Origin of the sequence: Pedobacter albus (assembly GCF_036324255.1) — a bacterium.
Lineage (GTDB): Bacteria > Bacteroidota > Bacteroidia > Sphingobacteriales > Sphingobacteriaceae > Pedobacter > Pedobacter albus.
In genome coordinates this window covers 1,024,596-1,139,938 of the sequence record NZ_JAZDQT010000002.1, presented here as the reverse complement: position 1 = coordinate 1,139,938, position 115,343 = coordinate 1,024,596, and the positions used below count along the sequence as shown (strand labels likewise).

Sequence of the window (115,343 nt, the reverse complement as noted above, 5' to 3'; positions counted from 1 at the left end):
GAACCAGGCGTTACGATTTAAACCAATTGATAGATTAAGATATGGATGTATATTTCTGTTGTGGGAAACGGAATCATAAATAACAACGAAGCCCTTCGATTGAAGGGCCTATTTTAGTTTCGTTTTTATCTAGCGATTAGACCATTGGTCCTTCTTTACGTTTTACGAAAACATAATAGATGAGGAGGTGTAATATAAAGCTGACAGAGCTAATCGCCAAAAGAACCGTACTTCCATCATTAAAAAAGGCAATAAACCCCATAATGAAAAGAACTGTGATTGCTACCATAGCAACATATACTTTGTACTTTAGATATTTAATCATAACTGTCGATTTATGTATTTACTTTATATAACTGGTAAACATGCAAGTACAGCCACGCCCAAACATACTTCAGGAGCAATCGTACATGCTATAGTGCAAACTAAATCACTTCCGCAGTGCTTTATAATAATACATTCTAAGCATTTATAATAAGAAATGCCTTTTTTGAAGCAGTCTTCGCCACCGCCACCGCCACCGCCACCACCACCACCATCTCCATCCCCAGGATCGATTAATGCAGTTTTATTTGCTTTGAAACTTTCTGTGTTAAATGATTGAAAGTCAGGTGATTTCTGCATCACATTTTTGTCAATTGACACCTCAAACTTGGACAAATTAAATTTATTATCCAAATCAAACCGCATGATTAATTCATTTCTGGAATTGGTGAAGTTGTAATGTTTTACGTTGTTGGTTACTTGGTTTATTTCGACTTTAGTCCAAATGTAAACATGATTGTTCTGGTAAACATTTAAAAATCCATTTTCCATTTTGGAGGCATATGGAATAGTAATCATCACGATTTTACTATCAACAACATTAGTTTTTTTTACATTTTTTTCATCTATTACGAAATGATTATCTTCAATGTACTTGTTCCATTTGTCGTTGCTTCTTAATGTTCTAAGATAATCATTCTGATAATTGATTAAATATGTGCTTAGAATACGGTCTTGTATATTAATGGAATTAGGGTTTTTTATCGCTTCAGAGTTGTCATTGTTTTTTTTGTAGATTAATTTTTCCGTATTTCTCTCAGGAATTGTATCGGTAAGATTCTTACAGGAGTTGAAACCGGTTGAAGCTGCCGTACAAAGCAACAGAAAAAAGAGCATCTTTTTCATAGTTTGTTTTGAATTAAGGTTGATGTTTTTAAGACGTTATGCATCAAAAATATAACGGGAATAAATTGTAAGAGAATTTTTTCATCAATAGGCAGATGCTAAGACTAAACGCCGTTATTATGTCTCTTTTATTCTTGTATTTGTTTCATCAACTCATTTCGGTAAGCTTCGCCCAACGGAATTTGAATGCCATTCTTAAGTGTAATAAGATTGGCTTCAAGCATTTTAATAATACGAATGTTCACAATGTATGCTCGATGTACCCTGATAAATGTTTTTATGGGAAGTTTTTCTTGTATTTTTTTGATACTCATGTTGATAATAACCTTCTCATTTGTTAGATAGATGCATGCGGAATGCTCTATTGCTTCAATGTGAGTCACTTCGGCCAGCTCAATCTGAATAGCCTTTCCTTTTAAGCCCGGGTTTACGAATAAGTGGGTTCTATTTATCTCTTTTTGCTCATTATATTTTGATGCAATTTTTCCTTGTATTTTGCTAATACACTTTAAAAACTGCTCAAAGGAGAATGGTTTCAAAAGAAAATCTATTACATCCTTTTGAAATGCCTGTAGAGCATATTTGGAATGGGAGGTTATAAAAACTACGGAAATACTTTTGTCAAGCATGTCGATAACATCTATCCCTGAAAGCTCTGGCATCTCAACATCAAGAAAAACAATGTCAGGTTTTTCCCCTTTACTGATTTCATTAAGAGCCAATAGTGGGTTGGTATGATGTCCTGTTACTGTGAGATATGGTATTTGCTCAATGTGCTTAATGATTGCATTAATGACATGCTGATCATCATCTATAATGTAAGAGGTCATTAAAAGTAGATGTTAAATAGTTTGCATTCTAATGTTATTCAGCGCTTCCATAGGTTTTGACGAGCATAGTCTTGAATCTATGCATTGTGCAAACCATTTGCAAAAAGCGCAGCAACTATTTGAAAAATTCAATTAGAGGCTAATTTTTTTAATTAGCAGGAGGGCGTTTTTTCTTTTTGGGAAAGGCGCCGAAAGGGATAACTGCCAGTTTTCAAAAAACAAAACCCCCAAAGCATGGCCTTGAGGGTTCGTTCAATATTTTTTAGTTAAAGCCTAGCGCTGTGGCATTTTTGGCATGTTGCGCATCATTTTGGCTGCTGCGGCCGGGTTAGAGAATTGTTTCATCACCTTGCGCATGTCTTCAAACTGTTTAATGAGCTTGGTTACGTCTTCTACCTTGCTGCCTGATCCTTTGGCAATGCGTAGCCTGCGGCTTTGCTGTATGCTGTCGGGGTTTTCTTTTTCGAATGGGGTCATCGATTGGATGATAGCCTCTACACCTTTAAAGGCATCGTCGTCTATGTCAACGTTCTTCATCATTTTGCCTACACCTGGAATCATGCCCATCAAATCTTTCATGTTACCCATTTTCTTGATTTGCTGGATCTGGTTGTAGAAATCGTTGAAGTCGAATTTGTTCTTGCGGATTTTCTTTTGGAGTTCGGCCGCTTCTTTCTCGTCAAACTGCTGCTGTGCACGTTCTACCAACGAAACCACATCGCCCATGCCCAAGATACGCGAAGCCATCCTGTCTGGATAGAACACGTCTAGCGCTTCCATCTTCTCGCCGGTACCAATAAACTTGATCGGCTTGTTCACTACCGATTTGATCGAAAGCGCCGCACCGCCACGGGTATCGCCATCCAATTTGGTTAAAACAACACCGGTAAAATCCAAACGGTCGTTAAAAACCTTGGCTGTATTGACGGCATCCTGACCAGTCATGGCATCTACCACGAATAAGATTTCGTGGGGCTTGGTTTGCGCCTTTACTTCCGAAATCTCATTCATCAGGCTTTCGTCAATCGACAAACGGCCGGCGGTATCGATAATGATAACGTTGTTGTTGTTCTTTTTACCTTCGGCAATACCTTCTAAGGCAATGGCAATCGGATCTTTCGATTCTTTATTGGCATAAACCGGAACGCTGATCTGCTCGCCCAGTACCTGTAGCTGGTCTACCGCCGCAGGACGATAAACGTCGCCGGCAACCATTAAAGGTTTTTTGCCTTTGCTTTTAAGGTGCAAAGCCAGTTTTCCGGTAAAGGTGGTTTTACCCGCACCGTTTAAACCGGCAATCAATATAATGGTTGGGTTGCTTTTAAGGTCAAGATCGGTTACCTCGCCACCCATCAAGGCGGTCAGTTCGTCGTTCATGATCTTGGTCAGCAACTGGCCCGGAGAAATAGAGGTCAGTACGTTGGAGCCAAGCGCTTTTTCCTTCACCTCGTCGGTAAAGGTTTTGGCTGTTTTATAATTTACGTCGGCATCTAGCAAAGCTTTCCTGATCTCTTTCATGGTTTCGGCCACGTTGATCTCGGTAATGCTTCCTTGTCCCTTTAAAACTTTAAACGCCCTGTCTAGCTTGTCCTGTAAATTTTCAAACATAATTGGTTACAAATTTTTGTAAACGCAAAGATATTGTTTTTTTGCCTAAAAGCGAGCCTAATCGTAATTGCAAGGCAATTTTCCGTCCTGATTTTCAAAAATCTAGCCTCGAAAAAATTAAATGTAATATAAAAGTTACACAAATACTAATCGATTAGTTTGTGTATTAATCAATTAGTAGTACATTCGTCTATCAATTTTTACAACATGATCAAATTAGCAAAAAGAGAAGAGCAGATTATGCAGGTGTTTTGGGAAGTAGAGAAGGCGTTCATCAGGGATATCATCCCCTTGTTGCCCGATCCGAAACCCCATTACAACAGTGTAGCTACGATGGTAAAAATTTTAGAAGAAAAAGGCTTTTTGGGCCACGATGTGGTGGGCAACATGTTCTGTTATTTTCCGGTTATCGGCAGGGAAGAATACCAGAAGCACGCCCTCAAAGACGTGGTAAGCCAATACTTCGACAATTCCTATCCGCGGATGCTGGCCTTCTTTGCCAAGGAGCAAAACCTGTCTGACGACGAATTAACCGAAATTGTTAACCTCATTAAATCGAAGAAACCATGATGTTCTACGTGTTGAGTGTGGCCCTAATTTTGGCGGGCTGCCTGGTGTTTTATAAACTGTTGCTGCAAAACGAAACCTTTTTTCCACTAAACAGGTTTGTGCTGCTCATTTGTTTGGCGCTTTCTTTTGGCCTGCCTTTAATTCCGGTACCGCAACAATGGTCGTTCAGAAAGGCGAATGTAGAGGTGCCTGCTGTTGTCGACGACAGCAAGGTGCCTGTGGTAGACGTACCGCAACCTACGCCAACTGTACAGCCTAAGGCCGCCATCAGCACGGGCAACGAACAACAAGTTTCTTTTTTTAAGGATATCTCCCTGCTCAAAGTGCTTTTTTGGGCCTATTGGCTTGGGGTTATCGTGTTTGCCATCAATTTCCTTTTTCAGCTCTGCGTTTTGCTTTACCGCGCCTATTCGAGGCCGGTAATTAGAGACGGCCGTTTCAGAATTGTAGAGCTGGCGGGCAACCAAGCCCCCTGCTCCTTTGGCAACAACATCTTTATCAATCCCGAAAAATACGATTGGGATACCTACAACCAGATTATCCTGCACGAAAAAATCCATATACAGCAAGGACATAGCTATGATATTTTGATCGCCGAGCTGGCTTTGGTTTTTCAGTGGTTTAACCCCTTTGCCTGGATGTACCGCAAGGCCATGGAAGACAACCTCGAGTTTTTGACGGATAACGAACTGCTGGCCAACTCCGATATCGAGCCGAGCAGCTATCAGATGAGCCTGGTAAAGGTTTCGGCCCCACATTTTCCGGCTAGTTTGACAACTAATTACAATCAATCCATTCTTAAAAAAAGATTAGTTATGATGAACGCAAAAAAATCTAACGTAAACTCTACGTGGAAATACTTATTTATTGTACCATTATTATTGGTATTTGTCGCTTTCCTGAACGAGCCAAAGGCTTACGGAAAGAATGACGCCAAAAGCAAAACCGCCGAAAGGTTTCAGTTGATCGACAATCAAGGTACCTGGTTTGCCACCATTAAAGGCGACAAGGTAAACATCCGTTTCGAATCAGACGAGGACGGCAACAGCACCAGCAGCCATACCTTTTCACTGGCAGACCTTAAAAACCTGCCAAGAGGAAGCGAAGGCACCTTCTCGATTACCCGCGATGCCGGCACGATGAACTTTACCGGTAAATTTGAAAACAACACCGGTATGGGCTCTTACAAATTTAGTCCGAATGCAGATTTTACCAGTTTCTTGACCAAGGAGGGCGTAAGCGGAATCAAGGAAAAAGATAACTTGGTGTTTTTCATGATCAATGTAAAGCGAGGCTATGTTACTTCGCTTAAAGGACTGGGCTACAGCCAGATTTCTAAAGACAACCTGATTCCCTTGGTGGCTTTAAACGTTACGCCAGAATACATCCAGTCGCTAAAAAAGGCAGGCCTGCCTGACGTAAGCTTAGGTGAACTGATTCCGCTAAAGGCGCTAGATGTGGATGCCGAGTTTGTTAAAGGCATTAAAGAATCGGGTTATAGCAAAATAACCGCCAATAAGATGGTTACCTTTAAGGCACAAGGCATTGATGGCGCTTACCTAAAAAGTGCGAAAATGGCCGATGCGGAAAGCCGTGAAGCCGATGCTACTGACAGGGTGAAAAGCAAAGCTGAAAAAGCCAGCGGAAAAACAATCGAAAAAACGGCCCGAAAAGCCGCTAAAGATGACGAAGACGATGAGCTAGGCAACCTGATTGCCAGAAAGGTAATGAACATCACGCCAGAGTATGCCAAAGGCTTTGCCGACAAAGGCCTTAAGGTATCTGACGATGGCTTGCTTTCGATGAAGGCACTCGGCGTGACGCCAGAATATTTCGAAAGCTTCAAAACAGCCGGCCTCAACAACCTAACGGCTGAGCAGGTTACATCGCTTAAGGCTTTGGGTGTAACGGCCAGCGATTTTACCGAGTTCAAGAAACTGGGTTTCAAAAACATTAGCATCGAAAATATACTTTCGGCCAAGGCAACTGGTACCTCACCTACATTTGTGGCTTCGATGAAGAAAAAAGGACACAACTACAGTTCGATAGAAGACTATGTTAAAATGAAGGTCCTAGCTATCGACTAATCAATCCAGTAACCAAACCAACTATAGGCCTGCTGTTTTTGGTGCCCTTACGCATCAAAAACAGCAATTGGCCAAGCCTTGCCCCCTCGTGCCGAAACCTACCCGCTTGATGAGCTGAGCCGGTCGTTACGCGCCTGCCCAGAAAACACCAAATCCAACTCGTAAACCAAATGCTAAGCATGCAACATTTGCTTAGGCAGGATGTCTTTTGCCCTAACCAATCCCTATTAAAATGAAGAAAGCCTTATCTACCTGCCTTTGCCTTTTGTTACTGTTCGGTGTTGCCACAGTACAGGCCCAAACATTTAAAGTAAGCGGAAAAATTGTAGCCAACAGCAACCAGCAAGGCTTGGATTATGCCACGGCCACCTTGTTGCGCCTGCCCGATTCGGCCACCGTTGGCGTACAGTACAGCAATGCCCAAGGCATTTACGAATTTAAGGAAGTAAAGCCCGGCAACTATCTGATAATGGCCTATTACCTGGGTTATGAAAAGGCCAAATCGGATGTTTTTAGCATAGCCAGCGCCGATTTGGAGCTGTCGACCTTGCGGTTAATCAGCAATGCAAGGACGCTTAAAGAAGTAACCGTCAAAGGCAACAAGCCGTTAATAGAAAGAAAGATTGACCGTATGGTTTTTAACCTCGAAAACTCGATTGCGGCCAAAGGTACAGACCTTACCCAGGCCCTGGCCCTTACGCCTATGCTAAGGGTTGAGGAAAGCGGCATTTCTATAGTTGGAAAAGGCGGCGTAGCAGTAATGATCAACGAACGCATGGTACAGCTTCGGGGTAGCGACCTGATGAATTACCTTAAATCGCTACGTTCTGACGATATCGAAAAAATAGAAGTGATAACCACGCCACCTGCCAAATACGAGGCGCAGGGCAACAGCGGCCTAATCAACATTGTCGTAAAAAGCAATCCGAATTTGGGTTGGAGCGGCAATTTTAGCCCTTCTTTTATGCAAAGCACCTACTCTTCTTTTGCCAACAACCTTAACGTGAATTACCAAACGCCGAAACTGGCCAGTTCTGTTAAGCTGAGGCAATACCACAGGCTGTCGCATATTGATGAGCAGACCGATAACATTGGCGTGAATTCTATTTTGAGCAGCGACCCGAGAAAGAGTATTTCCAACGGTATTGGTGCCAACCTGAGCCTCGATTACAAAGCAGGTAAAAGAGCCAGCTTGGGTCTGATTTACGATGTTGGCAAAACCAGTTCAGACATGAATATTGACAATGCTACCGTTTACCAAACCCATGGTGTAACCGATTCGGTGCTGCGTACGGTGTCGCATAACGAAAACCCGAACCTGAACCAAACGCTTAGTCTTTACTACGACCAGAAACTGGATAGTTTGGGCAAGAAACTGAGCACCAGCTTCAACTTTTTTGGGGCACAGCCAGAAACCACCAATAACTTTCAAACTACTTCAGACCAAACCGGCCAAACCAATCGCGTGCGGAATTTTAATGGCATAAAGTACAATGTTTGGTCGGCCCAGGCAGATTTGGTATGGCCTTATCAATGGGCTTTGGTTGAAACCGGCTTAAAGTTTGCCAATTTTGATCAGGATGCCGAAACGGCTTATTCCAACTTTGTGCAAGACGCTTTTCGGCCAGATCCATTGAGGAGCAATTTGTTCGAGTACAACGAAAAAAACATGGCAGGTTACATCAGCCTACAAAAAGAACTCCATAAGAAGTGGGAGGCCAAAGCTGGGCTACGTTATGAATACACTCTGATCGACGGCTATTCGCCAACCATCAACTCACGAAGCAAATCAGAATATGGAAAGCTTTTTCCAACGGTTTACCTCAGCTATAAGCCAAACACTAAAAGTACTTTTTCGATCAACTATTCGAAGCGCATCAACAGGCCAAATCTAAGGGCGATCAACCCAGCCAAATGGTACTCCAACGCCAATACCTATTTTACGGGAAATCCATTCTTAAAGCCTTCATACAACCATAACGTAGAGCTTTCTTATTTGCGTGGCAATTTGTCTTTTACGGCTTATGGCCAAAAACTGGTGAATGGATATGGTTATATCGTAGAAGTTAAGGATGCCCTCAAGGTTGTAAATGCATACAATTACCTTACCCAATACAGTGCCGGATTAACGGTAAGCCTCAACCAAAAGTTCTTCCCCTGGTGGGAGAACAGCAGCTTTGCTTCCTACAGCTATTCGAGTGCCGAGTCTGTCTTGCCACAAGTGCTTGCACAAAAAGGTTCGGCCTTTTACTACAGCATCAACAATACGTTTAAAACCAGCAGGCAAACTTCGGCATTTGTCAATTTTAGGCAGTCGCTATCATCAAGACAGAACAACATGTACAATCAAGGCCGATATGTACTTTCGGCAGGAGCGAGAGTAACATTTGCCGATAATAAATTCCAGGTCAACGCTTCTGTTAACGATATTTTGAAAGGCGATTTGGAGAGAAACAGAATGTACTATGCCGATGGTATTCAATATAGCAGCACTTATTACGATACCAGAATGTTTAACCTGAACTTTACCTATACCTTCGGCAAATCGAGGGTAAAGGGCAGTCAAAAGCAAATTAACTTTAAAGAAACTCAAAGAGCGAATTAATAGGCCTAAGAGCTATATGCTATAAATTAATGCAAGCTATTTTCTCCTTTAGTGCAACATTCGGCACACTAAGCTCGTCTTATCAACACCATTAAAACCAAATGAAACTACAATTAACATCCCTAATCATTATATGCTGTACCTTTGCCTGTTTTGCGCAAAACGCACAGCCCATCAAGAAAAAACTCCAGGCCAAACGAACTGCGGTAAGCCCCAAAATTGACGGTTTGCTCAACGATGCGGTTTGGGAGGGTGCGCCAATTGCTACAGACTTTGTAGAAAACAGGCCTGTGCCTGGTCGCATAGAATCGAAAGAAAAACGAACCGAAGTAAAAATCCTCTACGATGACTACGCCATTTACGTAGCCGCGCGCATGTACGACAAGCGCGACAGCGTGGTGCATGAGTTGGTATCGAGGGATAACATTGGCAACGCCGATTTTATTGGGGTTGTTTTCGATACCTTTTTAGACGGCGTAAACGGCAACGGATTTTATGTAACTGCGGCCGGCGTACAGTTTGATGCCAAATACTCGCTCATTGGCGATGAAGATTCCAACTGGAATGCGGTATGGGAAAGCGAGGTGAATATTGACGAAAATGGCTGGACAGCCGAGTTCAAAATCCCTTATTCGGCCCTGCGCTTTTCGAGCAAAGACCTGCAAAACTGGGGACTTAACTTTGTAAGAAAGCGTACCGGAGCCAATGTGCAAACCTTTTGGAACTTTGTAGATCCAAGGGTGAGCGGCTTCATCAATCAGGAAGGTGTTTTAGAAGGCTTGCAAGGCATCAAAGCGCCGTTGCGCCTCTCTTTCTCGCCTTACATTTCTACCCTGGTTAGCCATTATCCCTACAATGTGCCGGGCGTTAAGAATACACAGACTACTTTTAACGGCGGTATGGACGTAAAATACGGCATTAACAAGAGCTTTACGCTCGATATGACCTTGATCCCCGATTTTGGGCAGGTGCAGAGCGATAACCGCATCCTGAATTTAACGCCTTTCGAAGTAAAGTTTAACGAAAATCGGCAGTTTTTTACCGAAGGAACGGAGCTGTTTAACAAAGGCGATTTATTTTACTCGAAAAGGATCGGGTCCATTCCTTCTTATGTCGACCTCAGCGATTTGAAGGCTGGCGAGAAAATCGTGAAAAATCCGCAGGAAGCCAAAATCATCAATGCTACCAAAATATCAGGCCGTACAGCCGGTGGTTTGGGACTGGGCATATTCAACGCCGTAACCAACAGCATGTATACCGAGGTAGAAGATGCGCAGGGCAATAAGCGCAGCTTTAGGAGCCAGCCTTTAACCAACTACAATATTTTTGTGTTAGACCAATCGCTAAAAAACAACAGTTCGGTTAGTGTAATCAACACCAACGTATTGAGGCAGGGCAATGCCTACGATGCCAACGTCAGCGCGTTTTTGTTCAACATCAGCAATAAAGACAACAAGTATTTTGTAAGCGGGGCCGGCAAAATGAGCTATGTTACCCAAGCGCCGGTTACCGCCGATCGTACCGGCTACAGCTATAATTTTAGCCTAGGCAAAAAGAGCGGAACGGTTACCTACGATTACCAACAGGAATTTTCAGATACGCGCTTTGATCCGTCTGATATGGGTTTTTATACCAACAACAATTTCTTCGATCAAAAAATAACCGCCCATTACGATACCTACAAACCTCATTCTTGGTACAATAAATGGCTCAATTATTCGAGGATTTCTTATTCGAGGAGGTTCAAGCCCGGCGATTACCAGAATCTGAGCATCGAAGGTGGACCTTACATCGAGTTTAAGAACTTTTGGTCGGCGGAGCTTAATTTCTATTACGCCGCAACGGGCAACGATTTTTATGAGGCGCGCAACGGACAGGTTTACAAAACACCATCGCAGTTCAAATACAGCGTATTCATCAACCCTAACCGGGCCAAAGCGTATAATTTTGGGGGCAACGTACAAATTACCAGGGTCAACCTGTTTAAAGGCGAGAACTACAATTTCTACTTCTTTCAGAACCTGCGTGTAAATGATAAGCTGGCCTTTGGATTAGACCTTAACTATGCGCCAAGTTATAATGCCGTAAACTGGGTAGCGGCGCAGGGCGCGCAAGCCATTTTTTCGAGGTACAACAGAAATACTGTCGAAAATTCGATGGATGCCAAATACAGTTTCAGCAATAAAATGGGCATTAACTTAAGGGTAAGGCATTATTGGTCTGACAGGCGCAACAAGGAGTTTTTTGTGCTGAACAGCGCTGGCCGATTAGATGCCTACACTGGCCCGGCATTGCAAAATGTTGATCGAAATTACAATGTATTCAACATCGATTTGGTTTACCAATGGGTATTTGCGCCAGGAAGCGAGTTGAGCGTAACTTATAAAGATGCGGCTGAATCGAACGAAATGTTTTATACTGCGCGTTATGGCCGCAATTTCGACAAGGTTTTGTCGGGCCCGCAAAACAACAGCCTATCGGTTAAGGTGCTCTACTATATCGATTACCTCAACCTGATCAAGAAGAAAAAACACAACTAAAACTATCTGGGGAAGGTAAACATGAGCCCAAGGGCGAGTGTTTGGCTTCCCTGTATTTTAAGGTCGGTATCTCTGTCGTATAAGCCTACGCCGGTAAGCGAAACGTTGATATAGCGATTAACCTTGGCCATGATGTTTACGTCTAAGCGATGGTCGATGTGCCCAAAATTATCGTAAGGAATAAACATGTTGTAGCGGGTTTTGAGCATGATGTTGGTAAACACTTCTTTTTCAAAACTGCTCACAATCTGAAAGGCCAGCTCGTTTCGGAAATTTTTGCCTTTTACCACCCCAAAGTTATTCGAGTTGGTACGCCAAATGGCCGTGTCGAGCACAAAGGTTTGTCTGGCGGTACCCGTACCAATTCGGGTTGAGAAAAACTTGTTGGGCTTGTACTCAAAACCGATGGATTCGGTGAGGTAGCCCGGCGACATGAATTTAGACAAAAGATTTTCTTTTTCGTTGCCTTGTGCATCCTTGCTGTAGGAGAAGCCCTTGTCAAACTGCGATTCGAAGTTGATGGAACCGAAGAAATACCAGTTTTTAGAAAGCTGTATGGCTGCTTTGTTGTCCCAGTAAATGCGGTCGGTAGTTTTCTTTTGCAACTGTGCCTTGTTTTTTACTTTGCCGTATTGCAAAATCACCTCGCTTACATAGCTGTAGCTTTCCTTGCTGTATTCGGCTTTGTAGTTGACCAATCCACCAATGGCCAAAGAGTTTACGCCCCCGCCTTTCCAGTTGTCGCTAAAAGCCGCCTGGTTGATGTTGATGCCCACCGATGTTTTGGTTTTCCAGTAATTGACCTTGGCATTGACCAAGGCTGGCTTTAGCACTACGGGCTGAAACTGGAGTGTACCCATGCGCGAAGGAAGCGGACTACGTTTGAGCCTAATATCTAAATCTTTGGTAGAGATAGGAATGGTGTCTGCCTCTTGGGCCACGGCATGAAACGAAAGGATAACGACAAATAGCAGGCTAAGTAGTGTGTTCTTCATTGTTTTACAAAGAAAAAGAAAAATAACAGCTAATAAAAGTTTTTATGGTGATTGCTTTGGGCGGTAAACCATTATGGAATTAAGGGCAATAAGAATCGGTTTTTTGTAACCACAATGATGCAAAGTTAAGGAGGCGAACCTTTGCGACATTGAGCATACGGCTTAGGGTTCTTAGGTGGTGAAAAAACAATAAAAGTTTTGATGATGATTGCCTTGAAGGTAAACAGAAAGCGACTAAGAAGATACGAGCAAAACGCTTGGGAGAACCATTAAGGAATTAAGGACAATAAGAATTGGTTTTTTTGCAACCGCAATGATGCAAAGTTAAGGAGGCGACGCTTTATGGTATTGAACGTACTGCTTAAGGTTTTGAGGGGGTGAAAAAATAAAAGACTTTATGGTTGATGATTTCTCGGATTAGTTCAAAAAGCTGATCTAGCGATAAAGTTTTCGTTGCTTCAAATAATCGAAATCGAGCTCATTGGCAAAGGCTTCTCGCTCAAAGCAGATTTGTAGATAAGCTTGGTGATGGTTGCGGAAACGCAATAGGTTAATGAGGTAATTGAGCAGGTAAAACACATAAAAAGGGATAACCAACAATTCCAATTGTTGCCTGAGGTGGATCTGCTCGTGGTTGATTAAAGATCTGTCGGTTTTTAATGCGTGGTTTTTAACCAAAATGAAAGGGAAAAGCGCCATGCCACTGGCCGGCAATTTGGACCAAACAACAATCCAGGGCCTCATGGGTTGGTCTGTAAGCTCAGTCTTGGCAGTTTGGGAAGCCTAAAAGCCGCCGGATTGCGTTTGTACGAAGCATAGCTATTCTTGATAAACTGTACAAAGGAATAGTCGGAGGCCGTAAGCACAAACTGGTAGGTTGGGCGGTACTGCACAATAAAATCGTTTAAATCAGCGTCGTTGATGCCAGTCACCGCTTTTACATAATCGGGCCTAAAGCGGTAATCGATAATGGCTTCATGGTAGTCGCGCTCTAAAATGGCTTGTAGCCTGCGCGCATTCCGTCCCTGACGGCTTAGCAGGTTATAAATCACATCAATGCTCAAGCCCGCACCCGATGGCCCCAGCGAAAAAGGATCTTTGGTACTTCCTCTTTGCAGGGCAGATTTATATTCTTTCAGGTTTTGGCTGTATTGCTCCTGTGGTGTTGGTTTTTTGCCTACAATCTGTACTTCCTTGAGTTTAATGCTGAGCGACTTGAGCTGAAACACAATGGCGCTTTGGCCTTTGTAGATCACCGTGTCCATGGCATAGCCGCTTAAGGCGGCAAAAAGCGTATCGCCGGGTTTTACGTTGGCCGTAAACTCTCCCTTGGTGTTGTTGTAAATGCCTTCGTCAGAACTTGGGTTGTAAATGTATACCTTGGCCAGCCTCAATTTGCTGTCTTGATCAACCACAAAGCCCTGCACGGGCTTGTTTTGGGCAAAAAGCTTGGTGCTGAACAACAGAAAAAGTAAGACAACCGAAAATCTCATGGTTTAACAAAACTACAATTTATGCCAAAAGTTTTATTTGCTCTTAACATTATTTAACTACCAAAAGTTTTTGTCCAACCTTGATGTTGTTGTCGCTCAGTTTGTTTAAGGCCTTTAAATCGTCAACGCTCAACTTGTACATTTGGGCAATCCTGAAAAGCGTATCGCCTTGTTTCACGGTGTAATAGCCGTCTGTACTGGTGGCAGGTGCCGGAACGGTTGTGGTTGTGGATTGTGTTGGTGGCGGATCTTTGGGCGCTACATCAACTGGTGTAAATTTCTTTTTTTCTAGCGGGATATTGGCATTGATTTCGGTAAATACCCGATCCTCGCGGTTAATTTTTTCCCTTTCGCTTTCAGGCTGGTCATACTGGTACAGCTTGTACTTTTCGATGGTGGTAATCAGCATGTCGGGGTATTTCGGATTGGTGGCATAGCCAGCGGTTTTAAGCCCTAAAGCCCAGTTTTTATAGTCGTTTTTGTCCAGTTCGAACAAAAAGCTGTAGCGTTTGCGCTTTAAAAATTCCGAATGGTCTTTGTACGATTCGCGGGCATCTTTATACACCCTGAAGCAATCGTTGGCTTGGTCGTCGTCTTTGTAATAAGCTTTGCCTCTCCAATCAGAAGTACACTTGATGCCAAAATGGTTGTTGGCATATTTGGCCAAAGAGCTGTTGCCACTGCCCGATTCGAGGATGCCTTGGGCCAAGGTAATGCTGGCCGGAATACCATAGGCATTCATTTCTTCGATGGCTACGCCTTTAAAAGCCTCGATATAGCTCAGCGTAGTATAATTGGTGAAGTTTGGATTTTCTTTGTTGGCGGCTTTTTCGATTTGCTTGTTGTTACGGCTGTATTGTCTGGATTTACAGGCGGCCAACAGCAAGGTGGCCAAGGCCAATAAGAGGATGGAGTTCTTCATGAGGGTGTATTGGTTTTAGTGGTATTCACAAGCTCGCTTCTTTAGAGTTTAAGTTTTTGTCCGGGTTGCAGGGCCGATGATTTGAGTCCATTTTTTTGCATGAGCGAGGCGGCTGTAGTGCCCAAGCGTTCGGCCAGCTTATTCAAGTTGTCGCCTTTCTTAACCGTGTAGGTTTTTGCCGAACTGGATTTGCTACGTTTGGTGCTTTTTGCCGTGCGCGATTTTTTTGCTGGAGCTTCAACTATCGGATCGGGTTTTTCTTCATAACCGTCGGGGCGCTCGTCGTAAAGGTAAAGTTCGTATTTTTTAATCAAGCCAATCACCTGCGAGGCCCACGAACGGCTGTGTGCGTAGCCTCCCCTTTGGATTCCCCGTGCCCAGTTTTTATAATCGTATTGGTCGTATTTGTCAAAAAGCACTTCAAAATAAGACCTGCTGTGCAAAAAGGAAACAAAATGGTTGTATGACGAGTCGACCGTTGGGTAATCGCGGTATGAAGATCGGATCTCGGTATTGCTGTTGGCGCCTTTTACGCCAAAATGATTGTTGAGGTAGCGGGCAATCTTGCTTTTGCCGGCGGCCGATTCATGGATGGCAACGGCCAAGATGATGCTGGCCGGTAGCTGGTGTTCGCGCATCAGCTCTTGCGCATGTTCTACATGTTCGGCAATATAATCTTCGGTTGATTGTGCTTTGCCAAAAAGCGCCGATAAGAGCAACAGGCATACGGTAAGGATTTTCTTCATTGTTAAATTGTTTGATTAAATGTTAGCCAACGCTAACCGTCAATTGACAATTGCCAACTCGAATTATTTTTTTCTGATCACAAACAGTCCGTCGCGAACGGGAAGGATTAATTTTTCTACCCGTTGATCATTCGCAACTTCGTCATTAAAATTACTAATGTTTTTGGTGTCTTTGTCTTGCGCCCCACCCAACACTTTTCCACTCCACAGCACATTATCCACAATAATAATTCCGCCCGGTCTTACCCTGTCGAAAATGAGGTGGTAATAAGTGCCGTTATTCTTTTTGTCGGCATCAATAAATACCAAGTCGAAAACTTCGTCGATATGTTGGAGGCTTTGCTGGGCATCGCCAATAATGTATTTGATCTTTGGGTTTAATGGCGATTTGGCAAAATTGCCGCGCACCATGTCTTCCAGCTCGGCATTGATGTCGAGGGTGTAAATGAGGCCGTCGTCGGTTAGCCCTTCGGCCAAACACAAGGTGGCATAGCCCGTAAAGGTGCCGACTTCCAAAATCCTTCTGGCGCCTATCATCTTGCTCAGCATACTCAATACCCGACCTTGGTAATGCCCGCTCAGCATGCGTGGCATCAGTACCTTTAAATTGGTTTCGCGGTCAATATGTTGCAAAAGCGAGTCTTCGGGTTCTGCATATTTTAACAAAAGGCTTTGTAGTTCTTCGCTGATCATTGTGCTTATAAACGGTGTTGTTCCATAAAATATTGCAGAATTATGGTGGCCGATATCGTATCTACCCGCTCCTTGTCGCGCCTATCGGTTTTTTTGAGGCCGCTTTGCATAATGGTTTGATGCGCCATTTTGGAGGTAAAACGCTCGTCGATCCAATGTTGCGGAATGCCCGGAAAATTCTTCTTTAAAATGGTGGAAAAGCCTTTGACGTGCTGTGCCGATTCGGAAGGCGTGCCGTCCATTTGTTTGGGGTCGCCCAGCACAAAAGCCTCTACCTGCTCATGGAGCATGTATTTTTTGAGGTAGTCTACAATATCTTTCGGGTGAATGGTGTCCAGTCCTGTTGCAATCAGTTGCAAGGGATCGGTTACGGCAATGCCGATACGTTTGGTGCCATAATCAAAAGCCAGGATACGTGCCATATTCGGGCCAAAGATAGCGATTTAGTCTGGAGTCCATAGTCGATAGTCCATAGTCGATAGTCCATAGTCGATAGTCAATAGTCCATGGTTGATGGTCCATAGTCCATAGTCTTGGGCTTAGACTCCAGACTTCCGACCCCAGACCCCCTGCTAGGTGCCCGCTCTGTTGATTTCGTCGCTGGCCCCGCCTGCCGAGCGTTTGGCGGCTTTCAACGGTTTGCCAAAACGATAGCTAAATCCAACGTTAAATACCTGGGTATCGCGCCATAAAATAAAATACTCGTTGGCACCCGGAAAATCGGTTAAGCCTTCCATCGATTGGGTATGGAAAATATCACGTGCGGTAAGCCTTAAAGTACCATTGCCTTTGAATATGGTCTTGGCCAAACCCGCCGATACCTGTCCGGTTGGCGAAAGCAACTCCTGCAAATCGTTGCGCGCTTTGGTGGTGTAAAAGCCCGATAATTCGGCATTCAGCGTTTTGCTGATCCTGAACTGGTTGTTCATGCTGTTGTGCAGCTGTTTTACCGACGATTGGTAGTTTACATTCTGGTAACCACTCAGCTTTTTGTAGTTGAAATTGCTTTGTGCGGTCAACGACCACCATTTAAACGGCGATACCTGAAGCGTTACGGCTACGCCCAAATTGTGCATTTGTCCCACGTTGCCATCGGTGTACACTAAAATATCGTCGCCTTCTGACAGAAACAGTTGCGAAAAATAATTTTTAATGCCACTGTAGGAAACCGCCGTAGTGAGCAGGTTTTTATACGAATGGCTCAGCTCGAAATTCCAGGTGTATTGAGGCAAGAAGAACGGATTGCCACGCTGATAAGTGTATTTGTTGATGATAAACACAAAAGGGTTCAGCTTTTGGTAAGGCGGACGGTCAATCCTGCGTCCTGTGGTCAAAGTTAGGGCATTGGCCGAATCGACTTGGTACGTAAGGTAGCCCGATGGGAAAAAATCTTGATAGGTTTTGGTAAAACGGCTTCCTGCTTTGATCGCGTTGCCCTCTTGGTCGGCTACGTAATGCGTATTTTCATAACGAAGCCCCAGTTGATAGCTTAAACGGCCCAACTTGTGCTCTAGGCTGCTGTAAACCGAATTGATGTTTTCCTGGTATTTGAAATGGTTGCTTTTGTTCAGGTCTGCTTCCCAGTTGCCATTGTTCAGCAATTCGTAGTTTGCCTGGTTGTCGGTGTTGATGTTCGACGATTTTGCTCCTGCTTCCAGCTTGGCGCTTTTGCCGAGTTGTAATACATAATCTGCTTTGGCCGAAAAGATGTGGAGCTTGGAAGGAATGCTGCCTTTTGAGCTTTGGTTGTAAGCCACGGCTCCAGTTCGGATGTTGTTGAAAGCTTGATTGTTGTCTATCGAGTAGCCCAAGTAATCTACATCAAAGCCAATATCCTGCGTTTTGCTGATGTTGTGACGGGCATAAACGTTAACCGCTCCATTTTTAAGGCCGAAATCGCTCGTGCTAATGGTGCTGATGGCCGAATCGGTAACCTGTTTGCTCATCCAGGTAGCCACGGCAGTGCTCACGCCCGTACGCGAAACCAAATTGCCGGTTAAGGTAAGGCCAATCGTGGTGCGGTCGGAAGCAAAAAAATCAAGCCCTGTTTTGAGCAGGTGCGGACTGTTGGTGCTTTTCAGGTACGAAGGCTGGTCGAGCGCCGAAGTAACCGTTCCTTGGTTGTCGAAGTACTGTCGATAGGCATAAATAGACGTGTAGCCCTTGTAATAGCCGTAGCTGTAATTGACAAAAGTATTGATCCGGCCCGAACGCAGATTAAGCAAAAGCGAGTTGTTGCTCTTCAAATATTTGCCTTGGCCGAGGTTAACCGATAGATTTCCGTTAAAGCCCTCCTGCTTGTTTTTCTTGGTTTTGATGTTGATGATACCCGCATTGCCATTGGCATCGTACTTGGCCGAGGGACTGGTAATCAACTCGATTTGGTTTACCTGCGACGAGTTCATGCTGCTGAGCAGGTTGTTCAGTTCGGTGCCCGAAAGATAAGTAGGCTTGTCGTCTATCATCACCAAAACGCTGGCCTTGCCTTGCAAACTGATGCCTCCGTTTTTATCGACCATTACCCCCGGCGACTTTTCGAGTACTTCTAAAACCGTAGTGCCGGCATTGGTTACGGCAGCATCTACATTCACCACGGTCTTGCCCTGGCTGCGTTGCACAAAAGGCTTGCGCGAAACAATAGTTACCTCTTGCAGGTTTTTGGCGCTTGTGCTCAGGTTAACAGTTAGGGTTTGCGTAGCTGGCAATTGAAAAGGGGTACTGCTTTTGGTGCCAAAGCCCACGGCAATAACCGTAGCATAATACTGGCCGGTTGCGATGGCCCGAAAATCGGCCTGGCCTTTCTCATTGCTGATGGCGGCTTTCACCAAGGCTTTGTCTGTGGCTTTGTGCAGTTCTACCGTGGCATTGGCCACGGGTTTTTGTTGTTCGTCTAGTACCGTAATCCACAATGTTGGAGCCGGGTTCTGTGCATAGAGCCTAAAGCCCATCAGGAGGCAAAGCCCTAATAAAAAGAGTTTGTTTGTTGGTTTCATTTGTGTTTGGTTTATTGTTTTGTCAGGATTGCTGGCAATTGGCAATGATCTGCTGCATCAACTGTCGCATCTGTTCAATGCTTTTTTCATCTATGTTTTTTAAGGCCTTGGCCCTGTTTTCGATAGCTATTTCGTTCACTTTTTGGGTTACCTGATAGCCGCTGTCGGTTAAGGTGAGTGTTACCCGCCTACGGTCTGAAGGATGGGCTTCGCGTACCAAATAGCCTGCGCCAACCAGCAATTGGATAATGCGGGTAATAGACGCATTGTCCTTAAACACAATCTTGCTGATGTCGTTTTGCGTAATGGTCGGGTTTTCGGCCACGCTTTTTAAAATCAGCCATTGGTCTATGGTAATGTCATAGCCCGCCTGGCGCACATTGCGTTGCGCAAACTGGTTGTAGGTCCTAAAACACTTGTCTAAAGTGTAAAGCATCGTATCGTTGAGATTCTCCATGAGGCAAATATATAAATGTATTATCAATTATTGATATATCAATTAAATTTTTACAATGCCAGAGATTTACGTATAGCGTTCCAATCCGTTTTCTAATCCCAATCCGCCAAGCTCAATACGCCATACGCATCTCTCAATACGCCTATCGCAGTACGCAATACCCGGCGCAAGTCAAATCTCACATCTCCTGGCCTACATCTCAAATCTATTTCTTATTTTGCACCAATGCAGTTTAAAGAGATTATCGGACAGGAAAACATCAAGCAACAACTCATCCAAACCGTTGTAGAAAACAGGGTTAGCCATGCGCAGCTGTTTTTGGCGCCGGCCGGAAATGGGGCGCTTTTGTTGGCCATTGCCTATGCCCAATACATCAACTGCCAAAACAGAACCGCTACCGATAGTTGTGGAGAGTGCGCTTCGTGCCGCAAGTACGAAAAGTATATCCACCCCGACTTGCATTTTTCCTACCCGTTTTTTGCTTCGAAAGATGTAAAAACCGCCGTTGATGTGCTCGACGAATGGCGGAGCCTGTTGCTGGAAGAACCTTATTTCGACCTGGATATTTGGCGGTCTAAATTAAGTGCCGACAACAAACAGGCGAATATCAATATTGCCGAGTGCCACGATATCATCAAAAAACTGAGCTACAAGGCATTTGAAGCCGATACCAAGGTGCTGATCATGTGGCTGCCCGAGTTTTTGGACAAGGAAGGAAACGCCTTGCTGAAAATCATTGAAGAACCGCCTGCCAATACCCTTTTTATTTTGGTGGCGCAAAACCAGGAGCAGATTTTAGCTACCATTTTATCGCGTACACAAATTGTGAAGATACCCAAACTGGCCGACGAAGTGGTCGAAAACTACCTCATCAACAAGGCACAGCTCTCTGCACAACAGGCCATCGAATACAGCTTTTTGGCCGATGGCAACCTAATCGAAGCCAATGCCCTGCTCAACGATGTAACCAACAACAATGCAGGCCTGTTTGCCGAATGGCTGAGGTTGGGTTTTGGCAACCGCGTACCGGCCATGATTGCCTTTACCGATACGGCCGCGGGCTGGGGAAGAGAGAACCAAAAGAATTTTTTAAAGTACGGCATCAACTTTTTACGCGAGTGCAGCTTGCTGCTTAGCGGTGCCTACGAATTGGTTAAATTACCGCCACAAACGCTCGAGGTGGCACAAAAACTGTCGGAAAAGGTACTGGATTTGGCCATGGTAGAGGCCTTGATTAACGAATTGGAACAGGCGCATTACCACATTGAGCGCAATGCGAATCCGAAAATTCTGTTTTTAGATGTATCTTTACAATTAGTTAAAATAATAAAATTTAAAACGCTCCCTCAGGGGACTCAATATATATACAACTAATATGGGATGTGGAAGTTGTTCAACAGGAGGCGGTTGCGCCCCTGCTGGCTGTAAAAGCAATGGCTCTTGCCTAACGGGCGGCTGCCAGAAAATGGAAGTACACGATTGGCTGTCTAACATGGACATGCCTGCTAATTATATACCTTTTCAAGTAATCGAAGTGAAATTTAAGGGCTCTCGGAAAGAGTTTTTCTTAAACAACGACAACATTTACCTTGAAATAGGCGAACTGGTGGCCGTTGAAGGGCCAACCGGAGGCTACGATGTGGGCCACGTTTCGCTAACCGGCGAACTGGTGCGCATGCAGATGAAACGTCGCAAAACGCATCTCGACCAGGTTACCCGCAAAGTATACCGCAAAGCCACCGAAACCGATGTAGAAAAGTGGAAACTGGCCAAGGAAATGGAATGGGAAACCATGCATAAGGCACGTACCTTGGCACTTGATCTGCGTTTGTCGATGAAAATCAGCGACGTAGACTATCAAGGCGACAAAACCAAAGCCACCTTTTTTTATACTGCCGAAGGCCGTGTAGATTTTAGGGAGCTGATTAAAAGAATGGCCGAAACCTTCCGTGTAAGGATTGAAATGCGCCAAATCGGGATGCGCCAAGAAGCCGGCCGTTTGGGCGGCATTGGCTCGTGCGGCAGGGAATTGTGCTGCTCTACCTGGCTCACCAACTTTAAAACCGTATCAACTGCGGCGGCCAGATACCAAAACCTTTCGTTAAATACCTTAAAACTGGCCGGACAGTGTGGAAAGCTGAAATGCTGCCTTAACTACGAGCTAGATACCTATTTGGATGCGCTTAAAGATATTCCAGATCGCATCGAATCGCTGCATACCGAAATCGGTGTGGCCCGCCATCAAAAAACCGATATCTTCAAAAAACTGATGTGGTTCAGCTATGCCAATCAGGAAGATTGGATCCCGCTCAAGGTAGACCGCGTCAAAGAAATCATGGCCATGAACAAACGTGGCGAAAAACCGGTAAACCTCAAGGAGGAAGCCGTAGCGCTAAAACCAGCCGTAGTTGTAGAGAAAGTATACGATTACGAAAATGTGGTTGGCCAAGACAGTTTGACCCGTTTAGACGAGAAAGCCAGAAATCGCAACAACAACCGTAACCGCAACAAAAACAACAAGGGCGATCAGCCGCGTGGCCAAAATCAAAACCAGCAGGCAAAAGCGCAGCCGCAAGGCAACAAACCTGCGCAAGGCAAAAACCAGCAGCCTAAACAGGGGCAACAGCCACAAAAGCAACAACAAAACCCTAAGCCAGTAGCAGAAGGTGGTGCAAATCAGCCGGCACAAGCGCAGAAACAAGGCAATCGCAACAACCGTAACCGCAATAAGAACCGTAACAAAAATAAGCCGAACAATCCATCGGGCACCCCACCAAAAAATGAACAAGCTTAATTCTGTTTTCCTGTTTTTGGTCGCTTTGATCATGTTTTCGGGTTGCATGAGCAACGAAGTACTCGATGTAAACCAAAGCATTGCCGACAATAGCTGGGCCTATGCCAAAAGCCTGAAGGCCACGGTAGAGGTGAAGGCGGCCAATCAGCCTTACCAAATCAGGTTCAGGTTGCGCCATACCACAGATTATCGCTATGCCAACCTCTATGTGATGGTGCATTTGAAAGGCAACGGACTGCAAAAAAGCACGCGCTATCAATTTAAGCTGGCCAAAGCCGATGGCGAATGGCTGGGGCAGGGATCGGGAGATATTTATACCAACACTTTCCCTTTGCTTAGCAACTTCCGCTTTCCAAAAGCCGGAAAATATGAAATAGAGATCGAGCAGAACATGCGCGACAATCCTTTGCTGGGCATTAGCGATATTGGCCTGAGCATCAGCAAGCAGCAGTAGCCATAAACTTAAGATTAATCGTAATTTGCCCACTAAGGCAACAGAAACAATATCACAGATGAAGAAATTAGTATGGGCATTGAGCCTGCTTTTGATGACTGCATTTGCCAATGCGGCCGAAATTAATTTCATGGATAATCCGGCATGGAGTACCGTATTGGAAAAAGCCAAAAAGGAAAACAAACTGATTTTTTTGGATGGCTATGCCACTTGGTGCGGCCCCTGCAAAACCATGGATGCCGAAACCTATAAAAACCAGGCGGTAGCCGATTATTTCAATGCCAATTTCGTTAACGTGAAGTACGATATGGAAAAAGGCGAAGGTCCAAAACTAGCCGAGCAATATCAGGTTACGGCCTATCCCAGCCTGTTGTTTATCAACGCCAATGGCAATATCCTGCACAAAGGCGTCGGTTTTCACGAGGCGGCAGATTTTGTAACCTTAGGCCAAACCGCCAAAAATCCGGAAACGCAGTTTTTTACCTTAAAAAGCAAGGCGATGGAGCTGAGCAATGCCCAGTTCGTAAAATTTGCAGCCATGGCTACCCAATTTGAGGACGAGGATTTTACGCAGATCAGCAACGATTACCTGGCCAAACAAGCCGATATTGTGGGCAATGCCGACTTGATCGACCTGGTGATGAACCATATAGAAACCCTTCCCGACGAAAAATCGCTGGCCTATATCATTGCCAATAAAGACAAAATTGTGAAGGGCGGCAAATATACGGCGCAAGATGTTGAAGAACGCATTATTGGCCTTACCTTGGGCTATGCCGTTTCTGGAGCCATCCAGGGCGATTCGGAAGAGCCGGATTTTGCAGCTGTAAAAACGATATTGGATAAATACATTCCCGAAAAATCGTTCTTTATCTATCATTTTTTCCAAACGCAGTATTTCTTAAACAGCAAGAAAACCGACGAGGCAATCAAAGAATTCAATATCCTTTTAGACAATACCCCAGCTAAGGTAGATTTCGAACATTTGTGCAACGCCATGATGACCTTTGGTCCGGTATTGGCCGAAGAAGGCAAGCTTGCGCCGCTGTTGACCAAGTTCGAAAGTATCGCCCTGCCGGCAAAAGATGCCAAAAAGGCCTACCTTAAAGATTATGTAAAGGCTATTCTTTTCATCAAGGCTAAGGATTTTGAGAAATTCAAAACCATTGCTAACCGTATGATTGCCAATCCGGATACGCCTGATGCCATTAAAGAAGACCTGAAAAGCGCTTTAGACCAGATCGGAAAAATGTAGAACCACACTTGCGAAGTTTTTAAACGGCGTAGCCCTCAACTTTACCGTTGAAAACAAACAAAACTGAAAGTTAAACTTCGCAAGTGTATTCGTTTATAGCAAAGGCAACAACTGTTCCAGAGCCATGCCCCTGCTGCCTTTTAGCAATACCAGATTGTCTTTAACCGGGTTGGCCTTAAGGTAAGCCGATGCTTCTTGTGGCGTAGCAAAAAACTGTCCGTTGTAGTCGTGTTTCAGTGCGTAAAAATATTTGCCGATCAAAACAATTTGTTCTATTCCAAGCTCCGACGCAAGCTTGGCCACTTTTTCATGTTGCTCGGCCGATTCTTCGCCAAGTTCGAACATATCGCCAATAATGGCCGTTTTGTGCTGGGCGCTCAGCGCTTTCAGGTTATGCAAGGCAGCGCTCATGCTGCTGGGGTTGGCATTATAAAAATCGCAGATAACCGTATTGTTTTCTGTTTTGGTCAGTTGCGAACGATTGTTGGTAGGAAAGTAATTGGCCAATCCGTTGTTGATCTGGGCTGCAGTTAGCCCGAAAAAATGTCCGATACAAATGGCGGCCAATATATTCTCAAAATTGTAGGTTCCGGTTAGGTTGGCTTTGGCCTGATGGCTTTCGCTGGCCGTATGCCATTCCAGCTCGATGAGCGGATCGCTGTGCAACAATTTGCCCGTTATGCTGTTGCCTTCTTCCGTTCCGTAATAAACAATTTTGTTCAGTTCGGCCCTTTCGCTCATTTCGATGAGGTAAGGATTATTGCGGTTTACAAAGGCAAAACCATGCGTTTTTTTCAGGTAGGCATAAAGCTCGGCCTTGCCTTTTTTCACGCCTTCAAAGCCTCCAAATCCATCTAAATGCGCCATACCGACATTAGTAATGAGGCCGTGGGTAGGTTGGGCGATTTCGCACAGCATGGCAATTTCGCCCTGATGGTTGGCGCCCATTTCAATAACAGCCATTTCAACCTCGCGTGTTAGCGACAAAATGGAAAGCGGCACGCCAATGTGGTTGTTCAGGTTGCCTTTGGTGGCAAAAGTAGCATGCTTTTCGGCCAAAACAGCCCTAATGAGCTCTTTGGTGGTGGTTTTGCCATTGCTGCCCGTTAAACCAATTACCGGAATTTGAAGTTGCTGACGGTGGTGCTTGGCCAAATCCTGCAAGGTAGTCAGTACATCGTTTACCAAAAGGCACCGTTCGTTCGTAGCATAAGCCTCGTTGTCTACAATGGCAAAGGCCGCACCCTGTTCCAAAGCCTGTTGCGCAAATACATTGGCATCAAAATTTTCGCCTTTTAGGGCAAAAAACAGGCATCCTGTACTAATGCTGCGGGTGTCTGTACAAACGATGGGGTGTTGTAAATAATATTGGTAAAGCTTTTCGATATGGACCATTGCAAGCGGATAAGTTGAGGTAAAATTACAAATGCAAAGCTAAAAAAAGCATTCTTTTTAGTATTATTGATTATTAATCACCGTTATATGAAAAGATCGCTACTCTATTTATTGCTGTGCTGTTTAGGTATTTCAAGTGCAATGGCACAAACGCCGTCGCCCGACGAATTCTTGGGTTATCCGCTGGGAAGCCACTTTACCCCACATCAAAAGGTTGTCGATTATTTCAAAAAAGTAGCCTCGCTAAACAAAAACATCAAGTTGCAAACCTACGGCAAAACCTACGAGGGGCGCGAGCTGTTGCTGGCGGTTATTTCCGATCAAGACAATATGGATAAGCTGGAGCAGATCCGTACCAATAACCTCAATTTTTCGAGCGTTACCAAAACACCAGCCAAAATGAGCAAGCAACCGGCTATTTTATGGCTGAGCTATAACGTGCATGGCAACGAAGCCAATTCAACCGAAACCTCGATGAGGGTGCTGTACACTTTGGCACAGGCCAGCGAAAGCCATGTCAAAGACTGGCTCAAAAACACGGTGGTGATTATAGATCCATGTTTAAATCCCGATGGTAGGGAAAGGTACGTCAGCTACTACAATATGGTCAGTGGCAAGGCACCTAATCCAGATCCTTCGGCCAGAGAACATAGCGAACCATGGCCTGGAGGCAGACCTAACCACTATTATTACGATCTTAACCGCGATTGGGCTTGGCAAACGCAGATTGAAACCAAGCAGCGCTTGGCGGCCTACCACCAGTGGATGCCCCAAGTGCATGTCGATTTTCACGAACAGGGCTATAACGAACCTTATTATTTTGCCCCTGCGGCAGAGCCGGTTCATCAGGATATTACGCCTTGGCAAAGGGAGTTTCAGGTTATTGTTGGAAAAAACAACGCCAAGTATTTCGACGAAAACGGCTGGCAATATTTTACCAAAGAGCGCTTCGATCTGTTGTACCCTTCTTATGGCGATACCTACCCGCTGTACAATGGGGCTATTGGTATGACTTATGAGCAGGGCGGAATCAGGGCCGGCTTGGCGGTAGTTACTGCCGATGGAGATACGCTGACCTTGAAAGACAGGATAGACCACCATTTTACCACCTCGATGGCTACGCTGGAAACGGTATCGGCCAATGCCGAAAAACTGATGAGCGAGTATAAAAAATACTTCGAACAAAGTACCAGCAATCCGCCGGGCGCTTATACCACCTATATTGTAAAGGCCCAGAATATTTCGCGTTTGCGCAAACTGGCCGATTTGTTGAAAAACAATCACATTGCCTTTGCCTTTGGCGCCGAGCGTACCCTGAACGGCTATAACTACGAAACCCAAAAAACCGAGAGCTTTAAGGTAGAGCGTAACGACCTGATTGTTAATCTGCAGCAGCCCCACTCGGTAATGGCCAACGTGCTTTTTGAACCTCAAACCAAGGTAACCGATTCGAATACCTACGATATTACGGCTTGGGCTTTGCCTTATGCCTATGGCTTAAATGCCTATGCCGTTAAAGAGGCGATAACCGGGAGCTTTAATTTTATAGAAGAGAAAAAAGAAACGCCACCTAACTTGGCTAAGCCCTACGCCTGGGTTATTCCATGGAATTCGGTAGCCGATGCACAAGTGCTGATTGCCCTGCAGAAGCAAAAAGTAAAGGTACGGATAGCCGAAGAAGGTTTTACCATTGGTGGCAAGATCTATCCTGCTGGCTCTTTGCTGGTTTACCGCAACGAAAACGAACGCAGCATGAAAGATTTTGGCCAATTTTTATCCGAAACCGCCAAAGATTTTAACGTGGCCTTTTTCCCTATTGCCAGTGGCTATGTAGAAAAGGGCAAAGATTTCGGGTCGTCGGTTTATCGCCTGTTGGCCACACCTAAAATTGCGGTAGTAGCCGGACAGGAAGTTTCGTCTGGTGGCGTTGGCGAAGTTTGGCATTTCTTTGAGCAGGAACTAGGCTATCCCATTACCATGATCAGCACCCAGTCTGCTGCTTATTTAGACATCAATAAGATCAATGTGCTTATTATGCCCGATGGCTCTTATAACGATAAAATGGCCGAACAGTTAGGCAGCTGGCTCAATGCAGGAGGCAAACTGATTTTAATGGAAGATGCCATTACCTCGCTGCTGGGCAAGAAGCCGTTTGAGATCAAGAAGAAAGAGTACGCGAAAAAAGACGAAAAAGAAAGTACCGAGCGCAGGTATGCCGAAAAAGACAAAGACGACCTCGAAAATGCCATTCCTGGCGCTATTTATAAGGTAAGCCTCGATCAGAGCCACCCGTTGGCCTTAGGATTGGGCAAATATTACTATACCCTAAAAACCGACGAAAAGCTTTACGAGCCCTTAGAAAACGGCTGGAACGTAGGTACCTTAAAAGCCAACAGCTACATGGCTGGCGTGGCTGGCGAAAAAGTGAAGAAAAAGCTCAATGCTGGTATGCTTTTCGGTGTACAGGAAGTAGGCCGGGGCACTGTAGTTTACCTGGGTACCGATGTGCTTTTCCGCTCGTTTTGGGAAAACGGAAAACAGCTGTTTACCAATGCCCTGTTTTTGGTAAACTAAGCCAAATCGCACCAAAATTCCTCCTTTCTCCCGCTTGCCTAGCGGGAGCCTTATTCCTTAAATAACCCTACGGATTTTGAGGGCCGGATTTCGTTTAGAAACTCGCCCCAATAATTCTTTATGCCTGTTTTAGGGTAAAAAACGGCTGTTCTAACTTGCTCAAAAAGAGCAAGATGGGCCTTGTGCTAAAATCACCTTTGTTAAAGTTTTGTTAATAAAACCGGCGCGGCTGTGCTACTTTCACGGCATTCAATTCGGAAAAATTTAACTAACTAAAAACCATTCTTTATGAGAAAACTTTTACAAAGTTTGTTTCTTTTGATGCTTTTTGCCTTTACGGCAGCGGCGCAAAACAAAACAATAACAGGACGGGTTCTTGGCGCGGCCGATGGCTTGCCAATCCCCGGCGTAAGCGTTAAAGCCACAGGCACTAATATCGGTGTCCAAACCAATGTTGAAGGCCGCTATGTCCTTTCCATCCCATCTTCCATCGAATCTATTGAATTTTCTTATTTGGGCTTCTTAACCAAAACAGAAGTAGTTGGCAACAGAACAACCATCAACGTATCGCTGGAGAGCGACGAAAAATCGCTGCAGGAAGTAATCGTAACGGGTTATGGAAGCGCTTCGAGAACAAAGGTAACCGGAGCCGTGGGCAAGGTTACGTCTGAAAAGATCAACGACATTCCGGTAGGATCTATCGACCAGATTTTACAGGGCCGCGTACCGGGTTTATACGTAACTGCCGGATCAGGCCAGCCAGGCTCAAATGCCCGTGTAACCATTAGGGGTATCGGCTCTATCAATGGTTCTACGCAACCTTTGTACGTGCTCGATGGAATTCCGATTGAAACAGGTGTTTTTTCTACGTTGAACCCTGCCGATTTCGAATCGGTTACGGTGTTGAAAGATGCTTCGTCGACGGCCATCTACGGATCGAGGGGTTCGAACGGCGTTATCGTAATTACGTCTAAACGAGGTAAAGCAGGCAAAGTTGTTTTCAGTGCCAATACCCAATTCGGCTTTTCTAACCGTACCAGTCCGAAATTTGAAATGCTAAATACCACACAACGCTTGCAGTTTGAAGAAGAAGTAGGCTTGGAAAACAACTTAACCTTGGGTCCGGGTTGGTATCTTTCGGCAAAAAACCCTGCCAATGCAGGCTTGAGCACGGCCGAAAAAGCAAGAAATGCGCAGATGCTCGATAGTTTGTCGAGGATTAAATCGCCTTACCTGGATATCTTCTTTCAAAAAGGAAAGTTCCAAGAGCATGAAGTAAATGCCAGTGGCGGAAACGAGAATTTTAGGTTCTATTCATCGGCCAACTATTACAAACAAGAAGGTATTGCCGTTAGATCGGGTATAGAGCGCTATTCGTTTAGAACCAATGTCGATTTTAACCAAGGAAGATTGTCGGGCTCGGCCAATGTGAATGCCGGTTTCAGCAACAGTTCTTTGATTGAGCAGGAAAACAGCACCAACGGAAACAATCCGTTTTCGGCGGCCTACTATTCATTGCCTTATGAGCTGCCTTATGTTAACGGCAAATTGATTACCGCCTATAATGCGGCTACCGCCCTGCCTCCAGGCTACGAATTGCTGGATACAAGGGAAGGCGCAACCGCATTGGATGCTTTGTTAAATTCGCAAAACAAATCGAACCAAACCAAAGCGGGCCTCAGCACCAATTTAAGATACAGGATTACCAACGATCTTTATGCCAAAACCACATTTGGTATCGATTATAGGGAAACCAACGGGATCAGAACTACGGTTCCATTTTCTGGCTACTCGGCGGCGTTCGGCTTTCCGGGCAACCAGGGCCGCTATACCGAAGCCTATACCCGAAACCTGCAGCTTACTTCTACCAGCGGTTTAACTTTTGCCAAAACGCTTAACGAGAAGCACGATTTTGAGGCCCAAGCTTTGTTTGAAATGAACAGGGTGAAATTTAAAACCTTGTCTACTACAGGTTATGGCATCAATCCGAAACTACAGGGCACACCTGCAGGCGTAACCCCAGGCTCGGCGGCCAATTTGTTTATTCCGCTCTTAACCGGTAACCGCTCGCAAAGTTTGTTGGCTTCTTTTATTTCGAGCGCCAGGTATACCTACGACGATAAATATACCGTTACAGGTAGCTATCGTTATGATGGATCGTCAACCATTCCAAGTGCAAACAGGTACAAAGGATTTTGGTCGGTTGGTGCCAGCTGGAATGCCAAAAAAGAAGATTTTATCGCTAAAATCGATTGGCTAAACGAGTTGAGGGTAAGAGGAAGCTATGGCTTAACGGCAGCGCCTTTTATCTCTGATTTTGGCTATTTCCAAACCTATGGCAATACCAGGTACGGAACCTCAACCGGTATCGCCCAAACTTCGCCGGGCAACCCAGAATACGATTGGGAGTTCCAAAAACAACTTGATTTGGGCGTAGATTTCTCTGTTTGGAAAAACAGGGCACGCTTTGTATTCGATTGGTACAACAGAAACACCTTTAACTTGTTCATCAGCCAAAGCTTATCGTCAACATCTGGTTTCGGATCGCTAAACGTTAATGCCGGCAAAATGCGCAACAGAGGTATCGAGGCCGACGTACAGGTAGATGTGGTTTCGCAAAGCGATTTGAGAGTTACCTTGGGTGCAAACTTCAACTACAACAAAAACGAGATTACCGACCTTGGCCAAGTGAACGAATTTGTTTTGGGAACAAGTATCGTTAGGAAAGGCCTTCCTTTTGGATCGCACTACCAGGTAAAATATGCAGGTGTGAACACCCAAACAGGCGAGCCGATGTTTTACAACCTCGACGGTACCATTACCACCAACTACAACGCCGCTACCCAATCGCAGGCAACCTTCGGAACCTATCAGCCCGTATTTCAGGGCGGTTTTAACTTGAGCGCCAGCTATAAAGGTTTGTATTTTGATGCTTTCTTCTCGTTTGCAGATCAGGTAACCAGGTTCAACAACGAAGATTTCTTTACCCAAAACAGAACTTTCGCCACTTCAAACGTATCTACCCTGGTTTTAAAAAGATGGAGAAAACCGGGTGATGTAACCGATGTACAATCGATCAGCTCGGTAAGAAGATTTTCTTCTGCCGATCTTCAGGATGCCTCTTACATCCGTTTCAGGAACTTTAACATTGGCTACGCCTTCCCTAAAAAGCTCATGAGCAAAATCAAGTATGCTTCTGGCATCAGGGTGTTTTTACAAGGGCAAAACCTTTATACCTGGACCAAATGGAGAGGATTTGATCCGGAAGACAACAACAACATCGCGGCATTCGAATATCCAAATGCCAGAACTTATACGCTTGGTCTGAAAGTTGATTTTTAATTTAAATAGCATGAAAATGATAAACATAAAAAAATACTTTATCCTCCCGGTTCTCGGAGCCGCCTTGTTATTGCAGGGTTGTGATAAAGATCTAGATTTAAAACCCACCGATTCGATTACCGGAGATGTTGCCTTTACTTCTGTGGCCGATTTGGAAAGCGGATTGGTAGGCGCTTATGCGGCTTTGGGAAATAACGACATCAACTTGTCCAACTACCTGTCTGACGAGTCTTATTACCCGATTGAAAACAATACAGGCAGGGGCGCTATCCAGTACCGTTGGGAATACGATTCTAGCGATGGTACCTTGGCCAACAACTTTGTAAACCTGTATGCAACCATTAACCGCGTAAACCAGGTGCTGATTGCGTTCGACCGTGTTCAGGCTACTTCTACCACCGAAACGGCTACCAAAAACAAGGTTAAGGGCGAGCTCTTGGCGCTACGGGCCTATGCACACTTTCAGTTGCTCAAATCTTATGCTTCGGGTTACAACGGAACCGATTTGGGCATCGCCTATATCGACGAAAAAACAGCTGGGGTATTTATCAAGCCTTCAAGGCTAACCGTGGCCGAGTCGTTTGGAAGAATTGAAGCAGACCTCACAACTGCCAAAGGATTAATCCCAACCTCTTTTGCCGATAACACAAGGATTACCAATAAGGGCGTGGCCGCCATTCAGGCCAGGGTTTATTTGTACGAGCAAAAATGGGATTTGGCCATTGCGGCAACCACCGAGGTAATTAATGCCATTCCGTTGGCAACCATCAGCCAGTTTCCTAATATTTGGACAGATGCCGGCAACAACGAAGTGGTTTGGAAGCTGAAACGCGTGAGCGGCGATGCCCGTATCGGCGATCTTTTTGCTTCTACCGCAAACGCTGTAGAATTTGCGGCTTCGCCAAAAATAATTGCGGCATTAACGGCCACTACACCGCTTGTTGACGTGAGGTTTGCCAATTACCTGAAAATTACGCCAGGCCGGGGAACCAACAAAACCCCTAACCTCATTTCAAAATACTATGGTGGCAACAGCGCAACAAGAAACCTTGCCGACATTAAATTGTTCAGAACAGCCGAAATGTACCTGATCAGGGCCGAAGCCTATGCCGAAAAAGAAAATTATTTATTGGCTGTTGGCGATGTGAATACCTTGAGAAGAAACCGCATCACCGGCTATGTTGACCTGGCCACTTACGCCGATAAACCAACCGCAGTTGCCGACGTTTACCTGGAGCGTTTCAGGGAACTGGCCTGGGAAGGCCATCGCTATTTCGATTTGAGAAGAAGAGGCCTGACCATTGACCGTTTGCCTTTGGCGCCCGACGACAACAGTGGAGGTGCTGTAAACTTAACCTCGGCCAAAAAGCAATACTTCCTGCCAATTTCTACGGCAGAGATTTTGGCCAACCCAAACTATACCCAAAATCCGGTTTGGAAATAAAATAAACGACAAAGCAAAAGGGTTTTAGATTACGGTCTAAAACCCTTTTTTGTAGATAATAGAGCCATTGTTTAACAGGTTACGCATCATTTTTCGTAACTTACTTTAATTGAGCGATTTTAATGTTGGCTGTAATGAAAAAGAAAATTTTAATAGCGGTTGTGGTGTTGCTAAGTATGGTATGGGGGGCAAAGGCACAAACAAATATCGGCTACCTTAAGGATGTAAGCGGCAATACCGTGGAGCTCAGAACAAAGACTGAACTGGTTGGCGATCCCTACCTGACCAAAGATTGGAGCAAGGCAATCATTATAACCACCGACGGCAAGAAGTATCAAGATGTTCCCATCAAATACGACCAGATCGAAAATGTATTGTATTTTAAAGATACGGAGGGCAATGCCAACAAGTTTGTTGATGCCGTTAAAGAATTTGTTTTGGTTGACGAAGGCCATGCCATTTACCGCATACTTGCTGCGGGGAACAAGTTTTTTTATCAGATTTTGTACGATGGCAAAACGAAATTCGTACACCGCGATGCCAAATATCTAAAAGAAAACAGAGAGTATAATTCTGCCATTACCACCCAAAAAGTAGCCTCCGCTAACAAATATTACATCGTAAGGCCAGACCATAGCATGGAAGAAGTGAAGCTGAACAAAAAATCGATATTGGCCGTACTGGCCAACAAAGAAGCTGAACTGACTAAATACGTTAATGAAACCAAACCCGATTTAAGCACCGTTGAAGGCGTTAAGCAATTGCTTACTTTTTACGATCAGCTTTAAATCAAATTGTGAATAGATAGCCCACAAAAAAAGCCTGTTTTTTACAGGCTTTTTTCTTTTGAATAGGTTTTTTATTTCTTGTCGATACTATATTTTCCGGGGCCGATAAATAACAAACTGAAAAATACAATGGCCAATTCTATGGCATGCGAGGCATCGCCTAATCCCTGTTTCGGGTCAGACAGGTGAACCAACGCCGCAATAACCATGGTAAACACCAAAAGCATGTTTACCGGGCGGAACAACAAGCCCAATATGAGCAGAAAACCGCCAAAAGTTTCGGTAGCCGCCGCCATAAAACCCCATAACACGGGTGCAAAATCAACTCCGATCAATTTCATGCTGCCCCCAATTTGGGTCCAGGTTGCTTGTCCACCACCAATTTTGGGGTAGCCGTGTATAATCATCATGGTGCCAAGGCCAAGCCTTAAAAGAAGAAGGCCGGTGTTGCGGTATTTACCTAAATTGTCGAAAACTGCCATTTTTTAAAATTTAAATTGAACGTTAGGGTGATCTATGCGTAAAGATACATTTTTACCCAATACCATGGCACGGTTGTCGTCGATATGGCCTGTTGGAAAATCGAAGCAAACCGGATAATCGTACTCTTTAACCAGCTCCCAGATTACTTCTTGCGGGCTTTGTCCAAAGGGAATACTTTCTTCAGCTACTTCATTAAATGCCCCTACCACAAGGCCTTTGAGCTGGGCCAGTTTGCCTTTGCGTTTCAAGATCCGCATCATCCGGTCTATGGCATATTCGTGTTCGCCAACATCTTCTATAAAAAGGATTTTGTCGGTATAATCCATTTCCGAAACCGACCCTTCTACAGCAATCAGCAAGGTGAGATTGCCCCCAATCAGCTGGCCCTCGGCTTGTCCATTGCGACCTTTAAAACTGCTGCTGTAATTATAGGTTACGGTTTCGCCAAAAAGGGCTTTTTTAAGGCTTTGCAATGCCTCGGGTGTACTGTCGGCAAAAGTATAGGGCATTTGTGCGTGGATGCTCTGGGTTTGCAACTCGGCAAAGGCATGCGATAAGAGCACGGTGATATCGCTAAAGCCGATCAGCCATTTGGGTTGTTGCAAAAATGCCGTAAAATCGAGTTCGTCTATAATGCGGAGTGTTCCGTAGCCGCCCCTGCCCGCAATAATGGCTTTGATGTTGGGGTCGTCGAGGTATTTTTGCAGATCATTTTTGCGCAGCTCGTCGGTGCCGGCAAATTGATGGTAGCTGGCACTTACCGTTTCGCCCAATACCACCTCAAGTCCCCAGTCCTGCAAAATAGCGATGGCCTTGTCAATAGGCTTGGGCAATTTCTTGGCCGGGCATACAATTGCAATCTGATCTCCTTTTTTTAAATACGGTGGCTGTTTAATCATGGGTAAAACACTTATCTTTGCCAAAATAAATAAATAGTTTTGGATAACAGTAAAATTAAAAGATATACCGTAACGGCTGCTTTGCCTTACACTAATGGTCCGGTACACATTGGTCACCTGGCGGGCGTTTACCTGCCGGCCGATACCTATGTGCGTTACCTTCGCTCCAACAAAAGAGACGTAAAATTTATTTGCGGTTCTGACGAAAATGGCGTACCCATTACCTTAAAAGCCAAAAAAGAAGGGATTACGCCACAAGAAGTGGTGGATAAATACCATAAAATTATTGGCGATTCTTTTAGGGATTTCGGTGTTTCTTTTGATATTTACCATCGTACCTCATCGCTAACGCACCACCAAACCGCCTCGGCCTTTTTCGAAAACCTGTATAAAAAAGGCGTGTTTACCGAAGAAGTTACCGAGCAGTACTACGACGAAAAGGCACAGACTTTTTTGGCCGATAGGTACATTACCGGTACTTGCCCGAAATGCGGCAATGAGAATGCCTACGGCGACCAATGCGAAAACTGTGGCAGCACCTTGAACGCAACCGACCTTATCAATCCAAAATCTACGCTAAGCGGCGAGCCTCCGGTACGTAAAGAAACCAAGAACTGGTTTTTGCCATTGGATAAATACGAAGACCGGTTAAGAACCTATATCGAGAGCCATAAAGAATGGCGCCCCAATGTATACGGCCAATGCCAAAGCTGGCTCAATGCCGGTTTGCAGCCCCGTGCCATGACCCGCGATTTGGATTGGGGCGTTAAAGTGCCTGTTAGAGGCGCCGAAGGCAAGGTGCTATACGTTTGGTTCGATGCGCCTATTGGCTATATTTCGGCCACCAAAGAGCTTTGCAACTATCCAAAACTGGATGTGTGGAACCCCAAAGCCGAAGAATATTATATCCGCCAGTTTGAATCAGACAAATGTGGCTGGGAAGAATACTGGCAAAGCGAAAACACCAAATTGGTGCATTTTATTGGCAAAGACAATATCGTTTTCCACTGTATCATTTTTCCGGCAATGCTGATGGCACATGGCGGCTATATCTTGGCCGACAATGTACCTGCCAATGAGTTTTTAAACTTAGAGGGGCAAAAAATATCGACTTCTAAAAACTGGGCGGTATGGCTCAACGAATATTTGGTAGAGTTTAAAGACAAGCAAGACGTATTGCGCTATGTGCTTACGGCTACTGCGCCAGAAACCAAAGACAACGATTTTACCTGGAAGGATTTTCAGGCCCGCAACAACAATGAGTTGGTGGCTATTCTGGGCAATTTCATTAACCGCGTAACCGTACTTACCCAGAAATATTTCGATGGCAAAGTGCCTACGCTCATGGAAGTAACCGAGCAAGATCAGGCAGTAATTGACGAGTTGAAAACCTATCCGGCAAAAATCAGTGCTTCGATAGAAAACTACCGTTTTAGGGAGGCCTTGGCCGAAGTAATGAATGTAGCACGCCTGGGCAATAAATACCTGGCCGAAACTGAGCCTTGGAAAGTGATCAAAACCGACGAGGACAGGGTGCGCACCATTTTGAACATCAGCTTGCAGATTGCGGCCAACTTGGAGATCCTGATTGAGCCATTCTTGCCTTTCACGGCTGATAAGCTGATGAAAATGCTGAACTATGGCGGTCACGTGTGGGAAGATGCCGGTTCAATCAATTTGTTAAAACGTGGCCATCAGTTAAACGAGCCACAATTGTTGTTTAGCAAAATAGAAGACGAGGAAGTGCAAGCCCAAATTGATAAACTGAATAACAGTAAAGCGGCCAATGCACAAGCCAGTGCAGTAGTTGCATCAGCCAAAGAAAACATCAACTTCGATCAGTTTGGTGCCATGGATATCCGCGTAGCAACGATTATAGCCGCAGAGAAAGTAGAAAAGACCAAAAAACTGCTGAAGTTAACGGTAAACACCGGCTTAGACGAACGTACTGTGGTTTCGGGTATTGCCGAATACTATAAACCAGAAGAAATTATTGGGCAACAGGTAAGTTTGCTGGTTAATTTGGCACCAAGAGAAATCAAGGGCATTGTTTCGCAAGGCATGATTTTAATGGCTGAAGATGCCGAAGGCAAGCTGACTTTTGTTTCGCCTACAGCTCCATTTGCCAATGGCAGTGTAATTAAATAATTGTATCTACGATTTTAGATTGAAGAGTTACTATCTTCTGATTGCTCTGGCGTAATGCGGCTGGGAAATTCTGGAATTTGAGTTGGGGATGTTTTTCTAAAGGGCAGCTGAACCCATTTGATGTCATAAATAAATAACAGAAGCGTAGGCGCGGCAATAATAATTGCAAAAAGTAAGGACCCCATTACGGTTCCTAACTGATAAGCGTTAAAATCGCTCAGCAATTTGCGTACTTCAGGCAAAATAGAAGTAATCAGTAGCGAAAATAAAATTACAATTAGCGGGATAGAAATCAGTATGAATAAGATGCCGAGCGTTTTTTTCATCCTCAAATATAAAACGGCGTAGGAATAGTTTCAACTAAATTGCTGATACTTCTGATAATTTTTATATTTGTGCGCTTAGCTGGAATTTTCAATCAAAAATCGTAAATCTCCGAGCTAAAATAGATTGGTCCTGTAGTTCAACGGATAGAATACCTGCCTGCGGTAGGCAGGGAAGTTTCCTAAACTTTAGCTATGAGCGTTTATATTGTATATGCGATCAAAAGTGAAATGGACGAGCGAATTTATGTTGGTTTTTCTTTAAACGTAGAAAGAAGGCTGAAAGAACATAATGCAGGCAAAACGAAGTCAACGAAAGGTTATAGGCCTTGGCATTTGATTTATACAGAAGAAGCAGAAGGCAGGATAGTTGCCAGAAATAGAGAAAAGTATTTTAAATCTGGAATTGGTAAAGAATTTTTAAAATCTTTGTAAAAATATTGGTCCTGTAGTTCAACGGATAGAATAGAAGTTTCCTAAACTTTAGATATGAGTTCGATTCTCGTCGGGACCACGCTTTAAAAAGCCTTTAAATTTAATGTTTAAAGGCTTTTTTATTTGAATATCGGCTCCTTTATGCTCCCGCTTCATCTACAGGTTTGTCATCGGCAAAGTAGAAGATATTGCCATTGTTGTCTACTACGGCAAACTGCCTTAATCCCCAAGGCATCATTTGAAGCGGCCCATTCGGATGGATCAGGTTAAGTGCTTGATATTCCCGATAAAGCGTTTCGATATCGGTTACATAGATATAGCAGCCCATGTTGCGACCAGCCTCTGGGTCATTGCAACGAAATAGATGAACATTAATGCCGTCGCGCTCAAATATGAGGTAACCATTGTTGTTGGTGCAAAAGGCAAAGCCTAATTGTTGCGTATAGAAGGCTATGGTTTGGGCTTCGTTAAAAGAGGCTAGTATGGGAGTTGAACGTTTGAACATTGCATGAGGTTTAAATTATTGCTAAAAGCTGTTTTGGCCTGTAAATCTGAACCAGTTAAAATCGGCATAGCCATACTCTCCTTCTTTTTTGGTGCTGTAATTGAACAAGGCAAAACGATTGGCTGTCCAGTCATATCCCAAGGCCATTTTCAGCTTGTTTCCAAAGGGAATAAATTTTTTGCCATCTAAACTATAGGAGAATGAAGCTAGAAAATCGGTATGGGTTAAGTTGGCTTTGATCCAAAGTTTACCTTGGACAAAATTAGTAATGCTGTCGATCGTTTTTCCATTATTTATCATCAGTAAGGTTTTTGTATTGCCCTCTTTCCGAACAGCAATATAAGCGTATGGCGACTGAAAAACACCAAATCCGGCTATATTTCCGTCTTTTAGGCCGTTTATGTCCATTTCAACAATGCCTTCCGAAAAGGGTCCCTGTACTCGCTGGGTAAGTGTATTGCGTGCTGTTGTGAGCTCTTTTGCCGGTAAGGCATGCAAACGCATATAGCCTTTTCTTTCTTTTAAAGACCACTTATTGTTATCTGGGTTGTGGTTCCATTGCCATTGAAGGCCGAGCGTTGCTTGATTAAATTCATCTGATGTTGCAGGCACGGTGATGGGGTATGTTTTTCCGACATTGGGCTTTTTGAAATTTGTAACCCCTCTGCCTTCTATGCCCAGCATCGGCCAGCCATCTACCCAAGTAACGGGTTCTAAATTAGGGGTACGGCCAATTGGTCCGCGGTCTTGCATAATGATAAACCACCAAGAACCGTCTTTGAGCTGTACCATTCCGCCCTGATGCAAGCCGTTTCCTGGATAAGTGTGGTCGTCGTTAATGACAACTTTTGATTCGTAAGGCCCATAAATATGGTCTGATCTTAAACAAACCTGCCTGCCTTTTGTGCCTCCGGTAGACCCTAAAATGTAATATTTTCCATTAATCTTATAAAGGTGCGAACCCTCCAAATAAGGGTAGTCTTTGTTATTGTAAATTTCCTTTTGAGGTGTTTTTACCGATTTGGCATCGGCATTTAGCTCGGTAATGTATAGCTTTTGCTGGCCATGGGCTACATATACTTTACCATCATCATCAAAAAACAAACCCGGATCATATAAATATTCTGGGAAAATGGTCCTCGTCCACGGGCCCTTGATGTCTTTCGCCGTGCAGATCGAAAACTGGCCCTTTTCCTTGTCCCAATTTGGCGTACAAAACCCTACATAAAACAATCCATTATGATGCCTGATGGTGGCGGCCCAAGATCCTCGCAAGTATCTGTTGCCGTTCTGCAAATTATAACGAGGGTCTTCATCGTATTTGTCGATGGCATAGCCGGCCATTTCCCAGTTTACCAAGTCCTTTGATTTTAAAAGCGGGCAGCCCGGTACATAGTGCATGCTCGTGGTCACCAAATAGAACTCGTCGCCTACCCTAATGATATCTGGGTCAGGCCAATCACCCCAAAGTAGCGGGTTTTTAAAATTGCCATTGCCCAAATCTGGCGACCATTGATTGGGCTTAGCTTGAGCTTGCGCCCTGCTCGGCAAAAAAGCCCATAAGCAACAATAGATAAAGAGAAGTTTGATTTTTGTGTTCATCGGTAGATAGGTGTCATACGATAAAAATAACCAATTTATGTAAAACCTATTTAATGATGCCGGCAAAATTAAGTTTGGCATGAAGTCGGTCGAGGGTAGATGAAATATTCATAAAGGCGTTTGGATAACTGTTCTTTTGGATGATGTACGGTAAGCAAAAGCATCTAAGGCCTTAATTTCTTCTTTATAAGCGACTGGTAACAGGGCATTTTTGAGCAGTTGCTGCAAGCCCACCAGGCGACTCATCTTGTACGAACCGAGGATGACAACGGCCAGGGGATTTTTTCCAAACCCCAATAATTCGTTTACCTTTTGCGGTACCAATAAGCGTTGTGCCTGCTTTAAAATGAAAAACCTGAGGGCGCCCAAATGTTTGCGGTATTGTAGGTAAAGATCTTTGGTAAAATCGCCATATTGGAGGTTTGTGGCTAAGGCTGAGTTTCTTTGAACGAGCCATTGTTCATAGTTATTGGGAAGGTCTTTAAGTCGCATACGCGTACCTAATCGGTAAAAGACATCAAAAACTTCTTCTTTTTCGGCCATATCTAGCTTTCTTTCCAATAATTCATAAGCGCGTATCGAATAATCGATCAGCAAATACAATACGTCGCGATAAGCCCAGTCGGGAATGTTTTGGCCGCGCTGGTTTTCAACGCCTTTGTGGATTGAGGCAATTTTGTCAATAGCCAGCAGGGCATCGCTGTAGGAAGCAAAAACAATTTGGCGTGCATAAGACACCGTAGAAAACAGGCGTTTGAGTGGATCGGCGGGCAACTTTCCTGTAAAATAAAGCCAGTCTACGGCTTTATTCAGGGCGAACTCTGCGGCGGCTCCGGCAAAAATCAGCAAAATGGTATCGCTGCTGCCCCAAATTTGGCGCACAATCGAGTTTTCATCGACGAAATAGGAGGTGTTTTCTTTTTCCAAAACCATTGTGGCTGTTTAAATAAGTGGCCGACAATCATAAAGTTAGGATATATATATTATACTTTGAAATAAAAAGTGCTTTGTAAAAATGAAAAATGCCGATGAGCCAACCTTTTAAATCAAGGGCGTTTAATAAGCAACCCAAAGCAAAGCCTGGCGCATGGCTCGCTTGCAACATCATGTACTGATTAAAAATTGGCGAAGAGATTTGTTTTTGGTTATTCGTTATGGCTTTCGAAGCGGCCGCTCACGGTATCGATGGCAATTTTATACACAATCAGCTGATCGTGCTTGGCCGGATCAATGCCGTGCGAAGTTTCCCTCGGCGTGTTTTCTTTCAATGGCATCATTTTTTGGATAATGCCCTGCATCACCTGTTGCCGCTCTTGGTCGTGGAGTTCTTCAAACTGGCCATCAATAACAACGCTTTTCCAGTGGAAGGAATTTTTGATATCGCCAACCTGGAAACAAACCTTCGGATTTTGGCGCATCATATCGATTTTTTTGCCGGGACCAGAATGTGCGTAAAGTGCATTTTCGCTGTAGATAAAATTAACGGGCACCACATAGGTTTCGCCATTGGCATGGCAGCCCAAGTAACCGTATAACTGATTTTGAAGCAGGTCTAGAATTTCCTTTTTGCTGAGTTCTCCGAGCATAGCCTTATAGTTTTATGAATTGCAGATTTGACCGTCGAGGCAATTAATTATAAAGCAATATACGGTTTAATTGGCAAAATATGTCTGTATTTCAACGAGCTAATTACCCCATAATCCGTTGCCGATTAAGCAAAGGACTAAAGCAACAGATCCAAAAAACCGTTATTGTTTTTCCCATCCACATAGGGTTTTTCCGTCTTTTTTAGCCTTTTCAAGGGTAATTTTAAGGGTTTTGTAGCTACAGTTGCGCAAGGCGCGACAATTGGTGCTGAGGTGGTATTTCTTGGTTTTGCCATTGTTGCAGATGTACACATCACTTGGTTCTTCGCATTTGGTGTTGCTCAACAAAAACAGGAATAATAAGAGAAGTTTCATAAAGATGGATCAAGAATTATTTAATGAACTCCCGGATTACCGGATCTACAAAAACCGGAAGATCAGTTGTGTTGATCGAGAATTTTTTTACGTTCATGGCTTTAAACCAATCGCTCCAGTATTGATTAATCACGTCTTCTTCAAAAGGATTGCTTTTTGAAGGATTGATACCTAAAACCAAAACTTCAAGATTGTTAAGGCCATTAGTAGCAGGAATAAAACCTAGGTTGCTTTTCTTAATAATATCTTTAAAATTAGCTCCGGTTAACTTTTTCTCTTTGATTAGCGCCGGAGTAAGATAAGTGGTCATATTTTTATCTTCAGTAATCGTCCCTTTATAGAACATGTAGCCGTCTGTAAGAATAACCAGAATGTTTCTGTAGTTATCCTTTATGCAGTATTTTTTTACCTTGCTTTTAAAAAATCGCCAGGTATCAGAACCGACATAGAAATTGTCTTTAATAGCCGATTGATAAATCTTCGAAGGAACATCTGCATACTTTTTGTTAACGGTTGCGATTTTGCCTTTGTTTGCAGTCTTATCAAAATACACCATAAGCTGTTCGCTTAGCTTGTTTATATCAGGTTTGCTAGGAATCGGCTCAAAAAACACTTGCATTTGGTCGTTTAACAACATTACTTTCTTCCTTTGCACATGCTTTACAAATGCGGCTTCTACAGATTTAATATGTTCAACATCCCTTTGGTAAATACCTGGGTTCTTTTTAGGATCGATCCTGTCTGAGAGATCCAATAAAAAGCTAATGTTGAGGTTTTGCAGAAGCGGTGGCGCTGGCCTGACGCTATCCTTTTGTTTAAAACTGCTGGTTAGAAAGCAGAGGACAATCAATAAGAGTAGTTTTGTTTTCATGTTGCTTATAGTTCTGGGAGGTAAATCGAATTTTGATAATCTGCTTTTGCCCCAACTTCTTCTAAGTGGGAGTAATAGGTTGTCTTGCATTCTTCTGCAACGTTGTGTTTTTCGGTTCTTGAAATGTATAGTTTTTCAAAAACGTAGGTAATCCAGCCCTGCATGTACTCAGAGGCATAGAGCACATATTCTTTGCTTGGAATAACAACCCCATCGATTATCTTTTGAAGATGGGCGATTCTGATTTGGGCCTTCACGATGGATTCTTTGATTTCGTTTTGTTCACTAATCAGGCCATCTCTTTGTTTTTCCAAGTCTTTGATCTGGTCTTGATGGATCCGGATGTCTTTTCTTCTTTTTTGCTGTTCGTGTTTGATGGTGTCTTTTTCCCGATGTTCCTTCATTACAAAATCGAATACAATGCCCCAAATGATATACACGACAAAACCGGCAAAAATAATTACCCAAAACTGCGCTTTAAATAAAGCAATAGTTAGACTAAATTTAACATCATCAAGAGCTTTGGTAACCTCGTATATTTTATCTTCGATCAGATAGGCCAAGATGGCATCAAAAAGCAATGTAATCGCAAATAAACCTGCCATTTTGGTGTAGTTGAGTAGGCTTTTGTTCTCGCCAAACATGTGGATCAGATAGCCAAGGCCGAGAAACACAAATGGAATCAAGGTCACAAACCAACCTTCCAATTTTCCATCGCTCCAAGCCTTTTCAAATGCGTTGGGGTCGAATACGCTCGCTATTGCTGTATCAGCTGCGTCAAATTTTTTGAAAAAGGCGGAGTAAGAGGTGGAGACATAAAACGTAAATAAATAGAGGCTGATGGGTAACAGCAAAAACAAGCCTATCCAAAACTTGGCTGTGGCTCCCTTTTTAGCCTTGATGTGGTATTTTTCAGGGTCTTTGGCCAGGTCGTTGATTTCAAACTTAATGGCCTCTATCCCATCTTTTACGGTTTTGATTTTATTGTCTACGTTTACAATCTGTTCCTGTTTGCCTGCCTGTTTTACTTCAAGCGTTTTTAACTCAGTTTCTTTTTCTCTTTGTTCTTTCTCGTAAGGTTCTTTGGCAACCTTTTGCTTTTCTACATCTTCCTTTTCTTCGTTTTGGAATTTGGCATAAACAGCTTGGAGGCATATAGAAAGTGGCATGTGGCTACCGCTGTTGCGAGTGCTGTCTCGATAACCAGCTTCGTGATAGGTTCTTTTTCTAGCTTCGTTTATGGTATCGAGCGTAGCGCCATTTACTGTGGGTTGGCCATCAGTATGGGTCGCGTCTGAATTTGGAGAAAAAAAATCTTTAGTTGGATTAATCATGTTGTTTTGGTTTTGAAGTTCTTCAATAATTTTGGCTTTGGTTTTTCCTGGCCCGATTAAAGGTGAGCGTTAGGTATAACTTTAGAAATCTGCTTCTTAGCCGTTTGGATGTTTGAAGGTTTTCCACGTCATCAATTTTATTTGGAAGCCCAACAATTCTATCCCTCGTACGAATTTTAGGGGCATGAAAAACAGCTGTGATTTTCTCCTCTGGCAACGATATCTTTTTCTTCCAGAAAGCCAATAGCAAAAACAACAAGCCCACCATGATGTCAATTGGCACCCAAGGGAGCTTTCGGTGCAAATAAACCGGAAACAAAGGGTTGAAAATTATGGCTATAATGGTAAAAATGAAGGTCCAAACGTAATTCTTTTTCCGAATAGCAAGGTAGACGGCCAAAATTGCGCCTAGAGAAACGATTATCCTCAATAAAGTGTAGTAGGTGATAGGCAGTTTCAAGAGCGCTAAAAAACAACAGGCTGCGCAAAAGATGAATAGCGTTCTCATAAATATTAGTGCCTTCTTGACGGGGCGCTCCTGGTATGAGGCCTAACGTAGGTTCCATTTTTTCTGTAATATCCTTTTACACTTACATCGCCTCCTGAATAGGTTTCTTTTTGCGTTGATGTAGCTGGTTTTATTGTGGAATAGCCATAAAGGTTTCCGTCTATTTGCGAATTAAATTTTCTGTAATAAGAAAATCTTGGATTGAAGATATAGCCAGAGTTATTTCGGTATGCCACTTGATATAGGCCTTTGCGTATTTTCTTCTTAATTAATATTTTCTCTCTAGCAGGAATTACAGTCATGCTTTCCTTGTCATGGTACAGGGTGTCTTCTGAAGAGAAAAGCGCTGATGACGTATCTGTTAAGCCAACGTAATAAACATTTTTACATCCTGTAATTGATAAAAAGAGAAGAAAAAATATGGTGGTAATTTTATTTTTCATAACTATTTAGATTTGTTTTTTGGTGAGGGATTATTAGAGGATTAGGCGTAATTTTCTAATGTCTGATGCAATTCACTCCTGTAATTATAGATTTCATCTATATTTTCCAGTAGCTGTCTTTCGCCCGCGTCCTTTCCGTTATGGAATAGTTCCAAATGTTTCTTTGGACCATTAAAATGAAAACGGCAGATTGGCTTGCGGTTGTTATTGTCGAGCAATACGCCAAAATAGGATTGTGTATCTCGATGAGCAATCCTTTCCGAATTGGTTTTTTCTCGCAGAATGGCTTTTACGATTTGGAAAGCATCCTGTTCTTCCTCCGTGGTTACGATTTTGTCTTCGGCCATTACCGGTTGAGCAGTTGTGATAGCTTCCTTGTCGTTGCTGTTTGCCTCCTCTTTATCCAAAGCCGTTTTTAGCCTATCGGTTATGGCATCGTTCAGCACTTGGTTAGAAGACCGTTTAACAAGTTCGGTAAACTGGGCGAGGATGCGTTCGGTGATTTTGCCTTGGTATACCTGATTGGCGAAAAGCCTTACAAAAGCTGGAGATGGTTCCCTCAGCTCAGCAGTAATGAGCGATTTGAGCTCGTTGGTGTATTTTAAATCGGATGCCGTATTCGAAATGCTTTCTACATCGAAGTAGGATTTATGGAACTTTTTAAGCTCCTCGATTTGCGCCTCTTTGATTTCGGCAATGTTGAATTCGAAAAATGGTTTTTCGTCCATTTTGTTGGCGTCGTTCAAATCGGTGTAGAAGCGATAGATCAAGCCATTCGTTAAAAGGCCAAATTTTGCCTTGCAGGTATGGAAATAGCGAAACAGCTGCGAGTTGTGCGGATCTAGCTTTTCCAAATGATGCTTGCACTCGATGATAATGATAGGTTCGCCGTCTTTCATGATGGCATAATCTACCTTTTCGCCTTTCTTGATGCCGATGTCGGCGATAAACTCTGGGTTTACCTCAAACGGATCGAATACATCGAAACCCAGCAATTTGATAAAAGGCATGATCAGGGCATTTTTAGTGGCTTCTTCGGTTTGTAGCTGCGGAAGCATTTTGCTCGCCCTGTTGCCCAGTTGTTTAACCTCGTCTTTAAAATCCATGTTTGTTTGGTTAGGTATAGCTTAAGGTTTAAACAGTTTCGTCTACAATAATGGCCTCTGGTGCATTGGCTTTTACCGATTCGATACCCTTTTCGCGGTTATAAACAGAAGCGTACATTTGGCTCGTTCCGATCACTTCGCCATTGCCGGCTTTGAGGTTGAAATAATATTTATCGTTTTTGGCAATCTCGCGAGCATATCGCGCATCGAGTGGTGCATTGGTCTTAACTGAGTCGATGCCCGCCTTACAAGAAGATTTGGCCACATAGCCCTCGCTAGTTAAGATCACTTGGCCGTTGGTGGCTTCGAGGTTGAATTGAAATTCGCCGTTTTTTCTTTTGGTAATTATAAATTTTCCCATGGTTAATGATGTTACTGTTTTGAAATAGTTTGTTAGGGTTAATGCCTCAAAATTAGGCAAGAGGTGTACGGGTTTTTTACGGGAAACCGTAAGGCTGGTTTTTTTTCAATTTCTTACCCGTAAGTGTTTTGCGTAGACAGCCAAAAGCGCTAAACTGAGATAGGCCATGCTGTAAAACAGGCATAGCACAGCCCACATCAGGTGACTAAAAGCCATGATGGTAGTGGAAAAAAGATTTGAAGCGCTGAAGTTTAGATGATGTTGCGCTCTTTGCAGTAGGCGATCAGTTGCGGATTGTTGCTGCAGTCTAATGCGGCCCGCATTTGGTGCAGACGTTTTTCTACAGAACTGAGCCCTACATCTTTAATGCTCATTTTTTTGAGACAGTCGGGAATTTCCTTTTGCTTTTTGCCGGCGGCTAACAATTGGATAATGGCTTTGTCGAGTTCGGTAAAGTCGTAGGTTCTTTCTTCCTGCCTAAGATTTTTGGAAAGAAAGGTTCTGCCTTTATAGATATCGGCAATGGCATCTTTCAGGTCTTGCATGTCGCGGCGACCTTTGGGCACATAGGCATTAATGCCAAAATTACTGACCAATTCCTTGGCTATGGAAGCTTTGTTTTCGACCGAAAATACCAAAACCTTAATGTCGGATTGCGAAGCCTTTGCTGCGCTGATCAGATCTCTGCCATTGTCGATCGTTGGGGTGTGGTTTGCTTCTTCGTCGAAAGAAAGATCGGTAATGAGCAACTCATAAGGCTCGCCGTCGCGAAGGGCTTTTTTGATGCGCCCTAGCGCAGTGTCGCAATCGTAAACATAGTCGGTATCGCTTAATTTGATTTTCAGGTCTTCTTCCAATATTTTGCGGACAGAAATGCTGGCGCTCGGATAGTCTTCGGCAATTAGTACTTTTTTAAACATAAGCAGGTTTTTTTATCAAACAGGGAAAGAGAAATTGATGCTTAGTCCTTTCTCTGAACCGGTTTCAAAAGTAATTTGCCCATTTAGATTTTTTATACGGGTTTCCGTATTACGTAGCCCGTTGTTCGATTTTACTGCTCCTTTAATGCCGATGCCGTTGTCTTGATAAGTAATATGCAACTCGTTTTCCTGCCTAGCAAATTGGAGCGTGACCTCGCTGGCCTCGCTGTGCTTGCGCATGTTGACCAGTAGCTCCTGTAAAATATGAGTTACTTCGTCTTTTGCGGTTGCGTTTACCTGTTCCCATAAAGTGGGGGTGTTGTCAATGAGGTGTATTTGGATTTTGTCGGTGTTAAACGAGTTGGCGAGGCTGGCTAATTTTTGGTGAAAATGAGAAGTTGGCGCAAGCGGTTTTTCGTAAGAAATATCGCGCGATTTCTCGTAGAGGTCTTCTATTTCGTCAAGCAAAATTTCTTTGTCTAGTTCGGGCTGGTATTCGATTTTATTCATCACACGATATAGACCATTGGCTACTACATCATGCACTTTTTTGGAAGTTTTAAGCCGACTTTCCTTAATGGCATTTTCCTTCTCCATTTCTAACCTTTGTTTTCTTTTTCTATACCAAAAGAAACCCAAGCCGAGTAATACAATAAGCGTTATAACCATATAAGTTTTTTCGGTACTATCTTTTTGGAATTTTAAGCTATCGGATTTGTGTTTTTCAGTATCATAACGAATAACAGCAAATTGGTTTTTGGCTTTGTTGCGAGCGATTTCTATACTATCTTTTAAAGGTTGATAAATTGCAAAATATTTGATGGCTTCAGATGGACTAAGTTTGATGAGTTTTTCAAGAGCTTGGCTTTGGTCATCAGGGCTATTTATTTTTTTAGCGGTTAAATACATCTTTTGTGCATATAGCAAAGCCGAGTCTGGCTTCTTCTTCGTATAATAATCCGCCAAATGTGAATAGCTAGAATTTAAAGCCAAAGGATCTTTTTCTTTCTCTCGAATATGCAAGGCATTTAAAAGTTCGGGTGCGGCGTTATAATTTGGATTTTGAAGCCACTCTGCAATTGCATTATTAGTTATTATTCTAGCATACTCATCGGTATTGTCAATTTTTTGAGCTAGAAGTTTTCTGTAGAGCATTAAAGATGTTTTATAATCTTCTTTATCACGATATGAATTTGCGATATTGTTTTTGAGCTTAAGAGCCCATAAGGAATTATGATCTTTTGTAAAAGAAAGAGCTCCTTGATAATACTCAATGGCTTTTTCGTAATTCTTTAAATTGGAATAAGCAAGTCCAAGATTATTGAAATTCGAGGCGATGGGAACACTATCTTCAGCCTTTCCCGTGTGGAAGTAAGGAATAGCACTTAGAGATAATTCTTGTCCCCCGAAATAATCACCTTTATCTGTTGAAATGATGGCCATATGCACTAGACACTTTCCAGCTCTTAGGCTATCATTCTGTTTTAAGAAAACATCTTTGGCCTTATTGAAATAATAATAAGCACTATCATAAACCTTTAATGTATCTCTAAACTTAAAGGCTTTATCGTAAAAGACATTGTCTATTTTTTGTGGTTCTTGCTTTTGCGATGTGTTTTTCGAGCAAGACAGGACAAATAATACTGAAAATAGAAGGAAGAGGAGGCGTTTCATAGTTCAATAGTTTATCCTAAATTATAAAAATAAACCATAGTGCAAATGAAGATAAGTATTGGCCAAATTATGAAGGCAAAAAAATAAGGCGGCAATACCGCCTTATTTTCCTGTTGTTATGGTTTTGGTGGAGGTAGCTGACTGTTGTCGCCGCCAGTACCATCTTCTCCTGAACCACCGTCGCCTGAACCCCCGCTACCTGGGTCGCCAGTTCCTGGTTCGTTGCCAGGATCGCCTGGGGTAGTTGAGTTTACAGTTACAGTGCCACTTTTGCATTTTGAAGTGTGCATGTTAGGGCCTACCAATCCTAATAGGATGGCAATAAAAATCGGAATAATCATTTGGATAAAAATTTTAAGTGTCAAAAAATTTGCAGTACCCGAACTGATCAGGCAGGGGCACTGCAGTGAATTTTTTAAGAAGCGCTTCTTAAAATTTTTGGGAAGAGTTTGAGCGTCGGTCGCAGGAGCTGGAGGCTGCTTCCCAACCCAGTATCTTACTACCGCGATGTCGGCTCTTTTGTAATCTGTTTTGCTAAAAGGAGTTGGTCATAACGCAACTCCCGAACTGATTACGAAAGCAAATGTAGAATGGTTAACTTGCTTATGATTAAGGAATTCCATTGTTTCCTTTTTTCCGGGTTTTTTCCGGCCTTATTCCGGAAAACCGTAAAAATTCCGGAAATTCCAGTTTAGATTTGTCTGATTAATTCTCTTTAAAATGCTCAAGGAATACAAAACAGCAGTGCTAAAATTTTATGAAGAAAAGAAAGAAAACAACCTACTTCGTGACAATTTAAAAGAACCCACTAGGGCAAGACTGAGAGAAGAAAGTCTTTACGTTTTTAATGAAAGGTATTTGGAAAAGGATGGCCCAACTTTGAAGGCTTTTTTTGACCCTAGATCAAAATACAACGACCACGTACGAAGCATCGAAAATTTTGATGGAGATGGTTTTAAGTCCATGTACGATTTCTTTTTAAACCAGCCAGATATCCGGAAAAAAGAAAACATAGAACTGTTGGCTTGGTTGATCGATTTTGAACCAAGACCTTATAGCAATTGGAGTGGTGAAATTACCCAACCTCCTCAGCCGCCAGAACCGCCAAAACCACCGCTTCCGCCCAGGAAAGGGTTTCCTTTTGAAATCAAAATAACGATTGTTATCGCCTCATTGCTACTGATTTCAGGTGGTGGCGTTTACTATTTTTGGAACAACGAAACACAACAGCAACATCCGTTTGTTGACCAAAGTGATTGCATGTACTGGGCAGGCGATCATTACGAACTTATTTCTTGTAATCCAACCGTTGGCCATGTGCAAAACAAGATTCCTTTCGATGCTGTTGAATGGAAAAACCTTAAAAAAATCAATTGCCCCGATACGCTTACCGACAATGATATTGGCAAGGTATGGTACATGAAAGTGAAAAACGATATCGAGGTGTACACGGCCCAAGGGCGATACCCTTTAGATACCAACAGGGTATTAAGGCCACTCACGAAATACATGTTGGACCAGTATATTCCGAGAAAGAAAAAAGAGGCTTTTTTAGAATGGGCACTGAAAGGAATCAGCGCCGTGGCTATTGTTGCTTTTTTAGGCCTGATCTGGGCCTTATGGGCGAAAGCGAGAGCCAAAAAATCAAGACTTTCTTATCAATAAGATTCCCGTTTTTTTAAGACATACTTTAATAGCAAAATCGCAATAACGGCGCTTCCAAACCTGAGCAGATTGCCCTCCCAGCCTGTTGTGGCCGAATCGGAAACGGCAAAAACATTCCAGGCGGCATTGAGCGAAACGTGGAAAACGAAGCCGCTCCACAAGGTATAACCATCCATATGGTTGAGGATGGCAAACAGAATACCCCCAGAGAAAGTAATGAGAAATACCTGCAAAGCTATACCGCTGCCACCGCCCATGCCTAGCCAATGCACGCCTCCAAAAATGAGCGACTGCAACAGCACGGCGGGTACTATGGTCCAGCCTAAAGCCTTGCGGACAAAAATGAACCCCAAGCCTCTAAACACTAGTTCTTCGGCGAAAGGAAATAGTACCGAAAGATACAGCAAATCGGCCATGCCCAGCTCGGTATTGAGCTTGCTGGTTGCGCCAAGTCCAATCCAAAAGGGCAAGGTGGCGACCAAAGCCAACAAGGGGCCGCGCAAGCCGTTCCAACCTAGCCCCAAAGTCTGTATCAAGTTTTTTGAGGTTTTGGCGAGTAAGCCATAAGCCGCCAGCAAGGCTAAAATTACAGCCAATAAATTGTCTAAAATCGCACCTCCATAAGGAATGGGGAAGCCCGGAATTTTAAAGCCTAGCCATTGGGCTATATCGCGGATTTCTAAGGCGCTTATCAAGGCCAATACTATGACTAAGGCTTTGAAGATTACATTGGCCGTGCTCGGTTTTTCGCTGGCCAACAATTCATGTTGGTGTATTACTCTCATCGTTGTTTTTTTGGTTTTTCATTTACAAGATGAGGGGGGCACAAGAAAGGTTGCAAGCAGTAAGCGGGTTTATATCAATGCCCTTACGAAGCTTTGAACTTTCGCAAGGGCATCGGTGTTGGACTGGAAATGGTTAATTACGGTTACCTGCTTTGGCCTGACGGATCGCCTGATTTTCTTTCAGGTTAAGTCGGTAAACAAAGGTCAGCCTGTAGCGGGCCGCATTGGGGCTATCCATCCGGTTCAGGGTATAATCGGTTCCAGTGGTTGTGCTCTTGAACTTGCGCAGGTTAAACAAATTGCCTACATCGAACAATAAAGTTGCCTTGTCTTTAAACAGGTTTTTGCTGACGCCAAACTCGAGGTTGTGATTGGCCAGCGTACGGGTTTGGGCATTGCTTTGTCCGCCAACAAAACTATAACGGCTTTGGATGCTGAGCTTATTGGCAAACTTGAGCTGGCCGCTTAGCCTGCTGGTTAGTACATGGCCTTCGTGGCTAAAATCCTGCGATTGGTATTGTCCTTGTTGCGTAAAACTGTAGGCGTTCATTTCCAAATTAAGCTGCAACCATTTGATGGGATTGTAGAGCAAGGAAAGCTCTATGCCTTTGCGGATCTCGCGCTGAATATTAACCGGTGTAGTAATAAATACATTGTTCTCGTTTCTGAAAGTATAATCGACCATAATGCCGTTGTTGCGCTGGTAATAAACAGCTGGATTAAATGTAAGTACGTTCCAGTTTTTGATGTAGCCTACCTCAAATACATGGGCATACGAAGGGTCAAGTTCTGGATTGCCCACATAACGAGAGTTGTAATCGGTAAGCTCATTAAAAGGATATAAATTGTTTAGCGAAGGGCGGTTGATGCGTTTGCTGTAGCTGGCCTGCAAAGTAGCATTATTGGCAAAACGATAGCTCAGGTTAAGTGTAGGAAATAGACGGGTATAGTTTTTACGGTCGTTATAGGTACCTATTCTGTCTTCTATTTTAATACGGGTGAGTTCGCTGCGCAAACCCAGTTGATAAGAGAAATTGCCAAGCCTGCTCATCACCTGTGCATAGGCGGCGCCAATCAGTTCGCTATAGGCCAGTTTGTTGTCAATGTTTTCGAAAATGTTCCAAACATTGCCGTTTTGTTGTTCGGCCTTAAAGTTGGAACTCACGCTGCGGTTTTCCATTTTCAGGCCCACTTCTAAACGCGAATTGCTGTCTAGCGGTTGTACCAAATCGGTTTGCACCATCAAATCTTTGCTGGCTCCAACAGAACCGGTGCGTATACCAGGCAAATTAAGCAGCGCCGGAAATGTTTTTTGCGTATTGAGGCTCCATTCCTTGTCGCTGTCCCAAAAATCGTATTGCATGTCTACGGTATATTTCTTGACTGGATTTTTAAAGGTTCTGGTGTAGTTGAATTCCAATTGGTTGTAGCTCCGGGTTTCGAACGATTCGCCTTTGCGTAACAAGCTGCTGTCTGGACCCGCACTGGCATAATTGTAGTTCAGCGCGGTCTTGTCATGATCTTTGGTGGCATTTTTTAAAAAGGCTGCGGTAAGCGTATTATGGTCGTTAATTTGATAATCGGCACCCACATAAAGCAGTTTGGCATTATCGTGGCGGTTTTCGTCCTGACGCTGGTTTAAGGTAGAGGTTAGGCTATTGTTGCGGATTGATTGATCGGTGGTGTAAAGCCCCACGTAATCAGATAAACGGATGCCTACGGTAGAGAAAATATTCAGCTTTTCAGATTTGTAATTGATGCTCGGCGTAATCCGCGTTTCATTCGGAATGCCACCCACCAGCCTCAATTGGCCATTAAAGCCAGCGGTTTTGTTTTTCTTTAAAATGATATTGATGATGCCTGCAGATCCGGTGGCATCGTATCTGGAAGAAGGATTGGTAATAACCTCAACCTGGCTAATTTGGTCGGCGGGCAACTGGTCGAGCGCATTGGCAGCAGTAAGACCCGATCTTCGGCCGTTGATGAGCACCAGCACGTTGCTGTTTCCTCGCAGGCTGGCTACGCCCGTTGGACTTACGCTTACCGAAGGCACGCCATTCAGCAAATCGACTGCCGAACCGGTTTGCGACAATACGTCTTTGCCCGCGGTAAACACTTTTTTGTCTATTTGCAAACTAATGGTTGGTCTTTCGCCGGTTATGGCTACTTCTTTCAGCAACTTGGGGTCGGGCTCAAGGTAAACGATACCCAAATTGATGCGGCTGCTCGTGGCGGTTATTTGTAGCGGCCTGCTAACGGATTGATAGCCCATAAAACTAAATTCGATGGTTAGGTTGCCCGTGGGGATGGAGTCCAGCACAAAAGCACCCTTTTCATCGCTAACGCTTCCAGCCACTATTTTGGCATTTTCGTTTTTGATGGTAACACTTACATAAGGCATTGCCGTTTGGGCTGATTTTTCTTTAATAAGGCCGTGTACCGCCTTTTTAGTGGGATTGGTTTGGGCCATAGCTAAGGCGCTAAAAAACAGGCCTATGCAAAGCAGAGCTATTCGTTTCATGGTACAAGATTAGCCCATGTTACTAGGCTAACCTAAGAAAAACATGCCAACGGCTCTATATCCTTTTCAAATGCACTCGATGCCCCTATCTTTATCCTAACTTTACAACATGAAAAGGCTCTGCTTCATCTTCGTTTTAATTTTATTGGCCTCCTGTAAACACAGCACCGTCGTTTACGAAGCATCCGAACCGCGCTTTCGCATGGGCGATGACCGGCTTTGGGCCCATAAAAACTATGCGGATGCCAATTGGGAAACGGCAAGAGGTTTTACCGAAGACAAGGTGTTTTGGGTGCGCTTTAACATGGACTTGAAAGAAAGGCCCGATCCCCAAACCCCACTGGGGCTACAGGTGTACAGCTTTGGTGCTTTCGAAGTGTATTGGGATGGCGTGTGTTTGGGCCATAACGGAGAGCTTGCCCAGTCTGGAAAACCCGAGGTTCCGGGTACGGAAACAACGGCGTATTTGGTGCCCGATTCGTTGGCCAGTAAAGGCAGGCATTTGATTGCGCTCCGGACCACCCAAAGCTTTAAAAAAACCGAACAGCGGGGCGTTAACGTTAAACTGCAGGATTATCCCGATCTGCTTCGCTCGTCGCTGCTTACCACTTCGTACATGAACCTCATTGCCGGTGCTTTTCTCATCGCATGCATCTATTATTTCTTCCTTTACATCAACAGTCGGCGCAAACAATATCCGGTACTTATTTTTGCCGTCATCTGTTTCTTTTTCTTCGCCTTGCTGATTTTAGAATATGTTAAATTCTATGTTGACATTCCCTACACCTATTTTTATGTGCGGCTGGAGGCTATCGGCTGGATTACTTTTCTGCTGGCCTTTTTGGTACCCTTGTACTTTTGCCTGCAGTTTGGCTTTAAAAGAAAAGGATGGCTTTTAGGTTTGTTGCTCTGCGTGCTTGTTGCCATTTATATCGCCAAGTTTGGGCATTATGATACCACGGCCATTTACTACAGCTATACCATGTGGATGGTTACCGTGCTGGTGGTTATCGATGCGGTTGTGAGGAAAGAAAAGGGAGCTTGGGTAGTATTAATCGGCTTGATAAGCAGGGTGGTAATCAACTACTTTTTTTATTATGATTTTAGCCTGTTTATCAGCTTTGCCATCGTGGTGCTGTGCATGCTTTACCTGCACGCCATACGCACCCGAATGATAGAAGAAGAACACGAGGCCTCGCTCCTGCTTTCGGCGCGTTTGCAGCTCGATTTGGTGAAGAAAAATATTCAGCCCCATTTTCTTAAAAATACGTTGCTTTCTTTGATCGATTGGGTGGAAGAATCGCCACAACAAGGCGTTAAGTTTCTGCATTCGCTTTCCAACGAATTTGATATCATGAACAGCATTGCCGAGGAAGCGCTTATTCCCGTAAGAAAAGAAATCGAGCTTTGCCAAGCGCATTTGTCGGTGATGCAGTTTCGCAAGGAAATTGCCTATCAATGGCAAGAGCAGGGTATTGTAGATACCGAATTGGTGCCGCCGGCGCTCTTCCATACCTTGCTGGAGAACGGCATTACCCACAGCATGCCCATTGATGGACAGATCCGCTTCAAGTTGAGCTTTTCGTTGGTCAATGGCTACAAGGCCTATGTTTTCGAAACCTTTGCCCTCAACCGCATAAAATCTGGGACCAGGGTTGGTGGCAATGGCCTCAATTATATCAAAGCCAGGCTAACCGAAAGTTATGGCCAGCACTGGGAATTTGCTTCGGTGGCCACTGCAACAGGCTGGCAAAGCACTATTAAAATTAAAGACGCTCCATGAGGATATTGATTATAGAAGACGAAGAGAGAATTGCCAAAAGAACGCAGCGCATGGCCACCAGTTTTTTTGGTCAGCAGCTCGAAACCTTGGCCGTTTGCGATTCGTTGCAAAAAGGATTGGCCTATATCGAAAAACATCCGATAGATCTTTTATTGCTCGACCTGAACCTGAACGGCGAAGATGGCTTCGATATTTTGGGTGCCGTAGTTGCCGGTTCTTTTCATACCATTATTGTTTCGGCCTATACCGATAAGGCCATCACTGCCTTTGCCTATGGAGTAATTGATTTTGTGCCCAAGCCATTCGACGAAGAAAGGCTTTTTCAGGCTTTTAGACGGGCCATGGCCAGCGTTCAGAAAACCGGTGGCCCGATTAAATACCTGGCTGTCAAGAAATCGGGCAATATTAAGCTGATTGATGTGAATGAGCTTCATTACATAAAAGGCGCAGGGATTTACAGCGAACTGCACCTGCGCAACGGCAAGCAGGAGCTTCACGATAAATCGCTCGAAACCCTTGGCCAGTTGTTGCCCAGCTCTTTTGAACGCATCCATAAATCTTACATCGTGCCACTAAACCAGGCTGAAAAAATAGTGGTCGAAGCAGGCGGTCGTTATAGTTTGCTACTGGGCAATGGCGAACTGTTGCCTATTGGCCGTTCGCGCTACAAGGAGCTGAAAGAAAAAATGATCTGAGCTACAGCTGGTATTTTTGGCGCAAAGCATTGCTGATTTGATTGGCATTGGCCACAATTTCTGGCGGAAAGCCCAGTGCCGACAAAATAGCGATGGCATTTTTGTTTTTGAGCAAACCGGGTTTGATTTTGTAGTCGAATACCAGGCGCGTATCCGACACCGCCTCTTCGAACGAATAAACCGCGTATTCTTCGCCCAACAATTCGGCCAGTTCCAAATCGTGGGTGGATACGAAGGTGAAATTTTGGTGCGCATTGAGGTAAGAGAGAATGGCTTTGGCCCCGGCAACCCTTTCGATGGTATTGGTCCCTTTAAAAATCTCGTCGATAATGATGAGGTTGTGGCTTTGCAGGGTTTGGCTGTTGTTGATGATGTGCAGCATGGCCATGGCCTCGGCCTTAAAGTAGCTTTTATGTTCCTCTAAATCGTCGTTGTTGCGTACACTGGTAAACAGCTGCATAAAAGGCGCCGCATAATAATGGCTGCAAGAAGTGTATAAAGTTTGGGCCAAGAGGGTGTTGATGGCAATGGCACGGATAAAAGTGGTTTTGCCCGACATGTTAGAGCCGGTAACCAGTACGCCCTGCGTGGTGCTGGCTTTGATTGAATTGGGAACGCAATCTTCAATCAACGGGTGGTAAAGTTCCAAAACTTCCAGCTCCTGTCCGTTTGCTATCAGTTGGGGCTTACAATAATAAGGCAGTCCTTCTCGTAGCGACTGGATGGAAATGGCCAGGTCTATTTCGGCCACGTAATTAAACAAAACCTCGATGTGCTGGCGTTGCTGGTTAATCCGATCAACGGAAATCAGGAACATAAGGGGTTCTATAAGCAACAAAGTCTTGATCAGCTCCAAAATTCCGGCACTGATATCGGTTGGGTCGCGGTCTACGTTGTTCTGGAAATTAACGTAGCTTAACGAGCTTTGCAGCGGTTTTAAATTGCTGAGGCTCTGCTGTACCATAGCGGCCTTTGGCGTGGCGCTTAGCTTGAGTAAACTTTTAGCGGAATTAACCAAGGTATAAAGCTGTGGCAGCGAATAAACATAGCGCGAAATCTTCTTCTTGTTGCCGTAGTGGATGTAAAAATTGAAAAGCGTTAGTCCCAGCACAGCCAAAAAGCAAAACTGGTTGCGCAAAACAAGGGTAAGCACCAAAGAGGCAATCCATAAAATGCCGGCCATTCTTACATATAAGCTTAATCCCTTGCTGTACAGCGACTGATAGCTGCTGGTAAACAATTCGTAAATGTAGTAGGCGTTTTTATGGCCCAGTTTGCTGAGCACAAGCGAGGTGGCCAAGCGCAGGTCTTCGTTCGAGCCAAATTGCTCACTCAATTCATCCAGTTGCTGCAAGGCGTTTACTTCTTGCGGGCTTCTCAGCTGATGATAAAGGTATTGCTGACCCAGGCTGCTGTTGCAACGATCTGCATATTCGAACAGGTTTTCGAGGTCGATATCGGCGGCAATGGTATCAGACAAAGAAGTGTTTTCATCATGATATTTGGCAAAATGGTAAGCCGAAATGAGGTTGAAGTTGCGGGCAACATCGCGAGGCTTGCCCCACTGGCTCAACAATTCCTCTTTTTTCTTGAGCAGGTCTTGGCCGTTTTTGTACCTGAAGAACAGGAAAACGAGCAACAATAAAACCAGTAAGACAGCTAAATAGAACATATCGATCAATTACTTAACAAAGCTAAAAACTTTGACCAATCGGCTTGTTACTTGACCAAATTTATTATTGATGCATAAAATTTTTTCCGCCCAAATGATATTGTTTGAGGTGATTTATCGAAAATAAAAAATAATTTATTGTTTTTCGATAAATAATTATTCATATTTGATGAATTAATTTTTAAAACCATGACAATTAGAATTAGTGCAAAGCACATGCTACAAGTTTTATATGTTCTCTCGTGGATCATATTTATCGGCGTATGTATCGAAGCCGGAGCTTTTATATGGAATGCCGTTTATGCCTTGGCCATTAATCCGGCAGGCGCCAAGTTTGCTGTTCCGGCGATAGACCTTTCGCCCCTATATGCTTACGACAAAGGTTATTTTGGAGTGCTTAATTTTGTAATGTGTTTGGTAGCCGTGATGCGGGCGCTGTTGTTTTGGCTGATCGTAAAAATCCTGCACGACAAGCAGCTCGACCTATCCGAACCGTTCAACGATGTGGTGAGGCGTTTCATTGCCAATATGGCTTACCTGTCGCTTTTTATTGGCGCATTTTCTTATGGAGGCGTACAATATGTAGAAAGGTTCGCTAAGGAAGGCGTAAAAATGCCCGATGTAGAATATCTGCGTTTAGGCGGTGCCGATGTGTGGCTATTTATGGGAGTTATCCTTCTGGTGATTGCCTATATGTTTAAAAGAGGGATCGAAATCCAATCAGAACACGAACTAACCGTATAAGCCATGCCTATTGTAGTAAACCTGGATGTGATGATGGCCAAGCGGAAAATGTCGTTGAACGAGCTTTCTGAAAAAGTGGGCCTTACCCTGGCCAACTTGTCTATACTTAAAACTGGCAAGGCAAAGGCGGTAAGGTTTAGTACCCTCGAAGCTATTTGCGATGCACTCGACTGTCAGCCTGCCGATATTTTGGAGTATACCAAGAAGTAGAATTTTAATCATTGATGCATATGTTGTTTCTGGTTTTTGTAGTGGTGCTGTTATGGCTGCTGGCGATGTATGTTTGCCATTTTAAAAGTTTAGGCTATTAAAACCACCTAAGACACCTTAGAAATGCTGAGGTTTAAGCAGTAAAGGGTGGGTTTTAATGGATATTGTTCTTTTTTTGGATTTATAGATGTTGCCATTAAGCTATTTTGATTTAGACGCCTAAGAGAATTTAGCAAAACAATTCTTAGCCTTCCTAAGGCGTCTGAGGTGGTAACATGTAATATGTTATTCCTCCACAATCTGGCTAAGACTTTTGCCGATATATTCAAACTAAAAACCGGGAGTCATATCAAATTCTAAAAATCGCCGTTTAAGAAGACAGACTTAAGTAACGAGAATATTAATTAACTATTAATTAAAGTGCGGTTTTCTTTGTCAGGGCTATTGTTCTGGCAACATTTAAGCGGCTTAGCAGACAGGAGCTTTTATATGGGGCTGAAAATCATATATTTGCATCCTGACCAAAAGAAACAAACCACAAACTATGACAAGGAAGAAGGACAAAACCACCATCATCTTTGTTAACAAGAACCAAAATATAAACAGACCTATCCACATACCGAGTGCTTATATCCGCCATTGGAAAAAGTACGTTTGGGCATTGGGTGCTTGTTTTGCATTGTTGTTGGGTACCATTTTTTACCTCAGCTACAGCAAGGCATCGGTTCAGTTATCAAAAGATCAGTTAGCCAAGGAATTGGCCAAGGCCAAAACCCAAACAGCGGCATTAGATACCTCGCTCATTAAAAGATACTACCAGTCTATAGACCAGAAACTGGGCAAAATCAATAAATATTTAAAGGCTAGGGGTATTAAGCCCATCACCAAAGATGCTGGTGGCGAAAAGAGCGACGACATTGTTTCGGTAGAAGAAATAGGCCAATTTTATGATGGCTACTTAAATCGCATGGCTAATTATGTAGCTTATACGCCACTAGGTTATCCGCATTTTGGAGCCATTACTTCGGGTTATGGCCATCGCGAAAATCCATTTACCGGCGAAAACGTAGAATCGCATAAAGGATTGGACATCAAAGGCAATTATGGCGAAATTGTACGCAGCACCGCCAGTGGCCGGGTGGCTTTTGCCGGCAGAAGAGGCGGCTATGGCAATTGCATCGTCATCAATCATGGCAACGGCTTTGAAACCTATTATGGGCATTTGTCGAAAATCTTGATTGAAGAAGGCCAAAAGGTAAACGTAGGCGATCAAATTGGCAAAATCGGCTCCACAGGTCGTTCAACGGGGCCGCACCTGCACTACGAAGTACATAAAAACGGCAAAGTCATTAATCCTCGTTCCTTTTTAACCCTAGAATAATGTTCAAGAAAACCAAACAAACGCAATTAACGGCCATTGATCAGCAAGAAATCTCGACCCTTATTGGCGAAGGATTTGTACTGAACGGCGATATAACGGGGCAATCGGTCATTAGGATTGACGGTAAAGTTGTTGGCCAGGTCAAAGTTGGCGGAGGAATTATCTTGGGCGAAAAAGGCAGCATTATGGGCGATATCGAAACCACATCGGCCATAATTTATGGTTCGGTTAAGGGCAATGTAAAAGCCAAGCAGCTCGAAATCAAAAAAACGGGCGAAGTAAACGGCGACATCAAAACCGAAACCCTCGAAATAGAATTTGGCGCCCAGTACAATGGCAAGCTCGAAATGAAGCAATTGATTAAATCGGAAGAAAAAGAACTGCAGGACTAGGGGTTCATTTGTTCACTAGTCATTAGTTCATTGGGTGATTGGCCAATTGTTTTATTGTTAAACTGTTAACTGAGAACTGCAAACTGAGCATCCGTTCCGCTTGGCCAACATGCCTTTCATTGTGGTAAACGACAAAGCGAAGCGTGTCGCCCAATTTTAGCCTGATTAAGCTACTGATAGACACCGGTGTTCTGATTTTGCCTAAATCGAGGTCTTGGGCACGTTCAAGCAGTATTTTTAATCGTTCTTGTTGTCTTAAAAAGCGATCTATTACCGTAGGACTAAGCTGTCTGCTTTGCTTTGCCGGATTTTTATCGCTAGTGGTGCTCATCTTCTTTTGTTTTTCCTTTACGCGGACAAGCTTCACAAAATAATTGCCCAACACACCTGGCGTATAGCTTCCGGTTGTTGTTTGTTTGTGCGCCAGCATTTTGATTTCTATAGCCGGCAAATAAAAATCGCCATACAGATTGAGGTGCTCCAGGCATTCTAATATGCTCCATTCGCTTGGGTTGCGTTTAAAAGTAAGCTGGGCTAAATCCAACGTTTTAAAGTCTTTGGCCACCACGATGAGTCGATTGGTAATGCCCAGTAATTCGCTAATGAGTTGTGTGTTGTTGATTTTCATTGGGGCAAAGATCAAAACTGGCCGGCTATCAATTCTTGATTGGAATCAAGAATTTCGGATACGGCTCAAGGTTTCAGGGCTCATGCGCAGGTAAGAGGCGATGTACTTGAGTGGTACCTGCTGAAAAAGATGGGGACTTCTCTTCAACACCCTTTGCAAACGCTCGATCGGCGATACCGTTAAGAGGTCTACTTCCCGTTCCATTTGTTGCGCTATTACGGTTTCCAACAAGGTGTTGTAGGCCTTTAAGCTGGCCACGCTGGCTTGGCTAATTTCGATGACCTGCGCTTTAGAGATAACCTGGACTACCGTTTTTCGGATGGCCTCGACATAAAACTCGGAGGATTGTCCCGTTAAAAACGAAGCCAGTGAATTGATGATCGAACCCTCGTAACCCAGCCTAATGGTATGCTCTTCGTGGGCTGACGGCAGGAAAATACGAACCGCTCCCGATACAATAAAATAAAGGTTTTTTTCGGTTTCGCCCTCCCGAAGCAGGTACTGCCCCTTGGCATAGGTTTTTTGAATGCCTGCGGTTTGCAGCGAACGAATAAGCTGTGGCAAAAAAGATTCTGAGTTGGCCATGATAGAGGATAAAATTAACGGTTTTTTGGCAAAGCTGTTAGTCGAAGAACCAAGTGATGAAACCATCTTTGATTGGGCTCGCTTCATCAACCATCAACTATGGACTATTGACTTCCCGCCAAGGACTTCTGACTTTGAAATTTCTTTCCTACCTTTGCCTCAATGAGATACTTAACCATCATCTGTAGCGTATACATGCTGTTGCTGGCTTTTATGCCTTGCAAGGATGAACTGGTTATTGTTGTTTCGCAAACGCAGCAAGTTCTGCAAAAAGATTCGGGCAGTGCTGGCCATTGCAATCAAGAAGCCTGTCCGCCGTTTTGCACCTGTGCCTGCTGTTCGGTAGTGAGGCATTTCTTAACAACAGAGCCAATCGTTTATATTGAAAAATCGATTGTAAAGCCTTATTTGCCTACTGCAGTTTCGGCACTTCAAAAGCTGAGCATGCCCATTTGGCAACCCCCACAAAACGTTTAATACGACTTTTCCCTATTTCCAGCTGTAGGCCAAAATTGGTCTACTATTCCGTATCGTATTAAATTTTTCAATTTTATGTTTGATCAAATTATTTCGTTCTCTATCAAGAACAAAGTAACTATCGGGCTGTTTACCTTGGCATTGGCCTTGGCTGGCGTTTATGCCATCTATAACCTGCCGGTTGATGCGCAACCCGATATTACCAATAACCAGGTTCAGGTTATTACCCAGGCGCCAAGTCTGGGGGCCCAAGAAGTAGAACAGTTCATCACCGCCCCCATCGAATTGTCTATGGCCAATATTGCCGGCATTATCGAAAAACGCTCTATTTCGCGTTCGGGCATTTCGGTGATTACCCTCGTTTTTAAAGACAACGTAGATGTGTACTGGGCCCGGGCGCAGGTAAATGCACAGCTTAAAGAGGCCGAAAGCACCATTCCAAAGGGCATGGGCGAGCCGATGCTGGCCCCGATTACCACCGGCCTCGGCGAAATCTACCAATATGTAATCCACCCTAAAAAGGGCTATGAAGACAAATATACTGCTACAGACCTTCGTACTTTGCAAGACTGGTTGGTGCGTACCCAGTTGGCGGGTACCGAGGGCGTGGCAGAAGTAAGTGGCTGGGGCGGCTATGTAAAGCAGTATGAAATTGCTTTAGACAACGACAAGCTCAACTCGCTTGGCCTAACCATTCCCGAAATTTATGCAGCCTTAGAAAAGAACAACGAAAACACAGGCGGTTCTTACATCGAACAGCAGCACAATGCCTATTTTATCAGAGGTTTGGGTCAAATCCAGAATCTGGAAGATATCCGCAAAATTGTGGTTAAAAACCAAAAGGGCTCGCCTATCTTGATCCGCGATGTGGCTACGGTGCAGTTTGGCAGTGCTACCCGCTACGGCGCGGTTACCCGCAACGGCCAAGGCGAGGTGGTAGCGGGTGTAACGCTCATGCTCAAAGGCGAGAATTTTAGTCGGGTGATCAAGCATGTGAAAGAGCGCATGGTGCAGATCCAAAAATCGTTGCCCGAAGGTGTGGTGATTGAGCCGTTTATAGACCGTACCGAATTGGTTGGACGAGCCATGGGCACGGTAAAGAAGAACCTGTTAGAAGGGGCGCTCATCGTTATTTTTGTGCTGGTGCTTTTGTTGGGCAATTGGCGTGCCGGACTGGTGGTGGCTTCGGTTATTCCGCTGGCCATGCTGTTTGCCTTTTTCATGATGCATTTGTTTGGCGTATCGGGCAATTTAATGAGCCTCGGAGCCATAGATTTCGGGTTGATTGTTGATGGGGCCGTTATTATTGTAGAAAGTGTGGTGCACCATATCGCCACCGGCAATTACCGCAAACAGGGAATTTTGAAGCTGAGCCAGGCGCAAATGGACGAAGAAGTGAACGATAGCGCCGGCAAGTTGATGAAATCGGCCGCTTTTGGCCAGCTCATCATCCTGATCGTTTACCTGCCCTTGCTATCGCTGGTGGGCATTGAGGGCAAAATGTTCAAGCCCATGGCGCAAACCGTGGCTTTTGCCATCTTGGGGGCCTTCATCCTGTCGCTTACCTATGTGCCGATGGCCAGTGCCCTGTTCCTCAGCAAAAAAACAGAACATAAGCCTAACATTTCAGACCGGCTGATTGCCTTTTTGCAACGGATTTACCAGCGCGCATTAATTGGTGTACTTCGATTTAAAATTACCGTAGTTACGGTCGTTTTGGTGTTGTTTTCGATAGCCATTTGGGGTTTTGGCCGCATGGGTGGCGAGTTTATTCCCACTTTGGAAGAGGGAGATCTTACCGTAGAAATCTCGATGATGCAAGGTACTTCGCTTTCGGAAGCTGTAAGCACATTTGGCAAGGCCGAAAAGCTGCTGAAGGATAAATTTCCGGAAATCAAACAAGCCGTTACGCGTATCGGGAGTTCCGAAATTCCTACCGATCCTATGCCTATGGAAAGAGGCGATATGATGCTTTCGATGTTGCCTAAAAGTCAATGGAAATCGGCCAGCACCCGTGCAGAAATGATGGAAAAAATGGAAGAAACACTCGCTGTTATTCCGGGTATCAAAGCGGAGATTTCGCAACCGATGCAAATGCGTTTCAACGAGCTGATGACAGGCATCAGGCAAGATGTGGCCATTAAAATTTACGGCAACGATCTGGATGTATTGGCGCAGGAGGCCAATAAAATTGCCAAATTGATTCATGGCGTAAACGGCGTAAGCGAGCCTTTTATAGAAAAAGTGAGTGGCCTACCCCAAATACAGGTGGCCTACGATCGAAATAAGATGGCACAATACGGCCTCAACATCAGCGATGTAAACATGATTTTGAAAACGGCTTTTGCGGGCAATGCCGCCGGTGTGGTTTTTGAAGGAGAAAAGCGTTTCGATTTGGTTATTCGCTTGGGTCGCGAACTGCGCGAAAATATTTCTAGCGTCGAAAACCTGCTTATTCCTTTACCGTCGGGCAATAAAGTGCCGTTAAGCCAGGTGGCCAATATCGAATTTAAAGATGCGCCGGCACAGGTTTCGAGAGAGGAAGGCAATAGGCGTATTTATGTAGGCTTTAATGTGCAGGGTCGTGATGTAGAAAGCACGGTAGAAGAAATCCAGCAAAAACTGGATCGCGAACTGAAGCTGCCAAGTGGCTACTACCTTACTTATGGAGGCCAGTTCCAAAACCTGCAGGCCGCGAAAGCCCGTTTGTCGGTTGCGGTACCGATAGCCTTGATCCTGATCTTGTTGCTGTTGTATGCCACTTTTAGAAAGGTAAAAGACAGCCTGCTTATTTTTACGGCGGTTCCATTGGCTTCTATTGGTGGTATTGCGGCGCTGTTTCTGCGGGGTATGCCTTTCAGTATTTCGGCAGGTGTTGGTTTTATCGCGCTTTTTGGGGTGGCGGTGCTCAATGGTATCGTACTGATCGGTTATTTTAACCAGCTCAAAAGCGAGGGTATGGACAATATCTACAGTCGTGTACTCGAAGGGACTAAAACCAGGTTAAGACCGGTACTTATGACCGCTGCGGTGGCCTCGCTGGGCTTTTTGCCTATGGCGCTTTCTACCAGTGCTGGTGCCGAAGTACAAAAGCCTTTGGCTACGGTGGTTATCGGTGGCCTCATTACGGCTACTTTGCTCACCCTGTTTGTATTGCCTTGTTTATACCTCTTGTTCAACAAAAAAGAAACTACCAAACTCAAAATGCCTAAAAAAATGATGATAGGCTTGGTGGTGTTGGGAACGCTGTTTGCCAGCCAAGCCAATGCACAGCAAAAACCGTTGAGCCTCGATAGTGCCATTGCCAGGGCCTTGAGAAACAACCTGGAGGTGCGTTCTTCCGATTTGAGTGTAGCACAGGCTAAGGCCTTGCAAAAATCGGGCGTTGACTTGCCCAAAACCGAACTGATGCTTACCCAAGACCCAACCAGTGGTGGCAACATGGACAATGCCATTGGCATTACTCAAAATATAGCCTGGCCTGGTCTGTATGGCAAGCAACGCAAATTGCTTAATCAGCAAAGCACCTTGGCCCAGCGGGGCCTTCAGGCCACTCAGGCTGGTGTGGTTAGGGCGGTGCGCAATGCTTGGTATACCCAAGCGCTTTATCAAGAAACCATGCGTATTCTCAATTATCAGGATAGCCTCTATGCGGGCTTTGTAAAAAAGGCGGAAATCAGGTTTAAAACCGGCGAAACGTCTAACCTCGAACTGATGAGCGCACGCAACAAATACCAGGAAGTACAGGCCATGAAAATTGGCGCTTTGGCCGATCTGAAAAATAACGAAATGGCTTTGCAGCAGTTGCTCAATACCCAAGAGCCAATCCTGGTAGAAGTTAGGGCCTTGCCCCTTTTCTTGACTATTGAAACCAATAGTCTGCCTACTGCCAACAATGCTACCTTAGGAATAGCCCAACAGGAGATAGCAGTAGCCACGGCTAAAATTGCGGTAGAACGGGCCAAAAATATGCCCGATTTTATCTTGGGCTATAACCAGCAATTATTGGTTTCGGGGTTTAATCCGGCCAATATCAGTCGTACGTATTCACCGGGCACGCGCATTGCGGGCATACAGGTTGGCGTAGCCTTGCCCCTGTTTAATCAGGCTGGTCGAGCCAAGGTAAAGGCCGAACAGATCGGTGTGCAACTGGCTCAAGCCAATTATGACCATGCGCAATCGCAGGTGCAACTGGCCATGCAACAAGAGCTGCAACGCTACAATAAATTCAAGCAACTGGTTACCTATTACCTCAATGTGGGCCTTAAGCAGGCCGACGAACAGTTGCGCATTGCGCAGGTTTCGTTCAATTTGGGTGAAATCGGTTATATCGAATACATCCAAAACACCAGCACGGCGGTACAAGCCAAATTGGCCTACCTCGAAACCGTGAGCCAACTCAATCAATCAGCCATCCAATTACAGTATCTTAAAGGAGAATAATCATGCAAATTCAAAAATATAAACAGCTCATTTACCTGGCATTGCTAAGCGCAGGCCTTTTGGTTTCGTGCACCGACAAAAAGCCCGAAAAGGAGGCTGCTGCGGCTCCGGCCGAAGAAAAAAAGGAAGCCTTGGCGCTCAACCCCGAACAAATGAAGGCCGTAGGTATCGAAATTGGTCCGCTTGAGCAGCATAACCTCAGCGCAGTAGTAAAAGCCAATGGCCAATTGGCGGTTCCGCCACAAAACCAGGCCGATGTAAGCGTGCTGTATGGCGGTATCATCAGCCGGATCTACGTGCTCGAAGGCCAACAGGTAAAACAAGGCCAAGTGTTGGCGATGGTTAAAAACCAGGACCTGATCAAGCTGCAACAAGATTACCTGGCTAGCAAAAACAGTTTTGCCTATGTGCAGGCCGAATACGATCGCCAAAAACAGCTGAACGATGCAGGTGCCGGAACAGGCAAATCCTTTCAGTCGGCTACGGCTAATTTTAACGCCGAATCGGCCAAGTTGAAAGCCTACGAAAGCCAGTTGCAACAGCTGGGCATTTCGCCGGCCAAAATCTCGAATGGCCATATCGTATCGCAGTTTCCGGTTTCTTCGCCTATTAACGGTACCGTTGGACAGATTACCGCCAATACGGGGGCTTTTGTGCAACCGGGCACTTCAATTATGGAAGTGGTAGACAATGCTAAAATCCATTGCGACCTTACCGTATTCGAAAAAGACCTCATGGCTGTAAAAATTGGGCAGCAGGTTAATTTTCAGCTCACCAACCAAAACAACCAGGTGATTACCGGAACCATCAATGGCATTAACAAATCATTCGAAAACGAAAGCAAAGGCGTAATTGTACATGCGGTAATCCACAATCCGCAACACCAGAACCTGATTCCGGGTATGTATGTTACCGCCTTGATTAACGTGGGTACACAAAAAGACTGGGCCGTACCAGTTGCTGCCTTGGTGCGGACGGGTGGCAGGGCTTATATTTTTGTGGTTGAAGAACATGCCGATGGCCCAAAGCACAACGACTATCAGTTTAAAAAAGTGGAAGTGTCGACAGGAGTAAGCGAACTGGGCTTTACCCAAATCAAACCGCTAACCGAACTGCCTGCTAAAACAAAAGTAGTAACCAAAGGCGCCTTCTACCTCGAATCGAAGATTGCCGGTGGTGGCGAAGAAGAGGAATAGATAAACAACATCATCACAAAGTGCGGACAAATTTCTGTACACAAAAAAACAGCCCCATTCCGGTTTCGGATGGGGCTGTATCAATTAACTTATAACTATTAAGGAGCGCTCAAAACAAATAGGGACAATTATTTATAGATGGGGTTTGGTTTCAATACAAGCCTAGCTCGGCCAGGGCCGCAAACTGCAGTCCGTCTTGTGCCGAGTTGGCAATTACTTTTAAATACCTGAACGTTTTGGCACTGCCGAAATCGAAGTACTGGGGACCGTTTACGTTTTGCGCCACATAATTGTTGACGGAGGTAAAAGTGGTGCCGTTGGTACTGGTTAATACTTCAAAATTCTTGATGGCACGGCTCAACCCGCTTCTTTGTGTTAAACTCAGGCCATTTGCGGTTTTAGAAGCGCCAAGGTCTATCACTACATAATGCGGATAAGAAGTGGCAGAAGTGGTCCATCGCGAATGCCAATAAGTGCTGGCGTTGCCGTCAATCAGTCTGGCGGCCCTGCCATTGGTTGCACCTTCGCCACTGGTTTCTTCAGAGCTGAAAGCATAAATGCTCCAGCCGGTTTTGCTCAGCTCGTTTTTGGTGCTGAAATTCAATACCGGAACACCCCCGGCAAAAGTATAGGCATAAATCTGTTCGGTAACAGTGCCGTTGTCGTGCACCAGTTTTACTTTCAATTCGTAAGGAATGCCGTCTGCTTTCTCTACCAGGTCGTTGATCGGCATGACCACATTAAAACTGTCGGTTCCAATTTTTTTCGATTCCCAAGTAATGGCATTGTAATCGTGGTTAACACCCGTACCTTCGTTGTTTACGTTGGGGTCGTTATAATACAAAATGCTGGTTACATTGCCTGTTGAGGTAAATTTGCCCGATACCACAATGGCCGCCAATGAAGAAGAATAGCTGGCGTATATTTTGTTGATATTCGAAGTAACCGATCCGTAATAAGTATTGCTGTTGTTGTTAAATACCTGATTAGTATTGAGGATGGCTGCATCGGCGGCAGTTAAAAAAGTAGGGCTTTTGCCTAAAGTTCCATTGCCCGCCCACATCAGCGCCATACCCAACGAAGCATCGGTAGTGGCTCTTTGGCGATTATGTGGCAGATTGAGGCCATGGCCCAGTTCGTGCACCATGCCGCCAAACCAAACGCTGAAACGGTTGCCTACGGCATCGCTTTTGCCCAGGTTGGCAATGTCCATTTCTTCATAATCCAAGGCATAGCACCACCTGCCCGTACCGTAAAACGGGCCGCCACTTGGGGTCCCGTTCGAACCAATAGAATAGCGCGGAATAATAATTAAGGTATGATCACTGGTTTTATCGGTCGGATGGGCTGCAAAATAGGCATTCACCTCGCTGGCCACCGCTCCAGATCCGCCAGAATAAGGATAGCTGCTTTTGGGCAGGCTACCCCTAATGGTTATGATTTTTACGCCACCAGCGCCATCATCGGCTAATCCAAAAGTTTTGTTGCCATAACCGTTTCGGTTCATTTCCTGTTTGTACCAGTCTTGGGTCCAGAGTAAAAGATCGCTCAGCCTTTTTCTGTAGCCTGCTAGCGTATCGAGGTCGTTTGGCACGAAATAAACAATGTTTACATTCCGTGTTTGGGTTACAATGTTGGCCAAAGCCGATTTGTTGTTAATGGTAAAGGTTTTTTCAGTTGTTTCTAACGTTTCTGCCTTCTTGCACGAAAAGACAAAGAGAGAAGCACAAAAAACGCCGGCTAACAATAGGTTGATTTTTTTCATAAGATAAAATTTAGGGTTTAGGTTATCGTGTTTAGCATATTTGTCTGATCATACTGCTGTAGCCCAGCCTCTTTTCAACCTTTGCTTACCTTATTGCCTTGCTTTACCTCTTTCCAAATTTTTGGCAAAAATTCTGGCTTCAGAAAATAGATTTGTTTACCCTTTTCTAACAATTAAGTTACATACAAAACCAAGGAATGGCGTGAATTAAAATCACGCAAACGTTTGTCTGGTTTCTGCCCAAAGAAACTTGTCGGCAAAGTGCTCAAATAGCCTAATACTACCAATCAGGTAGTTTTAATAGATTGTAAATTAGAGTGTTGAATTTTTTGACAGCACAAACGTTTGATAAGCAATAATTTAGCGGTTTTTGCTCAGGGTTGATACAGTATGGCCGATTGATAATGTCCCTAAATCGTTGCATAAACTGGTAATTGCCAACCGAGAACTGTTTAAACTTAGCTATGGCTTCTCAGGTGGTGAGATTGTAGGAGAAAAGCGAGCCTTCCATTCATGAGATCGTTTTTTGGAAATTGCTAACCGCAACTTGAAATCCGGAGAACTAATTCACTTTAGTTTTTGGGGTGAACTTCTTTTTTAAAGCGGTCGGCAGGCATGTTGGTTTTAAGAAACAAGACAAAGCCTACGCCAGCCAAGGCAATGATTACAGCAATGATGGTAAGCCAAGAGACCGGCTTTTGGGGTGATTGAGGTGTTGTCATCGGCACAAAAATAGCTTAAATAAAGCGCTTAGGCAAAATACCTCCAGGGCATCATCTCATTAGTCGTCTTCCTGGTGCCTTTGCTCGCCTTTTTGTGGCTGGTTACTGGAGTTGGCGCCTAAGATTGGATGCGATGGTAAATCGTTTCGGTGGCCTTGGCCTCTTCGCCCTGTGGGGAAATATTGAAAGCCCTGATGATAAACTGGTCCGAATTGATGATTTCGAGCTCGGTGCGCCAGCCCCAAAGCTCGGCAACACCTGGCCAACCATACTGACCTGTTACCGAAAATCCAAAGCTGGTTTCGTGTCCTGTCGATTGTAGTATGCCCGTGCCCATGTGGAAAGTATCAACCCAGCTGCACTGGCATTTGGCGTTTTGAAGGTCGTAGCCCCAAAGCATCTTGCCCTCGAAAGGCTTCCCGTTAATGCGGCCAACGTATTCGTAGCTTAGAAAACGGCCATCCATAATCAGGTTCATCCGGCCTCGCATCGGCGATTCATCAGCCAATACGTCTTTTTCAAACCAGGTGCGTGTTTGCCCATCCCAGCTACCTACTAGGCCCGCCAGCCTCAAGTGCGGTCCGCTTTTTTTGGAAGTTTCGAAATTAATTGTGCTCATCCTTACTAAAATACGGATTTTAAGTAAATTTACATTTACGAAAATGTTAAATATGAAAATCAGAACCATTCCTGTCTTGCTCTATACCCTTGGCTTATTGGCGTGTAACGCTTCGCCCAAAAAGGAGGAGCCAGCCGCCAAAGAAGCGCCCCAAAGCTATACCAATGCCACCATTGGCTGGACCATGGCCATACCACAGGGCTTCAAACTGGTTAGCCAAACCAAAATCAAGGAAAGGGAGGAGAAAGGAAAAGAAGCCTTGGGCAAGGTATACGATGGCGATATGAGCACCGATAGTTTGCAGCACTTGCTGAATTTTCAGAAAAACCAGCTCAACCTTTTCGGCTCTACCCTAGAAAAATATACCGAAAAACATCCCGGCGAGTACCTGAAAAACAACGAGCAGCTTAAAAAACTGCTTTACGATACCTATACGAAGCAAAATGTTAAAATAGACACTTCTTCGGCCACCGAAAATATCCAGGGCCACCAGTTTCATGTCTTTAAGATTAAAATTTATGGGCCAAGTGGCGCTCCGCTTATGAACCAGGTTTTGTATGGTTCTTTAATTAAGGGCTACGATTTTGGGGTAAGCATCAATTATGATAACGAAACCGATAAAAAACTGATCCTCGATGCCTTTAGGCAATCAAAATTTGAGCACTAGGAATTGGTAAGTTTATTATCTTAGCCACATGTCGTCACATCATATTGTAAGAGAAAAACAGGAACCTGCGCTTTACATCCACAGCCTGGGCAATTTTAACGAAGAATATTTGGGCCAGTTGCTGGAATGGAGCCCCACGGTAATTGTTGCGGCCAGTGAATACGAAAAAGTAATTTCGCTGGGCCTGAAAATAGACGTGGTCATTGGCGATGCCAAGCCAGTGCAGGCACAGGAAAACACCAAGTGGCTCAACCTGGGCCAAAACGATTTGGCTACGGTAACCCAATACCTGGTGCAGGAAGAATACCCTGCAGTCAACATCATTAGCCAGGAAAGCAAGTTCGATGATCTGGTCGATTTGTTGCCTCGCATCAACGTGGTGCTGTTTACCGAAACCACCAAGAGCTACCCGATTAAACAGGGCTTTAGCATCTGGAAGCCTGCCGGAACGGTTTTTAAGATCGACATTATCAATTATTTCGAAACCGATAACCTGAAGCAGGAAGACAATGGCGATTTTGTGGTGATTAAAGACGGTTTTGTAAGTTTTGTTTTTACAACCGATTACATGTTTTTAAGCGAATTATTATGATTTATTTGAGAAAAGCAAAAGAAGAAGATATAGCTACCATTACCCGTTTGGCCGAAGAAATATGGCCCCAAACCTATAGCGAATACATCAGCGAAGGACAATTGCGCTACATGCTTGACCTTATGTACAACAAAGGCGAGCTGTTGGGCCAGTTCAGAAAAGGACATATCTTTTTAATTGCTACCGAAGGAAGCAAGGATGTGGGTTTTGCAGGTTTTTCGCTGGTTAACCCCGAAGAATACACCTATAAACTGCACAAGCTTTATGTATTGCCCGAAATGCACGGCAAAGGCGTAGGCAAGCTGTTGATTAACGAAGTGGCCGATATTGCCAAAAAGAACAATGGCAAAGCGCTGCAACTGAATGTAAACCGTAACAACAAGGCCAAGGATTTTTACGAAAGGGCTGGTTTCAAAATCAAAGAAACCGTTGACCTTGATATCGGCAACGGTTTCTTTATGAATGATTATGTGATGGAGAAAGCGCTTTAGTGTCCTCTTATCGGATCTTTAGGCTTAGCTACATTCGGGTATTTATAGGTTTTCATTTCATCTTGCAATAGCTTGATGGTTTTTTCCAGTTGTGGATCTCTGCCCTCCAACAGGTCTTTTGGCGTTTGCTCTACAAAAACATCGGGTGCTACACCTTCGTTTTCGATAATCCATTTGCCATTGATGTCGTAAATACCAAAGTTTGGCGAGGTAATACGGCCACCATCCAATAAGCTTGGATAGCCGCTAATGCCCACCAAAATACCCATGGTGGTACGTCCTACCAATTTGCCCAGGCCTTTAAACCTGAACATGTAAGGCATCATATCGCCACCAGAACCGGCATTTTCGTTAATCAACATGGCTTTTGGTCCAAAAATTCCGTTGCCTGGCGTGGTAAAGCTTTTACCGTCCCTAATGGCCCAATAGCTGATCAGGTCGCGGCTTAACAAGTCGATTACGTAATCGGCAACCGATCCACCACCGTTGTTGCGCTCGTCAATCAGCAAGGCCTTTTTGTCCATTTGCGAGAAATAGTATCGGTTAAAGTTGGCATAGCCTTCGGCACCGGTATTGGGCATGTAAACATAGGCGATTTGGCCATTGCTCAATTGGTCAACACGTTTTCTGTTTCTTTCGGTCCACTCGGTTTTGCGCAGGTCCATTTCGGCGGCTGCGGTAATCGGTACCACTACCACTTCTCTGGCACCCGTTAAGCTCGGCTTGCTGTTAACCTTAATGGCCACTTGCTTGCCTGCCTTGAAATCGAAATGGCTGTAGATTGAGGTTTCGGCGGTTAAAGGAACGCCGTCAATGGCTACAATGTAATCGCCTTCGTTAATATTCAGTCCTGGTTCGGCCAATGGCGCTTTAAAAGTAGGGTTCCAATCTAAGCGGTTAAAAATCTTGCTGATTTTGTAGAAACCGTTTTCGATTTGGTAATCGGCACCCAGCATACCTACCGAAACCGATGGCGCACTAGGCTCATCGCCCGGATAGATGTAGTTGTGGCCAACCACCATCTCGCCCATCATTTCGTTAAACAAGTAGGCCAAATCAGACCTGTGGTTTACGTACGGCAAGAATTTCTCGTATTTCTTTTTCACCGCTGGCCAATCGGCACCGTGCATGTTTTCGGCATAGAAATATTCTTTTTCCATTTGCCACACCTCGTTAAACATCTGTTTCCATTCTGCAACAGGATCAACAAAAACTTTTACGCCGTCGGTTTTGATTTTTCCCGCCTCTGACGAAGCTGGTTTCTGTGCCGCCGGAACTACGTAGTAATTGCCACGAGAAGTATACATCATCGATTTGCCGTCGGCACTCACGGTTACGCCAAAAACACCTTGTATCAAGCTGGTCGATTCCATTTTGGCCAAATTCAAGGTGCTTAATTCGCCATTTCGGACAAATAATAACTGACCATCAACGCCACCATCGATACTTGATAAACCACTGGCCGGAATTGGCAGGGCGATGATGCGGTTGCTCAAATCGTCTAAATCAATTTCGGTAGGTTTTACCGCATCTGTAGGCTTAGCTGGTGTAGCAGCCGGTGTTGCTGGCTTGTCTTTGCCGTCTTTTTTAGGCTCCTCTTTTTTCGGTTCTTCCTTTTTTGGTGCAGGATCATCAGCTTTTATCGTTTCTTCGTCGCTTTCTGTTTTGTACAGCGAAGGCGTTTTTTTAGAAAGGATCAAAGCATAGGCATTGTAGTTTGGCGAACGCTCGTAAGCCGACATGTGCAAGCCACTATTGGTTAAGCCTACGTTGGTACTGGCCAAAAAGAACAGGTACTTGCCGTCTTTGCTAAAAGTTGGGCCAACGGCATTGCTCATGCCATCGGTTACCTGCGTGTGCGTTTGTTTTTCGATGTTGTAGATGAAAACGGCACTCACCGTATTTGGCAAAGTAGCCACGTAAGAAATCCATTTCGAATCTGGCGACCAAGCCGGTTGCAACGAATTGTAGGTTCTGTTGGTGGTAGAAGCCAATTTGTCTTGTTTAACCAAAACCGGTTTACGGGTATTGATGTCGATGTAATACAAATTCAGGTGGCTGTCGCCGTAAAACAATTTTTTGCTGTCTGGCGACCAAGTAGGCTGGAAATAGAAATGCGAATCGCCCAGGTCGATATATTCTGGAGCGCCTTTGGTGGCTTGGTTAAGTAACACCAATTGGTATTTTCCGTTTTTGTCCGACAGGTACGAAACATATTTCCCGTCAGGCGACCAACCCGGATATTTCTCATAGCTGCCCGGCGAGTTAGACAGGTTTCTGGCATCGCCTTTTTCTTTAGGCACCGAGAAAATCTCGCCACGGCTTTCGAACAAAGCCCTCACGCCTTTTGGCGATACCTCGAAATTGCGAATATCGCTGGCCATGTCAACATAATGGGTGCGTTTGTACGGTGCGTCTGCCTGTATGCTGATGTTCAGTGTGCTCACTTTGTTGGTATTCGGGTCGAGCAAATTGATGCGTCCGGCCTGTTCAAAAGCCAAAGCGCCATCACCAGCGGTCAACGATTTGATGTCGTAATCCTTGTAGTTGGTTATTTTATCAACTTTTTTGGTTTTGGTATCGTAACTGTACAGGTTTAGCGTCAGGTCTTTGTCGCTTAAGAAATAAACCTTGCTGCCCAACCATTGCGGTTTTACGTTGTTGGCGCCTGTGCCCGGTACAATTTCGATGTCGTTGGTTTTGGTGTCGAAAATCCAAACCTGTGGCATGCCTCCGCCACGGTAGCGTTTAAAGGCCACGTTTGCGCGGTCGGTTGGATCGGTGTTTTTAATGTAGGCCCAATAGCGCTTATCGGCCGATGGCGAACCCTGAACGGCCTCGGGCATTGGCAAGGGTTTTTCGTCTTTGCCATTTACGTTGATGCTGTGCATGCGCGAGGTAAGCGCATATTGGTAATCGCGGGTTGAGGTAAAATAAACCTCGTTGTTGTTGAGCCAGCCCCTTATCAAATCGGCGTTTGGATGATAGGTTACTCTTTTGGGCTCGCCACCATTAATGGAAATGGTGTAGATATCGGTATTGCCATCGTAGTTGCCGGTAAAGGCAAGCTGCTTGCCATCGGGCGAGAATACCGGACTTTGTTCAACCGCCGGATTAATGGTAAGCCTGCGCGGGTTGCTGCCATCCCTATTGGCAATCCAAATATCGCCGCCATAAACAAAGGCCAAATTGTTGGCGCTTACGGCGGGGCTTCGGAGCAACAAGGTTTCTGATTGTTGGGCAAATGACGAAACGGATAGCAGAGCTCCGCCAATAAATGCACCAAGGGTTTTGATGTTCATGTTTAAATAGATTGTTTTAGTTGAGGTCTTACAAACATAATGCACACTTTCGAAAAATGTTGTGCGTAGCTTATCTTTTTATTCGAATGACGCTAAGCCAGCCTTTTTCGCAGCGTGATTGCCTGTTTTTTGTTGGACTGATTTAATGCAACTTTGTTACAATAAAAAACAACACTTGCGAAGTTTTTAAAACTTCGCAAGTGTTATGCAAAAGAAAAAGGCGTCTATCTTTTTTGATAAACGCCTTCTGTATGGGAAACAAAATGTTTTATGGGTTCAGTTTCGGGATACGGGTTGGCGTATCGATACCTTTTACAATGCTTACTGCGCTCTTGGCAATAGCCCTAATCGTTGATAAAATGTTTTCAACGTCTAAGGTCGAATACTCATCACTCACTTGGTGGTAATGTTTGTCAATGTCGATTTGATCGGTACTGATGGTGTGTGCCGGTACGCCCAAAGCAGCCAAAGTAGCGTTGTCGCTTCGGTAAAACAAGTTTTGCGAAGTGTAAGGATCTGGATGGAAAGTAAATTCGGTTCCTTCCAGGTTTTTTTGTAGGATTTTGCCAAAGTCGGATTTGTCGTAACCGGTAATGAAAGCTGTGTTTTTGCCAAATTTGCTGTCTTTGCCAATCATTTCGATGTTGAACATGGCTACTACATCATCAGGGTTAAGCTGTTGCGAGAAATAGCGTGCGCCGTAGCCACCAATTTCTTCGGCTGTAAAAGCCACAAAAATCAAGGTACGCTCGTTGTTTTTCAGTTTTTTGTAGTATTTGGCCAAGGCAATCATGGCCGAAGTGCCCGAAGCATCGTCGTCGGCACCGTTCATAATGCTGTCGCCGTCTTTAGGCTTTACAATACCCATGTGATCGTAGTGGCCTGAGAAAATAACCAGCTCCTTGGCTTTCGATTTACCTGGGATAACACCTGCAACGTTAAACAAAGGCAGTTTGGTTACTTCGTTTTTCAATTCAACTTTAAATTCCTTGGCAACGGTATCTTTGTCGAGCACCATTACCATCGCTGGAGCTTTAGGATTTTTCAGGTCTTTTTCGTCAACTGTTGGGGTGCGGTTGGCTATCGCGGTTTTGAGGTTTTTGAAGGCGCTTACAAACTTTACATCGACTAAAACCAGCTGTCTTTTGCCCGCCCTCATCAGGCTGCGGTATTGATTCATAAAATCCTTTTCCGGATCTAGCTTGATCCAGCCATCGCTGTTGCTTTGATCGAAAGCGGTTTGCTCGGCACTGTTGCCCAATACCAGGATGTTGTCTTTGTCTATCGCCTGCCCATCGATGCTAACGGTAGCCGAAAGTGGCTTTAACTGATATTTGTAAAAGGTTTGGCGATAGCTGTTGCCTTCCAAAGGTTTTAATCCAATTTGTTTGAACTCGCTTTCGATAAACGAAGCAGCCTTGTCAATGCCTGGCGTAAAAGTGCGGCGTCCCTGCATTTCGTCGCTGCTCAAGGTTTTGATCAGGTGGTCTACGTAGTCTTTGGTAATGATTTTATTAATGTCTTGTGCCGAAGCTACGGTGGCTGCGAACAGCAAGAATAGGGTGTAAATTGTTCTTCTCATCATGATTTAGGTTGTTGATCTGGCTCTTGCCATTGTTATGTTATTTTACCTGCGAATTTAGCCAACTGTCTCTGAATGCTTGCATGGCTGGCGTTAAATTGCCTCCGGTTTTTTCAATGCTTACGATTTCCAATGCCGGATTTTCGCCGAAGGTGAGTTTGGTGCTTTTGTCTTGTCCACGATAATTATAAGTAACTGTCACCACGTCGCCGGGTTTATGGTCGTCGGTAACTTTGGTCAGGGTGGCTTGGTCTTTGATTTCTACGCCATCAATGGTCAAGAGGATATCGCCAATGTCCAGACCGGCATCGTAGGCCGGCGTACCAACCGAAGTTTGCGACAAGGTAGCTTTGCCATTTTCGAAAGCCAGTCTGCTTAAACCAGTATAAGCTTTGCCTGCATTCGATTTGCGCAATACAAAGCCTGCATTGAGCAACAATTTGGCATAATCTTCTTTATTGGTGCTGTAAACGTAATTTTTAAAGAAATTGCTGGCAAATGTTGGGTTTTTGGTTAGCTGGGCCAATATTTTTTCCAAGTCGGCCATGCTGTAAGCGATTTCTGTTTTGCCATAGGCTTTCCACAAAGCGCGCATGTAATCGTCGAGGGTCAGTTTAAAATCGGCCCTTAGGCGCAGGTCTAAAGCCAAAGCTACCGCGGCGCCATAAGTGTAATACGAGGTAAAGATATTGACCTTGTTGGTTTGGTCTATGGCTACTCCCGCATCGGCAAATACCGCATAACGGCTGGCTTGTATCGGGGTAAAGTTTTTGGCACCCGGGGTGTTCAATACCTGGTTAACGAGGCCATTAAAAGTTTGTGCGGCATTGTCAATCGACCTGAAACCGGCGCGTGTTAACAACAAATTGCCATAATATTGGGTAAAGCCTTCGGCCACCCAAAGGCCATCGGTAACATTCGAATGCTCGAAGTTGAAAGGCTCCAAGCCTTGTGGCCTCAAGCGCTCTACGTTCCAGCTATGGAAATATTCGTGAGAGAAAGTGCCCAAAAGTCCTGATTCGTAACCAGCAATTTTTGGGGTGCGTTGCACAATGGAAGTAGAGTTTCGGTGTTCCATGCCATCGCCCGCATTGTCAGGGTAAACGTCTTGCAGAAAGTAGTAGTTGCCGTAGTCGTAATTGGGAAATTCGCCCCAAACAGCCAGGTGTTCGGCTACCATTTTTTTGAGCATTTCGGCATAGTTGTCTATGGTCTTCTGGTCGTCGTTTGAATGTGAAACCAAATGGATGGTCTGTACTTTTCCATCTGGATTTTTAACCTGCCAGCTGGCCGTTTTGTAATCGGCTATTTCTGTTGGGCTATCCATAAAATATTGGAAGTTGGGCGCATAATAGGTGTCTTTGCCCATCGGTTTTAATTGGGTAGCCACTTTCCAGTTTGGCTTGTCGGCGTAATTGAATTTTACGATACGTGGCCTTTTGTCCATCCCTATCGGGAAGGCAAAGGTGGCCGGGATGTTCATGTGGGCATGCGTTTCGTCGAAACCGGCGTAGGTGCCGTCAATCCAGTTGCCAAATAAGGTATAGGTCACTTTTACCGTTGGCCCGTGCGTAGGAATTTCGTACACATCGCCTTCTGGCTGTTTCAAGGTGAGCACTTTGCCATTGGCATCGAAGGCCTTCACGTTATAAACATTTTTGCCAAACTCGTGCGTGGCATACCTGCCCGGCGACGAACGGCTCATGCGCACCTTTAACGGCCCTGCGGGCACATTGGGAATGGTCATGCTGATTTGCGCCTCGTGGTGGATGGCATTGGGAAAGCTTACTTCGTAACGGATCTCCTGCTGTGCGTTTACAGCCGTGTAGAATGCCATTGAACTGATGGCCAATATAATTTTCTTCATCATTAAAAATAATTGCCTCAAGTTAAGGCTATTCGGCAAAACGAACAAATTGTGAGAAGATTATTACCTTAGCCAAGACAGTTTTGAAATAACCTATGGCTGTAGATTATGCCTCTCCGTTCAGTTCGCGATAGGCTTGGTTCCTGATCTGGGTCTTGCGCTTTTCTATTTCGGTGCCTACCCGGGTTTCGTGGATTCCATCAGCCACTTCTACTTCAAAGTCGCGCTCTTTGTTGGAGAGGTGAACCTGACTAAACTCTATATTTTCGATGGCTTGGTCATAAGGTCCGCGGCTGCTCATCAGTTTTACAAAAACAGGCAAACATTCGAAGAAAATAAACAAGAGGCCAATAAAGGTTACGGCCAAGGCGGTGTTGAGGTCTCTGGTGCCGTCAACATTAAAGCCCAGCTGGCCCAAAGCCCAGTTTCGGTCGGCAAAGCCGGCAATATTGCTAAGACTGTCTAGTTGCTTGGTGGTGTAGAGTTTCTCGGTCATCAGGCCATCAAACTGCTTGCGGCCATCCACAAATTTTTCCATTTGGCGGATATCCGAATTCAGTGTGTCGAGGTTTTGTTCGCGCTGCTTCAGCTCGGCCTCCTTGCGTTTGGCATAAGGTCCGTAGCCCATAATGCCAGAGGTTTCGGTAGTTTTATTGCCGAATATTTCGAAATTGAGCTTCTGCCTGTCCGATTTGATGGCGGCGGCCAACGAATCGCGCTGCGCCTTGGTTTCGTTCAGCTTGCCGATTTCGATGGTGTATTTTTTTTCGAAGGCTTTGTTTAAGGTGTCTATTTTGGAACGTTGTCCGTTCAGGTAGCTTACATGCAAACGCTCCTTGATTTCCTTGTCGAAGATTTTCAATTCCAATGGCCTCGAAATCACAATTCCGATCATAATGGCCAGTAAAATACGTGGCGTAGCTTGCCAGATCTGTTTGCGGCTGCTGGCGTTTTTGTTGATGCTCGATACAATGTAGCGGTCCATGTTAAAAATGGCCAAGCCCCAAATGATGCCGAACAACATGGCAAAAAACCAGGCAAAATCGGCTCCTTTAAATACAAAGTACATGGCATAGCCACCCGAAAGTGCGGCAAACAGGCCGGTAAAAAAAATAGTGGCCCCAATGCCGATGTATTTATTGTGTTCTGTCGGGTATTTTTCTAGCGATTCGATGTGTGCTCCGGAGCAGAACCAGAAGAAACGAGAGATGCCATTGTTCATATTGATGCAGCCTATTAATCGAGATTTACTATTAAACGCATTTAGAAGCAAGTTGTTACAGTTGATGCGATAAATTCAATATTCGGATGACGGAGCTGGAAACAAGGCAATCGTGTTTTTTGTATATTTGTAAAAAATATAAAATCATGAAAGAGATTTCAGTACAAGAACTTAAACAAAAAATAGACAATAAGGAAGATTTCCAATTGATCGATGTCAGGGAAACTTTCGAGTATGAAACCTCTAACCTGGATGGCCTGAACATTCCGTTGGGAGGCATTTTAATCGAAGCCGATAAAATTGCTACAGACAAACCTGTAATTGTACAATGTCGCAGTGGCAAAAGAAGTGCTGCCGCCATCATGCAATTAGAGCAGGCACATGGTTTTGACAACCTGTATAACCTTAAGGGCGGTATCTTAGCTTGGCAAGAAGCTTTTGATCCGAATATGCCAGTTTATTAATAATTAATGAAGGAGAGAAGGCTGGAATGAAAGAATAATGTTTCCATCTGCTCATTGTTCGGTACGCCATTCAATCATTCAAAACTCAGCCATTCAAAATTTAGTTAGCGAATGAGGGAAGGTTAGCATGAAAGAATAATGGCTCATCTGCTCATTGTTCGGTACGCCATTCAATCATTCAAAACTCAATCATTCAAAATTCAGTTGCCGTGGGTAAAAAAATAGCCATTAACGTATTTTACAATTTGGGAATCATTGCCTCTGTTTTTGGCATGATATGGGCCTTTAACAACAAAAGTCCGCTGATTATCGCTTTTTTTGGCGCAACTTTCGCGGCTTTCCTTTATTTCAAGATCCAGCTGATCAAGGATTTTAGAAAAGGAATTAAGAAATAATAAATAAGACTTCGCAAGTTTTTAAAACTTGCGAAGTCTACTCGTTCAAAATAAACCTTCTCCTCCAGTTAAGCCTAAGCCCGGCAAACCATTCAATACGTATTTGCCATTTTCCATTTTTGGCGCATCAAATGGGTTGTTTTTGGTGAGCCATGGACCATCCAAGTCTGCCCAATCGCACAAAGGCGCCAAGGCTGCTCCTGCTAAGGTAGCGATAGAGGTTTCGCTCATGCAGCCAATCAGTATTTTCATGCCAAAGCTTCGCGCCTTTACAATCATTTGATGGGCTTCGTATAGGCCTGCACTTTTCATCAGCTTGATGTTGATGCCATGATAGGCGCCCCTCAACTTTTCCATGTCGCCAATGCGTTGCACAGCTTCGTCGGCCAGGATTGGAATTGGGCTTCGCTGGGTAAGCCAAGCATTGCCATCGAGGTTGTTTTTGTCCATGGGCTGCTCAATCAGCACTACGCCCTGGTCGTGCAGCCAATACACCATTTCTATGGCCTGCTTGCGGTCGGACCAGCCCTGGTTGGCATCTACATATAGTGGCAGATTGCTTACGCTGCGGATCGTTTGGATCAGCTCTTTGTCGTTGTCTCGACCAAGCTTAATCTTCAACACCTTAAACCCTCGCGCATCGGCTACCTTTTCTCTGATCACTTCGGGGCTGTCAATGCCAATGGTGTAGGAAGTAACGGGCATTTTTGCCGGATCGGCACCGTAGATTTCGTAGCAGGGCTTGTTTTGCAGCTTGCCGTTAATATCGTTTAAGGCAATATCGATAGCGGCTTTAATGGCCGGATTGCCTGCCTCGAGGCTATCTAAATATTGGTGTATAGCGGCAAAGTCGAAGGGGAATTTGAACCTGTTCCAATCTACCTTGGCCAAAAAGGCCTGCGCCGTGGCATGGCTTTCGCCCATGTAAGGTACCATGCTGGCTTCGCCATAGCCTGCTACGCCTTCGTATTCGACTTTTAAAAGTAGCAATGGGGTGCTGGTGCGGGTAAATTTTGAGATGGAAAAAGGGTGTTTGAGTTCTAGTTCAAATTCCTTGCTGCTTATCTTCATTGTCAATCGTCTTATTTAGTAAAAAGGTAATTTACCTGGAGTATATTTGTAACGCTAATTTTTAACGCCATGAAAACTATTTCAAGATTACGGTATTTTCTTTATTTCTCCATACTTATTGTTGCATCGTGCACTACTGGCAAAAGGGCATTGCAAAAAGGCAATTATGATGCCTCGGTATCTAAGGCGGTTGACCGGTTGAAAAGTTCGCCAAAAAATGCGGAGGCCATGAAAGTTTTGCCAGAGGCCTATGGCTTTGCGCTGAACGACCATTTGAGGAAAATAGACGAGGCGAAACTATCGTCGGATGTGTTGCGCTGGGAATCGGTGCTTTACCATTACCAGGCCCTGAACCAATTGGCCGACGAAATTAATGGCTGTCCGGCTTGTTTAACGCTGGTGCCAAATCCGCAGAAATTTATCAGTGAAGCTGCAGATTCAAGATCGAGAGCGGCCGAAGCACGCTACGTACTGGGTCAAAAACAGCTGAACGAAGGCAACAGGGCGAGTGCAAAAAATGCGTACTTCAATTTTGAAAAAGCGCAACAGTTTGATCCGGGCATTAAGGATATCAAGGCGAAAATGGATGAGGCGTATTGGGCTGCGGTAGTAAAAGTGGTTGTACAGCCGGTAGTGGTTAACAGTACTTATTACAAACTGAGCAGCCAATATTTTCAGCAGCAGGTGGACGATTTTATGGCCAACTACCAAAGAAACCGCTTCGTTATTTTTTATTCGGAGCAACAGGCCAGCAATCAGAGGATTGTTCCCGATCAGGTACTCAGCCTAAATTTCGATGATTTTGTGGTAGGCCAAACCTATGTGAAGGAACGTGTAGAAAAGCTGAAAAAAGACAGTGTTGTGATTAGTCGTGGCCGTACAAACGATCCGGTTTATGGAACGGTAAAAGCCACGTTGAGCATCTTCGAAAAGAAAATAACCTCTTCGGGCTTGTTGGCCTTAACCATTACCGACTGGCAAACCCGCAAGGTGTTGAGGCAACAACGCTTGGCTGGCACCTACGTGTGGCAAGACAGCTGGGCCAGCTATAAAGGCGACGAAAGGGCATTGACCAAACAGCAACTGGCCATGACCAATCGGAAAGAAATGTTGCCTCCACCACCAGCCAATCTTTTTATCGAGTTTACCAAGCCGATTTACAGCCAATTGGTAGATGAGATTAATTATTTCTATAACAAATATTAAGCTAAACGAGAGGGCTGGCCTTGGCGAATGGGTCAACGCCAGCTCTTTTGACTTAACCCTGATACCCCAAGCCTGAAAATATTGCTAGTTTTGCAACAATGAACGGCTTATACCAACCCTTTAAGAATTTCGATTTTAAGAACGACAAATGCTTTTTAAGCGGCGACGCCTTTGCTACGCCCCTAACCAGCGTAAATGTGCTGCCCGATTGGCTATTGTCGATGGCTAATTTGAGTGGCAACGAACAAATCAAGTTGCTGGACGAGAGCATCCGCACCTACAAAAGCTTGGTGGTGCCTTGCAGTGTAGCGGTGTTCGACCAGTTTGTATCGCCATTGGAAGACCGTGTGGCGCTGGCTTTTGGCAAAGGCTATGCGGGCGTATCGGCTTTACCTGAAATCGATTTGTTTAACTGGATTGGCAAATTCATGTACAGCATTTTGTATATCGAAATGCAGGGCGCCATTCGTTTGCAGCAGTTGAGTGGTGATGGCATGAACATGTCGCAGGGACTGATGCATAAATTCGGCAACCTACACACCATGCTGCAAAGCATTTTCCGCGAAGTGGTTTTCGAAGACTTTACACCATGGTCTATTCTGGTTGTGCCCTTGGAAGAAAAGGAAACTGCTTTCAGCTTTCGCGACGAAATCAATACCCTAACTTTCTCCTTGAAATTTAAAGACTTTGGTATCATTGCCTGTTTGCAGGATAACGGCACCAACAAAAGATATCATCAGGAACTATTGGATTCGATACAGGGCAAAACGCTTTCAGAACAGCAGTTTGAAGAAGTAGCCGCCCGTTTCTTTTACTCGGCCTACCTGTTTAACCGCTTGCCAGAGTATACCATTATGCCGGTAGAAGACACCATTTACATTGATGCCATGCCTTTAAAAGGAACACTGAACAAGGCGCTTTTCGATGTTTGGGCGCATAAAACCTATGCGCAGGTGCTCGAAAACTTTTGGAAGCCTTGGGGGCATACGTTGTTCGAGATCATCAAAGATCCGACGGCGCCGATGAGCTACTTTGACGAACCTTTTTTACCCGCCACCGGTTAAGGCCTGCAAGCCCAACTGGATTTTATCCCAAAAGTGGGGAATGATTCCGGGTACCAAAATTATCGTAAAAACCAATCCGGTGATGGCGCCAAAAAAGTGGGCATCGTGACCGATGTTGTCCATGCCCCGTTTCGCCATGTACCAAGAGTAAATTAGGTAAAGCACCCCAAAGAGCACTGCGGGCATCGGAATGAACATGACGCCCAGCATGGCGGTTGGATCGAACAGGATATAGCTAAAAAGTACGGCACTGATGGCTCCCGAAGCGCCAAGACTATGGTAGCTGTAATTGTCTTTATGCTTAATTACGGTTGGAATATCGCTCAATATCAAACTCCCGATATAGATCAAGGCAAACTGCCAATGTCCAATCATCCTTTCTAAGCCAAAGGCAAAGAAATAAAAAGTAAACATGTTGAAGAACAGGTGCATCCAATCGGCGTGGACCAGGCCACTGGTAATAAAAGTATACAGATTTCTGCCCTTGCTTACGGTATAGGGATGCATCATAAATTTGCCCAGTAACTGATGGTCGTTAAAGGCATAGATGCTGGTGATCAGCGTAAAAATGAAGATGATCGAGGCAACCGGAGTTGCGTTAAGGACTTCCATCATACTAGTTGAGGTTGAGTTTAATGTCTTGTTGTAAGCGGCCTATCGGATAGCGCATGTGCGTTTTTTCGTAATAATCGGAATTTTTGTACACAAAATCCAATTGGGCACTGGCGCTTTTGGCCAGGTCGGGGTTCTTGGCCTTTTCGGCTTCCAGTTTTTGCTTCAGTTCAGGATTTTTCTTGAGCAGCTCCGCTCCCGTGTCTTCAAAAACATAAGAAGAATAGCCTTCTTTTTGACCAAGTACCGAATCGAAGAAATTCCAGTTGAAGAAAGAATCCGTTGCCTGTGGTTCCAGTGTTTCCACAATGTAACGATTGGTTGGCTGATTGACGTACACTACATAATCGCCGGCATAAAACTGAATGTCTTGCGTTACTGTATTAAGCTTTACGGCCGAATGCTGATAATGCCCTTCGTACGGCCGCGTGCCGGTTTTCATATCGGCAATGTAGTACATCTCCACCTTCATTTTGGTGTCGGCAGCAAGCTGTTTCATTTGTACATTGTTCAGCTTTAAAAGCGCAATGACTTTATCCCAGGCTTTCGGAATAATGTAGGCCACGGGTTTGGTTACACTGAGGCTTGGTTCGAATTTGTCCCAATACTTGATCATTTTGGTATAGGGTTCGTTACGGTCGTAATACAAACGGTCCATGCCGCTAATTTCACTGGGTTTGTATTTAGCGGCGTAGCCCTTAAATTCGATGCTGTCGTAAACCGAGCGGTTCAGTTTCCAATCCAATGGGAATTCTTTTTGCTGTGCTACAAATTCGTCGGCTTTGCGTTTATTCTCGCCGATAAGCTTGGCATCGCGAACAATAATATCGATGTAAGTTTGCAATAGCTTGTAGGTAGATTCTACCCTTTTGTCGAAAGGTTTGAGCATATGCGTTTCAGGCATAAAGCCGATGGTATTGTGCAACGCGGCATAGCCGGTAGAGTAGCGTGGCGATTCGATGTAACCGGTAATGCCGGCATCGGGCGTTTCGTTAATGGAGTTTACATAAGGAATAAGCTCATAGCCCTTGCCTTTCATCTGCTTGTACAAATCGGGAACCATGGTTTGGGTGAGGTAGCTAGAAACAATGCCGTTCAGTTTGTCCTTTTGGGTCGGAATCAAGGTCATGGTGTACTGATAGTCGGCACCATTGCTGGTATGCGTATCTACAAAGATTTCGGGTTGCCAGATATTGAAGATTTGTTGAAAGGCCTGCGAGTTTTTAGAATCCGTTTTAATAAAATCGCGGTTCAGGTCGTAGTTTTTGCTGTTGCCCCTAAAACCGTAGGCAACCGGACCGTTCTGGTTGGCGCGCGAGGTACCGGTACGGTTGTGGCTTCCATCAATATTGTACAGGGGAATGATGGCGATCACTACATTTTCTGGCAGCTTGTTGTTTTTGAGCAGGTCTCTGGCCAACATCATGCTGGCGTCTATGCCTTCGGGCTCACCGGGATGGATGCCGTTGTTGATTAAAAATATCCGTTTATCGCTTTTTCTTAAAGCCACCGGGTCAAAAACCTTGCTTTTAGAAAGCACTAGCAAGTGCAAGGGCTTACCAAAATCGGTGCTGCCATAGGTAAACAGCTTAGCCTGCTGCGGATAAGCCTTGGCCAGGTTCTCGTAAAACGAAATGGCCTCTGCATAAGTGGTGGTTGCGGTTTTGTGGCTTCGTTCGAATGGGGTTTCTTGCGCCAAAACATTCAATGGACCCAAGAGGGCAAGCAATAAGGGTAACTTCTTCATAAAAATGAATAAAAATAAAGTCTCCTAAATTACTTTTTTTATTTGACTAGAAAAGTAACACTATCGTCTCCTATCTAGGCCCAGTATGCCAAAATTGTATCGAACGCCTACCGAGAAATAGGTGTAAATATCATTCTTGTTGCTCGAGCTGTAGCCGTCCATGCCTTCGCCCATGGCCATGGTGCTCTGCAGGTTAAAATTAATCACCAAGCGGTCGCGGTCCCATTGGTCTGGAATGTAAAAATTAATGCCCAGGTTAACCGGAACAATCATTTCGGTGCTTTGGTCTTCGCCAGGGAAAACATCGTCGCCATAGTAGCGCACATTAGAAAGCTTGTTTCTGATGCCGCCAATGCCTGCGCCAAGGTAAAGGCCTCGGATGCTGTTCAGGAAAATGTTTCTGCGGTCGTAGCCAGTCAAAAACTCGCCCAGTTGTACCTTGAGGTTCAATGATCCCGATAGGTAGGAGTTGATAAACTGTCGGTGGTTTATGTCGTATTGCACATCGCCACCGGCCAGCTCGCCCTTTTGTATTTCGAGCCCGAAGCTTACATAAGGCGTGGTGTAATAATCAATAACGCCATAGCCCGCAAAGGCATAGGTTTTCTTTTTAAGGTCGGCATAAGCAAGCGTAGTACCTGCGCCCCCCCCTACACTTAAGCGGAAGAAGTTGGTTTGGGCGAATGTCGCTAAGCTTAAAAAAAGGAATGAGAACAGGAGCGTGGTTCTTTTCAAGTAGATATAAATTTAGGCTAAAAAATTCTTTTTGCAACGCCAACAGGACCGAAATTATATTTAAGGCCTACAGAAAAAAGCGTATAAAAATCGGGATTGTTGTTTTTAAAGGTGCCCATCGGGTCGTCATAGCCATCCAGGCCTTCGCCAAAGGTAAAGTTGCCCTGGTAGTTGAAATTGAGGACATAGCGAAGGCGGTCGTAGCCATCTTTAAAATAGAAGTTCATGCCCAGGTTCAAAGGCACGAGGAGATTGGTGCTTTTGTCTTCGCCAGGAAACTTATAGCCCAAAGGCGGATATTCGGCTTGGGTATTGGGCTTATAGCGTACAATATAAGTCATTTTGTTTCTGATGGCGCCTAGTCCGGCCCCAAGGTATAAGCCCTTAACAACGCTCAGGAATTTGCTGTCAGAATAATCTACAAACTGGCCTAGCGCAACTTTTCCGCCAACAGAAAAAGCCATAAAGCTGTTTACGAACTGTCGGTTGTGCGGGTTGGTTACGATGTTGCCTCCCTTAACCTTGCCCATTTGCACCTCTAATCCGGCATTAACAAAGGGGGTAAAGTTGTAATCTAATGCTCCATAGCCGGCATAGCTTTGGCTGTTTTCGCGTACATCGGCATAAGAAACGGTGGCACCAAAGCCGCCGCCAGCAGCAAGCTTGTAAAAGTTAACCTGACCGTGGCCAGCAAGTGCTAAAAATAAAAATGAAGCGGCTAAAATAAGTTTTTTCAAATCCTTGTTTTTTACTGGTTTAGCAACAAAAGTATAATCTTTTTTGCATTTGTTTAACTTTTATTTAATAATTTTCGCAGGATATGAACACTTACGAAAACAAGTTAAAACAATTGCAGGAGCGATTTATTCGCTATGCAAAAATCGATACACAATCTGATCCCAATTCGCCAACCTGCCCCTCAACCCTAAAGCAAAAAGACCTGGGTAAGGTGTTAGTGGCTGAGCTGTTGGAACTTGGCGTCAGCGATGCGGCATTAGATGAATTTGGCTATGTATATGCCACGCTTCCCTCAAATACAGACAAGCAGGTGCCCGTGATTTGCTTTTGCTCGCATATGGATACTTCGCCCGATTGCAGCGGCGCAGAGGTAAAGCCTATTATACACTATAATTACAACGGCGAAGATCTGGTGTTGCCCGATGATATGAGCGTGGTACTCAAAATGAGCGAACATCGCGATTTAAAAGACCAACTCGGCAACGACATTATTACTGCCAGCGGTACCACGTTGTTGGGTGCCGACAATAAAGCCGGACTGGCCGAAATTATGGAAGCGGTTAGTTTCCTGACCCAAAATCCGCAAATTAAGCACGGTACGATTAAAATTCTGTTTACGCCCGACGAGGAAATCGGACGCGGCGTTGACAAGGCCGATTTGAAAAAACTGGGTGCCGATTTTGGCTATACCATTGATGGCGAAACGCTCGGCTCGATTGAAGACGAAACTTTTTCGGCCGATGGCGCTACCTTGACGATTAACGGCGTAAGTTCGCACCCGGGCTTTGCCAAAGGGAAAATGGAAAGTGCCATCAAAATCCTTTCGGCTATTATTGATGCCCTGCCGAAAGATCGTTTAAGTCCGGAGAGCACCCGCGCGAAGGAGGGTTTTATCCATCCGGTAAGCATGCAGGGCCATGTAGAACAGGCCGAAGCGCAATTCATCTTGAGGGATTTTGACGACGAACTTTTGCAACAGCATGCCATTGTTTTGGAAAATGTGGCCAAAGAAGTGTTGAAATCTTATCCGGGTTCTAGCTACGAGCTGACGGTAAAACCTCAGTATAGGAACATGAAAAAAGTGCTCGACCAATATCCGCAGGTTATTGCCTATGGTGTACAGGCTATTGAAAGAGCTGGCGTTGCCGTTAAAAAGCAAAGCATTAGAGGCGGTACCGATGGTTCGAGACTATCGTTTATGGGCTTGCCATGCCCGAATATCTTTGCCGGCGAACATGCTTTTCACGGCAAACAGGAATGGGTTTCGGTGCAGGATATGGAAAAAGCGGTCCAAACCATCGTTAACATCGCCTGCATTTGGGAAGAACAGGCTTAAGCAGGCAATGTGAGCTTGGCCAAATATTGGTCTTCACCATCGTCATAGCAAATTGTGCATTGCCAGCCACATTGTTTGGCAGTGCGCAATAAAGTTTGCTGGTCGAGGTAAAGCCAGTTAAACCACTTGCCTTTTTGCTCTTGATATTCATAGCAATAGCTTACCTCGCCAAAGTAATGGTCTTTCGGCATGGGCAGATCGTCGTATAGATAGGAGATGTTAGAGCTGTCGAAAATCAGTTGGCCATTGGGATTAATCCAAGTTTTGGCCTTTGCTAAAAAGCTGACAAATCCCGGCAAGGTACCCGTTAAGCCAATGCCATTCATCATAAACAAAAGGGTATCATACCTTTGCTCTAAGGTAAAAATATCCTTAACCGACGCTTTTTTTACGCCTCTGTTGCGCATGATTTCGACTGCTGTTTCAGAAATGTCGATAGCGGTCACGTCAAAGCCTTTTTGCTGGAGCCATAAAGTGTGGCTGCCTACGCCTGCCCCCACATCCAAAATCTTTCCTTTGCAAAGCGCCAAGGCCTGGTGTTCGAGTTCAGGCATATCATCTTCGTCCCGAAAAAAAACATCGATTGGCATTTCTTCGGGTTCATCGTACGAGTTGTGTAGCCACAAGGTGCTCGCTTTGCCCTTTTGGCAATAATCTGTTAGTGCCTTTCCAAAAACATCCATGCCTCAAAGATAGCCATTGGATGGGGCAATTTTAAATCTAGGCCTTTGCCCTGCTCAAGGTATTTTTTACTAACTCGCTCATAGTGCTCAATTTATCTTTCGAGCTACCTAGCAAATCGCAGAACCAATCGCCTACTTTGCCTTTAATATCGTCGGTTCTGTCTGATGAAACTACCAAGGCCACTACGGCACCCAATGCGGCACCGGCCAATACGCCTGCCAATATTTTTGTTTGCTTTGTCATGTCGTCAATATTTATCTATTTAACGTTATACAGACAAAGTTGTTTTCTGTTTTCCGTATTTATGTAGCAACAAAATCAAAATACCATGAAAAAAGCCTATTTCATCGATCTCGACAATACCGTTTATTTTACCAGGCCCCATGTCGAGGTGCTACTTGGCCCATTGTACAATTTGTTGGCCAACGAAGACCTGGGCATCAGCGCCGAAGCATTTGAAAAGGCAAAGCTCGAAATGATGCGCACGCCGTTTCAGAAGGTGGCCAAGCTTTATCAGTTTAACGAAGCTGCTATTGCCAATGCCGTAGCCTATTTGGAGCAGGACGAAGTGAAAATTCCGCTAAAAGTGCACGACGAATACCATTACCTGAAGGCTTTAACAGGGCTCAAGTTTATTGTAACGGCAGGTTTTGAAAAGAAGCAGCGCAGCAAGGTGAAGATGTTGGGCATAGCCGAGGATTTTGATGAGGTTTTTGTGGTTGATGCCACCAAGACAACGGGCAATAAGAAAGATGCCTTTATAGAAGTGATGCAGAAATATAAACTTCATCCGTCGGATGTATTGGTGATTGGCGACGATGCCGATTCGGAAATAAAATTTGGATTGGAGCTGGGCGTGGACACCTTCCTTTACGATCCGAACAACAACTTTCCCGATGCACCAACCACCTATCGCTCAACTACCCTAAAAGATATTAGCCTGATTGCCTAGTAACCATGTTGCAAAAACTATCGTATTTTAATCTTTTTGTGGCCATTCTCTACATGGTTGTTTACCTCAAAAGCGGTAGCTTAACTTCTACGTCTGGTATTTTGGCCATTGTGGTGCTCAACTGGCTGGCGTTGCGAAGTTTTCAGCTGGCCGATTATCGATGGAAGATTTGGTTTTATCCTTTCGCCTTGTGGGCCATCTATTATGCCGGACTGCTGGTCTACGGATTGGTGAATGTAATTGTTCCGGCTATTGAATATAGTTTTATGAGCAACGACAACCTGATTTATGTGACCTTAACTGCAGTGCTTGTGGCTGGAGTACTGTGGCATGCCGTGGCCTACTTCCTCAAAAACCTGAAAACGCAATCATCTTAATTTTGTTATATTTAAGTAACCGAAACTTAAAATAATAAAAATGAGAAAGTTAAGTATTGCATTAAGCATTGTTTTGTTGCTGGCGAGTGCCTGTAACAACGAAAAAAAGAATTCCGGCACAACTGATAGCAGTTCTGTTGCCAAAGCAGATTCTGCAGGAGTACCTGTTGATACCGCGGCTATGAATAAGGCTTGGGCTGCCTACATGGCCCCCGGCAAGGTGCACCAGATGCTGGCCAAGTCTGACGGCCAATGGGAGGCCGAAATCTCCTTCTATGCAAGTCCAGGGCAACCTCCGGTAGTGAACAAGGCCGTTTGCGAAAACAAGATGATATTGGGTGGCCGTTACCAGCAATCTATTTATAAGGGTGTAATCGACAACATGCCTTTCGAAGGCCAGGGCACACTTGCCTACGATAATTCGAAGAAGATTTTTATCAGCACTTGGATAGATAACATGGGTACCGGCGTGATGCAGTTGGAAGGAACTTTTGACGAGGCCACCCACACCTTGAACATGAAAGGGCGTGCCACAGACGCGGTAACCGGCAAAGATATTACGGTAAGAGAAACCATGAAATTGGTTGACGACAACACCCAGCAGATGGAAATGTTCGATACCAAAGATGGCAAAGAAACCAAAACCATGTCTATCCTATTGAAGAGAGTTAAGCGCTAAGCGTTTGGCGTAGCCAAGCAACCAACAATTTAACAATAACACAATTTTAAAATTAATGCAAGTATATGATGGCAAAATCTACCCAGTCCATCATCCCCGAAACTATTGTTGCCAATAAAATCTACGAAATCAGAGGCCAAAAGGTAATGCTCGACAGTGACTTGGCCGAGCTGTACAACTCGGAAACCAAAAGGCTCAACGAACAGGTAGGTAGAAATATAGATCGCTTTCCGCCCGATTTTATGTTTCAGCTTACCGAAGAAGAATGGAGAATCTTGAAGTCGCAATTTGCGACTTCAAGTTGGGGTGGCAGAAGAAAACTCCCCTTTGTTTTTACCGAACATGGCGTATTGATGTTGTCGAGTGTGCTAAGCAGCAAGCAGGCCGTACAAGTAAACATCCAAATTGTAAGGGTGTTTACCAAGTTGCGCGCGCTGTTGAGCGAACATTCGGATCTGAAGCTCGAAATTGGCGACATCAAGAAACAGCTGCAAAACCACGACAAGAACATCGAACTGGTATTCAGTTATATCGATGAGCTGACGGAGAAAAAGGCGGCGCCCAGAAAAAGGATCGGCTATAAGCCAGACGAATTATAGAAGAAGTTTTTGAAGTCGCAAATTGCGGTCTCAAATTGAGCCTAAAAGGAAATTCTCCCAGCCCGTTTAACTGCTTGTGCTACAATACTTAAAATTTTTGCTTCAACTATTTGGTAATTAAAGTATTCTCCCTATCTTTGCAGTCCCTAAAAACTAGGGTAATAAATATTTTTTAACAAATTAAATAAAAGCAAGTGAATACGTTAAGTTACAAAACTGTCTCTGCCAATGCAAAAACTGTTAATAAACAGTGGGTTGTTGTTGATGCACAAGGAGAGATTTTGGGGCGCTTGTCTTCTAAGATCGCTATGATCATCAGAGGAAAACACAAGCCTGAGTTTACCCCAAACGTAGACTGCGGCGATAACGTTATCGTTATTAATGCAGACAAGGTTAAACTGACCGGAAACAAGTTCAGCGAGAAAGAATACGTTTCTTACACTGGATATCCAGGTGGTCAAAGATTCATTTCTCCAAAAGAGTTAATGGCAAAGCACCCAACTCGTGTAATCGAGAAGGCTGTTCGTGGTATGTTGCCTAAAACCAAATTGGGCAAAAAATTGTACACCAATCTTTTTGTTTATGCTGGTGCAGAGCATCCACATGCCGCACAATCACCAAAAACCATTAAACTTTAATTAGAGGAGAAAAGAAATGTCAGTTACAAATACTTCAGGAAGAAGAAAAACTGCAGTTGCCCGTATCTATTTGAAAGAAGGCAACGGCACGATCACCGTAAACGGTAAAGATCACAAAGAATACTTCCCTACCTTGCCTTTACAATATATCGTTAACCAATCGTTCGAAGTTTCTGAACTAGTTGGCAAATACGATGTAACCGTAAACGTAAACGGTGGTGGTGTAAAAGGTCAGGCAGAAGCAGTTCGTTTGGCTATTGCCAAAGCTATTGTTGAGTTAGATGCTGAGAAAAAACCAGCATTGCGCGCTAAAGGGTTAATGACCCGCGATATGCGTATGGTTGAGCGTAAGAAACCAGGACGCAGAAAAGCACGTAAGAGATTCCAATTCAGTAAACGTTAATCTTAAGGAGACAAAACAATGGCAAGAACTACATATCAAGACTTATTGGATGCAGGTGTACACTTTGGTCACCTTACCCGTAAATGGAATCCAAAAATGGCTCCTTACATTTTCATGGAGCGCAATGGAATTCACATTATAGATTTAAACAAAACTTTAACTAAAACTGAGGAAGCTGCCTCGGCGATTAAACAAATCGTGAAATCAGGTCGTAAGATCCTTTTCGTAGCTACCAAGAAACAAGCTAAAGAAATCGTTGCCGAGCAGGCAAAAAAAGTAAACATGCCTTTCGTAACCGAGCGTTGGTTGGGTGGTATGTTAACCAACTTCGCAACCGTGCGCAAGTCGATCAAAAAGATGGTTACCATCGACAAAATGACTAAAGACGGTACTTACTCGATCCTTTCTAAAAAAGAGCGCTTGATGATCCAACGTGAGCGTATCAAATTGGAAAACCTATTGGGTGGTATTGCCGACTTGAACCGTTTGCCAGCCGCGATTTTCTTAATCGACGTGAAGAAAGAGCACATCGCCGTAGCAGAAGCAATGAAATTGAACATTCCTACTTTTGCAATGGTTGATACCAACTCTGATCCTTCAAACATCGATTTCCCAATTCCGGCTAACGACGATGCAACGAAATCAATCTCATTGATTACCGATGTAATTATCAAAGCCATCGAAGAAGGTTTAGAAGAGCGCAAACGCGAGAAAGACGAAGAAGCTGAAAAAGAAGCCGTAGCTGTTAAAGCTGCTGCCGATGCTCCTGAGGCTCCTGCGAAAAAAGCGACCAAAAAAGCAACTGCTGAAGCTGAAACTTCGGAAGATACAGAAGCTTAATTCAAATAAAAATGGGTTACGGGTATTATGTTGCAGGTTAGCTTACAACGTAAAACTGGTAACCCATAACTTTTTATAGAAACTTTAAAAAAAGAAACAAAATGTCTACAGTACAAATTACTGCCGCAGATGTAAACAAATTACGCCAACAAACCGGTGCCGGTATGATGGATTGCAAAAAAGCATTAATAGAAGCCAATGGCGATTTCGAAGCCGCTGTTGATTTATTGCGCAAAAAAGGTCAAAAAGTATCTGCCGCTCGTTCTGGCAATGCTACTTCTGAAGGCCTGGTATCAATCGCTGTTTCAGCAGATGGTACAAATGGTAAATTAGTTGCTTTAGCTTGCGAAACTGAACCAGTTTCTAAAGTTGAAGATTTCCGTAACCTAGCCCAGGCTGTTTTAGCTGCAGCTGTTGCCAACAATCCTGCTACTGCTGAAGAATTAGAAGCAATTACTTTGGAAGACGGACGTACAGTTGCCGAAACGATCACTGAACTAACCGGTAAAATCGGCGAGAAAATCGTTATCCAAGAGTATGCAAACATCTCTGGCGAGAAAATCGTTTCTTATATCCACTCTAATGGTAAAATGGGTGTTTTAGTAGTATTTGCAGGTGCTAACGGTGTTGATATTACTGAAGCTGGTAAAGATGTAGCTATGCAAATTGCGGCCATGAACCCAGTTGCTGTTGATAAAGAAGGCGTTGATCCGGCTACTATTGAGCGTGAAATCGAGATTGCTAAAGACGTTATCCGTCAAGAAGGCAAACCAGAAGAAATGGTAGAAAAAATTGCTGCCGGTAAATTGAACAAATTCTACAAAGACAGCACTTTGTTGAACCAAGAGTTCGTTAAAGATTCATCAAAAGATGTTCGTAAATTCTTAGACGAAACTTCTAAAGGTTTAACTGTTACCGCTTTCAAACGCGTACAATTAGGTTCTTAAGAATCTTATACCATAAAGAAAAGCCCTGAAATTTTTCGGGGCTTTTTTGTTTTCAGATGCCACCATTTTTGGGTATATTGTTTAATTATTCAATCTTCTCCATGAAAAATTTGATGGCCACGCTTTGTTTGATCATGTTGTTTATAGCCAAAGGCTTTGGGCAGCACAGTATAATTTATGGCACAACAGCTAGTTATTTGCCCGAAAAATATGCCTATCTATACGATCAGGATACAAAGATCCTAACCTCGGCGCCCATCGTTGATCATCAATTCAGTTTTAAGCTAGACAAGCCAGAAAAACTGAAAGTGATGACCTTATATTTTGGCGTGGACTTAGTAAAAACCCGCGACGAATTAATAAAGGACCCTAACTTCGATAGCAGAAACGGAACCAGGGTAGTCGCCCTGGAAGATACGGTTCAGGTTAGCTTGTTAGAAACCGCCAGGTCTGCTGCAGTTAAAGGAGGTCGTTTAAATCGAGATATCGACGATATGTTTCTGGCCATTAAGCAAAAAAAATACGAAGCATTTTTTGCAGAACATCCCAATTCTCCCATTGCTATAGTTTTTCTAAAAACACTGGCCACCAATGCCAGAAATAGTTCGGCTTTTTTTAGTATTCCAGAATGCAAGGGCTATTATGCTAAGCTGTCTGAGGGGTTAAAAAACTCAGATGAAGGCAAGGAGTTGTTAGCCATTATGGATAAATAGATTTTAGCCACAGCTTAACATATAAACTTATTAAACTGTGGCTTTTGATAAGCACTAGCGCTTCACTTCTACTCTTCCTACCTCTTTGCCCGAATCGTCGAACATTACGGCGCTGAGCAGTTGCTTGTTGGCCTTGATCTTGGTATAGGTTCTGGTACCTTCTTTCGGTCCGCCACCAATAATTAAAGGATAGCTGTTTTTGCCCTGGGCAGGCTGGTGCACCATGTATTTATGGGTATGCCCGCTCAGTACCAAATCTACTTTGCCTTTGTTCAATAGAGGCTCAAAAACCTCTGTGCAGTGTACAGGGCCATGCGCATCGCCAGAATAGCGTGGCGGAATGTGCATCATCACCACCCTGAAAGTTGCTTTTTTAAAGGCTTTGCTTTGCATTTCCTCCGCTAGCCATTTCGCCTGTTCGATACGGTATTGGTCAAAATCGACAATGCCCGCATAAACCGGATGCGCATCTTCCTTATCCTCGCCCGTATCTAAAATCACAAACCTAACCGGCCCCAAAGTAAAGGCGGCTCGACCCACATTCTGAAAATACGCAGGAAATTCCCTACAGAACTTGCCCCTGGTTTCGTGGTTGCCCCTTACATAAATGAAAGGCGTTTGCTTGGCAAAAGCATCAACACAGGGTTGTAGCATGTGGTCGATGATCTGTTTTTCATCGGTTTGATAGTCGAAGATATCGCCGTTAAAAAAGATGAAATCGTTTTGCTTTTCCTTGTCCATATCCAAAAGAAAAGGAATGGATTTTGGCCGATCGTGGATGTCGTTCAGCATTAAAAAGCTGATGTTCTCTTTTGCACTGTCTGCATTCACAAAAGTGCCGGTATCACTGATTGTTGCGCCATACGTAAGTTTGTAGGGCTGAAAATCGACCACTTCCTTGCTCACTATTTTGTAATGGTAAGTTACGCCGGGCTTCAGGTTTTTCAAGGTAACGCAGTTGAGCCTGCCTTCAGGCCTTAAGCCCAATTTGCTTTCGCCATAGGCTTTGAGGTTCAGGGCATCGGCACTTTCGCCATATTCTACCCAGCTTGCGGCATTTTTACTGGTAATCCATAAAACGCTCATTTCGTTGCCAAAAGTAGTTTGCAGGTAAGGACCTACGCTGATGCGAAATGCTTCTTCTCTAGCTTTTGTAATTGTTGGACTGGCCATGGTAACGGCCGGCGCCATTAAGGTAGCGGCGCCAAGGGCCAAACCGCTTTTGAGAAAGTTTCTCCGCTGTTGTTGGGGATGATTTTTTTCCATGAAGTTGTTTTTCTAAGGTGATGAGCTAAATATACTATACAATCGTTAACTCTGCCCCGACGTAAAATAAAATTTACGTTGGCCGGCTCTCCCCAAAACCAATGAAAAGCAATTTGCCTGGTTTATTTTAAAAAATCAGCTGCAGCGGGAAACAATATGGAGGCTGAAACAGTTAATGCATAAACACCTGCAAAATTGCAGAAACTTCAAACGTGTTATGCTAACTTTGTTACATGATAAACCCAATCGATAACAGCACCTATTTTAATGGAAATGCCATTGTGCATCATCAACGGCTTACTTTTGAAGGCCCTAAGATTTCCGGTATTTCTTCGGTGGCAGACGGCACCAAACAAGACAGTTTGGTCGTTCCTGGCTTTATCGATTTGCAGATTTATGGTGCAGGAGGCAAGCTTTTCTCGGCCGAGCCCACTGTAGAAGCTTTAAGCCATATCGAAAATGCCTTGCTAAAAACCGGAACGACGGGATTTTTGGCCTGTATTGCCACCAATACCCCTGCTGTTTTTGAACAGTGCATTACGGTGGCCAAAGCGCACCGGTCGATAGCTAAAAACTGCCTGGGGCTACATCTTGAAGGTCCTTTTATCAACGCCAAACGCAGAGGAGCCCATGTGCTCGAATATATTCGCAAAGCTACGCTGGACGAAGTCAAAGCCCTATTGGATTTTGGCGATGGCATCATCAAAATGATAACCATTGCACCCGAGTTGCAGGACGATTCGGTCATCCAATATCTGCTGGATAATGGCGTAGTGGTTTCGCTGGGGCATAGCGATGCCAGTTTTGACGAGGCCACCCGGGCCTACGATCAAGGCGTGCAAACCACCACGCACCTGTTCAATGCCATGAGCCCAGTACATCACCGCGAACCGGGCATTCCTACAGCCCTTTTTAACCATGCCCAGGCCATGGCCAGCATTATTGCCGATAACCAGCATGTAAGTTTCGAAGTGGTGAAAATGGCTCATAAACTGCTTAAAGAACGTTTATTCCTCATTACAGATGCGGTTACGGCTTGTGCAACGGGTCCGTACCAGCACCAAGCGTTGGGCGATAAATTTGTAATGCCCGATGGTACCCTTTCTGGCTCTTCGCTTACCATGCTCCAAGCCGTTAAAAACTGTGTAAACGATTGCGACATCGAGCTGGTCGATGCCCTTAAAATGGCCAGTCAATACCCAGCCAAGCTCATTGGTTTGGAGGCTTCGATTGGAAAGATTGCCCCCGGGGCCGATGCTGATCTTTTGGTGCTCGACGAATCGTTGGATCTTAAAGAAGTCATCTTCAAGGGAGAGCGCGTTTAAAACCAAATATTTGAACCAATTGTTAAATCAATAGCCGGTAAGTAAAAAATTGTTAATATTTTTGGGGTCATGAAATATAAACGCATCCTGCTAAAACTCAGCGGAGAGTCGCTAATGGGCGAAAAACAATATGGTATTGACAATGAGCGTGTTAGGCAGTATGCCGAAGATATCAAAGCTGTTCATGACAAAGGCCTGGAAATAGCAATCGTAATTGGTGGAGGAAATATTTTTAGGGGCTTAAGCGCCGAAAAATCTGGAATGGATCGTGCACAAGCCGATTACATGGGTATGTTGGCTACCGTAATCAATAGCATGGCTTTGCAAGATGCCTTGGAAAAAGTAGGTTTGAAAACCCGCTTGCTTACCGCCATCAAAATGGAACAGATCTGCGAGCCGTTTATCCGCCGCAGGGCAGTACGCCACTTGGAGAAAGGCCGTATCGTTATTTTTGGAGCAGGAACCGGAAATCCATACTTCACTACCGACTCGGCTGCCGCTTTAAGGGCAATCGAAATCAAGGCCGATGCCGTCTTGAAAGGAACACGTGTTGATGGTATTTACACCGCCGATCCTGAAAAAGATCCAACCGCAACAAAATACAGCGAAATCTCGTTTAGAGAAGTATATGCCAAAGGTTTAAACGTAATGGACATGACGGCTTTTACGCTTTGTGAAGAAAACCAATTGCCTATTATCGTATTCGATATGAATAAAACAGGTAATTTCATGAAAATTGCCAACGGCGAAGAAATCGGAACCTTGGTTCAGGGCTAAACCGAACCATTTTTATATTTTTGTATAAACATTACATATATGAACGACCTCATCAAGAAACAGTTAACTGATGCGCAAGCTACAATGGATAAGGCAATTATCCACTGCGAGGCAGAATTGACTAAGATTAGAGCTGGTAAAGCTTCGGCAGGAATGCTCGATGGAATTATGGTAGATTACTACGGCAATCCAACGCCACTTACCCAAGTAGGCAGCATCAATACACCAGATGCCCGTACCTTGATTATCCAGCCATGGGAAAAAGCCTTGTTAACTCCAATTGAAAGAGCGATTATGGAGGCCAATATTGGTATCAATCCGCAAAACGACGGAACCATTATCCGTTTGGTTGTGCCGCCGTTAACCGAAGAGCGTCGTAAAGACTTGGTTAAAAAGGTAAAGGAAGAAGCAGAAAGAGGCCGTATTACCATTCGTAACATCCGTAAAGATGCCAACGAAAAAATCAAAAAACTGAAAGGCGAAAGTGTTTCTGACGACGAAATCAAAACCGGCGAAGGCGAAGTGCAAAAAATTACCGATGCTTATATCCTGAAGGTTGACAAGCATGCGGAAGCCAAAGAAAAAGATATCATGACGGTTTAAGGGCAACCTAAATCTAGTCTAAATGTAATATAAAAGGGAATGTGGTTCAGCTACATTCCCTTTGTTTATTTTTGCAATCCCAAACATAAAAATAAATGAATTTACTACTCCAATACTTAAAACAACATAAGTGGGTAGTGGTTGTGGCGCTGTTTCTGGCCGCCATTAACATTGGTTTCTCGCTAATGGACCCCTACTTCACCGGAAGGATTTTAGACAGGTTTATCAATAGGCGACACGAATTTGGCAACGAAAGCGACTACTTGTGGGGCGTGCTCTCTTTGGTGGGGCTGGCTGTTGGCGCGGCCATGGTATCGCGTATTGCCAAAAACTTCCAGGATTATTTTACCAGCATCATCGTACAAAAAGTAGGCGCCAAAATGTATGCCGACGGTTTAAAGCACTCGCTTGAACTGCCTTACCAGGTGTTTGAAGACCAACGAAGTGGCGAAACTTTGGGCATTTTGCAAAAGGTGAGGTTAGACAGCGAGAAGTTTATCACTTCTTTTATCAGCATCTTGTTTGTGAGCCTGATCGGATTGATTTTCGTTATCGTGTATTCGCTTTCGGTGAGTTATAAAGTATCGTTGGTTTACGCGGCTTCTATTCCAATCATCAGTTTCCTGAGCTGGTTTTTGAGCCGTAAAATCAAAACCATCCAACGTTCTATTGTAGCCGAAACTACGGCTTTGGCAGGTTCTACTACCGAATCGTTACGCAACATCGAGTTGGTAAAAAGCTTGGGTTTGGCCAATCAGGAAATAGATCGCTTAAACAAAACCACCTATAAAATTCTTGGTCTAGAGTTGCGTAAGGTAAAATATGTGCGCAGCATGAGCTTTGTGCAGGGTACTACCGTTAACTTGGTGCGCAGTACGATGGTTGTGGTGTTGCTGATGCTCATTTTTCACGATACCATTTCGCCTGGGCAATATTTTTCTTTTTTGTTTTATTCTTTCTTCCTTTTTGGTCCGTTGCAAGAGCTGGGCAATGTTATTTTAGCTTGGCGCGAGGCCGAAATCTCGTTAGGGAATTTTAAAAATATCCTCAATACGCCTGTAGATCCGAAGCCTGCCAATCCGGTTAAACTGGAGAAAGTAGAAACTTTGTCTTTTTCAAACGTAAGCTTCAAACACTTATCGGGCAAGAACAACGCCCTGAACAATATCAGTTTTACTACTAACAATGGCGAAACAATTGCTTTTGTTGGTCCTTCAGGATCGGGCAAAACCACATTGGTTAAGCTGTTGGTGGGCTTATATCAGCCCATTGAAGGCGAGGTTTTTTATAACCAAACCTCCAGCAAGGATATCGATTTAGACCAGTTACGTGAGAAAATAGGCTTTGTAACTCAAGATACACAACTGTTTTCGGGCACCATTAGAGAGAACCTGCAGTTTGTAAGGCCAAACGCAACCGACGAAGAGTGCTTGCGGGTTTTACAGCAGGCTGCTTGCCAGAATTTGATGGCCAGGGCCGATAAAGGTCTAGATACCGTGATTGGCGAAGGTGGCGTAAAGGTTTCAGGTGGCGAAAAGCAGCGTTTGTCTATAGCCAGGGCCTTATTGCGCAACCCCGATATTTTGGTGTTTGACGAGGCTACTTCGTCATTGGATTCGTTAACAGAGGAAGAAATTACGGCTACCATTAGGGATGTGTCGGTATTAAGCAGCCATGTTACGATTTTGATTGCGCACCGCTTGTCTACCATTCGCCATGCCGATAGGATTTATGTGTTGGAGAAAGGCCATATCATCGAGCAAGGCAAACATGCCGATTTATTGGCCGAAAAAGGATTGTACTTTGCTATGTGGAGGCAGCAAGTAGGCGAAAGACTGGATAACTAGTCGTTTTTCTTTACCGCCTAAGACGCCGAAGCTTTAATTTGTATCTGGTGTTAACATCTAAAAAGACCTCAGGCGATCTAAGGTGTCTTAGATGGTTATTTAGGATGGCAGCTAGTTTTCACCATTAAGGAATTTAGAGTCATTGTAACAGATTTTCTGATTAGCAATTTTCGATTTGCGTTTTTGTCCCCAAAACAATTTAAGAATGATACCGCCTAAGAAATCTTAGTTCACCTAAGTTTTAATTGAGCTTAGCAATTCTCAGGTGTCTTAGGGGGTTATTTTAGAATGGCAGTTAGTTTTTTACCATTAAGGAATTTAGGTCTATCTTAACAGGTTTTCTGGTTGAACGTTTTTGTCTTGCACTTTGGCAACCAAACAATTTAACAATGACACCACCTAAGAAACCTTAGTTAAGCTAAGGTTTTGATTAGGCTTAGCAGTTCTTGGGTGTCTAAGGTGGTTATCTTATTAAATCTGATCCTCAATTTTATCCGCAGGTTTAATGTCGCTCAGCGTTAAAGGCAGGAGGTTTTTCGTTTTCAGGTATGTGATAAACACGATGCCAATGGTCATGCTGCCACCAAATACCACAGCAGGGACTACCCGCATCAGTTTGGCCGTTAAACCCGATTCGAAAGCGCCAATCTCGTTTGATGAGCCAATAAACATGCTATTCACCGCCGACACGCGTCCGCGCATCTGATCGGGCGTAAGCAGTTGCATAATGGTAGAGCGGATAATAACGCTTACACTATCGAAAGCTCCTTCGCAGAACAGGAAGAAAAGCGTAAGGTAAAAGCTTTTCGAAAGTCCATAGCAGATAATGCTCAATCCAAAGCCCGTTACAGCAATCAACAGGTTGCGCCAAGGCTTGTTCATGGGCGAAAAGCGGGTCATTGCCAACATGGTAATTATGGCTCCGCTCGATGCCGCTGCGCGCATAAAGCCTAACCCTTCCGAGCCCACTTTTAAAATATCGTTGGCGAAAACAGGCAACAAGGCCACTGCACCTCCAAAGAAAACGGAGAACAAGTCCAAACTCATAGCACCCAGCATCATTTTGCTCTTGAAAACAAAGTTGATGCCTTCCTTAAGGCTTTGCGCAATACTCTCTTTCGGAATAAAAGTTGGCGGATGGGTTTTCAAAAAGAAAATACACACCAGCGATATTAGAATAAAAGTAATGATGACGATATAGGTTGGCGTAATGCCATAAAAGCCATAGATTAACCCACCTACTGCCGGACCTAAAATAGAAGCTAGTTGCCAGCTCGAACTGCTCCAGGTACTGGCATTAGGATAAAGTTCTTTTGGCAGGATCTGCGCCATCAGCGAAAAAGTAGCCGGACCAAAAAAACCTCTAGCCAATCCAACACCAAAAACCATGGCATACATAATAGGTACAATATAGCTGGTGGGGATATAGGCATGCATCTGCTTCGTGGTAACCACCAGCATGGTCAGCGAGCACAGGAATACACCAAAAAATATTTTGAGTAACAAGCCTCTTTTCTCCGATTTATCGGCCACATAGCCCCCGTAAAGCGCGATGCCAATGGCAGGAATGGCTTCCGATAAGCCAATGAGGCCTAAAGCGAGCGGGTCTTTGGTTAAATGATAAATATGAAAGCCGATGATAACGGCCTGCATCTGATAAGCAAAGGTAAAGAAGAAGCGCATGCCCAAATAAGAGCGGAATTCTCGGTAACGTAGGGCTGCAAATGGATCTTTTTTGGCGGGTATGACGGGTTCGGCTTCCAAAGCAATGGGTTTTAGACAAATGTAAGAGTTAGCTGATTAAAAAATGAAGAAACTTAATCCCAAGCCTAAGAATTGGCATCGGTATGTCGGATTTTCAGCTGTCATGCCTTAGCACCTTATAGGCAATGACTAAAATTACCGAGATGATGCTAATTACGAAGATAATGTTGCCATCTTTTCTGTCGTTGCTTGTATATGCAAATACACTTTCTCCATTTGGCAACGTTCTCTTATGATAAATCAGGTGCCAGCCTATAAACATGCCCAGTCCGCCACCTAAAATGGCACAAAAATAACCGGCAAATATCCAAAATCGACTGGCCTGTTCGGGTTCGCGGAGATAAGATAATCTTTCTGATCTAAGTTGTGCTAGGGCTTCCTTGCTTACTTCTTTTCCCCTTTCTTGTAAAATATGCTGTGCTAAAACGATATCAAAAGCATTCCACTCATCTGGTTTTTGAAGAATGCCCATTAATTCCTCGTCCGAAAATTGGTAGAGGTAATGGCTTTCGTCGGCCAGTTCGATACTCTTTTGCGAAAGTTCCTGCAGCAGCTCGTCGGCACGTTTAAAATCAGTGCTTCTGAGTTTTACCCTAAACTCCTTGTTAAGCTCGCTGTAGGCAAATGAAACGTCGAAGTTTATGGAGCTGTCTTCCAGTTCGTAGGCCAATCCATTTTCGCCAAAGAATTGAGCCAATTCGGAAGCGGCAGCCTGGTCGTTAAATTTTTGATAGGTTAAGAACGTTTCTTGGCTCATTAGATTAACGGTTTTGCCGGATTGTTTTTATAGTAGTCTAATTTGTACTGAAACATTTCGCTCATGCGGGCCGCACGCCATTTCGCTTCATCGGCTTTTGCGCCCGTAAAATGAGTATCTACGGTTTCATTGAATAGGCGAATCCAGGTATCGAAATGCTCGGCAGCGATAGGTAGTTTGGCATGCTTTAAAAACGGACTGCCGCTATAGGCCGGCGTATTGAGCAACAAGGTTTGCCAAAAGCCGTACATTTTTTCGAGGTGTACAGGCCAGTTGTCGCCAATTACGCCATTAAATATTGGGGCGAGCAAGGTATTGTCGCGAACTTTGCCGTAAAAATCGTTAACTAATAGTTTTACGTCGTCGAGGTTCAGGATGTCGGTTGAAGTGCTCATTTGCTGTCGGAAATTAACTCAAATATAAGCGCTTGTATTTTGGTTGCCCGATTTACAATCATAAAATGACCTCCATTTGGTATTTCGATAGCATTCTTGATGGACTTGATCGGAAAAATACGATCGTTAGTGCCATGGATATGGGTTAAAGGAGCTTTTATGGCCTCTTTTTTCCAATTCATGATTTTATGGATGGCCCATTTTAAGAAGTGCGGGTCGGTATCTTTAATAATCTGATGCAACAGATTGGATTCGGTTTTATTGCTGGTCCCAAAATAATAATCGGCCGTAAGTTTGTTGCCCAGGCGTAGCAACCAGTCGGGAACCACTTTATAGATTTTGGTTTTACTGGCTAATTTGAGTTGCCAACTGAATTCTGCTGGAGATTTTACACTTGAAATGATAATTACCTGATTACAGTTAATAAACTTGGCTATTTCTTGGGCAACAAGGCCACCGAATGAAAGACCAATCAGGATTACTTCATTGTTGACATCGATTTGGTCGGCAATTAATCTTTGTGCATACTGGCTTAAAGTTTCTTTCTTTTCGGGTTTTAGCCATTGGATAAAGCGATGTTCGATGGCATCAAGATTGAGAAACTGAAACACGCGCTCATCTGCGCCAAGACCACTTATGAAGTAAACCATTGCCGAAATATAAGCAAAAACATGCTAAGGACACAGATTAACGGATTGTTTTGCGCGTAGCGTTATGCGATTGTAAGTCATAACGCCTATCGCCAAATCCTTATCGCTTGCGCAAAAAATAACCCACCAGATTTTGAGGCCTGATGGGTTGATATGATTTGTTGTTTTGGGCTGCTTAAAACTTTACGTTCAGGCTTAGCAAGAAGTTTCGGGTTGCCTGTGGATAGTAATAATTGGTTCTGCTCAAATCGCCTGCGTACAGGTAAGGATAGGTACCGCCGTTGTTTTCGTAAAGCGTGCTAAACACGTTGTTTACCAAAAGACTTAAGCCAACGTTTTTAATGCCTGCAATTGAGGTATTGTAACCCAAACGTACATCGTTTACAAAAAAGCTTGGCAAAATGCGCGTAGCAGCTTGGCTATTGTCCAAGTATTGTTTGCCCACATATTTGGTAATGAAGGCAATTTCCGCGTTTTTGATTGGGTTATAAGCAATCTCGCTCGATACGATAATAGCCGGCGAATAAGAAATATCAGTGTTTTTGTAAGTATTGGTTACAAAGGTTTTTCCGCTCGGATCGGCATCATCGTAAATGTACTCGGTAAATTCCTTTATCTTATTTCGACTCAAGGTAGCCGTAGCGCTCCACGATAAGTTTTTAAGGATTTGCCAACGGCCATCCAATTCTAAACCCATACGGTAGCTATCAGGTACATTCTGACGGGTTTGTCCGCCCACATCGTTCAGTTTTCCGGTATTGATCAACTGGTCTTTGTACAACATGGCAAAGCCGTTCAAGCCCAAGCTGAACACATCTTGTTGGGTACGGTAGCCAAACTCGAAGTCGGTCAGCTGTTCCGATTTCGGACGGGTATTGATGTTCGAATCGGTAAAATCCCGTCTGTTAGGTTCTTTATGTCCAACGGCAACAGAAGCATACACATTGCTTTTGGCATCAATGTTATAGGTTAAGCCCAATTTGGGGTTGAAAAATTCGAGTCGGGCATTTTGTTGTGCCGGATTTCCGGCTTCGTCTTTTCCGAAGTAAGAATAGTAAACATTTCTATACTGCAGATCAGCAAAGATGTTGAATTGTTCAATTTGGTAATTGGCCCGGCCAAAAATGTTGAAATCGCTTTTAAAGGCGTCGTTGTCGTTGTAAATGTGCCTGGCCGATTGGCTGGCATCGTAATTGGCAAACTGGGCCCAGATTACTTCGTCAAAGTGACGGCCTTTATATTCGTTGTAGGCACCGCCCAAGGTAAAGCTCAGGTCGGTTTTAGGCGTATAGTTTAAAGAGTAGGTCACGCCATAAAAATCATTGTCGAGCCACAAACGCCTCACCAAATCAGATTTATCGATGGTTGTTCCGCCAACAACTACCGGCTTTATTTGGTATTTAGCCAAGCTTTGGTCGTCTTTGTATTCTTCATAATAACCTCTGCCGTAAGTATAGTGCAAGGCAGCATTGGCCGTGAGTGTTTTGCTCAAGTTGCGGGTATAAAACAACTGGTAATGGTCTTGCTGGTAATTGTCGGTTTGGTTGTCGTAGGTAAAATCGTTGTGCCTACGGTCTGTTTGCAACAAATCTTCGGTAACACCATTCCAAGCCTGATACGTCTTTTCGGTACCGCTAAACACATTGGCACGCAAAATATCGTTCTTGCCATAATAAGCACCAGTTACAAAAAACGATTTCAGGTTTGAAGAAGCCCGGTCGATGTAACCATCAGATTTGATTCTCGATAAACGGCCATCAAAACTGAATTTGTTGCCAATCAAACCAGAGCCTACGCTCACGGTATTTTTCCAGGTATTGTAAGAACCGTAGGTGTTGTTCAACTCGGCATAGGCCGAATCTCTTCTGGTGGTGGTTTGGATGTTCAGACTGGCCCCAAAAGCGCCTGCGCCATTGGTAGAAGTCCCTACGCCACGTTGGATTTGGATATTATCGACCGACGAAGCCAAATCGGGCAAATTGATGAAGAAGCTGCCTTGACTTTCGGCATCGTTGAGGGGAATGCCGTTAAGCGTTACGTTGATGCGTGTGGCGTCGCTGCCCCTGATCCGGATTCCGGTATAGCCGACGCCCGCACCTGCATCTGAGCTTACCACTACCGAGGGCGTTTGGTTTAAGATGTAAGGCAAGTCCTGACCTACGTTCTTTTTGGCAATTTCGGCCCGATTCAAGTCTTTGTAAGTGGTTGCTGTGTTTTTTGAAGCTCTGGTGGCGCTTACTACCACCTCATCGGCCAAGAAAGAAAGCGCGCTTAGCTTAAAATCGACAGTAGTGTTTGCGCTAAGGTTAATTGTTTTTTCTTGGGTGGCATAACCTACGTAGCTTACCACCAAGGTGTAGCTTCCGGCTGGGAGGTTGCTAAACTCATAACGACCATTGGTGCCGGCAATTACGCTTTGTCCCTTGTTTTTGAGTTTGATGCCTGCTCCGGGCAATACAGAGCTGTTCTCGGCCACGGTGCCCGAAATGTTGAATTGTGCCATCGAAAGCATTGGGCACAACAGCGCAGCAAATACTGCGATCACTAATTTTTTCAATTTGTTTTTTTGTTTTAGTAAAACCTATCGGCAGTAGGGGTACTCCCGACTTTAGTTAAACTCCATAAACCATTCCCTACGCCAGCATTACCTGGATCAGGTGTATTTGAGGTGGAAGTTAGGAGGCTCTCAAGGTTGGAGGGTTTAACCTTCTCCCTTTTTAACCATCTGCCTTCTCCCTCAAAATGGGTATGTTCTCAGCCTGTATTTGTGTTTTTACAAAACAAGGCACCCCTTATTGATGGCACAAAGGTATAAATTTTTTCGAAATGCAAAATTGAGGGCTACACTTGCGAAGTTTTTAAAAACTTCGCAAGTGTTATTGTAAGCAAGATTATTAAAAGTTAAAACTTCGCAAGTGTTACTTGGCGGTATCCAGCAGAAAATCGTCGATGGCGGCAACGGCATTGTTAAGCCTGGCCTCGCCTAGGCCACCTATCACTTTGTAGTTGGCGTTTAAGGCCTGTAGCTCTTGGTGCCAAACCTGCATAAAATGTTCGCGTTGGGTGGGGAAATCTCGCAGGGGATCATCCTGCCATGGCAAATCGATGTCTAACAACAAGTAGAAATCATAGCTGTATTGGGTCAAGGCATCTAAAACCACCTGTGGCGTTTCGCCGAAAAAGGCATCGCTCCAAATCTTGACGGTTACAAAAGTGGTATCGCAGATGACAAAATCGCTTTCCGTCATCGATAATACCGAATCTTCGAGTGCTACTTGTCCGTGAAACATGTTGGTTTCGTCTTGCAATGTGCAGGGCTCGGTTAAATTGGCGCAATAATAACGGGCATATTCGGGTACCCAAGATACATTATAGTATTTGGCCAGTTGCAAAGACATGGTCGATTTGCCCGTGCTCTCGGGGCCAACGATGGCTATTTTTTTAATTTGCTTGTTCACGGTATATCTTTTTCCAATCGATGTAGCCCATCAGCGCGATGGCCATGTAAATGGCATACATCAATCCGGTGGCGTAAAGTTCCTTAGAAAAATAAACAATTACATAAATAATATCTACAAAAACCCAAATCAGCCAGTTCTGCAATACCTTGCGGGCCAGAAAAATCTGCGCAATAATGCTGGTAGCGGTGCAAAAGCTGTCGACAAAGGGAAAAGATGCGTCTGTTTTTTTGTGCAGCAGGAAGCCCAATATCAGGGTAAACAGGATAACACCCAGTACAGACAATAGGATTTCTTTTGGGGTAATTTGAGTAATCGGTCTTTGCTCGCCAGGGTTTTTCCGTTGCTCGCTCCAATAATACCAGCCGTAAATGTTCATGAGCAACAGGTAAACCTGCAGGCCCATGTCTGCGTACAATCTGCTTTCAAAAAAGATAAAAATGTAAGTGAGTACACTGGCAATGGCAAATGGCCAGTTCCAGATATTGTTTTTGGCGGCCAGCCAAACACAGAGCAGTCCGGTAATTACACCGAACCATTCCAGTGGGCTTGTTCCGAAAAGGAACTGTTTTACGCTATCGATAAATCCGCTTGCCAATAACAGCATACCCAAAGATATCATAAATCGCTTTATGGGCTCAACTTAATTACAAAAGGCGCAACTTGGTTAAACTTTACCTTCTTTTTGATTTGACGGAGAAAACTAATCAGCTCATTGGTGATTGGTGGCAAGGTATCTTGTTCGAGCTGTTTCGATTTCTGGTTGTAGTCGATATAGAGGGTGTATTTCTCGCCATCGTAAACTTTTTGGCTGTCTGGTTGGAGCTTGTCTATCTCAGACGATTTGATGATCCTGATAAACTCGGCGTAGGTATCGTCGTCGAACTTACCTGTGCCATATTCGCGTGGCGATGACTTGCCTCTGTCTGTATACATCACATTCTTAGCGCTATCTATAAAAATCGAGAAATTGATGAACTGGTTCCATGACGTGCTATACACATTGAATTTAAGCTCTTTAAAAACAAAATCCTTATCCACTACGTTTTTTCTGTCGATGTATACCAGCCTTCTTTTGCCACGAGCCATGTACTTAGCGTTGGAATCGAGAGGGATAAGGATCAGTTTGTTCGTTTTTTTCTTACGGATCAAAAAATCATAATTGTCAACATGTTCTTTCGAAAAGTCGTCTCCGGAGCTGGTATAGCTATCGTAGAGCCTTAACGTATCTCCGATCAGGTAATACCGTCTGCCTGGCTGCCAGTTGCCTGCGGTTTCGAAATAAACCCTTGCAGAATCTATTTTGATGTATTCGAGGTTTTTGCCTGCCCACGCTTTGAATAATGTATTTTCTTGTGCCTTGCTTTGGTAGAAAAGAGAGAAAATGAGGATGAATAAAAGGAATTGTTTCTTCATTGATTGCAGATTAGGGCATAGCGGGTCTATTTTGCTACAGAATTAAGATGCAAAAATCCGGTCTATTCCACAGCAGGGTCGAAAATTAAAATGGGCGAAGGGGGTAAAAACAAAAAATCCGATAGGGAACAACCCCTACCGGATAATAAACCAAACAAACTATTTATGAAGAATACCCTCAGGCAAATCACTTGCCGAGGATGCTTTAGATCTATTTATTAGGCGATGCACTAAAATTTATCGCCGCTCTCACGCTTACCTCACTGGCTAAACTATTCCTTAGCACATATTCCATTCTCACTTTCAAATTACTTCCTCTGATGTAATCATCTACAAAACGCGAGTTGTCTATATCTAGTACAAGATTGTTGCCAATATTTTCAGATACATCACTTCTTGACGCTACCATGACTTCCGAGCCGCTTGTATTGACCAAAAACAGCTTTACCGACTTGAAAATGCCTAAGCTCTGTCTGGTCGGATTACTGGCGTCTAGCCTTACGGAGGCCACTTTGACGTCTTTGATATAGGACGTCCCGTTTTGGTTGCCAAAAATCTCGTCGAAACTGCTGGTACTGCTGCTTACCGTTTGTGCCGTATTACTTTTCGTATTGGCGGGTATGGTTAAAATGGCCGTGTATGGAAAAGTGGACTTAATAATCGACTGTACGGTGGCGCAACCTGTTACAACTATGCAAATAACTATCAATGAAAGCACTAATCTTTTCATTCTTTTTCATCAACAAACCGAAAACGATTTGGTTTTTAAAATTTACAAATTAATTTATTCTTGCCCTTATGCGTGGCATCCGAAGCTGAAACGCAAAAAGAATTAAAATATTCTTTAAAACAATTCTTAGCAGGGAATGTTTTTTAGGGGCGACCATCTAAACGAAAGAGATTGGACAGGTAACAAACTTACGCTCAGGTAATAAGTTGAATTAAAAAATTGATGATCATGAAAAGAGCGAGTTTAAATTTTTTAGCCGTTGCAGGCCTTTCTATAGGACTATTTGCATTCGGATCGATAAAGCAAGGTGGCATACAGGGCAAGGTAACCCCAGCCGAAGGCGCCAAAGAAGTAGTGGCGGTTGCAGGTTCAGATACGCTGAGAAGCCAAATAAGCAACGGCTCGTTTGTATTCGGCAATGTAAAAAAAGGAACCTATACCGTTTGGGTAAAAGCCAATGCGCCTTATAAAGATGCTTCGGTAGAAAACGTAGCGGTAACCGACAGCGCCACTACCGATATCGGAGAAATCAAGTTGCAACAATAACCATAAAAATAACGTTGTGTGTGAAATGAAAGAGGGCGAAAGCCCTCTTTTTTCGTGTTTATCTGTGTCGATTTTTTGGTCTTTTACACCAGCAGCACCAGCTCAAATATTTTTAAAATAATCGTCCTATATTCCAGTCAAAAAACCTATCTTTGCATCCCGACAGAGCAGTTGGGATTATCATTTCATAGCAGAGGAGTTCTCCCAGCTATCAGTCAATTTGACTTTTACTTTAGACTTTTTTTAAAAAACCCACATGCCTAAAGACACCTCGATACGTTCAGTATTGATCATCGGATCTGGACCAATCATCATTGGCCAAGCTTGCGAATTCGATTACTCAGGTTCACAAGCCGCACTTTCTTTGAAAGAAGAAGGAATTTCAGTAGCTATCATCAATTCAAACCCTGCAACCATCATGACCGACAAAGTAATTGGCGATCATGTATACTTGCGGCCGTTGACCATTGAATCGATAGAACAAATTCTGACTGAACATGCCAATTCTCCAGATTTGCCAACCATTGATGCCGTATTGCCAACCATGGGCGGCCAAACGGCCCTGAACCTTTGTGTTGACGCCGAAGAGCGTGGCATTTGGAAAGCGCACAATGTGAGGATTATTGGGGTGGACGTAGCTGCTATCGACAAAACTGAGAACAGGGAATCGTTCCGCCAGTTGATGGTTGATATCGGTGTAGGCGTTGCACCTTCAAAAATTGCCAACTCTTTCTTGGAAGGCAAGGAAGCCGCTCAACAAATCGGCTTTCCATTGGTAATCCGCCCTTCGTATACCTTGGGCGGTTCAGGGGGTGGCTTTGTACACAAAAAAGAAGATTTCGACATTGCTCTTAAACGTGGTCTAGAAGCCTCGCCAACACACGAAGTATTGGTTGAAAAAGCGGTTTTGGGCTGGAAAGAATACGAATTGGAGTTGTTGAGGGATGGAAATGACAACGTGATCATCATCTGTTCTATCGAAAACTTCGACCCGATGGGTATCCACACCGGCGATTCGATTACCGTGGCTCCAGCCATGACCTTGTCTGACCGTTGCTACCAGGAAATGCGTAACCAGGCCATCAAGATGATGCGCGCCATTGGCAACTTTGCCGGAGGTTGTAACGTACAGTTTTCGGTAAACCCTGAAAACGACGACATCATTGCCATCGAAATCAATCCGCGCGTGTCGCGTTCGTCGGCCTTGGCCAGTAAAGCTACCGGTTATCCGATTGCAAAAATCGCGGCCAAATTGGCCATCGGTTATAACCTGGATGAAATCGACAACCAGATTACCAAAACTACTTCGGCTTACTTTGAGCCAACGCTTGATTATGTGATCGTAAAAATCCCTCGCTGGAACTTCGACAAGTTTAAAGGGGCTAATCTTGAATTGGGCTTGCAAATGAAAGCCGTGGGCGAGGTAATGGCTATCGGCCGTAACTTCATCGAGGCTTTGCAAAAAGCTTGTCAGAGTTTAGAAATCGGTCGCGCGGGCTTAGGTGCCGATGGCCGTCAAAAAAGAAATATCGAAGAAATCATGCACGGCTTGGAGCATCCGAGCTGGAACCGCTTGTTCCTGATCAAAGATGCCATGAGCATGGGCGTTCCGTTAGAATCGATCCGTAAGGTAACCAAAATCGATAAATGGTTCCTGATCCAAATTCAGGAGCTGGTTAATATGGAGGTTGAGCTTAAACGCTATTCTCTGAACAACATTCCTAAAGATTTCTTCTTCAACTTAAAGCAAAAAGGTTTCTCTGATTTGCAGATTGCCTACGTATTGGGCAATGTAACCGAAGATGAGGTTTATAACCGTCGCAAGGAGTTGGGCATTAGAAGGGTTTACAAAATGGTAGATACCTGTGCGGCAGAATTCGCGGCGCAAACCCCATACTTCTATTCGACCTTCGAAGAGGCGCCAATCCAGATTTCTTTGGCAGGCAACGAAACCCTATCGAACGGGGATGAATTGGGTACCAACGAATCAATACCTTCCGACCGCAAAAAAGTAATCGTGTTGGGTTCTGGACCTAACCGTATCGGCCAAGGTATCGAATTCGACTATTCTTGTGTGCACGGCTTATTGGCTGCCAAGGAAACAGGTTTCGAAGCCATCATGATCAATTGTAACCCTGAAACGGTATCAACCGACTTTAACATGGCCGATAAGCTTTATTTCGAGCCTGTATTCTGGGAGCACGTACGCGAAATCATCGAACTGGAAAACCCTATTGGCGTAATTGTACAGTTGGGCGGCCAAACGGCACTTAAA

The 115,343-nt window shown here is 44.3% G+C and carries 106 protein-coding genes and 1 tRNA gene (1 of these 107 only partly in view); 48 read left to right on the top strand and 59 right to left on the bottom strand.

All coding sequences use genetic code 11. The features are described 5' to 3' along the window. Positions 1-348: 348 nt before the first annotated feature. The 3 genes from VRU48_RS14785 to ffh all read right to left on the bottom strand — a co-directional run bounded on the left by VRU48_RS14785 (position 349) and on the right by ffh (position 3,608). Positions 349-1,170: a hypothetical protein gene (locus tag VRU48_RS14785; RefSeq protein ID WP_330108688.1), complete on the bottom strand. Its 822-nt coding sequence runs from the start codon at positions 1,168-1,170 to the stop codon at positions 349-351. Positions 1,171-1,298: 128 nt separating this feature from the next. After that, on the bottom strand, positions 1,299-2,000 hold the full coding sequence (locus tag VRU48_RS14780) for a LytR/AlgR family response regulator transcription factor (protein WP_330108687.1): 702 nt from the start codon (positions 1,998-2,000) through the stop codon (positions 1,299-1,301). 273 nt (positions 2,001-2,273) lie between these two features. After that, positions 2,274-3,608 carry a signal recognition particle protein gene (ffh, locus tag VRU48_RS14775; protein WP_330108686.1) on the bottom strand — a complete coding sequence of 445 codons (1,335 nt, stop codon included), beginning with the start codon at positions 3,606-3,608 and terminating at the stop codon, positions 2,274-2,276. A gap of 207 nt (positions 3,609-3,815) precedes the next feature. On the opposite strand from ffh, the gene VRU48_RS14770 reads away from it, so the two are divergent. The 4 genes from VRU48_RS14770 to VRU48_RS14755 all read left to right on the top strand — a co-directional run bounded on the left by VRU48_RS14770 (position 3,816) and on the right by VRU48_RS14755 (position 11,410). Beyond that, positions 3,816-4,178 (top strand): BlaI/MecI/CopY family transcriptional regulator, encoded by a 363-nt coding sequence (locus tag VRU48_RS14770; protein ID WP_199139915.1) that lies wholly within the window; start codon positions 3,816-3,818, stop codon positions 4,176-4,178. Further along, positions 4,175-6,265: a M56 family metallopeptidase gene (locus VRU48_RS14765; protein ID WP_330108685.1), complete on the top strand. Its 2,091-nt coding sequence runs from the start codon at positions 4,175-4,177 to the stop codon at positions 6,263-6,265. The genes VRU48_RS14770 and VRU48_RS14765 overlap by 4 nt, the downstream gene beginning before the upstream one ends. A gap of 232 nt (positions 6,266-6,497) precedes the next feature. Further along, complete coding sequence (locus VRU48_RS14760; RefSeq protein ID WP_330108684.1) at positions 6,498-8,870, top strand: TonB-dependent receptor domain-containing protein; 2,373 nt, start codon at positions 6,498-6,500, stop codon at positions 8,868-8,870. A gap of 101 nt (positions 8,871-8,971) precedes the next feature. Next, positions 8,972-11,410 (top strand): DUF5916 domain-containing protein, encoded by a 2,439-nt coding sequence (locus VRU48_RS14755; RefSeq protein WP_330108683.1) that lies wholly within the window; start codon positions 8,972-8,974, stop codon positions 11,408-11,410. Positions 11,411-11,412: 2 nt separating this feature from the next. Here VRU48_RS14755 and VRU48_RS14750 read toward each other — a convergent pair whose 3' ends face one another. The 9 genes from VRU48_RS14750 to VRU48_RS14710 all read right to left on the bottom strand — a co-directional run bounded on the left by VRU48_RS14750 (position 11,413) and on the right by VRU48_RS14710 (position 19,709). Beyond that, positions 11,413-12,405, bottom strand: a complete 993-nt coding sequence (locus VRU48_RS14750) for a DUF3078 domain-containing protein (protein ID WP_330108682.1) — start codon at positions 12,403-12,405, stop codon at positions 11,413-11,415. 435 nt (positions 12,406-12,840) lie between these two features. Further along, positions 12,841-13,149 (bottom strand): hypothetical protein, encoded by a 309-nt coding sequence (locus tag VRU48_RS14745; protein ID WP_330108681.1) that lies wholly within the window; start codon positions 13,147-13,149, stop codon positions 12,841-12,843. Then, positions 13,146-13,898 (bottom strand): hypothetical protein, encoded by a 753-nt coding sequence (locus VRU48_RS14740; protein WP_330108680.1) that lies wholly within the window; start codon positions 13,896-13,898, stop codon positions 13,146-13,148. Before VRU48_RS14740 ends, VRU48_RS14745 begins: the two co-directional genes overlap by 4 nt. Positions 13,899-13,947: 49 nt before the next feature. Then, a complete protein-coding gene (locus VRU48_RS14735; RefSeq protein WP_330108679.1) occupies positions 13,948-14,820 on the bottom strand; it encodes a glucosaminidase domain-containing protein in 873 nt (290 codons plus the stop codon). Between the two features lie 41 nt (positions 14,821-14,861). Further along, entirely contained in the window at positions 14,862-15,566 is a 705-nt protein-coding gene (locus VRU48_RS14730; protein ID WP_330108678.1) for a glucosaminidase domain-containing protein, read from the bottom strand. Positions 15,567-15,629: 63 nt separating this feature from the next. Beyond that, entirely contained in the window at positions 15,630-16,259 is a 630-nt protein-coding gene (locus VRU48_RS14725) for an O-methyltransferase (protein WP_330108677.1), read from the bottom strand. 5 nt (positions 16,260-16,264) lie between these two features. Then, on the bottom strand, positions 16,265-16,681 hold the full coding sequence (gene ruvX, locus VRU48_RS14720; protein ID WP_330108676.1) for a Holliday junction resolvase RuvX: 417 nt from the start codon (positions 16,679-16,681) through the stop codon (positions 16,265-16,267). Between the two features lie 150 nt (positions 16,682-16,831). After that, entirely contained in the window at positions 16,832-19,252 is a 2,421-nt protein-coding gene (locus tag VRU48_RS14715) for a TonB dependent receptor (protein ID WP_330108675.1), read from the bottom strand. Positions 19,253-19,274: 22 nt separating this feature from the next. Further along, positions 19,275-19,709, bottom strand: a complete 435-nt coding sequence (locus VRU48_RS14710) for a MarR family winged helix-turn-helix transcriptional regulator (protein WP_330108674.1) — start codon at positions 19,707-19,709, stop codon at positions 19,275-19,277. 225 nt (positions 19,710-19,934) lie between these two features. Between VRU48_RS14710 and VRU48_RS14705 the strand changes: the two genes are divergently transcribed. Genes VRU48_RS14705 through VRU48_RS14690 form a run of 4 tightly spaced genes read left to right on the top strand, consistent with a single transcriptional unit; the run spans position 19,935 to position 24,212 of the window. Continuing rightward, positions 19,935-21,083, top strand: a complete 1,149-nt coding sequence (locus VRU48_RS14705) for a DNA polymerase III subunit (RefSeq protein ID WP_330108673.1) — start codon at positions 19,935-19,937, stop codon at positions 21,081-21,083. A 1-nt stretch (position 21,084) separates the two neighbouring features. After that, positions 21,085-22,503, top strand: a complete 1,419-nt coding sequence (locus VRU48_RS14700) for a PSP1 domain-containing protein (RefSeq protein ID WP_330108672.1) — start codon at positions 21,085-21,087, stop codon at positions 22,501-22,503. After that, positions 22,490-22,957 carry a gliding motility lipoprotein GldH gene (locus tag VRU48_RS14695; protein WP_330108671.1) on the top strand — a complete coding sequence of 156 codons (468 nt, stop codon included), beginning with the start codon at positions 22,490-22,492 and terminating at the stop codon, positions 22,955-22,957. The genes VRU48_RS14700 and VRU48_RS14695 overlap by 14 nt, the downstream gene beginning before the upstream one ends. A 58-nt stretch (positions 22,958-23,015) precedes the next feature. Continuing rightward, the gene (locus VRU48_RS14690; protein WP_330108670.1) at positions 23,016-24,212 is read left to right on the top strand and encodes a thioredoxin family protein; all 1,197 of its coding nucleotides are present in this window, start codon (positions 23,016-23,018) and stop codon (positions 24,210-24,212) included. Positions 24,213-24,305: 93 nt separating this feature from the next. On the opposite strand, the gene VRU48_RS14685 is transcribed toward VRU48_RS14690, so the two are convergent. Next, the gene (locus VRU48_RS14685) at positions 24,306-25,607 is read right to left on the bottom strand and encodes a UDP-N-acetylmuramoyl-tripeptide--D-alanyl-D-alanine ligase (RefSeq protein WP_330108669.1); all 1,302 of its coding nucleotides are present in this window, start codon (positions 25,605-25,607) and stop codon (positions 24,306-24,308) included. 87 nt (positions 25,608-25,694) lie between these two features. On the opposite strand from VRU48_RS14685, the gene VRU48_RS14680 reads away from it, so the two are divergent. From VRU48_RS14680 to VRU48_RS14665, 4 genes are all read left to right on the top strand, one after another. Next, positions 25,695-28,181, top strand: coding sequence for a M14 family metallopeptidase (locus tag VRU48_RS14680; RefSeq protein ID WP_330108668.1), 2,487 nt, complete (start codon positions 25,695-25,697; stop codon positions 28,179-28,181). A gap of 288 nt (positions 28,182-28,469) precedes the next feature. Beyond that, a complete protein-coding gene (locus VRU48_RS14675; RefSeq protein ID WP_330108667.1) occupies positions 28,470-31,523 on the top strand; it encodes a SusC/RagA family TonB-linked outer membrane protein in 3,054 nt (1,017 codons plus the stop codon). Positions 31,524-31,539: 16 nt separating this feature from the next. After that, positions 31,540-32,967, top strand: coding sequence for a RagB/SusD family nutrient uptake outer membrane protein (locus VRU48_RS14670; protein WP_330108666.1), 1,428 nt, complete (start codon positions 31,540-31,542; stop codon positions 32,965-32,967). Positions 32,968-33,101: 134 nt separating this feature from the next. Next, a complete protein-coding gene (locus tag VRU48_RS14665; RefSeq protein WP_330108665.1) occupies positions 33,102-33,755 on the top strand; it encodes a hypothetical protein in 654 nt (217 codons plus the stop codon). Positions 33,756-33,826: 71 nt separating this feature from the next. On the opposite strand, the gene VRU48_RS14660 is transcribed toward VRU48_RS14665, so the two are convergent. Together VRU48_RS14660 and VRU48_RS14655 are read right to left on the bottom strand one after the other, a co-directional pair. Beyond that, the gene (locus VRU48_RS14660; RefSeq protein WP_330108664.1) at positions 33,827-34,237 is read right to left on the bottom strand and encodes a DoxX family protein; all 411 of its coding nucleotides are present in this window, start codon (positions 34,235-34,237) and stop codon (positions 33,827-33,829) included. A 3-nt stretch (positions 34,238-34,240) separates the two neighbouring features. Next, positions 34,241-35,137 (bottom strand): S66 peptidase family protein, encoded by an 897-nt coding sequence (locus VRU48_RS14655; protein WP_330108663.1) that lies wholly within the window; start codon positions 35,135-35,137, stop codon positions 34,241-34,243. Between the two features lie 39 nt (positions 35,138-35,176). Here VRU48_RS14655 and metG point away from each other — a divergent pair, with 39 nt between their 5' ends. After that, positions 35,177-37,285, top strand: coding sequence for a methionine--tRNA ligase (metG, locus tag VRU48_RS14650; protein WP_330108662.1), 2,109 nt, complete (start codon positions 35,177-35,179; stop codon positions 37,283-37,285). A gap of 14 nt (positions 37,286-37,299) precedes the next feature. Here metG and VRU48_RS14645 read toward each other — a convergent pair whose 3' ends face one another. Further along, positions 37,300-37,611: a hypothetical protein gene (locus VRU48_RS14645; RefSeq protein WP_330108661.1), complete on the bottom strand. Its 312-nt coding sequence runs from the start codon at positions 37,609-37,611 to the stop codon at positions 37,300-37,302. Between the two features lie 192 nt (positions 37,612-37,803). Here VRU48_RS14645 and VRU48_RS14640 point away from each other — a divergent pair, with 192 nt between their 5' ends. Beyond that, complete coding sequence (locus VRU48_RS14640) at positions 37,804-38,043, top strand: GIY-YIG nuclease family protein (RefSeq protein ID WP_330108660.1); 240 nt, start codon at positions 37,804-37,806, stop codon at positions 38,041-38,043. Between the two features lie 7 nt (positions 38,044-38,050). Further along, positions 38,051-38,122 (top strand) — tRNA-Arg (locus VRU48_RS14635). 60 nt (positions 38,123-38,182) lie between these two features. On the opposite strand, the gene VRU48_RS14630 is transcribed toward VRU48_RS14635, so the two are convergent. From VRU48_RS14630 to VRU48_RS14570, 14 genes are all read right to left on the bottom strand, one after another. Next, a complete protein-coding gene (locus tag VRU48_RS14630) occupies positions 38,183-38,548 on the bottom strand; it encodes a bleomycin resistance protein (protein WP_330108659.1) in 366 nt (121 codons plus the stop codon). Between the two features lie 21 nt (positions 38,549-38,569). After that, the gene (locus VRU48_RS14625) at positions 38,570-40,150 is read right to left on the bottom strand and encodes a glycoside hydrolase family 43 protein (RefSeq protein ID WP_330108658.1); all 1,581 of its coding nucleotides are present in this window, start codon (positions 40,148-40,150) and stop codon (positions 38,570-38,572) included. Positions 40,151-40,258: 108 nt separating this feature from the next. Next, a complete protein-coding gene (locus tag VRU48_RS14620; protein WP_330108657.1) occupies positions 40,259-41,083 on the bottom strand; it encodes an oxygenase MpaB family protein in 825 nt (274 codons plus the stop codon). Positions 41,084-41,295: 212 nt separating this feature from the next. Then, positions 41,296-41,736, bottom strand: coding sequence for a pyridoxamine 5'-phosphate oxidase family protein (locus VRU48_RS14615; protein WP_330108656.1), 441 nt, complete (start codon positions 41,734-41,736; stop codon positions 41,296-41,298). 162 nt (positions 41,737-41,898) lie between these two features. Further along, on the bottom strand, positions 41,899-42,111 hold the full coding sequence (locus VRU48_RS14610; RefSeq protein WP_330108655.1) for a hypothetical protein: 213 nt from the start codon (positions 42,109-42,111) through the stop codon (positions 41,899-41,901). A 16-nt stretch (positions 42,112-42,127) separates the two neighbouring features. Then, the gene (locus tag VRU48_RS14605; protein ID WP_330108654.1) at positions 42,128-43,072 is read right to left on the bottom strand and encodes a hypothetical protein; all 945 of its coding nucleotides are present in this window, start codon (positions 43,070-43,072) and stop codon (positions 42,128-42,130) included. Then, positions 42,988-44,316, bottom strand: coding sequence for a hypothetical protein (locus VRU48_RS14600; RefSeq protein WP_330108653.1), 1,329 nt, complete (start codon positions 44,314-44,316; stop codon positions 42,988-42,990). The genes VRU48_RS14605 and VRU48_RS14600 overlap by 85 nt, the downstream gene beginning before the upstream one ends. Positions 44,317-44,338: 22 nt before the next feature. Further along, positions 44,339-44,824 carry a DUF6804 family protein gene (locus VRU48_RS19655; RefSeq protein WP_431311637.1) on the bottom strand — a complete coding sequence of 162 codons (486 nt, stop codon included), beginning with the start codon at positions 44,822-44,824 and terminating at the stop codon, positions 44,339-44,341. Positions 44,825-44,829: 5 nt separating this feature from the next. After that, positions 44,830-45,267 (bottom strand): hypothetical protein, encoded by a 438-nt coding sequence (locus tag VRU48_RS14595; protein ID WP_330108652.1) that lies wholly within the window; start codon positions 45,265-45,267, stop codon positions 44,830-44,832. 41 nt (positions 45,268-45,308) lie between these two features. Continuing rightward, positions 45,309-46,373 carry a type I restriction endonuclease gene (locus VRU48_RS14590; RefSeq protein WP_330108651.1) on the bottom strand — a complete coding sequence of 355 codons (1,065 nt, stop codon included), beginning with the start codon at positions 46,371-46,373 and terminating at the stop codon, positions 45,309-45,311. 28 nt (positions 46,374-46,401) lie between these two features. Beyond that, the gene (locus VRU48_RS14585; RefSeq protein ID WP_330108650.1) at positions 46,402-46,734 is read right to left on the bottom strand and encodes a YegP family protein; all 333 of its coding nucleotides are present in this window, start codon (positions 46,732-46,734) and stop codon (positions 46,402-46,404) included. 251 nt (positions 46,735-46,985) lie between these two features. Beyond that, positions 46,986-47,654, bottom strand: a complete 669-nt coding sequence (locus tag VRU48_RS14580) for a DNA-binding response regulator (RefSeq protein WP_330108649.1) — start codon at positions 47,652-47,654, stop codon at positions 46,986-46,988. A gap of 15 nt (positions 47,655-47,669) precedes the next feature. Further along, the gene (locus VRU48_RS14575; RefSeq protein WP_330108648.1) at positions 47,670-49,328 is read right to left on the bottom strand and encodes a tetratricopeptide repeat-containing sensor histidine kinase; all 1,659 of its coding nucleotides are present in this window, start codon (positions 49,326-49,328) and stop codon (positions 47,670-47,672) included. A 116-nt stretch (positions 49,329-49,444) separates the two neighbouring features. Then, the gene (locus VRU48_RS14570) at positions 49,445-49,669 is read right to left on the bottom strand and encodes a hypothetical protein (protein ID WP_330108647.1); all 225 of its coding nucleotides are present in this window, start codon (positions 49,667-49,669) and stop codon (positions 49,445-49,447) included. 379 nt (positions 49,670-50,048) lie between these two features. Here VRU48_RS14570 and VRU48_RS14565 point away from each other — a divergent pair, with 379 nt between their 5' ends. Next, positions 50,049-50,993 (top strand): hypothetical protein, encoded by a 945-nt coding sequence (locus VRU48_RS14565; RefSeq protein ID WP_330108646.1) that lies wholly within the window; start codon positions 50,049-50,051, stop codon positions 50,991-50,993. Here VRU48_RS14565 and VRU48_RS14560 read toward each other — a convergent pair. Continuing rightward, positions 50,987-51,778 carry a CPBP family intramembrane glutamic endopeptidase gene (locus VRU48_RS14560; RefSeq protein WP_330108645.1) on the bottom strand — a complete coding sequence of 264 codons (792 nt, stop codon included), beginning with the start codon at positions 51,776-51,778 and terminating at the stop codon, positions 50,987-50,989. The two genes, VRU48_RS14565 and VRU48_RS14560, sit on opposite strands and share 7 nt — an antisense overlap. 133 nt (positions 51,779-51,911) lie before the next feature. Next, positions 51,912-54,299, bottom strand: coding sequence for a TonB-dependent receptor (locus tag VRU48_RS14555; protein ID WP_330108644.1), 2,388 nt, complete (start codon positions 54,297-54,299; stop codon positions 51,912-51,914). Positions 54,300-54,408: 109 nt separating this feature from the next. On the opposite strand from VRU48_RS14555, the gene VRU48_RS14550 reads away from it, so the two are divergent. Together VRU48_RS14550 and VRU48_RS14545 are read left to right on the top strand one after the other, a co-directional pair. Next, the gene (locus VRU48_RS14550) at positions 54,409-56,082 is read left to right on the top strand and encodes a histidine kinase (protein WP_330108643.1); all 1,674 of its coding nucleotides are present in this window, start codon (positions 54,409-54,411) and stop codon (positions 56,080-56,082) included. After that, the gene (locus VRU48_RS14545; protein ID WP_330108642.1) at positions 56,079-56,777 is read left to right on the top strand and encodes a LytR/AlgR family response regulator transcription factor; all 699 of its coding nucleotides are present in this window, start codon (positions 56,079-56,081) and stop codon (positions 56,775-56,777) included. Before VRU48_RS14550 ends, VRU48_RS14545 begins: the two co-directional genes overlap by 4 nt. 1 nt (position 56,778) lies before the next feature. Here VRU48_RS14545 and VRU48_RS14540 read toward each other — a convergent pair whose 3' ends face one another. Beyond that, positions 56,779-58,449: a MutS-related protein gene (locus VRU48_RS14540; protein ID WP_330108641.1), complete on the bottom strand. Its 1,671-nt coding sequence runs from the start codon at positions 58,447-58,449 to the stop codon at positions 56,779-56,781. 216 nt (positions 58,450-58,665) lie between these two features. On the opposite strand from VRU48_RS14540, the gene VRU48_RS14535 reads away from it, so the two are divergent. From VRU48_RS14535 to VRU48_RS14520, 4 genes are all read left to right on the top strand, one after another. Beyond that, entirely contained in the window at positions 58,666-59,193 is a 528-nt protein-coding gene (locus tag VRU48_RS14535) for a DUF2975 domain-containing protein (RefSeq protein WP_330108640.1), read from the top strand. Positions 59,194-59,196: 3 nt separating this feature from the next. Beyond that, the gene (locus tag VRU48_RS14530; protein ID WP_199140040.1) at positions 59,197-59,403 is read left to right on the top strand and encodes a helix-turn-helix domain-containing protein; all 207 of its coding nucleotides are present in this window, start codon (positions 59,197-59,199) and stop codon (positions 59,401-59,403) included. A 544-nt stretch (positions 59,404-59,947) separates the two neighbouring features. Continuing rightward, positions 59,948-60,784, top strand: a complete 837-nt coding sequence (locus VRU48_RS14525; RefSeq protein ID WP_330108639.1) for a M23 family metallopeptidase — start codon at positions 59,948-59,950, stop codon at positions 60,782-60,784. Further along, positions 60,784-61,176 (top strand): bactofilin family protein, encoded by a 393-nt coding sequence (locus tag VRU48_RS14520; protein WP_330108638.1) that lies wholly within the window; start codon positions 60,784-60,786, stop codon positions 61,174-61,176. Before VRU48_RS14525 ends, VRU48_RS14520 begins: the two co-directional genes overlap by 1 nt. A 22-nt stretch (positions 61,177-61,198) precedes the next feature. Here VRU48_RS14520 and VRU48_RS14515 read toward each other — a convergent pair whose 3' ends face one another. Beyond that, entirely contained in the window at positions 61,199-61,804 is a 606-nt protein-coding gene (locus tag VRU48_RS14515) for a DinB family protein (RefSeq protein ID WP_330108637.1), read from the bottom strand. Between the two features lie 45 nt (positions 61,805-61,849). Beyond that, the gene (locus VRU48_RS14510) at positions 61,850-62,389 is read right to left on the bottom strand and encodes a Crp/Fnr family transcriptional regulator (protein WP_330108636.1); all 540 of its coding nucleotides are present in this window, start codon (positions 62,387-62,389) and stop codon (positions 61,850-61,852) included. Between the two features lie 162 nt (positions 62,390-62,551). On the opposite strand from VRU48_RS14510, the gene VRU48_RS14505 reads away from it, so the two are divergent. The 3 genes from VRU48_RS14505 to VRU48_RS14495 all read left to right on the top strand — a co-directional run bounded on the left by VRU48_RS14505 (position 62,552) and on the right by VRU48_RS14495 (position 68,505). Further along, the gene (locus tag VRU48_RS14505; protein ID WP_330108635.1) at positions 62,552-62,866 is read left to right on the top strand and encodes a DUF6660 family protein; all 315 of its coding nucleotides are present in this window, start codon (positions 62,552-62,554) and stop codon (positions 62,864-62,866) included. A 75-nt stretch (positions 62,867-62,941) separates the two neighbouring features. Beyond that, positions 62,942-67,309, top strand: coding sequence for a CusA/CzcA family heavy metal efflux RND transporter (locus VRU48_RS14500; protein WP_330108634.1), 4,368 nt, complete (start codon positions 62,942-62,944; stop codon positions 67,307-67,309). A gap of 2 nt (positions 67,310-67,311) precedes the next feature. Beyond that, the gene (locus VRU48_RS14495; RefSeq protein ID WP_330108633.1) at positions 67,312-68,505 is read left to right on the top strand and encodes an efflux RND transporter periplasmic adaptor subunit; all 1,194 of its coding nucleotides are present in this window, start codon (positions 67,312-67,314) and stop codon (positions 68,503-68,505) included. A 151-nt stretch (positions 68,506-68,656) separates the two neighbouring features. On the opposite strand, the gene VRU48_RS14490 is transcribed toward VRU48_RS14495, so the two are convergent. The 3 genes from VRU48_RS14490 to VRU48_RS14480 all read right to left on the bottom strand — a co-directional run bounded on the left by VRU48_RS14490 (position 68,657) and on the right by VRU48_RS14480 (position 71,611). Next, positions 68,657-70,270, bottom strand: coding sequence for a discoidin domain-containing protein (locus VRU48_RS14490; RefSeq protein ID WP_330108632.1), 1,614 nt, complete (start codon positions 70,268-70,270; stop codon positions 68,657-68,659). Positions 70,271-70,842: 572 nt separating this feature from the next. Further along, a complete protein-coding gene (locus VRU48_RS14485) occupies positions 70,843-70,992 on the bottom strand; it encodes a hypothetical protein (protein WP_330108631.1) in 150 nt (49 codons plus the stop codon). Positions 70,993-71,110: 118 nt separating this feature from the next. After that, positions 71,111-71,611 (bottom strand): DUF1579 family protein, encoded by a 501-nt coding sequence (locus VRU48_RS14480; protein ID WP_330108630.1) that lies wholly within the window; start codon positions 71,609-71,611, stop codon positions 71,111-71,113. A gap of 52 nt (positions 71,612-71,663) precedes the next feature. Here VRU48_RS14480 and VRU48_RS14475 point away from each other — a divergent pair, with 52 nt between their 5' ends. The 3 genes from VRU48_RS14475 to VRU48_RS14465 are packed head-to-tail and all read left to right on the top strand — an operon-like array spanning position 71,664 to position 73,361. Next, positions 71,664-72,278, top strand: a complete 615-nt coding sequence (locus VRU48_RS14475; RefSeq protein WP_330108629.1) for a hypothetical protein — start codon at positions 71,664-71,666, stop codon at positions 72,276-72,278. 28 nt (positions 72,279-72,306) lie between these two features. After that, complete coding sequence (locus VRU48_RS14470; RefSeq protein ID WP_330108628.1) at positions 72,307-72,870, top strand: thiamine pyrophosphokinase; 564 nt, start codon at positions 72,307-72,309, stop codon at positions 72,868-72,870. Next, the gene (locus VRU48_RS14465) at positions 72,867-73,361 is read left to right on the top strand and encodes a GNAT family N-acetyltransferase (protein WP_330108627.1); all 495 of its coding nucleotides are present in this window, start codon (positions 72,867-72,869) and stop codon (positions 73,359-73,361) included. The genes VRU48_RS14470 and VRU48_RS14465 overlap by 4 nt, the downstream gene beginning before the upstream one ends. Here VRU48_RS14465 and VRU48_RS14460 read toward each other — a convergent pair. From VRU48_RS14460 to VRU48_RS14445, 4 genes are all read right to left on the bottom strand, one after another. Then, positions 73,358-76,663 (bottom strand): S41 family peptidase, encoded by a 3,306-nt coding sequence (locus VRU48_RS14460; RefSeq protein ID WP_330108626.1) that lies wholly within the window; start codon positions 76,661-76,663, stop codon positions 73,358-73,360. The two genes, VRU48_RS14465 and VRU48_RS14460, sit on opposite strands and share 4 nt — an antisense overlap. A 268-nt stretch (positions 76,664-76,931) precedes the next feature. Beyond that, positions 76,932-78,248 carry a M20/M25/M40 family metallo-hydrolase gene (locus VRU48_RS14455; protein WP_330108625.1) on the bottom strand — a complete coding sequence of 439 codons (1,317 nt, stop codon included), beginning with the start codon at positions 78,246-78,248 and terminating at the stop codon, positions 76,932-76,934. A gap of 37 nt (positions 78,249-78,285) precedes the next feature. Further along, complete coding sequence (locus VRU48_RS14450; RefSeq protein ID WP_330108624.1) at positions 78,286-80,115, bottom strand: M61 family metallopeptidase; 1,830 nt, start codon at positions 80,113-80,115, stop codon at positions 78,286-78,288. Positions 80,116-80,218: 103 nt separating this feature from the next. Then, positions 80,219-81,334 carry a DUF4407 domain-containing protein gene (locus VRU48_RS14445; protein WP_330108623.1) on the bottom strand — a complete coding sequence of 372 codons (1,116 nt, stop codon included), beginning with the start codon at positions 81,332-81,334 and terminating at the stop codon, positions 80,219-80,221. Positions 81,335-81,480: 146 nt separating this feature from the next. Here VRU48_RS14445 and VRU48_RS14440 point away from each other — a divergent pair, with 146 nt between their 5' ends. Continuing rightward, a complete protein-coding gene (locus tag VRU48_RS14440) occupies positions 81,481-81,798 on the top strand; it encodes a rhodanese-like domain-containing protein (RefSeq protein WP_199139670.1) in 318 nt (105 codons plus the stop codon). Positions 81,799-82,007: 209 nt separating this feature from the next. Further along, positions 82,008-82,193 (top strand): DUF6358 family protein, encoded by a 186-nt coding sequence (locus VRU48_RS14435; protein WP_330108622.1) that lies wholly within the window; start codon positions 82,008-82,010, stop codon positions 82,191-82,193. 45 nt (positions 82,194-82,238) lie between these two features. On the opposite strand, the gene VRU48_RS14430 is transcribed toward VRU48_RS14435, so the two are convergent. Then, the gene (locus VRU48_RS14430) at positions 82,239-83,264 is read right to left on the bottom strand and encodes a dipeptide epimerase (protein ID WP_330108621.1); all 1,026 of its coding nucleotides are present in this window, start codon (positions 83,262-83,264) and stop codon (positions 82,239-82,241) included. A gap of 69 nt (positions 83,265-83,333) precedes the next feature. On the opposite strand from VRU48_RS14430, the gene VRU48_RS14425 reads away from it, so the two are divergent. Then, on the top strand, positions 83,334-84,470 hold the full coding sequence (locus VRU48_RS14425; RefSeq protein ID WP_330108620.1) for a hypothetical protein: 1,137 nt from the start codon (positions 83,334-83,336) through the stop codon (positions 84,468-84,470). A 98-nt stretch (positions 84,471-84,568) separates the two neighbouring features. Next, entirely contained in the window at positions 84,569-85,534 is a 966-nt protein-coding gene (locus VRU48_RS14420) for a hypothetical protein (protein ID WP_330108619.1), read from the top strand. On the opposite strand, the gene VRU48_RS14415 is transcribed toward VRU48_RS14420, so the two are convergent. The 4 genes from VRU48_RS14415 to VRU48_RS14400 are packed head-to-tail and all read right to left on the bottom strand — an operon-like array spanning position 85,517 to position 89,365. Further along, positions 85,517-86,146 carry a rhomboid family intramembrane serine protease gene (locus VRU48_RS14415; RefSeq protein ID WP_330108746.1) on the bottom strand — a complete coding sequence of 210 codons (630 nt, stop codon included), beginning with the start codon at positions 86,144-86,146 and terminating at the stop codon, positions 85,517-85,519. The two genes, VRU48_RS14420 and VRU48_RS14415, sit on opposite strands and share 18 nt — an antisense overlap. 4 nt (positions 86,147-86,150) lie before the next feature. Further along, on the bottom strand, positions 86,151-87,893 hold the full coding sequence (locus VRU48_RS14410; protein WP_330108618.1) for a M14 family metallopeptidase: 1,743 nt from the start codon (positions 87,891-87,893) through the stop codon (positions 86,151-86,153). Positions 87,894-87,953: 60 nt separating this feature from the next. After that, positions 87,954-88,628: an outer membrane beta-barrel protein gene (locus tag VRU48_RS14405; RefSeq protein WP_330108617.1), complete on the bottom strand. Its 675-nt coding sequence runs from the start codon at positions 88,626-88,628 to the stop codon at positions 87,954-87,956. A gap of 17 nt (positions 88,629-88,645) precedes the next feature. After that, on the bottom strand, positions 88,646-89,365 hold the full coding sequence (locus VRU48_RS14400) for a hypothetical protein (RefSeq protein WP_330108616.1): 720 nt from the start codon (positions 89,363-89,365) through the stop codon (positions 88,646-88,648). Positions 89,366-89,448: 83 nt separating this feature from the next. Between VRU48_RS14400 and pepT the strand changes: the two genes are divergently transcribed. Next, a complete protein-coding gene (pepT, locus tag VRU48_RS14395; protein ID WP_330108615.1) occupies positions 89,449-90,702 on the top strand; it encodes a peptidase T in 1,254 nt (417 codons plus the stop codon). On the opposite strand, the gene VRU48_RS14390 is transcribed toward pepT, so the two are convergent. Further along, positions 90,699-91,385, bottom strand: coding sequence for a class I SAM-dependent methyltransferase (locus tag VRU48_RS14390; protein WP_330108614.1), 687 nt, complete (start codon positions 91,383-91,385; stop codon positions 90,699-90,701). The genes pepT and VRU48_RS14390 overlap by 4 nt on opposite strands. A 37-nt stretch (positions 91,386-91,422) precedes the next feature. Then, a complete protein-coding gene (locus VRU48_RS14385) occupies positions 91,423-91,629 on the bottom strand; it encodes a YtxH domain-containing protein (protein ID WP_330108613.1) in 207 nt (68 codons plus the stop codon). An 85-nt stretch (positions 91,630-91,714) separates the two neighbouring features. On the opposite strand from VRU48_RS14385, the gene VRU48_RS14380 reads away from it, so the two are divergent. The 9 genes from VRU48_RS14380 (at position 91,715) to VRU48_RS14340 (ending at position 97,534) form a co-directional block, all read left to right on the top strand. Further along, a complete protein-coding gene (locus tag VRU48_RS14380; RefSeq protein ID WP_330108612.1) occupies positions 91,715-92,338 on the top strand; it encodes an HAD family hydrolase in 624 nt (207 codons plus the stop codon). Positions 92,339-92,343: 5 nt separating this feature from the next. Next, positions 92,344-92,715, top strand: coding sequence for a hypothetical protein (locus tag VRU48_RS14375; RefSeq protein WP_330108611.1), 372 nt, complete (start codon positions 92,344-92,346; stop codon positions 92,713-92,715). A 40-nt stretch (positions 92,716-92,755) separates the two neighbouring features. Then, positions 92,756-93,394 carry a DUF1579 domain-containing protein gene (locus VRU48_RS14370; RefSeq protein WP_330108610.1) on the top strand — a complete coding sequence of 213 codons (639 nt, stop codon included), beginning with the start codon at positions 92,756-92,758 and terminating at the stop codon, positions 93,392-93,394. Between the two features lie 65 nt (positions 93,395-93,459). After that, on the top strand, positions 93,460-93,993 hold the full coding sequence (locus VRU48_RS14365) for an ORF6N domain-containing protein (protein ID WP_330108609.1): 534 nt from the start codon (positions 93,460-93,462) through the stop codon (positions 93,991-93,993). Positions 93,994-94,187: 194 nt separating this feature from the next. Further along, positions 94,188-94,631, top strand: coding sequence for a 50S ribosomal protein L13 (gene rplM / locus VRU48_RS14360; protein ID WP_199139686.1), 444 nt, complete (start codon positions 94,188-94,190; stop codon positions 94,629-94,631). A 16-nt stretch (positions 94,632-94,647) separates the two neighbouring features. After that, positions 94,648-95,034 carry a 30S ribosomal protein S9 gene (gene rpsI / locus VRU48_RS14355; RefSeq protein WP_330108608.1) on the top strand — a complete coding sequence of 129 codons (387 nt, stop codon included), beginning with the start codon at positions 94,648-94,650 and terminating at the stop codon, positions 95,032-95,034. Between the two features lie 18 nt (positions 95,035-95,052). Further along, the gene (gene rpsB / locus VRU48_RS14350; protein WP_330108607.1) at positions 95,053-95,874 is read left to right on the top strand and encodes a 30S ribosomal protein S2; all 822 of its coding nucleotides are present in this window, start codon (positions 95,053-95,055) and stop codon (positions 95,872-95,874) included. A 101-nt stretch (positions 95,875-95,975) separates the two neighbouring features. Next, a complete protein-coding gene (tsf, locus tag VRU48_RS14345; protein ID WP_330108606.1) occupies positions 95,976-96,821 on the top strand; it encodes a translation elongation factor Ts in 846 nt (281 codons plus the stop codon). 101 nt (positions 96,822-96,922) lie between these two features. Beyond that, on the top strand, positions 96,923-97,534 hold the full coding sequence (locus tag VRU48_RS14340) for a hypothetical protein (protein WP_330108605.1): 612 nt from the start codon (positions 96,923-96,925) through the stop codon (positions 97,532-97,534). Between the two features lie 54 nt (positions 97,535-97,588). Here VRU48_RS14340 and VRU48_RS14335 read toward each other — a convergent pair whose 3' ends face one another. Further along, positions 97,589-98,800 carry a metallophosphoesterase gene (locus tag VRU48_RS14335; protein ID WP_330108604.1) on the bottom strand — a complete coding sequence of 404 codons (1,212 nt, stop codon included), beginning with the start codon at positions 98,798-98,800 and terminating at the stop codon, positions 97,589-97,591. A gap of 233 nt (positions 98,801-99,033) precedes the next feature. Here VRU48_RS14335 and nagA point away from each other — a divergent pair, with 233 nt between their 5' ends. The 4 genes from nagA to VRU48_RS14315 all read left to right on the top strand — a co-directional run bounded on the left by nagA (position 99,034) and on the right by VRU48_RS14315 (position 103,352). Then, a complete protein-coding gene (nagA, locus tag VRU48_RS14330) occupies positions 99,034-100,125 on the top strand; it encodes an N-acetylglucosamine-6-phosphate deacetylase (protein ID WP_330108603.1) in 1,092 nt (363 codons plus the stop codon). 69 nt (positions 100,126-100,194) lie between these two features. Then, the gene (pyrH, locus tag VRU48_RS14325) at positions 100,195-100,902 is read left to right on the top strand and encodes a UMP kinase (protein ID WP_330108602.1); all 708 of its coding nucleotides are present in this window, start codon (positions 100,195-100,197) and stop codon (positions 100,900-100,902) included. Between the two features lie 39 nt (positions 100,903-100,941). Next, positions 100,942-101,505 carry a ribosome recycling factor gene (gene frr / locus VRU48_RS14320; RefSeq protein WP_330108601.1) on the top strand — a complete coding sequence of 188 codons (564 nt, stop codon included), beginning with the start codon at positions 100,942-100,944 and terminating at the stop codon, positions 101,503-101,505. 95 nt (positions 101,506-101,600) lie between these two features. Further along, positions 101,601-103,352, top strand: a complete 1,752-nt coding sequence (locus tag VRU48_RS14315; protein WP_330108600.1) for an ABC transporter ATP-binding protein — start codon at positions 101,601-101,603, stop codon at positions 103,350-103,352. A gap of 471 nt (positions 103,353-103,823) precedes the next feature. Here the strand turns inward: VRU48_RS14315 and VRU48_RS14310 are convergent, their stop codons facing one another. The 9 genes from VRU48_RS14310 to VRU48_RS14270 form a co-directional block, all read right to left on the bottom strand. Continuing rightward, complete coding sequence (locus VRU48_RS14310; RefSeq protein WP_330108599.1) at positions 103,824-105,116, bottom strand: MFS transporter; 1,293 nt, start codon at positions 105,114-105,116, stop codon at positions 103,824-103,826. Between the two features lie 94 nt (positions 105,117-105,210). Next, entirely contained in the window at positions 105,211-105,873 is a 663-nt protein-coding gene (locus VRU48_RS14305; protein ID WP_330108598.1) for a hypothetical protein, read from the bottom strand. After that, positions 105,873-106,268: a group III truncated hemoglobin gene (locus VRU48_RS14300; RefSeq protein ID WP_330108597.1), complete on the bottom strand. Its 396-nt coding sequence runs from the start codon at positions 106,266-106,268 to the stop codon at positions 105,873-105,875. Before VRU48_RS14300 ends, VRU48_RS14305 begins: the two co-directional genes overlap by 1 nt. Further along, on the bottom strand, positions 106,265-106,918 hold the full coding sequence (locus VRU48_RS14295) for an alpha/beta fold hydrolase (protein WP_330108596.1): 654 nt from the start codon (positions 106,916-106,918) through the stop codon (positions 106,265-106,267). Before VRU48_RS14295 ends, VRU48_RS14300 begins: the two co-directional genes overlap by 4 nt. 175 nt (positions 106,919-107,093) lie before the next feature. Then, positions 107,094-109,475 (bottom strand): TonB-dependent receptor, encoded by a 2,382-nt coding sequence (locus VRU48_RS14290; protein WP_330108595.1) that lies wholly within the window; start codon positions 109,473-109,475, stop codon positions 107,094-107,096. Between the two features lie 361 nt (positions 109,476-109,836). After that, positions 109,837-110,376, bottom strand: a complete 540-nt coding sequence (locus VRU48_RS14285) for an ATP-binding protein (protein ID WP_330108594.1) — start codon at positions 110,374-110,376, stop codon at positions 109,837-109,839. Next, positions 110,360-110,998, bottom strand: a complete 639-nt coding sequence (gene pnuC / locus VRU48_RS14280; RefSeq protein ID WP_330108593.1) for a nicotinamide riboside transporter PnuC — start codon at positions 110,996-110,998, stop codon at positions 110,360-110,362. Before pnuC ends, VRU48_RS14285 begins: the two co-directional genes overlap by 17 nt. An 8-nt stretch (positions 110,999-111,006) precedes the next feature. Further along, positions 111,007-111,792 carry a hypothetical protein gene (locus VRU48_RS14275; protein ID WP_330108592.1) on the bottom strand — a complete coding sequence of 262 codons (786 nt, stop codon included), beginning with the start codon at positions 111,790-111,792 and terminating at the stop codon, positions 111,007-111,009. A 211-nt stretch (positions 111,793-112,003) separates the two neighbouring features. Then, a complete protein-coding gene (locus VRU48_RS14270) occupies positions 112,004-112,522 on the bottom strand; it encodes a hypothetical protein (RefSeq protein ID WP_330108591.1) in 519 nt (172 codons plus the stop codon). Between the two features lie 228 nt (positions 112,523-112,750). Here VRU48_RS14270 and VRU48_RS14265 point away from each other — a divergent pair, with 228 nt between their 5' ends. Together VRU48_RS14265 and carB are read left to right on the top strand one after the other, a co-directional pair. Beyond that, positions 112,751-113,068 carry a peptidase associated/transthyretin-like domain-containing protein gene (locus VRU48_RS14265; protein ID WP_330108590.1) on the top strand — a complete coding sequence of 106 codons (318 nt, stop codon included), beginning with the start codon at positions 112,751-112,753 and terminating at the stop codon, positions 113,066-113,068. A gap of 256 nt (positions 113,069-113,324) precedes the next feature. Then, positions 113,325-115,343 carry the 5' portion of a carbamoyl-phosphate synthase large subunit gene (gene carB / locus VRU48_RS14260; RefSeq protein ID WP_330108589.1) on the top strand. It continues 879 nt past the right edge of the window, so 2,019 of the gene's 2,898 nt are visible here — the first part of the coding sequence; it begins with the start codon at positions 113,325-113,327; the stop codon falls past the right edge of the window.

Coding starts and splice junctions, on each gene's coding strand:
- VRU48_RS14785 (WP_330108688.1), bottom strand. CDS start 1,170: ATGAAAAAGATGCTCTTTTTTCTGTTGCTTTGTACGGCAGCTTCAACC.
- VRU48_RS14780 (WP_330108687.1), bottom strand. CDS start 2,000: ATGACCTCTTACATTATAGATGATGATCAGCATGTCATTAATGCAATC.
- ffh (WP_330108686.1), bottom strand. CDS start 3,608: ATGTTTGAAAATTTACAGGACAAGCTAGACAGGGCGTTTAAAGTTTTA.
- VRU48_RS14770 (WP_199139915.1), top strand. CDS start 3,816: ATGATCAAATTAGCAAAAAGAGAAGAGCAGATTATGCAGGTGTTTTGG.
- VRU48_RS14765 (WP_330108685.1), top strand. CDS start 4,175: ATGATGTTCTACGTGTTGAGTGTGGCCCTAATTTTGGCGGGCTGCCTG.
- VRU48_RS14760 (WP_330108684.1), top strand. CDS start 6,498: ATGAAGAAAGCCTTATCTACCTGCCTTTGCCTTTTGTTACTGTTCGGT.
- VRU48_RS14755 (WP_330108683.1), top strand. CDS start 8,972: ATGAAACTACAATTAACATCCCTAATCATTATATGCTGTACCTTTGCC.
- VRU48_RS14750 (WP_330108682.1), bottom strand. CDS start 12,405: ATGAAGAACACACTACTTAGCCTGCTATTTGTCGTTATCCTTTCGTTT.
- VRU48_RS14745 (WP_330108681.1), bottom strand. CDS start 13,149: ATGAGGCCCTGGATTGTTGTTTGGTCCAAATTGCCGGCCAGTGGCATG.
- VRU48_RS14740 (WP_330108680.1), bottom strand. CDS start 13,898: ATGAGATTTTCGGTTGTCTTACTTTTTCTGTTGTTCAGCACCAAGCTT.
- VRU48_RS14735 (WP_330108679.1), bottom strand. CDS start 14,820: ATGAAGAACTCCATCCTCTTATTGGCCTTGGCCACCTTGCTGTTGGCC.
- VRU48_RS14730 (WP_330108678.1), bottom strand. CDS start 15,566: ATGAAGAAAATCCTTACCGTATGCCTGTTGCTCTTATCGGCGCTTTTT.
- VRU48_RS14725 (WP_330108677.1), bottom strand. CDS start 16,259: ATGATCAGCGAAGAACTACAAAGCCTTTTGTTAAAATATGCAGAACCC.
- ruvX (WP_330108676.1), bottom strand. CDS start 16,681: ATGGCACGTATCCTGGCTTTTGATTATGGCACCAAACGTATCGGCATT.
- VRU48_RS14715 (WP_330108675.1), bottom strand. CDS start 19,252: ATGAAACCAACAAACAAACTCTTTTTATTAGGGCTTTGCCTCCTGATG.
- VRU48_RS14710 (WP_330108674.1), bottom strand. CDS start 19,709: ATGGAGAATCTCAACGATACGATGCTTTACACTTTAGACAAGTGTTTT.
- VRU48_RS14705 (WP_330108673.1), top strand. CDS start 19,935: ATGCAGTTTAAAGAGATTATCGGACAGGAAAACATCAAGCAACAACTC.
- VRU48_RS14700 (WP_330108672.1), top strand. CDS start 21,085: ATGGGATGTGGAAGTTGTTCAACAGGAGGCGGTTGCGCCCCTGCTGGC.
- VRU48_RS14695 (WP_330108671.1), top strand. CDS start 22,490: ATGAACAAGCTTAATTCTGTTTTCCTGTTTTTGGTCGCTTTGATCATG.
- VRU48_RS14690 (WP_330108670.1), top strand. CDS start 23,016: ATGAAGAAATTAGTATGGGCATTGAGCCTGCTTTTGATGACTGCATTT.
- VRU48_RS14685 (WP_330108669.1), bottom strand. CDS start 25,607: ATGGTCCATATCGAAAAGCTTTACCAATATTATTTACAACACCCCATC.
- VRU48_RS14680 (WP_330108668.1), top strand. CDS start 25,695: ATGAAAAGATCGCTACTCTATTTATTGCTGTGCTGTTTAGGTATTTCA.
- VRU48_RS14675 (WP_330108667.1), top strand. CDS start 28,470: ATGAGAAAACTTTTACAAAGTTTGTTTCTTTTGATGCTTTTTGCCTTT.
- VRU48_RS14670 (WP_330108666.1), top strand. CDS start 31,540: ATGATAAACATAAAAAAATACTTTATCCTCCCGGTTCTCGGAGCCGCC.
- VRU48_RS14665 (WP_330108665.1), top strand. CDS start 33,102: ATGAAAAAGAAAATTTTAATAGCGGTTGTGGTGTTGCTAAGTATGGTA.
- VRU48_RS14660 (WP_330108664.1), bottom strand. CDS start 34,237: ATGGCAGTTTTCGACAATTTAGGTAAATACCGCAACACCGGCCTTCTT.
- VRU48_RS14655 (WP_330108663.1), bottom strand. CDS start 35,137: ATGATTAAACAGCCACCGTATTTAAAAAAAGGAGATCAGATTGCAATT.
- VRU48_RS14645 (WP_330108661.1), bottom strand. CDS start 37,611: ATGAAAAAAACGCTCGGCATCTTATTCATACTGATTTCTATCCCGCTA.
- VRU48_RS14640 (WP_330108660.1), top strand. CDS start 37,804: ATGAGCGTTTATATTGTATATGCGATCAAAAGTGAAATGGACGAGCGA.
- VRU48_RS14630 (WP_330108659.1), bottom strand. CDS start 38,548: ATGTTCAAACGTTCAACTCCCATACTAGCCTCTTTTAACGAAGCCCAA.
- VRU48_RS14625 (WP_330108658.1), bottom strand. CDS start 40,150: ATGAACACAAAAATCAAACTTCTCTTTATCTATTGTTGCTTATGGGCT.
- VRU48_RS14620 (WP_330108657.1), bottom strand. CDS start 41,083: ATGGTTTTGGAAAAAGAAAACACCTCCTATTTCGTCGATGAAAACTCG.
- VRU48_RS14615 (WP_330108656.1), bottom strand. CDS start 41,736: ATGCTCGGAGAACTCAGCAAAAAGGAAATTCTAGACCTGCTTCAAAAT.
- VRU48_RS14610 (WP_330108655.1), bottom strand. CDS start 42,111: ATGAAACTTCTCTTATTATTCCTGTTTTTGTTGAGCAACACCAAATGC.
- VRU48_RS14605 (WP_330108654.1), bottom strand. CDS start 43,072: ATGCAAGACAACCTATTACTCCCACTTAGAAGAAGTTGGGGCAAAAGC.
- VRU48_RS14600 (WP_330108653.1), bottom strand. CDS start 44,316: ATGATTAATCCAACTAAAGATTTTTTTTCTCCAAATTCAGACGCGACC.
- VRU48_RS19655 (WP_431311637.1), bottom strand. CDS start 44,824: ATGAGAACGCTATTCATCTTTTGCGCAGCCTGTTGTTTTTTAGCGCTC.
- VRU48_RS14595 (WP_330108652.1), bottom strand. CDS start 45,267: ATGAAAAATAAAATTACCACCATATTTTTTCTTCTCTTTTTATCAATT.
- VRU48_RS14590 (WP_330108651.1), bottom strand. CDS start 46,373: ATGGATTTTAAAGACGAGGTTAAACAACTGGGCAACAGGGCGAGCAAA.
- VRU48_RS14585 (WP_330108650.1), bottom strand. CDS start 46,734: ATGGGAAAATTTATAATTACCAAAAGAAAAAACGGCGAATTTCAATTC.
- VRU48_RS14580 (WP_330108649.1), bottom strand. CDS start 47,654: ATGTTTAAAAAAGTACTAATTGCCGAAGACTATCCGAGCGCCAGCATT.
- VRU48_RS14575 (WP_330108648.1), bottom strand. CDS start 49,328: ATGAAACGCCTCCTCTTCCTTCTATTTTCAGTATTATTTGTCCTGTCT.
- VRU48_RS14570 (WP_330108647.1), bottom strand. CDS start 49,669: ATGATTATTCCGATTTTTATTGCCATCCTATTAGGATTGGTAGGCCCT.
- VRU48_RS14565 (WP_330108646.1), top strand. CDS start 50,049: ATGCTCAAGGAATACAAAACAGCAGTGCTAAAATTTTATGAAGAAAAG.
- VRU48_RS14560 (WP_330108645.1), bottom strand. CDS start 51,778: ATGAGAGTAATACACCAACATGAATTGTTGGCCAGCGAAAAACCGAGC.
- VRU48_RS14555 (WP_330108644.1), bottom strand. CDS start 54,299: ATGAAACGAATAGCTCTGCTTTGCATAGGCCTGTTTTTTAGCGCCTTA.
- VRU48_RS14550 (WP_330108643.1), top strand. CDS start 54,409: ATGAAAAGGCTCTGCTTCATCTTCGTTTTAATTTTATTGGCCTCCTGT.
- VRU48_RS14545 (WP_330108642.1), top strand. CDS start 56,079: ATGAGGATATTGATTATAGAAGACGAAGAGAGAATTGCCAAAAGAACG.
- VRU48_RS14540 (WP_330108641.1), bottom strand. CDS start 58,449: ATGTTCTATTTAGCTGTCTTACTGGTTTTATTGTTGCTCGTTTTCCTG.
- VRU48_RS14535 (WP_330108640.1), top strand. CDS start 58,666: ATGCTACAAGTTTTATATGTTCTCTCGTGGATCATATTTATCGGCGTA.
- VRU48_RS14530 (WP_199140040.1), top strand. CDS start 59,197: ATGCCTATTGTAGTAAACCTGGATGTGATGATGGCCAAGCGGAAAATG.
- VRU48_RS14525 (WP_330108639.1), top strand. CDS start 59,948: ATGACAAGGAAGAAGGACAAAACCACCATCATCTTTGTTAACAAGAAC.
- VRU48_RS14520 (WP_330108638.1), top strand. CDS start 60,784: ATGTTCAAGAAAACCAAACAAACGCAATTAACGGCCATTGATCAGCAA.
- VRU48_RS14515 (WP_330108637.1), bottom strand. CDS start 61,804: ATGAAAATCAACAACACACAACTCATTAGCGAATTACTGGGCATTACC.
- VRU48_RS14510 (WP_330108636.1), bottom strand. CDS start 62,389: ATGGCCAACTCAGAATCTTTTTTGCCACAGCTTATTCGTTCGCTGCAA.
- VRU48_RS14505 (WP_330108635.1), top strand. CDS start 62,552: ATGAGATACTTAACCATCATCTGTAGCGTATACATGCTGTTGCTGGCT.
- VRU48_RS14500 (WP_330108634.1), top strand. CDS start 62,942: ATGTTTGATCAAATTATTTCGTTCTCTATCAAGAACAAAGTAACTATC.
- VRU48_RS14495 (WP_330108633.1), top strand. CDS start 67,312: ATGCAAATTCAAAAATATAAACAGCTCATTTACCTGGCATTGCTAAGC.
- VRU48_RS14490 (WP_330108632.1), bottom strand. CDS start 70,270: ATGAAAAAAATCAACCTATTGTTAGCCGGCGTTTTTTGTGCTTCTCTC.
- VRU48_RS14485 (WP_330108631.1), bottom strand. CDS start 70,992: ATGACAACACCTCAATCACCCCAAAAGCCGGTCTCTTGGCTTACCATC.
- VRU48_RS14480 (WP_330108630.1), bottom strand. CDS start 71,611: ATGAGCACAATTAATTTCGAAACTTCCAAAAAAAGCGGACCGCACTTG.
- VRU48_RS14475 (WP_330108629.1), top strand. CDS start 71,664: ATGAAAATCAGAACCATTCCTGTCTTGCTCTATACCCTTGGCTTATTG.
- VRU48_RS14470 (WP_330108628.1), top strand. CDS start 72,307: ATGTCGTCACATCATATTGTAAGAGAAAAACAGGAACCTGCGCTTTAC.
- VRU48_RS14465 (WP_330108627.1), top strand. CDS start 72,867: ATGATTTATTTGAGAAAAGCAAAAGAAGAAGATATAGCTACCATTACC.
- VRU48_RS14460 (WP_330108626.1), bottom strand. CDS start 76,663: ATGAACATCAAAACCCTTGGTGCATTTATTGGCGGAGCTCTGCTATCC.
- VRU48_RS14455 (WP_330108625.1), bottom strand. CDS start 78,248: ATGATGAGAAGAACAATTTACACCCTATTCTTGCTGTTCGCAGCCACC.
- VRU48_RS14450 (WP_330108624.1), bottom strand. CDS start 80,115: ATGATGAAGAAAATTATATTGGCCATCAGTTCAATGGCATTCTACACG.
- VRU48_RS14445 (WP_330108623.1), bottom strand. CDS start 81,334: ATGAACAATGGCATCTCTCGTTTCTTCTGGTTCTGCTCCGGAGCACAC.
- VRU48_RS14440 (WP_199139670.1), top strand. CDS start 81,481: ATGAAAGAGATTTCAGTACAAGAACTTAAACAAAAAATAGACAATAAG.
- VRU48_RS14430 (WP_330108621.1), bottom strand. CDS start 83,264: ATGAAGATAAGCAGCAAGGAATTTGAACTAGAACTCAAACACCCTTTT.
- VRU48_RS14425 (WP_330108620.1), top strand. CDS start 83,334: ATGAAAACTATTTCAAGATTACGGTATTTTCTTTATTTCTCCATACTT.
- VRU48_RS14420 (WP_330108619.1), top strand. CDS start 84,569: ATGAACGGCTTATACCAACCCTTTAAGAATTTCGATTTTAAGAACGAC.
- VRU48_RS14415 (WP_330108746.1), bottom strand. CDS start 86,146: ATGGAAGTCCTTAACGCAACTCCGGTTGCCTCGATCATCTTCATTTTT.
- VRU48_RS14410 (WP_330108618.1), bottom strand. CDS start 87,893: ATGAAGAAGTTACCCTTATTGCTTGCCCTCTTGGGTCCATTGAATGTT.
- pepT (WP_330108615.1), top strand. CDS start 89,449: ATGAACACTTACGAAAACAAGTTAAAACAATTGCAGGAGCGATTTATT.
- VRU48_RS14390 (WP_330108614.1), bottom strand. CDS start 91,385: ATGGATGTTTTTGGAAAGGCACTAACAGATTATTGCCAAAAGGGCAAA.
- VRU48_RS14385 (WP_330108613.1), bottom strand. CDS start 91,629: ATGACAAAGCAAACAAAAATATTGGCAGGCGTATTGGCCGGTGCCGCA.
- VRU48_RS14380 (WP_330108612.1), top strand. CDS start 91,715: ATGAAAAAAGCCTATTTCATCGATCTCGACAATACCGTTTATTTTACC.
- VRU48_RS14375 (WP_330108611.1), top strand. CDS start 92,344: ATGTTGCAAAAACTATCGTATTTTAATCTTTTTGTGGCCATTCTCTAC.
- VRU48_RS14370 (WP_330108610.1), top strand. CDS start 92,756: ATGAGAAAGTTAAGTATTGCATTAAGCATTGTTTTGTTGCTGGCGAGT.
- VRU48_RS14365 (WP_330108609.1), top strand. CDS start 93,460: ATGATGGCAAAATCTACCCAGTCCATCATCCCCGAAACTATTGTTGCC.
- rpsI (WP_330108608.1), top strand. CDS start 94,648: ATGTCAGTTACAAATACTTCAGGAAGAAGAAAAACTGCAGTTGCCCGT.
- rpsB (WP_330108607.1), top strand. CDS start 95,053: ATGGCAAGAACTACATATCAAGACTTATTGGATGCAGGTGTACACTTT.
- tsf (WP_330108606.1), top strand. CDS start 95,976: ATGTCTACAGTACAAATTACTGCCGCAGATGTAAACAAATTACGCCAA.
- VRU48_RS14340 (WP_330108605.1), top strand. CDS start 96,923: ATGAAAAATTTGATGGCCACGCTTTGTTTGATCATGTTGTTTATAGCC.
- VRU48_RS14335 (WP_330108604.1), bottom strand. CDS start 98,800: ATGGAAAAAAATCATCCCCAACAACAGCGGAGAAACTTTCTCAAAAGC.
- nagA (WP_330108603.1), top strand. CDS start 99,034: ATGATAAACCCAATCGATAACAGCACCTATTTTAATGGAAATGCCATT.
- pyrH (WP_330108602.1), top strand. CDS start 100,195: ATGAAATATAAACGCATCCTGCTAAAACTCAGCGGAGAGTCGCTAATG.
- frr (WP_330108601.1), top strand. CDS start 100,942: ATGAACGACCTCATCAAGAAACAGTTAACTGATGCGCAAGCTACAATG.
- VRU48_RS14315 (WP_330108600.1), top strand. CDS start 101,601: ATGAATTTACTACTCCAATACTTAAAACAACATAAGTGGGTAGTGGTT.
- VRU48_RS14305 (WP_330108598.1), bottom strand. CDS start 105,873: ATGAGCCAAGAAACGTTCTTAACCTATCAAAAATTTAACGACCAGGCT.
- VRU48_RS14300 (WP_330108597.1), bottom strand. CDS start 106,268: ATGAGCACTTCAACCGACATCCTGAACCTCGACGACGTAAAACTATTA.
- VRU48_RS14295 (WP_330108596.1), bottom strand. CDS start 106,918: ATGGTTTACTTCATAAGTGGTCTTGGCGCAGATGAGCGCGTGTTTCAG.
- pnuC (WP_330108593.1), bottom strand. CDS start 110,998: ATGATATCTTTGGGTATGCTGTTATTGGCAAGCGGATTTATCGATAGC.
- VRU48_RS14275 (WP_330108592.1), bottom strand. CDS start 111,792: ATGAAGAAACAATTCCTTTTATTCATCCTCATTTTCTCTCTTTTCTAC.
- VRU48_RS14270 (WP_330108591.1), bottom strand. CDS start 112,522: ATGAAAAGATTAGTGCTTTCATTGATAGTTATTTGCATAGTTGTAACA.
- VRU48_RS14265 (WP_330108590.1), top strand. CDS start 112,751: ATGAAAAGAGCGAGTTTAAATTTTTTAGCCGTTGCAGGCCTTTCTATA.